Genomic DNA, 115,343 nt, shown 5'->3' with positions numbered 1-115,343 from the left:
GTTTAATAAATCTGGAATCGCGTCCTGCAGATACCGCGGATCACCCTCTAAATAAAAACATGGCATATTGAATAAATGATGGATCAGCTCAGATGCCTTTTGTTCCAGAAAGGTATCTGACACATGCCGAAGGCCGAGCCAGCCTTTTAAATAGTCAGGATCTTCTGGTTCTCTTATATTGGCGACCATGATATCTTTTGCTCTCTGATCATCTTTTTTTACTGGTACAAGCCTGATCTCACCTGATCCTATTTTGAGTGAAGGGAAAATCACCATATTTACTTTCGTAGAGCTCCGAATCGTTGTTCCTGTCATGTCAGCAGCTTCTTTTGGTGTAATTTCAAACTTACAGCCGCTCGCCCATTTTTCTTTTGCCTCTTCCTCTGTTGATATGGTTTCATCCCATATTCTTTTATCTTGAGACCGGCTGAATTTTTTGTTTTTCAGTTCCTGTATATTTGTTGTGGCTTGGACGGTTCCTACTCCAAGCGCCAAGCACATCGGCCATCCATACACAGTAAGCTCCTGATCTTCAAGCACTGAAATGGAACGATCGTTTGTGATAAAATCTGCTCCTCCATGATGCAAAAACTGCCACATAGTGGTTGACTTCCCGGCACCTTTATCGCCAATAATGAGCGCTCCTTTTTGGCCATCTTCAAAAGAGACAGCCGCTGCATGCGTAAAGCATCCACCTTGGTTTTCTAATGTTCTAAGGGCAATTTCTCGAACGATTCGCAGTGGACAGCGTATCGCAGATTCATTATTGTTTTTTCCAATCACAGCATAACGCCCTTTAAAGACCGCCACACTGTGCGGCTCGTCACCTTCATGCGAGGCAAACAATACTTGATCGTCTAATTTCAATCGTTTGTAAGTAAACTTCCTTTTTGCTGTAATCGTTTCACCCTTTTGAAAGCACGCATTACGAACGGACTGTTCAAGCTCAGGATCAATGATGAACCTTATATCAATCTGTGAAGGCATATCCCCCACATGGCTGTCTGGTTCTTTCGGGATATAATGTTCGATATCTTCAATTGCCAGCGATTCGGTTGATAAAATGTGAAAATGAATACCTGCAAACACAAATGATTTTTCATAAGGAAAATCGTTCTTTGGCTTTTCAAAAAGCGCTTTTATCTCCATATAGAATCCTCCTCTTCATTTTGCTACTGCCTTTCAGGGAACAGCTGTACGACAGGCTCCTCTTCAAGCTCATCACGATTATCCAAGCTGAAAAAACGCTCAACAAAAGATTTTTTCCACATTTTCGAAGAACCAAAATCATTTTCTCCATAGGTTTCTAAGAACGATTGGTCACTCATGTCTAACTGCTGCAATTGATCGATATAGTTCGTTTGATACAATAAATCTACAAACGTAAACGTGTAAAAAAGTGCTTTTTCGGCCCCTAATTCCTTCGCTCTTGCTTGCAAAGCATGCCAATCAAGTTGGTTTTGCTCTTCAGCAAACTTGACGTACTCCCTTACATCGCAAAACTTAATCAAATTGAGATCTGCATGTAAATAGACATACTGCACATTTGTTGCTTCCTTGTATAAATGGAAAGCAAGATGAATGAGAAAATCTAAAGGTTCAAGCATATAAGTATCCGTTTGCAAAAATGACTTTTCATTAGCAGCATCTAGCAAGGCATTTGTCGCGTCGTAGTTTTTTTTCAGCTCAACATCGTATGAAAAATCAACACGGTGAACCTTCAAAAAGTCTTCTCCGCTCCGTTTAATATGTGAATAAAGATTCCCGGCATTCATTCTCCACATCATTTCTTCTTCTCGAGAAATCGGTATTTCTTGATCGGTTGCCCAGTCATATTTACCGATGATAAACCCTTCCTCCTTAAGCAATGAAGAAGCTCTTTTTCGATCATCTGGATGAATTAAGAAATCAATGTCTGACATCATTCGGAGTCCATAATCTTTGTAAACAAGAGGCGTTAAAATGGCTCCTTTAAGAGGGACTGCTTTCAGCTTTGCTTTTCGAAATGTTTGTAAGAGACGCTTTAATTCCTTGAATCTCTCCATATTTTTTTGACGATTCCCGATATAATGATAATGAAGTAAAAATTTATAAGTTGTCGTGATTTTTTTTTCATCATCAAGGCGAATCAAATGAGGCGTCATCAGTTGAAGCACCTTATGTCTTGATGCAAGTCCAATCAATTGAGGTACATCGATGCCGTCTTTTAATACCTCTCTCATCAACTCTTCTTCTTTTTCATTTAATTGAATACGTGAGCCAAGTAATAGTAGCCTCTCTTCATTTGAGAGAGTGGATTGATCCAAAACAGCCCGCATGTGGATTACTCCTTCCCGTATAGTGACTTAAATCTAGTGATAAATCGAGAGCGTTTCCCTTTTCGATTGACTGGTATGTCCAAATCATCCGTTAGTCTATGAAACCATTGAGCTGCCTCATATGCTTTTTCACTGTCATATTCAATTTCTAATTCATGATCTGTGATGCCAAGATAACTGCTTTGATCCAGATCCACTTTGATGCCTGTCTCGATATAAAAGGTAGTTCGTTCAGTAACCAATAGTCCTAACAACTCTGGCTGTTCAGTCATTGTAAAAGGTAAAGACGTTACGATGTTCTGTACATCTAGTTTTTGCGGTAGATCCTCAATAGGAAATGACTTTTCTTCTCTTACTCTTTTATAACCAGACGTTTGACTGGGACATTTGATCTCAAGTGTTCGTTTGCCGCTGGTTTGACGGACCCGTACGGTATAGCCATATCGTTTTAATAAAAAATCTGAGGTGTCATAATAGTAATTGAAGTTCATTAAATAAGTGGGTTGATGATTTTGACTTAACATGTTGTAGATGTGTTGAAAATCTGTTTGTGACAACAAATATTTATACTCCTGCTCAACCATGACTCACCTCCAAAACGTCTTACACGACCATATCGGATTGTTCAAGAAGCTCTTGAATGAGAAAGGTTCCTTTCTCTAAAGAAGTAAATGCCTGTTTTAATGAATAACAAGGGATCTTTTCCGCTAGATGTTCAAGAAATGGTTCTAGCGCTTCGGGTGTCGGTAAAGTGAAATATGGTAAGAGGAACTCATTATGTCTTCCAGGATTGATGACTGCGTGCTCCTTTAGACGTTCCGCTGCTTCATGTGAACTGATTTTCGAAAGTGTGGCGCCCGTTTGCCCATGAGGTAAAAACTCAGGAAACACCATGACATCAATTTTCCCCATTGTTTTGACTTCACGTGAAAACCATTTTTCTAATTCCTCCGGATAGACAAAATGATAGTTCTTATCATCTTCATTAAATGGGTGACTCGATGTTTGAAGTCTATATGGTGTACCAAGCTTTTCAATGGCTTCAAAAGAATCTTTCCGAATACTCATAGATCTCGGCCAACCAGTTCCTTTGTACTCGTTGTTCGTATATGAAATCCCTATATCATCGTTTGTGATGTACGTTGCATCGGTTAAGGATAACAAGGATAAAATGGTGGATGTTTTGCCCGCTCTTGATCCGCCTACTAGTGCAATCCCTTTTTGATTCATCTCCATCATGCCGCCATGCAAATAGACAAGTCCATCCTGATAACACAAAAGGCGAAGCAATACTCTTATTAAACGCAGTGCGTGTTGTGCTGTCCATCTGACATCTTTTGGTTCATCTATTACAACGACTTTCTTCTCTCCGTGATACAGGTAGCGGCAGCGAGGTTCCATCTTGGTTTGATAAAAGACTTCTTCAAGTGGCACTTCTGTTTGAATGTCTTGTGCATATTTGCTGGTTAAAATCGTCCAAACGTCTCCTTCAAGTCTGTCTGTTATTTTGCTGCACTCAACATAGGGATGTACTTTACTGATGACTAAATTCTGAACTGATTCATCTGCCCCTAATACCACACGAACATTATTTTTTTGATAGCTTACATATGACAATGAATGCCACCCCTTATGATAGATTGATAAAAACAATTGCAATTTTCTCCTTAATCCACCAAAATATAACATATATTAATCTTTTAGAAAGGAGCCACGACATGAATGAACTGACACGAACAGAAGTTGAAGAAAAAATTGTCCAACTTGTGATGAATAAGTTGTCGCTCACTGAGCAGCCAGGCCTTGATGATAGTTTAAAAGCTTTAGGATTAAATTCTGTCCAAATTGTCTCTTTTGTTATTTCATTAGAGGACACCTTTCACATTGCGTTTGAAGACGAAGAATTACACCCTGACCACTTCCGCACCTTAGATCGACTCTTTACTTTGGTCAAAACCAAACTGACTAAGACGCTGTGATGACCTGCGCCATAAATAAAGAGCGGTAATGCGAGGAGGCTTCCATCAGCTCCTCATGAGTACCGCAGCTTTGAACGGCACCGTCTTCAAGTACATAGATCATATCTGCATTTTGTATGGTCGATAATCTGTGTGCAATCACAAGCAATGTGCTTCCTCCTTTTGCATCGTCTATCCCTTTTTGAACCTGCCTTTCTGTCTGCCGGTCAAGGGCCGATGTCGCCTCATCTAATATCAGAAAATCAGCCTGTTTTAAAAGCGCTCTAGCGATAGCTAAACGCTGGCGCTGTCCCCCTGACAAGGAGATTCCCCTCTCTCCAATGACTGTATCAAATCCTTTTTCAAGTCCTTTAATGAAGGGAAGAATTTGTGCAATCTCACAAACCTGTTCAAGTTGTTCTTCAGTAATATCAGTTAACCCCATGATGAGATTGAGGCGTATGGTGTCTGGGAAGAAATAGGGTTCTTGCGGGACAACGGCTACCCGTTTTAAGAAATGAGATGGCTCTATCTCTGATCGTTCAACGCCATTTACTAAAATGTTTCCGCTATCCGGTTGATAAAGTCCCAGTGCCAGCTTTGAGATAGTCGATTTCCCGCTGCCGCTCGCTCCAACAATGGCCACTTTTTTTCCTTTTTGAATATGAAGATTCAAGTCGTTTAAAGCCCCTTTAGATGTTTGTTCATAAGAAAAACAAACATCTTCAAACACCACATCTTCCACAGAATGTATTCGCTTCGTTCCTTTTTCTTCGTTTTCTATTTGCAGTACTTCTGCAATTCGATGAACAGATGCACGCTGCTGGAAAAATTCAAATACATACTGGAATAACTCCTGATAACTTTTCATTAATTGAGAAGCATATTGGTAAATGACGACAAACAAGCCGATTGACATGTTTCCTGCTGCTACTTGATATGTGCCAAACACAAGCACAGATAGTATTCCAAACCATTTCAATGGTTCTGTTAAAAATAGAAGCTTATTTTGAAACTTACCTTCTTTTATGACACGATCCATCATGTTGTTAAATAGCTTTTCATACAAACCGATTTCCCATTTACGTCGATCAAATGCAACCACTTCTCTTGTAGAAGAAATTCCTTCTTCGACATGCACGAATAGATCGACTTTCTCTCTTGCACTTCTTTTGCGATGTTTGTTGCCGTTTTCGCCATTTTTTTACCGACAATGAAATAACATGTACTTGCAAAAAGAAGCAAGAAAAATAATACAGGACTCACAGATAGTAAAATGATCGATAAAACAACGGCCATAAAAATGGTTTGTACAATCTTCGGTATATGTAAAGCAGCTGTGACAGCGACTGTCTTTACATCTTGGTTAAGCTTGTGTAGATAATAACTGACTGGATGAATTTTATATGATCTCATCGATACTTGCTGAAGCTGATCTAACATCTTTCTCTGTAATGAATGGTGGATGGTAAGGTAGTTTTTGTGCATCACATATGGGCTGGCGACAAACATGACAACATAGACAAGAAAAATGATGGCAAACAGCATCAAGATATGGGGGAAATGTTGATTTCCGCTATTCAAAAGGACATCGTCAATGAGCCACTTTTGCAGCCCAATCATGGCTAAATTAGCTGCTGCTTCAATCAAAACGAGTAAAAGAGCGAGGATGAGCATCCATTTTTGCTTTGTGATCAAAAGAAACAGCCAATTTTTCCTCATGTTACACCTGCCTCCTTTTCTGAGCGGTCAGACGCCAATTGATAAAAATGTCCCTTTTTTCTCATCAATTCATTAAAATGTCCAGTTTCTAACATACGACCGTCTTCTATCAAAATAATTCTGTCAAAATGTCTTACAGTAGATAAACGATGAGCGACTGCAATGACAGTAGATTCCTTAAATGTTTGATGTAATGCCTGCTGGACTTTTTGCTCGCTGACACTGTCAAGAGATGCTGTTGCTTCATCGAGTAATACAACACTTGGATTCTTAGCAAATAGCCGGGCAATGGCGATCTTTTGCTTTTGACCACCAGATAGTTTTAATCCTCTTTCCCCAAGTATGGTGTCGTATCCGTTTTCTAGTTCTCTTATAAATGAGTCGCAATCTGCTTTTTTAGCGGCTTCAATGATCTGTTGATCTGAAAGACTTGTATCTCCAAAACGAATATTGTCCTTTACACTCATATTAAATAAAAACGTTTCTTGAAAAACAAACCCCATCGCACCTCTTATTTGACTAGTAGATAAACAGCGCAAATCAACTCCATCAAGTGTAATCATCCCAGATGAGGGGTCATAAAAGCGTCCAATTAATTTAAGAAGCGATGTTTTCCCTCCACCGCTCGTACCGACAAGCGCCACTTTTTCACCACGCCGAATATGTAGATTCATCCCCTTTAATAAAGGAGGATGATTGGGATAATGAAAATCAACGTCATGAAACACGATATCGCCTTCGACTTGATCAAGCAGCATAGGCTGATGAGGCTCTCTAATATCGGGTGTTTTTTTCATAAAATGATATAAAGGTTCAATTTGAAAGGTTAAGATTCGTTGTTCTGTTAGAAGTGTGACAATAGAAGTAAGCATATGCATTGCTGAAAAATAATATAGTATATATGCCACAAAACCGCCTGTCGTCAGCTGGCCATTATTTACAAGGTAGATGCCGAGAGCAAATGTAGCTAGAGCACCAATATAATAAGTGAGCCTGCGGTTGCTTCCCCGTAAGTAAGCAAAAAAAACATTTTTTTCATGATCTTGGCGGACCTGTTCATGCAGCTTTTGAATCCGCTCCATGTCCCAATTCATATAACCTAAAATTCTAAGCTCTTCCATTGAAGCAAGACTTTCGTATAATTTTGTTTGCAACGTGCGAAAACCTTCTGCACTTTGTCTTCCGTAGATCGTTGCCTTTTTTTCAAGCCAAGGTCCAAAGATATAGTAGAGAATAAAACTTGGAATGATGATGAGAGTGAGTAAGATAGAAATTTGTATCATAAAGTATAGTGAGATGGCGATAAATAGTGTCTGATTGATAAATTGTGGGAAGTAGCGTCTGTAAATTTCTTGTACAGCTCGTGTTTGTGTGTTAACAAAGGAGAGTGTTTCACTAACAGAATGTTGTTCGTAGTATGAGAAACCGAGTTGACGGATTTGCTGGAAGGCAGCAAATTGTGAATCTCTTGAGGCTTGTTCGATTAATTTTCTTTGCCATAAATTTCGTGCAGCTGTCAGTATAATACCAAGTGCTATCAAGCCAGTCAGGCCTAACAATAATCCATTCATTTTAGAAAAGTCTTTTGCTGGCAAAATCGTTTCAATAAAGTATTGAATAAATTTAGGTATAATGAGTTCGCTCAAGGTAATAACGAATCCACTCATAATGACTAGAATCACTTTACCTGTATAAGGCTTTAAAAATGAGAGTGTCCATAAATATACACGCCATAGCTGCTTTGAATCTTTGTCGATTTGTTTCAATCCATCACCAGCCTTTTGCTCTTTTTCAACAAAAAACGGAATTTTTTTACAACTTTTTCGATCCTTGTTAGGATTATATAAAATGTTTCTACTCATGACAATGTGTAATTTGTATCATTATAACAGAAAAGGCAGCGACTTCCATCACCGCCTAATCGTCCTATATTTCACTTTTATCTAGTGATACGCGTATACCAATGAGGTTCTATTTGACGAAAATAATCGTGATCTTTTAATACATTTTCTAGTCTTTCAATCATCTCATCCATTTGACCTGGATCAAATTTAATGACCCACATAATCGATGAAAAGATGCTCATTGCGACATATACAGAGTAAAGCTGCCAAAAATCAGCTGGTATTTCACCATCAAAATACCCATTGATTTGACCAGCCGCAAAGACTTCACTTGTTTCTCTACTGAAAAGAGCTACTTTATAAAAATCATGAATGGGGTCTCCCCAATCAAAATTATTAAAATCAATAACGCCTGCATATTTATCATTCTTTATAATAATATTCCCTAAATGAAAGTCATCGTGCTGAAATTGGTTAGGCCTTCCCTTCACCTTATCGATGTGCTGTGCGATAAACTGCGCAACTTTTTCATCCCCTTCTATGGAGATACCGCTTTCCCGATAAGCAGTTAAATATCGATGATGCTTTTTCACAACACGCTCTTCCCAAGGTTCGATATGTGATGGCGCTGGATATGTATGCATGTTTCGTAAATCCCGTCCTGCACTTACCCCGATCGCATACTGCTGTTCTTCTGTTAACTGACTCATGATTTCTTTTGCTTCTTGACCTTCTACAAACGATAAAATATAGTACACTTGCTGTGTTTCATCTAGAACACCCATTTTCACTGGATCAGCACACTGAACACCGTGACGTCTTAATTGGGAAAGGAGCTCAAATTGCGTCTTTATTTTGTCATATTGGTCTTGATCTGTGAATCGAAGGACATACTTTTCACCTGATGACATCGTCACGACCCATTTTTCATCTCGAGAATAGCCTTTATCAATCTGGTTTATGGAGATCGCTTTTTTTAATAAGGGAATGTGCTGCACAAGGTCTGTTTTATTCATGGATTGATCCATCCTTCCCAGTCTCTTTTCTTCTCACTCTACCAAATTTTTCATTTGAAGAGAATGATCAACAATTCCTATTTATATCGAAACTGCTTTACAATGTTTTTCCATTCTAATATAGTTAATTTATGTAAAGAATAGAAAATTTGTAAAGAGGAGCGTTGCAGATGAATGAAACGACGGATGCCCTTTCACTATCAAGTCAAGTAAAGGATTTGGTCCTGCGTTCTTTGGACGATGATAGCAAGATTTCTATTGGTGCAGATGAAGAGTTAACAAATCACGGTCTCGATTCAATTAAAGCAGTTTCACTCATTTTGGAATTAGAAGAGGTTTTTGATATTCAATTTGCAGATGAGGAACTATTGACCGAGCACTTTTCGACAATCAATAAAATTGTTCATCAGCTGCAAAACAAGTTAGCTGATTAATCTTTAGACATGAAAAAAAGGCATCTCTTTTAAAAGACATGCCTTTTTTTGATTAAGCAGAAGGTACATCACCCGTTGGACTAATAAGCGAGAGAGCATAATCTTCTGTAAAGATTCTTTTCGATAAATTGTTCACGCCGTCTAATGAGACGCGATTGATTTCATCAATAATTTCATCAAGCGTACGATGTTTGCCAAGGAGTAATTCATTTTTACCATTTCGGCTCATCTTGCTGTTTGTGCTTTCAAGACTAAGCATGAGGTTGCCTTTCATTTGCTCCTTAGAGTTTTCAAGTTCTTTCTGCGTAATTCCCTCACGTTTTAAGACGTCTAATGTTTGTAAGATGGTTTCAGATAGCAGATTCAGCTGTTTCGCTCCAGTTCCACCATAGATCGTCAGCATTCCGTTATCTGCAAATGAACTATGATAGCTGAATACAGAATACGCAAGTCCTTTATCTTCTCTTACGTCTTGGAACAACCGGCTGCTCATGCTACCGCCTAGAACATTATTTAAGACGATTAAGTCATAGATGCCCTGATCTCCAGCAGGAAGTCCGTTAAAGCCCATGCAAAGATGCGCCTGTTCTGTTTCCTTTTTGCGTGTCAGTTTGTCATAGTGGAATTGCGGTGCTTCGACAGGCTGCTTTTTCCCCTTTCCTTCATACGAGCCAAATAATGTTTCGACCTCACGAATGAAGGTGTCATCGACGTTCCCTGCTACAGAGATGACGACGCGATCCGGCGTATAGAATTCGTCCATATATTTTCTAAGGGAATCACCGTTAAAAGTAGAGAGTGTTTCCTCTGTCCCTAAAATCGGATAACCTAATGAATGATCACCGTAAATGGCTTTGCTTAACAAATCATGAACGATGTCATCAGGAGTATCTTCATACATTTTAATTTCTTCATAGACCACATTTTTTTCTTTCTTCAGCTCTTCTTCGTCAAAAGCAGAGTTGAAAAACATGTCACTCAACACATCGAGGGCATACCCAGCATGTGAATCAAGTACCTTTGCATAATAGCAAGTATATTCTTTTGACGTAAAGGCATTCACTTGACCACCAATGCGGTCAAAGGATTCTGCGATATCACGTGCAGATCTCGTCTTTGTTCCTTTAAAGAACATATGCTCTAAAAAGTGTGAGATCCCATTTACTTCTGGTGTCTCATGTCTAGAACCTGTTCCAATCCAGACGCCAATTGCGACAGACCTTACAGTGGGATTGTTTTCAAGTACAATTCTTACTCCGTTTTGGCATGTATACGTTTTGACCAAGTTTTGCTCCTCCTATTCAACAAACAGATCGCATCACGGATGTCTTTTTTCACTTAGGAGGTCAGAAACCGTTCCTAATTCATATCCTCTTTCTTTGATTTGAGTGATAAGTGCGTCAAGACTTCTCGCTGTTGCGTCTGTTGGATGCATTAATATCATCGCCCCATTGTGAATTTTCCCAAGCACTCGTTTTTGTAATACAGCTGGTGATGGTTTTTGCCAGTCGATCGTGTCTACTGTCCACATAATGGTTTCCATTCCTTCTTGTTTCGCAAGCTTTACTGTTTCTTCTTTAAAGCTGCCACTTGGAGGCGCAAACCATATCGGTTTTTTCCCAAGGGATTCTTCAATTTGGCGATTTGTTTTAATCATCTGCTCTAATGCTCGTTCTCTTGTCAGTGTGCGCATATCCGGGTGATTGTATGAATGATTTCCAATTTCATGACCATCTGCCACGATTTTTTTAGCAAGGTCTGGACTGTTTTTCACCCATTTGCCTTCTAAGAAAAAGGTTGCCTTCACTTGATGCTTTTCTAGTGTATTCAACATTTTTGTTAAATGCTCGTCGCCCCAAGCTACATTGATCAGGAATGCATTCATCTTTTTGTCTGGATGTCCCTTATAGATAGGTTCAGCACCAAGTTCATGTAAATGGATAGATGGTTCTGTTTCTTTAAAAACAAGCAGCTTTTCATCGAAAGAGCCCTGTTTTTTCATTTTTTCGTAAGAAGCATCGATATCGACTGTCTGTCCATTTAAACCAGGCATCTTTTTCCACACTTTATCAATCTTAGCATTTTGCGGCTTCTCTTCATAGTCAGAAGACTTCGATTCGATCTCTTGATACAGAATATCTTTTGAAACAGATGCTACCTCGGCGTGCTCTTTCATTGAATTCATATATGTAACAGCAGCCGGCTGCTTCATCGTTTGATATGACACGAGCAGTAAAAATACAAACACAAAGAATGGTATCGTTTTTTTCAATGGTTGTCCCTCCCCTTTACCACAAATTATGATAGGGAGAAACAAGCTAGAACTATTGTTACGCGCAAGAAAAGAAAGAAGCCTGGCACGGATACCTGGCTTCTAACACATTTTATTTGTTCTCATTAAGACTGCTTTTCTTCTTTTTCCTTTTCTTCACGTAAAACAGCTTTACGAGAAAGGTTTACACGGCCTTGTTTATCGATCTCAGTGACTTTGACGAGTAGCTCGTCACCAATCTTCACGACATCTTCTACTTTGCCAACACGTTCAAGTGCAAGCTCAGAAATATGAACAAGTCCATCTTTGCCGCTGAAGATTTCAAGGAAGGCACCGAATTTTTCAATTCGTTTTACTTTACCTAGGTAAAGTTGGCCAACTTCAACTTCTCTGACAAGATCTTCAATGATTTTCTTCGCTTTTTGGTTCATGTCTTCTTCAGTAGAAGAGATAAAGATTGTACCGTCTTGTTCAATATCAATTTTCACACCGGTATCTTCAATGATTTTATTGATTTGTTTACCGCTTGGTCCAATGACATCGCGAATTTTATCTGGATTGATTGTCATCGTTAAGATTTTTGGTGCATAACGCGACAATTCTCCTCTAGAAGCTGGAATCGTTGACAGCATGCTATCTAAAATTTCCATTCTTCCTTTTTTCGCTTGTTGAAGTGCTTCTTCTAAAATGTCTTTTGATAGACCATCGATTTTGATGTCCATTTGAAGCGCTGTTACACCTTTAGATGTACCTGCTACTTTAAAGTCCATATCTCCAAGTGCATCTTCCATTCCTTGAATGTCTGTCAGCACTGTGTAGTATTCACCAGATTTAACAAGTCCCATTGCAATCCCTGCAACTGGTGCTTTAATTGGAACACCTGCATCCATCATCGCAAGTGTGCTCGCACAAATACTTGCTTGTGAAGTAGAACCGTTTGATTCTAACACCTCAGATACAAGGCGAACCGTATAAGGGAAATCTTTTTCAGATGGAATGACTGGCTCTAATGCACGTTCGCCTAGCGCACCATGTCCAATCTCACGACGGCCTGGACCACGCATTGGGCCGGTCTCACCAACACTGAATTGCGGGAAGTTATAATGGTGCATGAATCGCTTAGACTCTTCAACACCAAGACCATCAAGAATCTGTACATCACCAAGTGCACCTAATGTACAAATACTGAGTGCCTGTGTTTGGCCTCTTGTAAACAATCCTGAACCGTGCGTTCTTGGTAGAAGTCCTACTTCTGAAGAAAGTGGACGGATTTGATCGACGCCGCGTCCATCTGGACGTACTTTCTCTTCAGTAATAAGGCGGCGAACTTCGTTTTTCACAAGCTTATTTAAGACATCCTTCGCTTGTTTAATCGTTGCTTCGTCACGCTCTTCTTCTTCAAATTTTTGAACGACAGCTTTTTTCACAGCACTGATGGCATCTTCACGAGCATGCTTCTCATGTACTTGAATCGCTTTCAGTAGATCCGCTTCAGCAAGTTGTTTTACTTCCTCTGCTAATGCTTGATCGACTTCATATAAAGGAATATCGATTTTTTCTTTACCGACAGCTTTCACAATTTCTTCTTGGAATTCGATTAAGCGTTTGATCTCTTGATGGCCGTACATGATGGCTTCAAGCATTGTTTCTTCTGGTACCTCATCAGCACCAGCCTCTACCATGTTGATTGCATCTTTTGTTCCAGCTACAACAAGGTTGATATCGCTTTGTTCAAGCTGCTCAACATTTGGGTTGATGATGAGTTTTCCATCTACTCGTCCTACTGTCACGCCAGCGATTGGTCCCTCAAATGGAATGTCAGACACACATAAAGCTAAAGATGAGCCAAACATTGCAGCCATTTCAGATGAACAATCTTGATCCACACTCATGACAATACTAATGACTTGTACTTCATTTCTAAATCCGTCTGCAAATAGTGGACGGATCGGTCTGTCAATTAAGCGGCTCGCAAGGATTGCTTTTTCACTTGGGCGGCCTTCTCTTTTAATGAAACCACCAGGAATTTTACCAACTGCATATAATCTTTCTTCGTAGTTTACAGTGAGCGGGAAAAAATCAAGTGGTTTTGGTTCTTTAGAAGCTGTTGCTGAGCTAAGCACAGCCGTATCTCCGTAGCGTACGAGAACCGCTCCGTTTGCTTGCTTTGCAAGCTGGCCAGTTTCAACTGTCAATTGACGTCCAGCCCAGTCTATGGTGAAGACTTGTTTCTCTTGTCCCATTCTGAGATAAACTCCTCTCTTGTCGTAAAGTTTTTAGGTTATTTCTTATTATGAACAAAATGATTTTCACATATCAATGTGAAAGCTGTATGTAGAAGGGTTTTTGCCATTCTTTCAACATTTTAACCATAAAATATTAGTGATTATACGATAAAAAAGCGGGAATCCTCCCGCTTTTTACGATTATCGACGTAAGCCTAGTTTGTTAATTAACTCACGGTAACGAGTTACGTCTTTATTACGTAGATACGTAAGAAGATTACGACGTCTACCTACCATTTTCAAAAGACCGCGACGTGAGTGGTGATCTTTCTTATGAGTACGTAAATGCTCGTTCAAGTTGTTAATTGATTCTGTTAGGACAGCGATCTGAACTTCTGGAGATCCAGTATCAGATTCGTGTGTTTTGAACTCATTAATTAATTGAGTTTTACGCTCTTGAGTAATAGCCATCCTGTTTCACCTCCAAATCATGTTAGCCCCATCTACCTCGCAACCGTCGGTGAAGTCGGCCTGCCAAGTAAGTGGTTTTAAAGCTACAGGAATTATCATACTAAAAATATGCCGATTTTGCAAATGATAGAGCGGTTTTTCTGCGATTTTTTTGTTTAATGAAGATGATCTTGAAAAAACTGAATCGCTTCTTCTTTATCTTGACTAATTTGAGCCGTTAATTCTTGGATACCGTTAAATTTTTGTTCACTGCGAATCCGTTTGTACCACTGTAATTTAATCGGTTCACCATAAATTTCTTCGTTAAAATCAAAAAGGTTCACTTCAATCGCAGGCTGATCAGGACGTTTTTCATAAAATGTTGGTTTGTAGCCAACGTTACAAACACCGTCATACACCTTGCCTTTCACTTCCGCTCTCACTGCATATACGCCTGTTGGCGGGATGATGTATTCAGCAGATAAACCAACATTGGCGGTTGGGAAGCCAATCGTGCGTCCTCGTTTATCTCCATGAATGACAATGCCTCGCAGCTGATATGGTTTGCCTAAAAGCTCACTCACATATTCAACGTCTCCATTTTTCAATGCGGAACGTATAAGGGTCGAGCTGACTTTTCGGTCTTGGTTGGAAAGCTTAGGTACAATGGTCGCAGCAATCCGCCCTTTCCCGTATTCGTCAAACGTTTCCATTGTGCCTGCACCAAACCGGCCGAAGGTAAAATCGAAACCAGCGACTGCATGCTTCACATTCAGTTCGTCCAAATATTGATCGACAAACTCTTGAGGAGACAGTGCTGCAAAGTTTTCGCTGAATTGCACAATGTATAAGTAGTCAGCACCTAATTGTTCGATAAAATCAATCTTATCCTCAAGCGGTGTGATTAAGTCTTTTGGTTCACGTGCTTTTTGGAGAACATGTGATGGATGCGGATGAAAAGTCATAACAGCTAGAGCTAAACCCTCTTTTTCCGCAATGTTTTTCGCTGCATCAATCACTTTTTGGTGTCCGAGGTGAACACCGTCAAAATACCCTAAAGCCATCACAGACGGGACTTGATCCTTTTGATTCAATGTATGTGGGTGTGAAATATGTATAGTCTTCACGAGATGGTCACCTTTTCTTTAAGATTGCTTGTCCTGTGATAAAATCTTCGCCGGCTTCATCAGGTTCTGTTTGGTCGGGTGCTTCATATAAATCGCCATACAACGGCCTGAAGGAGCAAAGACAGCGACACGATCTTCCTCTGCAAAATGAGCAAATTCATCAGGCATAGGTAGGACTGCACCGTTTTCCACTTTACTTGCTAATGTATCATTTATCTCCCATTTCGGCAAATGATTGAGCGCACGCTCGATCGGCACAAGATGTTCCTCAACCGTTCCTTCCTCACTGATCTCCCGCAACTCATCAAGAGTGATACATTCATCTAACGTAAAGTCACCAGATCCTATGCGAATGAGGTGAGACATGTGGGCTGGAAACCCAAGTTTTTTTCCAATATCGACGGCTAACGTTCTCACATATGTGCCTTTTGAACACAGGACGGTGAATCTAAAGGATACCTTTCCATTTTCAAATGTGACAGGTGTTGTCCGCTCGATACGATGAATGGTAATTTCACGGCTTGGACGTTCAATTTCAATGCCTTGCCTTGCATATTCATAGAGCTTTTTTCCGCCAATTTTGACAGCAGAAAACATGGGGGGGATCTGTTCAATGGTTCCTTCAAATTGTTTCAACGCAGCATCAATGTCATCTTCTGACATCGGTAACGGCACCTTTTTTTCTTCTACTACTTCACCTGTTTGGTCTTCTGTCGTTGTAGAAAATCCAATGGTGATTTCCGCATCATACGTTTTCGATTTATCTGTTAAGTACTCCACAATTTTTGTCGCTCGTCCAATACAAATAGGCAGAACACCTGAAACCTCTGGATCGAGTGTCCCTGTATGTCCCACTTTTTTTGTGTGTAAAATCTTTCTCACTTTAAACACACAGTCGTGAGAGGTCATGCCTCTTTCTTTATGTAATAAAAGAACACCGTTTTGCACCTGCGTTCTCTCCTTTCATAAACGATGAAAAAGGACAGACGATCATCGCCTATCCTTATTTCAACGTCTTATTCGTGATCTTTTGTGTTTAGTTCAGCAATCAGGCTTTCAATTCGGTTACCGTAATCTACAGACTCATCGAATTCAAAGTGAAGCTCTGGTGTTTTGCGAAGTCTGATTCGATTGCCAATTTCAGAGCGGATATACCCTTTCGCCTTTGCAAGGCCTTTTAAGGTTTCCTCTCTTTTCTTCTCGTCGCCAAGAACAGAAATGTAGACTTTGGCAATTTGCAAATCACCGGATACTTCAACATCCGTTACAGTCAAAAAGCCGATTCTTGGATCTTTTAGCTTTCTGCCAAGGATGTCGCCTAATTCTTTTTTCATTTGCTCACCCACACGGGTTGCTCTCATACTCATGATCTTATCACCTCTAGTTAAAACCACTCAGTTTTCGTGATCGTTCGTTCAATTTCCGGAAAAGAATCAATAAAGCTTAACACACGCTGAAGTTCCTTTTCCACTTGAACCCGGGAGGAGGAAATAACGGCGATTCCGATCGAAGTACGCTGCCATGTATCCTGATAGTCCATTTCAGCAATGGTCACATTGAATTTATGGCGCGTTCTTGTCATGATACGCTGCAGAACCGCACGTTTTTCCTTCAGTGAGGATGCATCATAGATCATACACTCACACTCGGTATAACCGATCATTTTCTTTCGATTTCTTGCATAACGAATGATTCCATGACATCACCTTCACGGATATCATTGTATTTCTTAATGGTAATACCACATTCATAGCCTTGTGAAACTTCTTTCACATCGTCTTTGAATCGTTTTAATACGTCGACTTCGCCTTCAAAGATGACGACGCCATCACGAATTAAGCGGATACCACTGTCTCTAGTAATGGTACCTTCAGTGACATAGCCACCAGCAATTGTACCGATTTTTGATACTTTGAACGTTTGACGAACTTCAACTTGACCGATGACTTTTTCTTCATATTCAGGGTCAAGCATCCCTTTCATCGCAGCTTCAATTTCATCGATGACTTTGTAGATGATGCGGTGTAAGCGAATATCTACGTTTTCTGTTTCAGCTGTGCTCTTCGCATTGCCATCAGGACGTACGTTAAATCCGATCACAATCGCATTAGAAGCACTTGCTAAAATGATATCAGATTCTGTAATCGCTCCAACACCCGTATGGATGATTTTCACTTTGACGCCTTCTACTTCAATTTTTTGAAGAGCTGCCGTCAGTGCTTCAGCAGAACCTTGTACGTCTGCTTTTACGATTAAGTTGATATCTTTCACATCACCTTGTTTGATTTGCTCAAATAGGTCATCGAGAGATAATTTCGCTTTGTCTGAACGCTGTTCATCAAGTTGTTTAGACGCACGCGCCTCACCGACTTGACGAGCTGTTTTTTCATCTTTGAATACGAGGAACTGATCCCCTGCATGCGGCACATCATTTAAACCAGTGATTTCAACAGGTGTAGATGGTCCTGCAGTTTTCACGCGGCGTCCGATGTCATTGACCATTGCACGTACACGGCCAAATGTATTTCCGACAACGATTGGGTCACCTACTTGAAGTGTACCAGTTTGAACGAGAAGGGTTGCAACAGAACCTCTTCCTTTATCAAGCTCAGCCTCGATCACAGTTCCTTTTGCCGCACGATTTGGGTTGGCTTTTAATTCTGCTACTTCGCTGACAAGAAGGATCATTTCGATCAATTCGTCAATGCCTTCACCTGTTTTTGCAGATAAAGGAACGAAAATGGTTTCGCCGCCCCAAGCCTCAGGTACAAGACCATGCTCAGTTAATTCCTGCATCACGCGGTCTGGGTTCGCTGTTGGTTTGTCAATTTTATTGACAGCCACAATGATTGGCACCTCTGCCGCTTTTGCGTGGTTGATCGCTTCAATCGTTTGCGGCATGACACCGTCATCTGCTGCAACGACCAAGATCGTCGTATCTGTTACTTCAGCACCACGTGCTCGCATCGTAGTGAAAGCTGCGTGTCCTGGTGTATCAAGGAATGTGATTTTCTTGCCGTTTTCTTCAATTTGGTATGCACCAATATGCTGCGTAATTCCACCCGCTTCGCCTTCAACAACTTTCGTTTTACGAATGCTGTCAAGAAGCGTTGTTTTCCCGTGGTCAACGTGTCCCATGATCGTTACTACTGGAGGGCGTACTTGCATATCTTCTTCTTTATCTTCAACTTCATACTTTTCAAGTTCAGTTTCTTCTAAAATGATCACTTCTTCTACTGGAACACCATATTCAGAAGCAATTAATTCAACTGTATCTTTGTCGAGCTCTTGGTTGATCGTAGCCATGACACCAAGCATCATCAGTTTTTTGATGATTTCAGCAGTTTCTTTGCCAAGCTCGTCAGCAAGCTGGCCGACTGTCATTGAATTTGTAAATTCAATTTTTTCAGGAAGCTCTTTTTTCGGCTTCACAGGTCTTGCTTGCTGATGCTGCGCCTTGTTGTTGCCGCCACGTTTATTTTTGTTTTTGTTTTGGTTGTTGTTTTTTTTGTTTTTATTAAATTGATTATTCTGCACGTCATTCTTCTTTCTATCATTGTTTTTGTTAGATGATTGTTTTTTTTGTTCTGCGGGTTTCTCGTTAGCTGTCTCTTTTGCTTTGGCTTTTTTATAGATAGCGTCTAGCTTTTTCACAGTGTCGTCTTCAAGCGTCGCCATGTGGTTGTTCACTTCCACGTTCATATCCTTAAGCGCTGCTATAATATCTTTACTTGAAACATCTATGGCTTTTGCGTATTCATATACTCTCACTTTAGCCATTCGTTCACCCCCAAATAAATTAATCGAGCAAGCTTATGAGCTTCTTAGCGAAGCCTTGGTCAGTGACAGCGACAACTACGCGAGCTTCCTTCCCAATAGAACGTCCGAGAACGGAACGGTCTTCAACTTTTCTAACCGGAACATTGTAAAATTTGCATTTGTCAGATACCTTTTTCTCTGTGTTGGATGAGGCATCTGCTGCAAGAAGAACCAGCTTAGCACGCGCATGTCTAATTTCTTTGATCACCAGATCTTCTCCTGACACGACTTTACGAGCTCGATTTGCTAGACCAAGCAAAGGATACCATTCAGATTCAGTCATTAGGTTTTTTCACCTTTTCAGCTAGTTCTAGTAATTCTTCAAAAATGTGTTCGTCAATCTGTGTCTGAAATTGCTGCTGTAAACTACGTTTGTTCTTCGCCGCAAGAATGGTTTCTTTATCGAGAGAAAGGTAAGCGCCCCGCCCGTTCATTTTTCCGGTTGCGTCAACAGACACTTCACCTTCTTTTGAACGAACAACGCGAATCAGTTCTTTCTTTGGTTTCATTTCTCCCGTCACGACGCATTTTCTAAGCGGGATTTTTTTTCGGCTTTTCACCTTTTATATCACCTCTTATTCGTCAGATTCCTCAGCTACTGGTTCAGCCTCTAAGAAAAGAGATTCAGAGTCTTCAGTTCTTGGGAAAATACCGAGTTCTCTTGCATCTGTTTCGCTTTTAATGTCAATCTTCCAGCTCGTTAGTTTCGCTGCAAGACGCGCATTTTGACCTCTTTTGCCAATGGCTAATGACAGCTGATAATCAGGGACAATGACAGTTGTCGCCTTATCTTCTTCATTTACAATGACATCAAGAACTTTTGATGGACTTAACGCATTGGCAACAAATTCAACCGGGTCATTAGACCAATGAACAATGTCAATTTTTTCGCCTTTCAGCTCATTGACAATTGCTTGTACACGCTGACCTTTAGGTCCTACACAAGAACCAACTGGATCAACATCAGGATCATCTGTACGAACAGATATTTTAGAACGGTCCCCTGCTTCTCTAGCGACAGATTTAAGCTCTACAGTACCATCATAAATTTCTGGCACTTCGATTTCAAATAAACGCTTTAAAAGACCTGGGTGTGTTCTTGATACATAAATTTGTGGTCCTTTTGTTGTTTTTTCTACTTTCGTAATGAACACTTTAATGCGGTCATGTGGTTTGTAGTCCTCATTTGGCATTTGTTCGTTGACCGGAAGAAGGGCTTCGATTTTGCCAAGTGACACGTAAATGAATTTACTGTCAATTCGCTGAACGATTCCCGTCATGATGTCTTCCTCACGATCGATAAACTCAGTGTAAATCACACCTCGCTCTGCTTCTCTCACTCGCTGCGTCACGACTTGTTTCGCTGTCTGAGCTGCAATGCGTCCGAAATCTTTTGGTGTGACTTCAATTTCAACCACGTCACCAACCATGTAATTCGGGTTGATATTTGCTGCATCATCTACAGAGATTTCAAGACGAGAATCATACACTTCATCTACAACATCTTTTCTTGCGAATACGCGAATCGTTCCCGTTTCACGGTTTAAATCAACACGCACATTTTGTGCTTGGTTAAAATTACGCTTGTATGCAGAAATGAGTGCAGCTTCTATCGCTTCAATAATAATTTCTTTACTAATGCCCTTCTCTTTCTCAAGAACAGTCAGGGCATCTAACAACTCACTACTCATTTTTATGGTTCCCCCTTATATCAATGAAAAGGTTAATTGAACGAAACTGCTAATCTTGCGTTAGCAATTTTTTCGTATGGAATATTGATCTCTTTCTTTCTTGTCTTGATCTTCACTGTCACTGTTGCAATCTCACCATCAAAGCTTGTAAGCTCACCTTCAAATGCCTTTTCACCATCAATTGGTTCGTATGTTTTCATGAAAACATTTTTTCCAAGTGCTTTTTCAAAATCAGCTTTTTTCTTTAATGGGCGCTCCGCTCCAGGAGAGGACACTTCAAGAAAGTAGTTTTGGCTAATTGGATCTGCCTCATCAAGCTTTTCGCTCAAGGCTTCGCTCACTTTGGCACACTCCTCGATATCGACGCCTTTGTCAGAGTCAATAAATACGCGAAGGAACCAGTTTTGACCCTCTTTGACAAATTCAACATCAACGAGTTCAAGCTGTAAGCCATCTAAAATTGGCTGTACCATGTCGCTTACGATGTCCACTACTTTTTTGCTCATTCTCTTCCTCCTTGTGCTTTCGATAAACGCTCTTATCAATCATTCTGCATAAAAACCCTGCTTTATTGTGAGCAGGGGGAGCAGAAAACGGATGAATAATGTCGAGACAAAAATTGCCTGTTCAATACAAAAGAGCGGGTTTCCCCACTCTTGTCTCGGTAATCGTTAGCATTTCCATAAAAACTATACCATATCCAATTTTTTTATGCAAATGAAGTTCCTTATAAACAGGCATTCTTCATCAGTTCTTTTCATTCATTCTTTTGGCGTGTTCACGAATGATTCCTGCCTCCTGGCTCTCCTTTAAAACTCGAAAACCGTCATAATCCGGGTAGAGGGAATCATCGTCTTGAATGCTTGTTAAAATCCAAAATTGGCTACCTGCGCCTCCGAGCTGTTCAATTGTCTTCAGCCAGCTATCATATACATCAGGACGGGCTGCTTGATTTTGATAGCCAAACTCTTCTAATACAACAGGTTTGCCAATTGCGTTTCCTCCGGTGATATGATCTTTAATCCATTTCACTCCCCATGCAGCAGACTGATTCCAGTGATCCGGGTATAAATGATAGGTTCCATAATCAATATGAGGGAGAGCAGTCAAACGATCCCAATCAACACCTTCTCCCCCACTGTAAAACCAATCGTCATGACCTGTCATGCGAAAGAACCCTTCGTCTCCTACTGCAACAAGGTGATTCGAGTCAATTGATTTGATCCATGCACTCATTTCATCTGCCCAGTTTACTAGTATATCTCCCGAAGGGTCTGACTGAGCGCGCGGCTCATTGGCGAGCTCCCATGTCATAATAGCAGGATCATCTTTATATTGAACACCTGAGTACGTATTGGTTCTCTCTAATACATAGCGCACATAGTTTTTGTAAGCTGTTTTAATCCGAGAATCTGTATAAAAGTGATCATGTGATCCTGCCTGAAACCACTTCACATATTGATTCATCCCGCCAAAGTCATCCCAATTGTTCACGAGCGGTATGACCAGCTTGATTCCTTCCTGCCCTGCTTTATAAATCGCATAGTCTAGTTTTTGAAAACCGGATTCTTCATAAACACCTGGACGAGATTGTAAGACTGAGTTTTCTTGAGGGGTACCATCGTGAAATCCCCAAATACGAATAACCTTTAAATCCATTGCCTTCATATCGTCAAAAACAGCATCTACCATCTTTTTTGATTTGTAATGAAAATAATAATTATTTGTGCCAGCAAAGTAAAATGGGTGGTTGTTCAATACAAAATGTGTACCAGATGTTTGCACATAGGAGGAGGCCTTTACGGTCAGAGTGAACCAACCCGCCCATAAAGTGATCAGCAGCATAAAACAAGCCACCCGTTGAACCCATTTTTTCATTCCATTCTCCTCCTCACAATCTCTTATTCTACTGATACGATGATATCTAGTTGAAGCGGTGTTTGTTTAGTTGAATCAAGTTCAATCGTCTGCTGCTGCAACATTTTACTTTCTTCACCAATTCGAACCTCATACGTCCCGTGAAACGCTGGACATGTCACTTGGCCATTCACATCTGTTTTTTCCACTCTTTGTGTCGTCCACTCCTGTAGTAGCTTTTCATAACGCCTTCCCGCTTCATTTAACGACCAATCATGATTCACGATGGCTGCGTGCTCACCTCTCCAATGAGCACCCGCCCAAAATCCCCACATCAGCACACCTTTTACGGCTGGATGACTAAAGGCAACCCGATATAAAGCTTCTAAGTTATCCGCTCGTCTATTGGCATCCGGATGAACAGAGTCATACTCTGTCACCCATATCGGTAGACCAAGCTCAGCAAGCACATCTAGTCTTTGTTTTACAACGACTGGATCCACTCGATCTTCAAAGTGACCTTGAACTCCAATAGCCTCAACTGGTGCCCCCAGCTGACGAAGTTCATTGATATGTGCTTTATATGCGTGATGTTCGCCGTATGAGATTACATTATAATCATTGACAAACAACAAGGCTTGAGGATCAATTTTTTTCGTTTCTTCATACATCCATTTCCAAATCTGTTTCCCAAACCGGTCTTTAAAAAATGAACCATGCATCATTTCGTTGTTTACATCCCAATGACGGAATTTCCCTTTGAAATGATTGCCTGCATGCTCAAGCCGCCTTTTCATGGCTTCATATACTTCATGATTCGGTAATGATTTCAGCCAGTTTGGATTGGCATCCTCTACCTCCCAAAATAAGGCGTGCCCCCTCACTGGAATTTGGTGTCTATTGGCAAAATTCAGCATGGCATCTGCTTTTTCGTATGTTATTTTCCCTCGTTCAGGCTCATTTGCATACCATTTTGCCTCATTTTCAAACACAGCCCAATTAAAATGTTGAACAAAAAAATCAGCATACGTTTGATTGAATAGTACTTGGTCATTCATTGCTGAACCAAATGCAAATTCATGTCTGATTTGTTTTATTTCTACCTCTATTCCGGCAACTGGCTTTTGTTCCTTATTGATGACGTTTATGACAAGCTCTCTTTGTCTATGTTGTAAGATTCGATTATTTGCTTCTTTTCTCCAGCTTTGATTTTCTTGTTCCTGTGATCCGCCATTCGATGAATGATTCATAAATTCTTTCTTATTAACCATGATGACATCACCTTTGCTTTCACTTCATTTATCTCATGAGGAGACCGCCGACTAAAAAAGCCGGCAGCTGTACTACGTTCTATTCGTTTATGAGACGATGGTATTCTGCATAAGCCGTAGCCATATCAACTTGCGACCAGAAACGGTGGTAGGTGAAACTTGGCGCTCCGTTTTCCCATTTGCCTGTTGCTTCATTAAAAGATGATTGATATTTACTCTCCAGTGCTGACCAGGCTGGGTCTTGCTTGATTTTCGGACGAAGATCTGCAAAGCTCGTATACACTCCGTTACCTCCTCGCTGCGGGTCAGAAGGAATGGTGCTGGAACCAGGGATCTGATTTCCTTGACCAAATGTTCCGTTCCAGCCATTTGGGAAGTACACTTCTTTTTTAAAGAAACGGTGGTAGTCTTCTCTGTCTTCCTCTGTCACAATCCCTACACCATCATTGTAATTCCAAGCGACCTCAAGGAGCTGTGCCGCTGTCTCTTTTGCTCTTATGCCAAGTGCTGTGTAGTTTCCTGTCTCTTTCTGTGTTGCAGCAGCAAAGAATGTGAGTGCTTTGATTAGACTGCCCAGTACACCAGTATCTTGAGTAGGATCTTTTGTAACTGCCGTTAAATTTGGATTACCTGTTGCAGATTGGAACCCGCTCCAAGTGTCAGGCTGGCCGCTCCATTCTATATTCCCAGGAATCCAAAACTCTCCAGGTGCACTCGTCGTAGCAACAGCAACATTTGTCCCCCCTAGAATCCTTTGACCCTGACCATCTAAAAAATACCCATCTTGATCCGACACAGGACGAGTGCCAATAAAAATATAATCTAGTGAATAGTTGACCCATTTTGTGATGACAGATTTGGCCATTTGGAAATTTTCAGATGTTTTGTCGCCATCTTTTGCAAAGATATAATAAAGCTCTGCTACACGCTCAATCGGCCATGCTTGCATTCCAAACCAATTATTGGACGGAGGATCATGGTAAACAGGCGCATCTTCATAAGCCATATCATAAAATGTGCTTCTTCCTGCTGGATAAGCGCTATAGTCTCCATTCCAGCTGTTGGTAGCACCTCCTGCAATCGCTCCCTCTTTTGATTGAAGCCAGACGTAAAATTCAAGCTGTCTCTTTAACGTCTTTTCCCAATCACTTGCAGCAGTCGGTGACGATGGCTTTAAGCCTCCCTTATCTGAGGATAAAGCGTAGGCAGCGACTGGGTTTTGATACCCTTGATGACAATGGCTCGCTCCGATACGCCATGACCAATTCGCATATTCTCCAAGTCCCCCGCCCCAAGAGGTGTACCATGCCATTAAGTGATGACATGCACTTTTTCCATTTCCAGGATACGGATTACCTTGCTTGCCGCTTCCAATTGTTTGAAAATATTTATCGTACATTCCGTAACGAAGGAAATCACCCATCTTTTTCGCTTTATCAAGATAGACTGACCCATTATAGCCAAGTTCCTTTGCCCAATACATCGCCTGTATTGCACGCGCATCAGCATCCGTCGCATTTGTATAGCGCCACTGGGCGGCTGGCGCTTGATTTTCTTTTGTGAACAAGCTCATGAAACCTTCATTAGGCTTTCCGGCTGTTTTATCATCTTGTGATGGATGAGGGATGGCCTCCCATACGGATTCTTGCGGACCCCGCTGAAATGTGTTTACATACGCGGCTGTATGTGATGGGTTGAGCAAATTCCCATATTCATACCAGTTGTCTACATCAAGAAGCCAGTGCATTAAATACGTTTCATTCGTTCCGTAAGTTGACCTCAGTTCATGATCAATTGGATCTTGACCAGCAGGGCGAGCACCCGTCAACTGACTCGGATATTGATCTGGATATGGTTTTTCTGAAGCGTATGTGGCTGGGCTGGATGGATTGTAAGAACTCATATGCGGCTGTTCGTCATGTCCATCTTCGTTTACTGGAATGATAAACTTCTCCATATTATCCCAAGCCGCTTCTAGTTTGCTCCAATCGCCTGTGTAATGACCATACAATGCTTCAAGCCATAACCAATAGCTGTAAGCTTCTGAAGTTGTCATATGCCCGTAATCAGGTGCCTCACAAATGAGTGTCTCAACGGAATGATACGGAATGCCTTCTTTTGAAAAATATCCATTCGTCTCGTTTTTCATTTGATGATAAAGTGTTAAAAACCGTTCTTTATTTGTCATGTCCTCACCCTTTATATTTATTTATTCGGAAGCGTACCAAATACTAAATCACCTTGATCAAAAACAGGAATTCTTGCTGTTTTTTGCATATTGGATGTTAATCCTTGAAAGGAATAATCATTTGAGGCATCCCATATATTCGCACCATTTGGCGCAGATAACCGGAACTGTATTTCCTTCTTATGAAGCGATTCGCCTCCTGGAAAAATAGCTACGCCAGTAAAATCGATTTCTGTAAAATAGATATGGGATGATGCGTCATACACCGTTAACGGAGATAAGGAAGCGCCTTCATTGTAGACAGCTGTCACTTGAATATCTTTATCAGTGAATCCCTTCGCAAATATCTCGCTCAGATTGACATAATATCTAAAAGAAAGTGATTGACTACTTCTGGCCGGCCAGCCTGATCGATTGTATAGAATGGCTTTGATCTGAGTAGATGTTGTATCGTTACTCATGACAGCTGCCTCTACAAAAAACTCATCTTCCACTTTTTCTTTAGGCGGAAAATTTGGCAGTTTTGACTGCCCCTGACCAAACAGCTGCACCATTTTGGCTACATTTCCAGTAAAGGCGGCATTATAGTCTGTTGCTACCTCGTTTGATACATAGTCAGAGATGTCATCGGTATACTGATCCTGTGCATTAGGCCCCCCAACAAGCGCTCCATATAACGTGTGCCGATGAGAAGAAGGAGTTGTCAGCTGATTAGACCATGAGCCATGTGCAGTTCGATGGTGTGGATGCATCGGCGGATTTTTGCCAAACCCAACGACATAGCTTCTATTTTGCGGATTATCCCCTAACATATAGTGTGTTTGCCTGATCGCAAACGTTTGGTATCGATTCTTTTTTTCTTGATCAGAGACCCAATCTGCGTACACAAACGCTAAAAATGCAGCATTTGCTGTATAACGAAGTGAACCCCATTGATCTAACCACGCTAGTCCGCCAGGCGTATAAGTGATTCTTTCTACTTTTCCATTTTGAACAAAACCCGTCGACCAGTAATCGAGATTACGCTCCGTCGATTCGATAAACCTTTTCTCCTTTGTGATTCTCGCAAGTAAAATTTGCGAAGCAAAAAAGGTATTGTCCCACGACATCGTAAACGTATAGTCCCAATCCTTCGGCCATTCTTCTACTGCTTTTAGTGCTTTGTTTAAATAGGTCTGGTCATTTGTCGCCAAGTACAGCCATATTCCACCCCAAATGAGCTCATCAATATAGCCGCTCCAAGAGTTATAAAATGGCTGCGCATTGGTGACACAATCTGTATACTCACCGCGATATTGGTCAGCAAATGCATAAAGCTGTTTTGCATGGGTGAGAAGCTTTGCTGCATAAGGCGCATCAGTTTCTTTAAAAATAATTGAACCTGCTGCTAAAGCGGCTGCGGTTTGGGCGGCTACTTCTGTTCCTGGACAATGTTCATCAATTTTAAATGCCGGCCGGTTCATCGGCATCACTTCTGCTGGACCCCACCAGCCATGATCCGCATTCCCATCGCCTACTTGTGCCCAAAATTCATTTGGACCTGTATGGGCTTTCAAAAAATAATCGGTTGCCCACTTGATTTGATCTAACATATCATCAAGCAGCTCTGCCTCTTCGTAAGCTTCTCGGTACTCATAGACTGTCCATGCAAGCACGGCTGCAGAGTAAGCCATCGGAAGCCCGAACTTCACATGATCACCAGCATCGTACCAGCCGCCTGTTAAATCATGACCAACATCTTTCCCATCCTCTAGTCCAGAATCCCCTCGCCAGTTAAGACGATTGCTTTCAGGAAGCTTTCCGGAACGCTGGGCTTCGTAAAACAAAATGGATTTTTGAAGCACCTCTACATAGTTGTAATCTGACATGTACCTACTTCTCACCCCTTCTTTTTTCTTAAACGTGAAACATTGAACAAGAAATGACCACCTCCTTGTTATTCCGTTCGTGTTTTGTACAGTGTTGAAAAGAATCAAGCATGTTTCAAAAATGTGCATAGTAAACAGCCATCAGCTTGACGCTCACCGAGGGTTTTCTCCTTGATTCTTCATGTGACTGTACCCAAAATGATCATATGTCGTATGAGAACATTTCAGACGGCTAAATTCTCTTTTTTGCTCTATTTGGGTAGAAAGAATGACATACAATCTCTTCTCTCAAAACACGACGTTAAATCAAGATATATGAACCAACAAGAAAATAATTCCAGTTAAAATATTTAGTTAACATAATAATATTATTGTATATAGAAAAAGGAACGCCCTTTAAGGGCGCTCCTCATTTTTCACATTAGAACAAAGAAAGCTGGTTTTGATCAGGAAGTGCTTCTAAGCAGCCTTGACGATCCAAATACTCAAGGATGGTCTTAGACACTTTTCCTCGTTTTTGTAAATCTTCTTTTGAAAGGAATTCACCATCTTGGCGTGCACGTACAATATTTAACGCAACGTTTGTTCCGAGTCCAGGGATGGAGTTGAATGGCGGGATTAGCCCGTCTCCATCAATGATAAACTCAGTGGCACTTGATCGGTATAGGTCTACTTTTTTAAAGTGATAGCCTCTTTCACACATTTCAAGTGCAAGCTCTAGTACAGTTAATAGGTTCTTCTCTTTCGGTGATGCATCAAGACCTTTTGAGTTAATATCGTCCATGACCGCTCGAATCGCATTCGATCCTTTTGTCATCGTTTCGATATCAAAATCATCAGCACGAACGGTAAAATAAGCCGCATAGTACAGAAGTGCATGGTGCACCTTGAAATAAGCAATCCGAACAGCCATTAATACATAAGCAGCCGCGTGGGCTTTAGGGAACATGTATTTAATCTTTTTACAAGAATCAATGTACCAGTTCGGTACGTTATTATTCTTCATTTCTTCTTCCCATTCAGGAGGAAGTCCCTTCCCTTTACGAACAGATTCCATGATTTTAAAGGCAAGTGACGGCTCTAAACCTTGATAAATCAGATAGACCATAATATCATCACGACAGCCAATCACTTCGCTTAGTTCACACGTTTTATTATGAATCAGCTCTTGGGCGTTGCCGAGCCATACATCTGTACCGTGAGATAGACCAGAGATCTGAACAAGCTCCGAGAAGGTGGTCGGTTTTGTATCCTCAAGCATCTGACGAACAAACCTTGTGCCAAACTCTGGGATCCCAAGTGTTCCCGTTTTACATCCAATTTGTTCTTCTGTGACACCGAGAGGTTCCGTTCCTTGGAAGATTTTCATGACCTCAGGATCATCTGTCGGAATCGTTTTTGGGTCAATTCCGCTCAAGTCCTGAAGCATCCGAATGACCGTTGGATCATCGTGTCCAAGAATATCTAGTTTCAGTAAGTTATCATGGATTGAATGGAAATCAAAATGCGTCGTTTTCCAATCAGAACCTGTCGCATCTGCTGGATATTGAATTGGTGAGAAATCGTAAATGTCCATATAATCCGGCACGACGATAATACCGCCTGGATGTTGGCCCGTTGTCCGTTTGACGCCCGTACAGCCCTGTACGAGCCGGTCAATTTCAGCACCTCTCATATGAAGGTTATGATCTCCTGCGTAGCCTTTCACATAACCATATGCCGTTTTTTCTGCAACGGTACCGATTGTACCTGCGCGGTATACATACTCTTCACCAAACAGCTCTTTCGTATAGTTATGGGCAATCGGCTGATATTCTCCTGAGAAGTTCAAGTCGATATCGGGCACTTTATCTCCTTTAAAACCTAAGAACGTTTCAAACGGAATATCGTGTCCGTCTTTTTTATACGGCGTCCCGCATTCAGGACAGTCTTTATCAGGAAGGTCAAATCCTGAGCCAACCGATCCGTCATTAAAGAACTCAGAGTGCTTGCAACTTGGACATACATAGTGCGGTGCAAGCGGGTTTACTTCTGTAATCTCTGTTAATGTCGCAACGAGAGATGAACCAACTGATCCCCTTGAACCAACTAGATATCCATCATCAAGTGATTTCTTAACAAGCTTATGAGAAATTAAATAAATAACAGCGAAACCGTGACCAATAATACTCTTTAATTCTTTCTCAATCCGGTCTTCTACAATTTTCGGTAAATCGTCACCGTAGATGCTGCGAGCCATGTTATAGCTCATTTCCCGAATTTCTTCATCTGCACCTTCGATTTTTGGTGTATAAAGATCGTCTTTGATTGGTTTAATACTTTCGACCATCTCAGATACTTTTTGCGTATTCGTCACGACAATCTCTTTCGCCTTCTCGTCTCCAAGGAAAGAGAAGGCTTCTAGCATTTCATCAGTTGTTCTAAAATGAACTTTTGGCAGTTCATGACGATTAAGCGGATTCGCCCCGCCTTGTGATGAAATTAAGATTTTGCGATAAATTTTGTCTTCTGGATGCAGGTAGTGCACATTTCCAGTCGCCACTACTGGTTTATTCAGTTTTTCACCAAGTTTCACAATGTTTGTGATGATCTCTTTTAATGCACGGTCATCCCGAACAAGCTCCAGCTGGAGTAAATGCTGATACACTTCTGGCGGATGAACTTCTAAATAGTCGTAAAATGCGGCAATGTCTTCTACCTCATCAGGTGACTTCTGCATCATCCCTTCAAACACTTCACCCTTATCACAAGCAGACCCAACAATTAAACCTTCTCGATATTTCTCAAGCTGTGAGCGAGGGATACGCGGCACGCGGTAGAAATAATGAATATGAGAAAGTGAAACAAGCTTAAATAAATTCTTTAGACCCGTCTCATTTTGTGCAATCACGGTTGCATGGTAAGGACGTGAGCGCTGATACGCATTGGACTGTCCCATGTTTTCATTCAATTGATCGTGGTAAGCAATCTCTTTTTCAGCCGCATCTTTTAGCATCTTCAGCATGAGGTAACCAGTTGCTTCTGCATCATAAATCGCCCGGTGATGCTGCGTGAGTTCAATATCAAACTTTTTACACAGCGTGTTCAGCCGGTGATTTTTAAATTCAGGATAAAGGAATCGGCCGAGTTCTAGTGTATCAATGACAGGATTTGATGCTTTATCTGTTTTTAGCAGACGCTTATATGCTGCATTTAAAAAGCCCATATCAAAGCTCGCATTGTGAGCAACAAGGATATCTTGTCCAATCCACTCTTTGAAATCCCGAACAACATCGACCACATCTGGTGCATCTCTCACCATGTCGTCCGTGATACCGGTTAGTTCAATGGTTGTTGCTGATAACGGATGATGAGGGTTTGCAAATGCCTCAAAGCGGTCAATGATTTCCCCGCCTTTGATTTTCACAGCTGCAAGCTCAATGATCGTATCATACACAGCAGAGAGTCCCGTTGTCTCAACATCAAATACGACAAACGTCGCATCTTCTAACAAGCGGTGCTCTGGATTATACGCAATCGGCACCCCGTCATCGACTAAATTGATTTCCACCCCGTACATCATTTTGATGCCATGCTTTTTACTTGCTGCATACGCATCTGGAAAGGATTGTACAACGGCGTGATCTGTCAGGGCAATGGCCTCATGCCCCCATTTTTTTGCTTGTTCAACAAGTCTACCGATGCCAGTGACAGCATCCATCTGGCTCATTGGCGAATGCAAATGAAGCTCAACACGCTTTTCTCCCTCTGGTGCAGTATCTTCTTTCAGCTGAGGTTTCATTTCATTGACGTCATTTGCGATCATGACAAGATCTCTCACAAACGTATCGTTTTGAATACTTCCTCTTGCTTTGACCCACATCCCTTTTTTCAAGGATTTCATGAGCTGGGCATCTTCTTTTTCTCTCGCAAACATTTTGATCAAAATACTATTCGTATAATCGGTAATTTTAAAGATACAAAGGGTTCTACCGCTTTTTAGTTCGCGCGTTTCTGCATCAAACACGTATCCTTGGACGGTGATTCGTCTTTCTTCGTCCATAATACTATCAAGCGTACGTATTTCTTCATTGTCTTTGATTTGATAGCCAATCATCAGAGGGCCAGAAGGGGCTTCCTCTTGATCCTCACTTTCCTTCTTCTCCATCTCAACAAGGGCTTGCATGGCTCTTTCTTGATCTTCAGCAAGTTTTTGTTCTCTGAACTTCTGAATCTCTTGATCTGATACAAAAATTTCTGTATCAAATTGAAGTTCTGGAAAACCGACTTGTTTAAATGCAGCCTGAAGCATTGGGCTATATTTCTTTTTGATGGCCAAAGCCTCAGTTTCGCTTTTTGTTTTGATGATGATCTTATGTCCAGACAGCGCTGGTTTTTGCTGTTGAAGCAAGCTGATGATTGGGGGAGAAATTCCTTGAAGCTCTTCCACACAATGTGACCAATACGATTGAACGAGCTCTTCAGATATGTGCGGATCATTGACTTCAATCGTACAAGTGACTTGTGCGATATGAGAAAATGCATTTGTCAGCCTGCTTAAAAACATTGCATATACTTTGTAAGGCAAAAGCGCCTTAAATTTAAAATGGAAATGCCACGTTTTTGCCGCCTTATGCACCGTCAATTTGACGATCTCGCCTTCTTCAAAGTAACGGCTAAGGTCATCATCTGTCATTTGAATCTGATTGAGTAATATATGAAATTGCCGCCGGGTAATCGGTAATTGTTCATCCAAGACAGGACCCTCCTTTTGCAAATCAGAAAGGTACCTCTTTTTTGCAGGAGGTACCTTCATTTTTTTGTTCGTTTTTTATGCTTGGCGTATAAATGAAATCAGTTCATCAACAGATACTTCGTGTGATTCACCTGATTTTCTGAATTTCACTTCGACAATACCTTCTTCTGAACGTTTCCCGCAGCTAATGCGAATTGGCAGTCCAATTAAGTCACTGTCGGCAAATTTGACGCCTGCACGCTCTTGGCGGTCATCGAAAAGGACTTCATAGCCCTCTTCCTGTAAACGCTCATACAGCGTTTCAGCCAGTTCCTTTTGTGCATCGTTTTTCATATTTAAGGCAAGTAGATGAAGATCATATGGCGCAACTGTTTCTGGCCAAATAATCCCCTTGTCATCATGATGTTGTTCAACAATCGCAGAAAGGGTTCTAGAAATTCCGATGCCATAGCAGCCCATGATCATTGGCTGCGCACGTCCATTTTCATCGAGGTATGTTGCATCCATTGCCTCTGAATAACGTGTGCCTAGCTTAAAGACTTGTCCTACTTCAATTCCTTTTGCGAACTGGATTGTGCCTTCACCATCTGGAGAAACGTCTCCTTCTTGAATCAAGCGAAGATCTGTATATTCCTTCACTGATAGATCACGAGCAGGATTAACATTGACATAGTGATAATCCGATTCATTTGCACCTGCAACTGCATTTGTCATTCCTTTGACAGCGTGGTCTGCATAAATCGTTACTTCCGCTTCAAGCTTGACTGGTCCAACAAATCCTGGTTCTGTTCCGATCACGTCTAGTACTTCCTCACGTGAAGCAAGCTCTACAAGCTGTGCTCCAACTAAGTTTTTCACTTTCACATCATTTACTTCATGATCGCCTCTTGTCAGGACAAGTACATACGCATCGTCCGCTTTAAACAAGACAGATTTGATACATGTAGAAGGAGCCACTTCTAAGAATGACGCAACATCTTGTATCGTCTTCACCTGCGGCGTGTGTACTTTCTCGAGTTCTTTGAAGTCCGCAGGGTTTGCTTCTTCTCCGTGATACACAGCCTCAGCCATTTCAATGTTCGCGGCGTAGGAAGATGTGTCAGAGTATGCGATTGTATCTTCTCCTACTTCTGACAGTGCCATAAACTCATGTGTATCTTTTCCTCCCATTGCCCCAGAATCGGCAATGACGGGTCTAAAGTTAAGACCTACTTTTGAAAAGACATTCGAGTAAGCTGTAAACATTTTGTTGTATGTGTCATCAAGGCTCTCTGGTGAAGAGTGGAATGAATAGGCGTCCTTCATAATAAATTCACGTCCGCGCAATAACCCAAAGCGAGGTCTTTGTTCATCACGGAATTTAGATTGGATTTGATATAGTGTCAAAGGAAGCTTTTTATACGATTTTACTTCACTGCGTACGAGTGATGTGATCACTTCTTCGTGTGTTGGGCCAAGTGCAAACTCGCGGCCGTGGCGATCTTTCATACGCATGAGTTCTGGACCGTATGTATACCATCTTCCTGACTCTTGCCACATTTCTGCTTGCTGCAGCACTGGCATTAACAGCTCAGCTGCTCCCGCCTTTTCCATTTCCTTGCGAACAATGGATTGAATGTGCTGAATCACTTTATGTGCTAGCGGCAGATAATGATAGATACCGCTCGTGTTTTGTCTAATAAATCCAGCTCTTACTAATAGCTGATGACTTTTTGCCTCAGCATCTGCTGGCACCTCTCGAAGAGTTGGAATGAAAGTCAGGGATTGTCTCATGTCGTTACACCTCATTTAAGAAATAGGACTTCTCCCAAAAACTCTTGTTTCCCAGAATGAGAAACAAGAGAGAATGGTTTTTATAAAAATAATCGCTGGATGTCATTCCATGTCACTACTAGCATTAATAGCATGAGGAACGCAACACCAATGAAGACAACAAGTGCCTCTTTCTCACGATTAATTGGTTTGCCGCGAATGGCTTCAACGAATAGGAAAAGTAATCTTCCTCCGTCTAATGCAGGAATCGGTAATAAATTCACGATCCCTAAGTTGATACTAAGAAACGCAGCAAACTGCATTAATGTTAACACACCTTGTTTCGCTACTTCTCCTGTCATGTCATATATTCCAACAGGACCTGCAAGCATATCTAACGAAAATTGTCCTGTGACAATCTTTTGCAAGTTCGTTAAGATGAGACCTGCTGTAGATATCACTGTAGTGCCTGAGGATGAAATGACTTTGAGAAAGCCATTTTCCGTTGGCGGATAAGAGCCAAAACGGCCAATGGTTTTTCCTTCTGCCTTCACAGCTTCCGGTACAACCTGAATGGTGCTTTCTTTGCCATCTCGGTCAATGACGACATTCATTTTTTTATCTGGGTTCTTTTGAACCGTTTGAACAACGTCTGTCCAAGAATTCATTTTATCCCCATTAATTGAAACGATATGATCTCCCTGCATAAGCCCAGCTTGCGCTGCCCGGCCGTCTTTTGTCAGCTTACCAAGTACAGGATCATCCACGGTTACACCTTGAATAAATCCTAAAGCCACTAGAATCACATATGCCAGGATAAAGTTCATAATCGGTCCAGCTGCAATGGCTTTAATACGCTGCCATACTGTTTTTGAACCAAACTGACGGTTGTATGGCGCGATTTGAATTTCTTCTCCATCTGCAATATAGAAGCTTGTTTGGCTTACATTGTAGCCAGTCAGAATGTCTTCATTTCCAGCCTCATATCCTGAAATTCTCATCGCATGATCTAAATCAATTTGTTCAACTTCAATGACAAGTGCATCAGGATATTTTTCTTTATCATTTAAAATAATTTTTTCTACTTCATTTTGCTCATTGAATAAGAGCCCCACTGTATGACCCGGTTTAATTTCAATGACTTCAGGGTCTTCTCCAGCCATTTTAACAAATCCGCCGATTGGCAGAAGTCTGATGGTATAGACGGTTTCTTTTCGTTTAAAGGAGAAAATCTTCGGTCCAAAACCAATTGCGAACTCGCGGCATAAAATGCCTGCGCGCTGCGCCATAATTAAATGGCCAAGCTCGTGGAAAAAAACGAGCGTTCCAAAAATAATAATAAACGCAATCACTGTATTCACGAACATACCACCTTATGCGAGGATTGATTGAACAAAGTCTCGTGTATCTTTGTCCACTTCATGGATATCTTGCAAACTAGGCGTTGAAATCACATGATGTCTGTTCAGTGCCTTTTCAATCAATTCTTCAATTTGCAGGAACGTTACTTTGCCTTTTAAAAATGCATCAACAGCTATTTCATTGGCTGCATTAAGCACAGTAGGCATTGTCCCTCCTATTTTACCTGATTCATAAGCAAAATGTAAGCAGCGATACCTGTCAAAATCCGCTTTTTGGAAATTTAATTGTCCAATCTCCCAAAGGTTTAATGATTTCGCCTCTTTTAATGGCGCTCTATCAGGATAAGTGAGCGCGTATTGAATCGGAACCCTCATGTCAGGTGTACCTAACTGAGCCATGACACTTTTGTCATGGAATTCCACCATGGAATGGATGATGCTCTCTTTATGTAACAGCACATCAATTTGATCATATGGGATATCAAACAGCCAATGCGCCTCAATCACCTCAAGCCCCTTATTCATCATGGTCGCTGAATCGATCGTGATTTTTGCGCCCATGGACCAGTTCGGATGATTCAGCGCTTCTTCTACCGTTACACCTTCAAGCTCCGTGCGTTTTTTATCTCGGAAACTGCCGCCTGAAGCTGTGACGATTAAGCGTTCAATGTTTTTAGCTTGTTCACCTTGCAGGGATTGAAAAATAGCGGAGTGTTCACTATCGACAGGAAGTAAAGGCACGTCATACTTTTTGGCGTACTCTTTTACTATATGACCAGCTGTCACAAGTGTTTCCTTATTTGCAAGTGCGATCGTCTTTTTTTGTTCAATGGCTTTTAATGTCGGTACAAGTCCGACACTTCCTACCAGTGCATTGACCACAACATCCACTGCATCATAGGTCGCTGCTTCGATGTTTGCTTCATCACCCGCAGCCATTTTGATATCGTATTGAAATGAATGACCTTTTAACGTGCGATAGGTCGCTTCGTCTACACATCCAACAAATTCAGGCTGAAATTGTTCAATGATCGGGATGGCCTTGTCTATATTTCTGCCAAACGTCATCGCTTTCAACTTGAATTTGTCTGGATGCTGCCTGATCACATCTAATGTTTGTTCTCCAATTGATCCTGTTGCGCCTAATAGCGAAATATATTTCAAATTGCCACTCCTTCTCTCGTTCAATTAGTTTCTATGAGGTTAGCTAGCAAACGTGGCCAGCAATAAATATAAAAACGGCAGAACGAATAAAAAGCTGTCAAACCTGTCCAAAATTCCGCCATGACCTGGGAGGATTGTCCCTGAATCCTTCACATGGTAATGACGCTTTAAAGCAGATTCCACAAGGTCGCCAAGCTGTCCAAAAATACTGAGCAAAAGAGTAATAAACATAACAAGCAGATATGATGGCAAAAATCCTGTAACCGCCTGGAACACAAGTGACAGCACGACCGCTGTGACGATTCCGCCGATAAATCCTTCTACTGTTTTGTTTGGGCTGATCTCTGGCCAAAGCTTTCGTTTCCCCATAGATTTCCCAATAAAATAGGCACCTGAGTCAGTGGACCAAATAATCACCGCTGCGAAGAAGATCGCACTCATGCCATACAAGCCTCTAATTTGAATAAAATAATAGAAACTAACGCCAATATATAATGTGGCTAATATAACAAAAGCAACCTCATCGAATGTGAAAGAGTTTTTGCTCAGAACTGTATAAGTTAAAAGGATTAAGACTGCAAATAAAGCAATCTGCATTTTTGATGCGTCTACGTTCGGGAAGAAGCTATTTTCTCCGCCCATTAAAAGCCAAAGCAATATTAAGCTGACAATGCCAGGAAAGCTGAAAATCGAAATCTTTTTCATTCTAAGAAGCTCAAAGAGAGCGACACTTCCCATTAAATAAATCAGCAGGGTAAACGGCATTTGTCCATAAATCACTGCAAGTAAAAACACTGCAGCTGCCAGAACACCCGTCAAAATTCTTTGTTTCATCTGCACCACCCTCTAAATTCCACCGAACCTCCGGCCGCGGCGCTGGTACTCTCCGATAGCGCCTATGAGATGCTCATCAGAAAAGTCAGGCCAAAGCACATCCGTAAAGACAAACTCGCTGTATGCAATTTGCCAAAGCATAAAGTTGCTTAATCTAATTTCTCCACTCGTACGAATAAGCAAATCCGGATCTTGAAGAGATTCTGTCATTAAATAAGCTGAAAACATCTCTTCTGTGATGTCTTCTGCTCGAAGCTTGCCTTCTTTGACTTTTTCAGAAATTTGTCTGCATGCAGAAATAATTTCTGTCCGTCCTCCATAATTGAGCGCAAAATTTAAAATGAGTCCGTCATTATTCGCCGTACTCTTTACTGCGTTCTCTACCGCTTTTTTCGTATGCTGCGGGAGGCCGTCTGGATCACCTGTTAAACGTACACGGACATTTTCCTCGATGAGTTCAGGCAGATAGATGTTTAGAAACTCTTCAGGAAGCTTCATTAAAAAGTCTACTTCTAGTTTTGGACGTTTCCAATTTTCTGTAGAGAAAGCATACAAAGTCAGCACTTTGACATTCAGCTCATTTGCAAGCTTGGTCATGCGCTTGACAACTTTCATTCCTTCATGATGTCCTGCTACCCGTGGAAGTGCACGTTTCTTTGCCCATCTTCCATTCCCATCCATGATAATGGCGATATGTTCAGGAATTTCTCCATTTAATATGTCTTCTTTTGTCAGGCTTTCTAAGTTGGAAGCTGCTGTTTGCTGATTCTTCCAATTTTTGAGTATATTGAGCATGAGATTCCTCCATCACCCAAAAAGGTTGCGTTCCCGCTAATAATATAGTCCTCAACAGTATTAACAAAAAAACCCCCTGTAAACATGAAGAGGGTCTTTTCACTATTATCTATTGTACATAGTTTTTTCTTAAACTTCCATGATTTCTTTTTCTTTATCTTTTGTCACTTCATCAATTTTAGCGACATATTCATCTGTCAATTTTTGAACATCCTCTGTAGATGATCTTAATTCATCTTCAGTGATCTCCCCATTTTTCTCTAGCTTTTTCAATTCATCGTTTGCATCACGACGAACGTTACGAACAGCTACTTTTGCTTCTTCTGAGTATTTTCTCACAACTTTTACAAGTTCTTTACGTCTTTCTTCTGTTAGTGCTGGGATCGCAATACGGATCACGTTTCCGTCACTTGTTGGTGTGATACCAAGATCAGACTTTTGGATCGCCTTTTCGATATCACCGATCGCTGTTTTATCGTAAGGTGTGATAATCAGCATACGTGCTTCTGGCACTGTAATTGACGCAATTTGGTTTAGTGGTGTTTGCGCACCATAGTAATCCACTGTTACTTTGTCTAAAAGGGAAGCATTAGCTCTGCCCGCACGGACAGTTGCTAGTTCACGTCCGTATGCTTGAACGGCTTTTTCCATTTTTTCTTTTGTTTGGTTCAACACTTCTTTTGACACGTTATTTCCCCCTCACGATCGTTCCGATTGATTCGCCATTGACGGCACGTTTAATATTTCCTTCTTCCATAATAGAGAAGACGATTAATGGAATGTCATTGTCCATACATAATGAGGACGCAGTAGAATCCATTACAGCAAGCCCTTCTTTTAGTACATCAAGATATGAAAGCTTATCATATTTTACTGCATCCGCATCTGTACGAGGATCAGCACTGTAGACACCGTCTACATTGTTTTTCGCCATTAAAATGACATCTGCTTCAATTTCAGCTGCACGAAGTGCTGCTGTTGTATCAGTAGAGAAATAAGGGTTACCAGTACCTGCAGCAAAAATCACGACACGTTTCTTCTCAAGGTGACGGATCGCTTTTCTTCTTATGTATGGCTCTGCAACCTGTCTCATTTCGATAGAGGTTTGTACTCTAGACTGAATGCCAAGCGTTTCTAGGCTGTCTTGTAATGCCAATGAATTCATCACTGTTGCAAGCATCCCCATATAGTCTGCTGTTGCCCGGTCCATTCCTAAGTCACTGCCTGTCTTACCACGCCAAAGGTTTCCTCCACCTACAACGACTGCAACTTCAACATCAAGTTCTGCAATTTCTTTTACTTGCTTTGCAATTGATTGAATGACAGTTGGGTTAATTCCATTTCCAGCATCACCAGCTAGTGCTTCTCCACTTAGCTTCAGTACAATGCGATTATATTTCGGTTTGCTCATGATAACCTCCAAGTGTAAACTATACCGTCTCTTATTATGCGTAAGAAACCGTCTTTTGTAAATCAATATCCTCTAAAAAATAGGGAACACAGTGCTTGTGCTCCCTAAAAAAGCCCCAGAGAGCTTTTCAAACATTATTTTTTCACTTGGCTCATGACTTCTTCAGCAAAGTTGTCTTGACGCTTTTCGATACCTTCGCCCACTTCATAGCGAACATAAGTTTGAACAGTTGCGTTTTTCGCACCTACAACTTGTTTCACTTTTTCATCTGGGTTTTTAACGAATGCTTGGTCAAGTAAGCAAATTTCTTCGAAGAATTTGTTTAGACGGCCTTCTACCATTTTAGCAACGATATTTTCAGGCTTTCCTTCTTGAAGCGCTTGTTGTGTTAATACTTCACGCTCACGGTTTGCTTCTTCTTCAGACACTTGGTCACGAGAAATGTATTTAGGGTTTACAGCAGCAACGTGCATTGCGATGTCTCTCGCAAGCTCTTCATCAGTTGTTCCGTTAAGAACCGCTAATACACCGATGCGTCCGCCCATGTGTAAGTAAGAACCGAATGCAGCGTTATCTTCTTTTGTGATGACTGAGAAACGGCGCAGCGTAATTTTTTCTCCGATTTTCGCAATTGCAGAAGTAATATGTTCTTCAACTGTTGAACCATTTTCCATTTTAGAAGCATGTGCTTCTTCAATTGTTGCAGGTTTCGCAGCAAGTAAATGATCAGCAAGTTCGTTAAGAAGATTTTGGAATCCTTCGTTTTTCGCAACGAAATCAGTCTCAGAGTTTACTTCTAGGATAACACCAGTGTTGCCGTCAGTTTTAATAAGAGTTAATCCTTCTGCCGCAATACGGTCTGCTTTTTTCGCAGCTTTTGCGATCCCTTTTTCTCTTAGAAGATCGATTGCTTTGTCGATGTCACCATCAGTTTCTGTTAACGCTTTTTTACAGTCCATCATACCTGCACCAGTTTTCTGACGCAGTTCTTTTACTAATTGAGCAGTAATTGCCATTTTACATTTCCTCCTTCTATGTTAAAACACGGATTACTAGGTGAAAAAAAGGTGATAAAAGGCAGTTCCCTCTTATCACCTTTTGAATAGGTTACGCAGTTGTTGTTTCAGTTTCTGTCGTTTCTTCTACAACAGCTTCTTCTTCGCCTTGTTTAGACTCAAGAATCGCATCTGCCATTTTAGCAGTTAGAAGTTTTACAGCACGGATTGCATCATCGTTTGCAGGGATCACAACATCAATTTCGTCTGGATCACAGTTTGTGTCAACGATACCGATAATTGGGATATTCAATTTACGAGCTTCTGCAACTGCAATACGCTCTTTACGAGGGTCGATAATGAAAAGTGCATCTGGAAGACCCTTCATGTCTTTGATTCCGCCTAGGAATTTTTCAAGACGTTCTAATTCTTTTTTCAGTTGAACGACTTCTTTCTTAGGAAGAACTTCGAACGTACCGTTTTCTTGCATTTTTTCAATATCTTTTAAACGTTTGATACGTTTTTGGATTGTTTCAAAGTTTGTTAACGTTCCACCAAGCCAGCGTTGGTTTACATAGAACATACCAGAACGGATTGCTTCTTCTTTCACTGAATCTTGTGCTTGCTTTTTCGTACCAACGAAAAGGATTTTTCCTCCGTCAGCAGCAAGATTTTTCGTGAAGTTGTAAGCTTCCTCTACTTTTTTCACCGTTTTTTGAAGATCGATGATGTAGATACCGTTACGCTCTGTAAAGATGTAACGCTTCATTTTTGGGTTCCAACGGCGTGTTTGGTGACCGAAGTGAACACCAGCTTCTAGCAATTGTTTCATAGAAATAACTGACATGTTGTTGCCTCCTAATATAATGGTTTTTTTTCCTCCGCTTAAGTCATGTTCACATAAAACTGCGCCACGGCAGCACCTTCATACGAATCATTAAGCGTGTGTATTTAACACCAAGAAATAATATAACACATGATGGACTGACAATCAAGAATCCTTTACAGCTTTCCGCTAAATTTTAATAAAAGCTCGATTTCTGTCTTGCCCGTTTTTAATTCTTTCGCTATTTCTTCTAATGATAGCCCTTGATCATATAAGGCCTTTACTTGATCCTCAAATGTTTCTTCTCTTTCACTTTCAGAAGGCGCAGAAGCTTCTGTTTCGAGACTTGAAACGGGTTCGTTTACCTTCTCTTCCTGCACCTCAACTTCGCTAAGGAGAGCCGACAGGTGCTCTGGAACTGGATCTTCACTTTCTACCGATTGCTGGGATTCAATTGGTGGTTGTGGCTGCTTTGGTGTCTGAAGATCCGATTTCAGCTCTTCAGCAGAAAAATCAGGGGAAGTGGCTGCAGCTTTTGATAGTTTTTCATTCTCTTCTTTGACTTCCATCAAAAATGCAGCCAGGGTATTTTCCGTTTCTTCTAAAAGCTCTCGCTGCTTTTGTTCTGTTGCCTTCAGCGAATTCATTCTCGTGTATAAAATGATCACAAAATAAATAAGTGCAGCATGAAGCATAAAGCTAATCAGCCATAGCATATTTTTTCACTCACTAACTCTTTAAGATTGAATGGCTTTATCAAGCAGATGCTTAAGCTTGAACAATGCCTTTGAATGAATTTGCGAAATGCGGGAGGTCGATAAATTAAGCACTTGACCAATTTCCGTTAACGTCAATTCCTCTTTATAGAAAAGACTAATCACAAGCTTTTCTTTTTCCGAAAGCTCTGTCATTTTTTCGGCAAGCTGTTCAATTAATTCATCTTTCAGCATTTTTTCTTCAGGTGTCACAGTCTTTTCGTCACGAATCATGACTTGAACGTTTTCTCCGTCTTCTTGATCATGCAGCTTCTCATCAATCGAGAGCAAATTCGCAAAGAACCCTTCATTCATCGTTGTGACCACATCTTGTTCACTCATGCCGAGTTCTTCAGCAACCTCTGTTGGTGTCACATTTCGTAAATATCGCTGTTCAAGCTTTTCAATTGCCGCTTCTACTTTTTTTGTTTTTTCTCTTGATGTACGAGGCAGCCAGTCCTCTTTACGAAGACCGTCGATGATGGCCCCGCGAATTCTGAAGGATGCATATGTATCAAACTTCAGATCTCTTCCGGGGTCAAATTTTTCAAGGGCATCATATAAACCGAGCATCCCTAGACTGATCAAGTCTTCTTTGTGCACTGACTTCGGGAGACCGATGGAAATTCTTCCAACATGATATGTGACGAGCGGCATATAGCGGCGCATAAGATCATCTCCAGCAGCTGGGTCCTTCCACTCTTTCCATCTAGCCCATAGCGCCTGATCTTCGTAATTTAAGGATTGCATCTTTCTCCCCCTATACTTCCTTAGTTATATCTTCATAATGCCTTGTTTCACAGTGCGGATCTCAAGTTCTGTTGTAAGCGGATCGAATTCAATCGTGCGTCCATTGTTTCCGCCCGTGTCCTCACTAATGATCGGGATATGATGAAGAGACAGATGTTCTTTCACAGCTGATACATTTCTAGGTCCAATTCTCATCAGATCATTGGTTGACTTAAATTTAAACATTTCTGCGCCGCCAGCAAGCTTCGCTTTTAGCGCATGTTTGCGCGCTCCTTCTTTTAAGAGCAGATCAATTGTATGCTTGACACCTGTATCTGCATACTTAGCCAAGTTCTCTACCGCTCCTTTTGAAAGAGAGGAGTCTGGAAGCATGACATGGACAAGTCCTGCCAGTTTTTTTTCTTGGTCAAAAAGGACAAGTCCTACGCAAGAACCGAGACCGGATGTCCGTATACGGTCCGGTGTTTTCACAAGCTGAACATCCGCTATACCAACCTTTACAACTGCCGGAATCTGCACGTTCATTATAGGTTACCTAATGCTTTGAACAGTTTTTCAAACGATTCAAAGTCTGGTAATAGAAACATATTTCCTTTCAGCTCTTGCTGATTTTGATCATCAAAAATCGATGTATCAATCACAATCGCCTGATCGCCGAGAGGACTAAACTGCATTAATCCTTCACTAATGACAGCCCCGAACATGTCGAGCGTGACATCTGGAACACTTGGATGAAGCTGCAGTTTTGTTAAATCGGCAAGTGCTGATAAATAAGAGCCTGCTAAAATATTTCCTAGCTCATGAAGCGCTGATGTTCCTAGCATGTGTTCATGAATCGTATCAATATCAAATGCTGGGTCCTGAACAAGCTCTCTTACAAATTGTTCAGCTTGTTCAAACGGCATAATGAAAAAGATTGAACCGGTAAGGTCACCCTCCATTCGCAAAAAGATACTGGCAACTGGAAGGTCTGCTCCACCAAAGAAATCCATTAAATCTTCAAACGAGAGAACTTTGACAAAAGGAACAGCCATATCAATTTTGCGATTCAATAGGCTGGCAAGAGCAGACGCTGCATGGCCTGCTCCGATATTCCCAACCTCACTTAATATATCTAGCTGTTCATCTTTAATTTCATTGAAAATGCTCATCTCACATCCCCCTTAATGAACAGGTGCATCTTGCACGCTCTTGTCGAGGACCGCACCAGCATGAATGATATTGAATAGACGCTGATCATGCTTAATAATTCCTGTCACCCATGACAGTCCTTCTTTTTCAGCTGAATCAGTAGAAGTTTCTACCTCTTCCTGATGAACAGTAATGACATCATTTGCTTCATCAACAATCCAGCCGACTTCAATGTCACCAACTTGTACAATAATCATTCTTGTTTCGTCTGTAATCTCGTTGTCAGTTGATCCAAGTCTCACTCTAAGGTCAATGACAGGTGTCACGACACCACGTAGATTAATGACACCGCATATATAAGGGGCAACGCCAGGAACTCTTGTCGGCTGCTGCCATTTTTCAATGGACTTTACTTCTGATACTGAAATGGCGTATTCTTTTTTGTTTACGATAAACACAATCATCTTTTCGCCAGTTTTGATATCTGTACTCATTTCAGACCGCTCCTCTATTGTTTTTTACTTAATCAGTGCATTACAGTCAACGATGAGTGCAACCTGACCGTCACCTAAGATTGTTGCGCCTGATATCGCAAATACGTTTGGTAGGTAATCTCCAAGTGATTTCAATACAACCTCTTGCTGACCGATAAACGAATCGACCACAAATGCTGTTAGCTTGTCTCCTTTACGGACAACAATAATGTGCAGTTCTTCTTCTAAATCATTCGCATTTGGTACGTTGAACTGTTTCTTCAAGTACACAACCGGTACGATAAATCCACGGAAATCAATGACTTCACGATCATGCGTTTGAAGGATGTCACTCTTCTTAATGACAGCCGTTTCTATAATAGAAGAAATCGGAATAGCAAATGTTTCTTCCTCTAGTTTCACAAGAAGTACGGAAATGATCGATAATGTAAGTGGAAGCTGAATTGAGAACAGTGAGCCTTGACCTTCTGTTGAGTTAATACTCACAGAACCACCTAATGATTCCAGCTTGTTTTTCACAACGTCAAGACCTACACCCCGGCCCGAGATATCAGAAATCGTATCAGCTGTAGAGAACCCTGCTGCAAAGATCAATGAATCAATTTGGTGATCTTCAAGCGTTTCCGCTTCTCTTTCTGTAATAACTCCGCGCTCTAATGCTTTTTCAAGGACCTTTTTACGGTTAATCCCGCCGCCATCATCTTCGACTTCAATGAAGACATGGTTTCCGCTATGATATGCTTTTAAAAGAACAGTTCCTTTTTCTGGTTTGCCTTTTTTCACACGTTCTTCTGGTGATTCAATCCCGTGATCGAGACTGTTTCTAAGTAAGTGTAAGAGCGGATCGCCAATTTCATCGATCACTGTTCGATCAAGCTCTGTCTCAGCACCTTCAATGATCAGTTCAATTTTCTTATTGAGCTCTTTCGTCAATTGACGAATCATACGTGGGAATCTGTTAAACACCGTTTCTACAGGCACCATTCTCATGTTCAAGATGATCGATTGCAGGTCTCCAGAAATACGGGACATTCTTTCCACTGTATCCGTGAGTTCGTTGTTTTCAAGTTCTTTAGCAATCTGTTCTAAACGTCCTCTATCAATGACAAGCTCTTCAAACAGGTTCATAAGTGAATCTAGACGATCAATGTTGACACGGATCGTTTTCGTTCCGCCGGCAGCTGCACCGTTATTGCCATTTGCTTTTGGCGCATCGTTTGCTGGCGCTTTAGCAGCAGGAGCTGCGGCTTCTTCATTTTTCTGCTCAGGTTTCTCTGCTTTTGTTTCAGCCGGAGCCGCTTCTTCAAAGGCAGAGACTTCAGAAATCTCCACTTGTTCAACCTCTGAGATCGCTGTCACGATTTTTTTCACTTCTTCCATCGGCTGTTTCGATAAGTAAGAAATGCTGAATTCAGATTCAAAATCTTCTGATTCTAAAAGTTCTGCATTCGGAACCGTTTTGACAACTTCTCCTGCTTCGTTCAGTCTTTCAAAAATCATATAGACACGAACGGCTTTTAATAAGCATGCGTCACTTAATGTCACGTTCAGCTCATAACATTTAAAGCCTTGTTCTCTCGCTTCATCAAGAACTGTTCGTTCAAATTCGTTATAGTCTAGGTCGCTTGCAGCTGATGATGCTTCAGCAGTCTCAACGGCAGATGCTGTTTCTGCATGGCTTCCTGTCACATCTAGTTTTTTACTAATCTCCGTGACATCACGTTTTCCATCCCCGCCCTCTGCAATCGATTGAACCATTGCTTCAAGGTGATCGAGTGCTTCAAACATCGTATCCATTGATTCAGGAGTGACAATCATTTGTTCGTTTCTGATGGCATCAAACATGTTTTCTAAATGATGTGTTAATTGAGCCATATCATCAAAGCCCATCGTTGCACTCATGCCTTTCAGTGTATGAGCGGCTCTGAATATATCATTCACTAGCTGCAAGTCTGTTGGGTTCTTTTCTAATTCAAGAAGTTTTTCATTACAAGTTTGTAAGTGTTCTCTGCTTTCATCTAAAAAGATATCTAAGTATTGGTTTACATCCAACGTGTTCACGCCCTCTCTTTTTTCATGGAGCTTATAATTGCATGTGCGATGTCATCCACATGCCTTGTTTCATGTGCAAGGCCTGCTTTAATGACTGATTTAGGCATTCCGAAAACAACACATGATTCTTCTTTTTCTGCAATGACTTTTGTATGACCGCTTGCGACCATTTTTTTGACACCTTCTGTGCCGTCACTACCCATTCCTGTCATAATGACAGCGATTTTCTCGTAACCTTTTATGTTGCTGATGGATTCAAATAAATAGTTAACAGAAGGTTTGTGACGGCTGTCAGTGTCTTCTGGGGACAGCCTGATCACTAAAGCTGCCCCTTGTTCATGAAGTGACATATTCAATCCACCAGGAGCTATGTAAGCCACTCCATTTTTAGCGATGTCTCCATCTTGAGCTTCTTTGATCGTAATTTGTGATAAATGATCTAATCTAGTAGCCAGCGATGCCGTAAATCCTGCCGGCATATGCTGCACAATCAAAATCGGCGCCTCTATGTCTTTTGGCAGCTTCGTGACGACTCGTTGAAGCGCCCTAGGCCCTCCCGTAGAAGTTCCGATTGAAATAATCTTTCGGAGTGATGAACCGCTTCTTACTTCTTGCAGACGGGGAGCGGCCGCTGGAATTGGACTTGGCGGCTTCATGAACGGCTTAGGAGAAACTTGTTTCTCAGTACGTTTCCTCGACAGGCCTGCCGCAAGTACCCGCTCTACAATTTGACCTCTTACTTTGTGTAAATCGAGCGAAATACTTCCTGAAGGCTTTGTCACAAAGTCAAAAGCACCGAGTTCTAAGCAATGGATGGTTAATTCCTTCCCTTGCTTCGTCTGGCTTGACACCATAATCACAGCAAGGTCGTGTTCAGCCAGAATTTGTTTTAATGCTTCTGTTCCATTTAGAACAGGCATTTCCACATCAAGTGTGACAACATCTGGATTCAATTCCTTAATCCGCTTTAAGGCATCTTCTCCATTTCGCGCCGTTCCGACGACTTCAATTTCTTGCTCGGCACTTAGGAAATCACTGATGAGTTTTCTCATAAAAGCCGAGTCATCTACTACAAGCACTCTAATCATGAGTCCACCTTCCTCCTTTTAAAAAAAGAGGACAACTTATCTATAAACGTATGCTGCTCTCTCCGTGCCTCTCTTATCTGCTGATGATACAGTGTTTCAGCTAGCATTTTAATGGTTTTACTTAGCCTTGAATGAGGCTGCTTCATATAAAATGGCATTTGTTCAGTGACTGCTTTAGGAACAGCAGGATCATCAGGCACCGCCCCAGCAAACACAAGCTTTCGGTGTAGAAAGGATGTCACCACTCCTGCTAATTTCCGGTACGTTTCAGACCCTTCTGACGGGGTTTTACACCGGTTGACGATGATTTGAACAGACTGTTCAAACTGATGAATGGCTAAGTGCTTAATTGCGCTGTAGGCATCCATGATGGATGTTGGTTCTGGCGTTGTCACAACGACCACCTCTCCTGCCGATAAGACAAAGGGGAGTTGATCTTTTGACAAGCCTGCACCCATATCAAAGAATATACAATCAAAGTCATTCAATATTTTCTCCATCTCTTCTAAAAAGAACGACCATTGATCTTTGTCTAAAGAAAACAGCTGTTCAAGCCCGCTTCCTCCAGAAATGTAATACAGATTTTCCGTTCCTTTTGTCATAGCCGCTTGGAAGGATTTTTTTCTAACAAGCACGTCTAATATAGAGCTGGTCGATGTTTTCCCTAGTAAAATATCAATATTCCCCATGCCAAAGTCGAGGTCGATGATGAGCACTTGCTTGCCCGTACTTGCGATAGACAGTGCCATATTCAGCGTTAAATTCGATTTACCTACTCCGCCTTTACCGCTCATGACAGCAATGGTTTTCGCCTGTCCATTCGCACGAAGAGTGTTCGGTACAATCAGTTGATTCTGCTGAACAAGCTTTCTTAAACCTTCGGCTTGGTCAGGCTTCATCATTGTAAGACCATCCTTGTCAAATCAAGGGGGGAACTCTCAAGAATATCCTCAGGCACATTTTGACCATTTGTTAAAAACCCGAGCCCGATTTGAGATTCTGCAATGATTTGAAAGATCGTTCCCATCGTGTCTGTTTCATCAACTTTTGTAAAAATAAATTGATCGATTGGAACGTGTTCAAAACGTTTGACCATGGCTTTCATATCTTGATATTTCGATGTCGCACTCATGACGAGAAAACTTTGAATGCTTTCATCAAATGGAATGATATCTGTCAGCTCTTTGATGTACGCCTCTTCTTTAAAGTTACGGCCTGCTGTATCGATGAAAATATGATCATAGTCTTTAAAGGTCTGCTGTGCTTTCACAAAGTCCTCTCTTGAATAACAAACTTCAAGAGGTGCATTCAGCAGTTCAGCATATGTTTTTAGTTGTTCAATCGCTGCAATCCGGTACGTATCTGTTGTGATAAAAGCAATTTTCTTTTGCTGCTGAATAGCCGTTTTCGCAGCCAGCTTTGCAATCGTTGTCGTTTTACCAGCACCAGTTGAACCAAACAACACAATGTATTTCGAACGAATCATCGGCTCATCAGAAGTGTGAGCCGGAAGCATCCCTGTGAGTAGTTTTTCAAGTTCTTTTTCAATCTGCTCTTCTTTCACAGCACCTTTTGTTAAAAGACCCTTTAAGCACTCATCTCGAATCTCAGTATCAAGACCTTGATCCTTTAGCTTTTGATCCATTTTCATGAGAGAATCCGGCAGATCCCGGCATGGCGTTCGTTTCTTGCATATTCTATAGGCTGAGAATGAGAAGGCGCTGCTTTGACTGCTTGAGCAGCAGCCGGCAGCTCTTGTGTAAGGTGTTGAGTCTGCTCCTTTTTCGGTAACACTGGGATAGGCGCAGCTGCTGGTTGTAATCCTTTACCGGCTCTTTCTTCAAAATCTTGATCCAGCACTGCAATCACTTCGACCATTTGCTGTTTCTTTAAACCGAACAGCTTTCGTTTGACAACGGTTTTCGAATTTAATATGACGGCATCCTTCCCAAGCTGCTGCCTGATTTGGATCGTTGCCTCCTGCATAGAATTCGCTGTGATTTTTTTCATTTTCATTAGATATCCACCACTCCGATGCTCTGTACTTCCACATTTGCTTCTAGTTCGTTATAAGATAGTACCGGTAAATCTGGGAAATATCTTTCTAACAACTGTTTGACGTACATTCTTATAGGAGGTGAGCATAATAGAACCGGCGTTTCTTGACGAAGCGAAAGCTGTTCAATTTCTCTCGCCACTGATTGAATCACACTTTCAGAGGATTCTGGATCTAACGATAAGTAGTTCCCATGCTCTGTTTGCTGCACGCTGTCTGCAATCACCTTTTCGACTCGTCCTGAGCATGTCACGACTTTCAGTGATTCATTTTCTCTTGCATACTGTGCAGTAATCTGTCTTGCAAGTGCCTGTCTAACATACTCTGTTAGCAAGTCTGTATCAGTCGTTAATTTTCCGTAGTCTGCAAGGGTCTCAAAAATGGTCACAAGGTTTCGAATGGAGACCTTTTCTTTCAGAAGCTTTGCAAGTACTTTTTGGATATCCCCGACTGCTAGTGGATTCGGTGTTACCTCATCTACTAGAACTGGATAACTTTCTTTCAGATGATCGATTAATTGCTTCGTTTCTTGGCGTCCAAGCAGTTCATGGGTGTTCTGTCTAATCTTCTCTGTGATGTGGGTAGACACAACAGATGCTGGATCGACCACTGTATAGCCAAGCATTTCAGCCTGATCTTTTTCTGCTTCTGATATCCATTTTGCCGGCAGACCAAAGGATGGTTCGATTGTTTCAATTCCTTCAATCGGATCATCATCAGGCGTTGGAGACATCGCTAAGTAATGATCGAGCAGCAGCTCTCCTTTTGCCACTTCGTTCCCTTTTATTTTGAGCCTGTATTCATTCGGGTTCAGCGCAATGTTGTCTCGAATACGGACAACTGGAATGACAAGACCTAGTTCAAGAGCAAGCTGCCTTCTGATCATGACAATTCGGTCTAGCAGGTCTCCGCCTTGATTGGCATCTGCAAGCGGGATCAACCCGTAGCCAAATTCAAATTCAATGGCATCCATTTGCAGGAGATGAATGACGCTTTCTGGACTTTTCATCTCTTCTACCTCTGCCTGTTCTTCCAGTACTTCTTCAATCTCTTCTTGATCCTGTTTGTTTTTCGACATCATGTACGCACCGAGTGCAAGTAAACCTGCGATCGGCCCTGTCAAAAGTACGCCAATTGGCGTAAACAATCCAAGCAGGAAGATCGTACCTGCTGTGACATAAAGCATGGCAGGGAAGGCAAAGAGCTGACCCGTAATGTCTGAACCAAGGTTTCCGTTAGAAGCCGCTCTCGTGACAACAATCCCTGTCGCTGTTGAAATAAGAAGTGCAGGGATCTGCGAAACAATTCCATCACCCACTGTTAAAAGAGTAAAGTGGGAAGCTGATTCTTGAATCGACATTCCTTGCTGAATCATCCCAATAATGATGCCAAAAATAATATTGATAATAACGATGATAATACCTGCGATGGCATCCCCTTTAACGAACTTACTTGCACCATCCATCGCACCATAAAAGTCTGCTTCTCTTGCTACTTTTTCACGGCGGTTTCTAGCTTCACTTTCTGTCAGCATTCCTGCATTCAAATCTGCGTCAATACTCATCTGTTTACCTGGCATCGCATCGAGTGTAAATCTGGCTGCAACCTCTGATACACGCTCTGCCCCTTTGGTGATGACAATAAACTGAATGATGATCAGAATAAGGAAGACAACCAGACCAACGAGTATATTGCCCCCAACAACAAATGATCCAAACGTTTCTACAACCTTACCAGCATCTCCAGTTGATAAAATAGAACGGGTTGTAGAGATGTTAAGCCCTAAACGAAACAGTGTTAAGAGCAAAAGCAAAGATGGAAAAATGGAAAATTGCAGTGGTTCTTGCATGTTCATTGTGGTGAGAAGCACGATAAGCGCAAGAGAAATATTAATAATGATTAAAATACTTAATAGGATGGGCGGAAACGGTATGACCAGCATCGCCACGATTAAAATAACACTGAATAAAACAGATAAATCTCTTGCTGACATGCCTGTTCTCTCCTTTTAATACCAAAAATTCATAAAATCTTTTGTTTCGTTTTATATACGTAAGCCAAAATTTCTGCGATCGCCTTAAAATACTCTTCCGGCACCGCTTGGTCAATATCCACTTGATCATAGAGGGCGCGGGCGAGTGGCCGGTTCTCTACAGTCATGACATCATGTTCTTTCGCAATTGTTCTAATTTTCAAAGCCAAAATATCTGTTCCCTTTGCCACAACATAGGGCGCGTCCATCTTTTCTTCGTCATATTTCAAGGCAATTGCGTAGTGGGTCGGGTTTGTAATGATGACGTCCGCTTTTGGGACTTCCTGCATCATCCGTCTCATGGCCATTTCCCTTTGCCGCTGTTTAATTTTTGATTTTATGAGCGGGTCACCCTCTGATTTTTTATACTCATCTTTGATGTCTTGTTTAGACATCCGTAAGTTTTTTTCATAATCAAATTTCTGATACATATAATCAAGCCCTGCTAAGATCATGAGAGCACCTGCTGCATATAGACCCATAATCAAGGTCATATTTGCCACGAAATGAAGAGTTTCCTCTGCTGTTAATAAAGGAAGCCTCAGGATATCGTCAAAGTGCATCCAAAGTGCAATAAATGTCGCAAAACCAATTAAACCAATTTTCAAAATGGATTTTAATAGCTCTACGAGGGCTCGAATACTGTATATTCGTTTAAACCCTTTGATTGGATCGAGTTTTTCTAATTTCGGTTTGATTACTTCTGTCGAAAAGAGAAAGCCAACCTGCAAATAGTTACTAATGATCCCTGCCAGCATACCAACACCAAGGATTGGCATGAGGAGGAGTCCTGTTTCCTGAAGCAATTCCACAAATAGTTGATGAATATTAGATGTGCTAACCTTCATTAGCATCGTTGTTGAATAAAAACGTTCAATGAGCGCAATAATACGCTCTTTCATAAAAGGCCCAATAAAAAAGAATGATAAAAAGATTAGTAGAAATGAGATGGCTGTATTGACGTCGGTACTTTTGGCAACCTGCCCTTTTTTACGTGAATCCCGTCTCTTTTTCGGTGTTGCTTTTTCTGTTTTTTCACCTGCGAAAAATTGCAAGTCGAGTCTAAGTCTTGTCGTCATGACGAACCACCGACCAATGCTAAGAAATTCCTCATGGTGAGCACAATCGTTTCAAATGTATTTTGGACGACCCCGAAGATGACACCCATACAAATGATGATCATAATAAAACTCACGCCCATTTTAATGGGCAGTCCAACGACAAATACGTTCATTTGCGGAACTGTACGTGCCACAATTCCTAATGCCAAATCGACTAAAAACAAACTAGCCACAACAGGTGCTGAGATTTGAAAGGCTATGATGAACATTTGGTTGAAGCTCTTTGCAATAAAGTAAGCAAAGGATTCACTACCGAAGTTCAGCGCATACTGATCAACTTGAATATATTGAAAACTGTAATAGATTCCATCAAGCAGCAAATGATGTGCATTTGTTGCCAGCATCAGTAGCAAGGTCACCGTATAAAAAAACTGCCCCATCAGCGGAGTTTGCGCCCCTGTTTGTGGATCAATAATATTGGCGATCGCAAAACCCATTTGAAAATCAATGAATGAGCCGGCAATTTGAACTGCGGACACCATGATATATGCAATCAGTCCAAGCAGAAGTCCGACCATTGCTTCTTTCACGGCAAGCATCATGTAAAGACCGTCGATATCGAGTGCTGGCGGTTCTTTAATGGTGCTAAAACTAATGACAGCCAAAAACAGTGAAAAACCAACTCTGTGAACTGCTGGTATCGTTCGATGCGCTAATAGCGGCACTGTCACGAAAAAAGCGGTGATCCGAATGAAAACGAGAAGAAAGGCAGGAAATAATTCTATGATTGACATCTCTGATTAACCTGCAAATCGATCTAAATTCGAGAACAGCTCTGTTGTAAATGACACAATTGTTGAAAGCATCCACGGACCAAACACAACAAGTCCAATGAGCACTGCAACAATTTTTGGAATGAACGCAAGCGTCTGTTCTTGGATTTGGGTTGTCGCCTGAAACACACTGACAATTAGTCCCACGATTAGTGCGAGCGCTAGAAGCGGCCCGCTGACAAGTAATACAACATACACTGATCTTTCAGCCATCGTAATGACAAATTCTGAACTCATGTTTTAAGCACCTACTCTAAAAGCTTTGCAGCAAAGATTTAACAATCAAATACCATCCATCAACTAATACAAATAACAATATTTTGAAAGGGAGCGATATCATAACCGGCGGAAGCATCATCATCCCCATCGACATCAGGACACTTGCGACCACCATGTCAATAATTAAAAATGGAATAAAAATCATAAAACCAATTTGAAATGCCGTCTTTAATTCTGAAATTGCAAATGCTGGTACCATCGCCGTTAAGGGAATATCTTTAATCGATTCAGGGGTATCCATTTTTGCGTAACTAAGAAATAAAGCCAAATCTTTCTGTCTCGTATGTTTACTCATAAACTCTTTAATTGGCACTTCGGCTTTTTCATAGGCCTGATTTAACGTAATATCATCATTTAAAAGCGGCGTGAGTGCCTCTTTATTAATCTCTGAGAACGTGGGTGCCATAATAAAAAATGTGAGAAACAAAGCAAGTCCTACAAGCACTTGGTTTGGCGGCATTGAGTTGGTTGCAAGTGATGTTCTGACAAACGAAAGAACAATCACAATCCGTGTAAAACAGGTCATTAAAATAAGAATGCCTGGTGCAACTGAAAATACAGTTAACAATAAAAGAAGACGGACAGATGTGCTAATATTCCCTGCGCCACTGGAATTAAATAAATCGATAAACTCATTCATTTTGTTTCGGGCCTTTCTTTCTGACTTCTGATTGGGTCTTTTTCAATTCGGCTAGCTGCGCCTTTAAATTGGCTGAAAAAGAAGAAGTGGTCGGCTGATCGTGTTTCTTCACTTGCGATGTTAATTTTTGCATCATTTTCGGTAAGTCAGTCTTACTTTCCATCGCTTCTTCGTATTGTTTCACAATCGCTTCGCATTCTTGTTCATCATCGATTTCTTTTAGCAGCTGGATTGAGTCTGCTACGCCGACAACTAATACTCGTTTGCCCACTTTGATCAGCTGAACTGAACGATTTTGACCAACCGTCGTTCCGCCAATATTTTCAACATAGCGAAATGGCTTGAGTAAGCGGTTTTGCTTTCCAACAAATCTCACCAATCCGTAAATGAGCAGGATGACAAAAAGTAAGGCACCAATCATTTTGACAAAATCCATAATGGAGACAGAAGAAGAGGGAACTTCTTCTGCCGGATTCGTTTGATTGTCAGTGGTTTTCTTTTCTGTATCCTTTTTGCTTTCTTTCTCATCTTTGAGCCAGTCATTCACTGTGCCATTTTCAGGATCTTTTGTTTCAGCAAACAGTGAGGCTGGCTGCGCTGTCAAGAAAAGCATAAAACTGATCATTGCTATACATATCAAACGTTTTTTCAACAAGTCTTACACCCTTTTTTAGCCTAACGTTTTATTAATTGCTTCAAGTACACGGTCTGCCTGGAATGGCTTCACGATAAAGTCTTTTGCACCTGCTTGAATGGCATCAATAACCATTGATTGTTGTCCCATCGCTGAGCACATAATGATTTTTGCAGAAGCATCGATTTGTTTAATTTCTTTTAATGCTGTGATCCCGTCCATTTCTGGCATTGTGATATCCATTGTGACTAGATCAGGAGATGTTTCTTTAAATTTTTCAACAGCTTGTGCGCCGTTTTCTGCTTCTCCTACTACATCAAATCCGTTTTTTACAAGAATATCCTTAATCATCATTCTCATGAATGCTGCATCATCTACGATTAATACCTTAGTAGCCATTTACTTATTCTCTCCCTATATGTTTGTTTATTTTAAATTAGAAAGTCTTTCAGACTGACTTAAAATGTCAGTCACACGTACACCAAAGTTCTCATCAATGACAACAACTTCTCCTTTGGCGACGATTCGTTTGTTGACCAGAATGTCGACTGGCTCACCTGCAAGTTTGTCCAGTTCAATGATACTTCCAGCGGAAAGTTCAAGTACTTCTTTCACACTGCGCTGCGTTCTTCCAAGCTCCACTGTAATGGAAAGTGGAATATCCATCAGCATATCAAGATTACCGAGCTGACTTGTTGTATGCTGAGGCTCACTAAATGCCTCAAATTCAACTGGCGCCACATTGACTGGTTCTGCCGGCTTTGGCTTCGCCTGTCTTTTCGGCGGTGCCGATTGCTGCATAGGAGCAGATTGTGCTTGCGGAGCAGCCTGCTGTGGTTCAGGTGCACTCTGAGGTGCTTCTTGAACCGGCTCTTCTTCCGCTGGGTCTGTTAATTCTGCAATCAAATCTTTCGCAAACGTAATAGGGTAAAGCTGCATAATATTTGAATCTATGAGTTCACCTATTGTTAATCTAAAGGACACTTTGACAAGCATCTCTTCAGCTGGAATGCGGTCTGTGCCTTCTCCTTCTTTCACATCAAGCAACTCAACGCGAGGCGGAGAAATATCAATCTTTTTATTAAAGACTGTTGACATGGACGTCGCTGCTGAACCCATCATTTGGTTCATCGCTTCTTGTACTGCACTTAAGTGAATTTCACTTAACGACGGGTCAGCATTTGTTCCATCTCCGCCCATCATTAAATCCGCAATGACTGCCGCATCGGTTTGCTGGATGACAAGCAGGTTACTAGCGCTGAAGCCTTCCGTATAATTCACTTCAATCGCAACATACGGATGAGGAAATTCCTCATTCAGCTTGCTTTTTTGAATCACTGTGACAGTTGGAGTTGTAATCTCCACTTTTTGACTTAATAGGGTTGAAAGTGCTGTTGCAGAGCTTCCAAATGATATATTTCCGATTTCCCCAATGGCATCTTGTTCCATTGCAGAAAGGAGTGTATCAGGCTCTATATCGTCATTGCTGCCTCCTTTAAGGAGCGCATCGATTTCATCTTGTGATAATTTACTTCCGTTATTCTCCATCTTCTTCACCTCTTATGTCGTGATCTAGAATTTGAATCGCCTGTTTCCGATTCACGCGGCCGGCCTGTCCCAAGAATTTCGGTTTATTTCCGACCATAACAGTAAGAGGCGCATTTACTGGTTTGTCCAAGGCAATACAATCACCAATTTCCAAATTCAAAAACTCTTCCACCGTCATTTCCGATTGTCCAAGCTCTGCGACTACCGGTATTTTCGCCGTCATAATCCGTTTTTCAATGGCCTTTGTTTCTTCTTGTTTCGGTTCATTTCGTTCAGATTGCATCCAGTAGTGTACAGACAGCTTCGGAATAATAGGCTCTAATACTACGTGAGGAATACAGAGGTTAATAACCCCGCTTACCTCACCAATTTGTGTGTTAAGAGAAATGACGACAACTGTTTCGTTTGGTGACACCATTTGAACAAACTGGGGATTTACCTCGAAATCTGCCATTTCTGGCTCGATGTCGGTTATGGACTGCCACGCTTCTCTGTAGTTTTCCAAAGCTCCCTCAAACATGTTTGAGATAATCTTTGTTTCGATTTCTGTCAGTGATTCTGTCTTATTATGACTAATGCCAATCCCGCCCATCAGCCTATCCATCATGGCATAGCCAATCGTTGGGTTCACTTCAAGCATGATTCTTCCTTCAAGCGGGCTGACGTAAAATAAGTTTAATAATGTCATATTAGGAATCGAACGAATAAATTCTTCATATGGCACTTGGTCAACCGAGCTGACAGAAATTTGAATATATGATCTTAGCTGCGCTGAAAAGTGTGTGGTAAGCAGTCTAGCGAAGTTATCATGAATTCTTGTTAAACTTCGAATCTGGTCTTTTGAAAAGCGCAGTGCACGTTTAAAGTCGTACACTTTCACTTTTTTCGTCGTTTCTTCTTTTTTCAGCTCTTCTGCATCCATTTCGCCTGTTGATATGGCGGATAATAATGCGTCGATCTCATTCTGGGAAAGCACTTCTCCTGACATTTCTTCACCTCCATCGTGTCAATTAATCGCCTCTATTGCAGATTAAAGGAGGTTATATAAACTTCTTTCACCTTGCCATCTTGCAAATAGTTATTCACTTTGTTTTTGACCTGTGTTTTAAAATGTTCTCTGCCTTTTTTGCCATCAAGTTCATCTGCATTCGTGTCTGATAAAATGTCAATCACGGCATCTTTCACTTGGAAGCTTCTTTTTTCAAGCTCTTCTTTGGCTTTTTCTGAATCAGTTTCAATATTTAGTACAAGTTTAACCGCATTTCCTTCAGATTTTAAATTGGTCACAATCTCAGGAATTTCAACAGAAGCTTTTACGACTTCATCTGCTGTTGGCTCTTTTTCTGCTTTTGCTTCGTCTGACCCATTCACCAGAAAGACAATACCTGCTCCAATTCCGACGATAGCAATAATCATGATTAGCATTACTACGACTAATTTCTTCTTCATTCAAACTCCTCTATTCCTTGATTCAATGAAATGACTTGGATTTTTCTATAGAAAGAAATGATTTTCTCCTGAAGCTGCTCTTCATCTTCTTTCACAACGAATTTCTTTCCATTGGCGAGTGTAATGGTCGTGTCTGGAAAGCTTTCGATTTGCTCGATATGGAGAGCGTTGAGCATAAATCCTTTGCCATTTAATCTTGTCACTTCAATCATATTAAGCAGAGAAGCGATAAACCGCTCCCCCTACCTCCTATCGTTTCAGATTCACAAGTTCTTGCAGAATTTCATCAGATGTTGTGATCGTCTTTGCATTCGATTGGAATCCACGCTGTGCGATAATCATTTCTGTAAACTCGTCTGTTAAATCAACGTTTGACATTTCAAGTTTACCTGTTTGGATCACGCCAGTTCCTTGTTCACCAGGAACGATAGGATTACTTGGTGCACCTGAACTTAACGTTTGGCGGTAAAGGTTGTCACCAACTTTGTCTAATCCTGCTGCGTTACTAAAAGATACGAGTGAAATCTGTCCAACATTTCTAGATACGTTGTTTTCAACAACCGAAATTGTTCCATCTGGACCAACACTCACACTTGAAATGCCATCTGGAATCGTTATCTTTTGTCCATTCATTCCAAGAAGGTAATTTCCATCAGTAGTGGTTAAATTCCCCTCCGAGTCACGTCTAAAGTTCCCTGTTCTTGTATAAAGAACTTCTCCTTGACTTTCAATACGGAAAAATCCATCTCCATTGATATAGAAGTCGTAAGGTTCATCTGTATTTTGAGAAGATCCCGGTGACATGACTTTATCAATAGAAGATAAAGCTGATCCTAAACCAACCTGTTTTGAGTTGATTGAACCAGAGTTATTCGTCGGTCCACCAGAACTTGCAATGGTTTGACTGACCATATCTTTAAAAGTGATACGGCTTTTTTTGTATCCATGTGTATTGACGTTGGCCACGTTATTGGCTACAACATCTAATTTTGTTTGGAAGTTTTTCATTCCGCTAATTCCTGAGTAAAGTGAGCGTAACATTTATTTTCCTCCTCGATTTGCTTACGATTTTTCTCCAACAGTTGTAACATCCCATGGGCTGATTTTCGTTCCATCTTCTAAATATAGGAAGTATTCATTGTCTATGTTTTTCACAGACTTCACAGTACCAGATATGTCTTTATCATCTTGTTTGCCCGCTACTTCTTTACCAATCCATCCTACATATGTCGTAAATGGATCTTGGTGTGCAACAAATGTAGACATGATCTGATTCATTTGAGTGATAGATTCGTTCATATTCATTTGCTGTTCTAAAGAAGAAAATGTTGCAAGCTGTGTGACAAACTCACGGTCATCAATCGGGTTTGTCGGATCTTGGTTTTGAAGCTGCGTAAGTAAGATTTTCAAGAACTGATCTCGGCCAAGTGTATCTGTTTTCTTTGCTGCGTTTGAAGAAGTGTCCGCTTGTGCGGCTGTTCTATTCGTCGCATCAACAGTTGCCATTAGATCTCCTCCTCTTCTTCTTCTGATCCAACAAGCGCATCTAGTACATCTTGGAATTCAGCTTCCTGTTCTTCAGGCTGCTGGAAACTTTGTCCTTTTGATGGCTGCTGCTTGCCTTCCTCATTAAATTGTCCAAAAGACGGCTGCTCATTTGACTGAAGCGGTATATGGAAACGGTCAACTTGAACCGACATATTCGGTAGCGCCTGCTTGAGCTGCGGCAGATGATGCTCGAGCAGCTCTTTTGCTGCTTGAGTTGAAGCTGTAATTTTACTCGCATACATCCCGTTTTGTTTCGTTAGCTGGATGGTAATAAACCCTAGATTTTCTGGATTTAATCGTACGGTAAACCGTCCGCTTGAATTGCCAAATGGTGTGAACTTCATTTGTTTCCACGTATTTAAAATCTGCTGATCAACCGTGCCTGGCTTTTCGTCAGTTGTTTGCGTCTGCTGCACAGGAGCAGCTGATTGCAGTTGGAAGAACTGTTTATGCCCTGGAAGCAGCGTATGGGTGATTGTTTTTTCAGAAGCAGGTGCCGTAGTGCCTTGACCTTTGGTGACTTCTTTTTTCATAAGCCATTCAAGTGAGGCAGCACCTTTTGCTGGAGATGAGAAGGAAGATTCTTGCCTTGGAGCAACCATTTCTTTTAACTCTCCTAAGGAAATTTTCCACTCTTTATCTGACCCTTTCGCATTCGCCATCATATGATCGATTAACTGATTAAAGTGTTTCAGCTCGCTTTGCGACATATTATTCAGCTTAGGTGCCGATCCTTGCGAGAAGAACTGCTCTTTTACTTGTTGAATGAGCTTTTCATCTGCTCCGTTTTTCGTTAGAAACTTGATGAAATCTTCACCTTTTGCTTGGATATCCTGTACAAGTTTTGCATCAAAGCTCACCGGCTGCTGATTCAGTATTTGATATAAGAAAAAGTGGACTTGTATGAGCTGTTCACTATGTTCAGCAACTGGCTTCTCATCCTGATCGCCATAGATCACCGATTCCATCTTTTGAAATAGCTCTTCAAGTGACTTTAAGTCAGCCCCCTCAAGCTTTTGCCCTTGCAGCGCCTGAAGTGCCGCAAGAAGATCTCCATCTATTCCTTCTTCAGGTGATTGCATCCATTTTTCAATGATTTGCATCGCATCATTCATGGATAGATTGGTTTCCGCTGGCTGAGAAATAGCTGGACCACTTTGAATACCTGCGCCATTTAACAATTGTTTAAACAGGCCGCGAGCAGATACTGCCCCCTCTCCCTTTAGTCCCGAGAGACCTTGGGAAGATTGCTGTAAGGCTCCAATGTCCAATAGCTTCACTTATTGTCCACCTCCATTTTCACTTTCTTCTTTTTTGGCAAGCTCCTTCGTGAACGTTGCTGCCTTCTGAGGTGTCAGTTTTGCTAATATGTCCGTCAGCTTATTTTTACTCAGCTCTTCAAGGATCTTCAAAGCCTCTTTATCACTTAGCTCTGATAGAATTTTGGCAGATTTTCCTGCATCCATGCTTTCATAAATGCTGGCGACCTTTCCTTTTGATTGCTGATTAGAAGATGCTGACGAATCAGTTGAAGATCCTGATGCGTTATTACTTGATGTTGTACTGTTTGATGAACTGTCACTTGCTGACGTGTTCTCTTTATCAGATGTTTTTTCAAGTGAATTGATTTTTTGATTCAATCGTTTAATCTCTTCATCACTTGTCTTCAAGTCTTTTTGAGCAATTTCAAGTTCATTCTCTTGTTCTTTAATCGTCTTTTTCAACGCTTTCAACTCTGTATCACGTTGATCGTTATTTGAAGATGACGTTTTTGATGTGTCATCTGATCCAACCAAGCTGCTAATCCCTGGAATGTTTTGGAGCGGTTTCTTTAGATCATAACCTGCCATATAAAGGATTGTGCCCGTTACAATCACAAGCACAACCAATGGGATAATGACAATAAACAAGATCCATTGAAATTTACCGCCGCCGCTTGATTCCTTTGTTTTTTCCTTCTTAGGCATTCATCTCGACTCCTAATGTCCTTGAAACATGAATTGGCTGATAGAGATATCATCCATTTCTTTCATTTCAATTGCCTTATGTTCAAGGGAGAACTTTTCAAATTGCTTTTCTTTCATTTTTTCAAACTTTTTAAACTCAATATTTTTTTCAGTTAAATCAGATTGTTTTTCATTCATTTGATGGCGTTTCATGATCACAAGCTGCTGATAATGATGAATGGTGTTATCTAAGTTCGTCACAAATTGCTGATAATGACGCATTTCTTGAACACTCATCCCACTTCTCAGCTTTTCTTCTTTGCTCTTTTCCATTAGCTCTTTTTTACTCATATTTTCATAGAGTTTTTCAGCGGCTTGCTCAAATGCCGAAACGGATTGTTGATACGCTGCGAGTGATTTGTCTTTTTCACTTTCTTTCAATTCTAAGAGCTTTTGAAATTTGTATTGATATCTCACTGTTTTTGTCAATCCTCTCTATTCATCAAACTGAGCAATATCCTCACGCTGTCTTCAATCGATACAGCCTCTTCAACGTCCTGCTTCAAAAATGAAATCAGTTGTGGGTAAGCTTGCATGGCCTCATCAATATCTTTAGAGGAGCCTTTTTTATATGCTCCAATGTTAATGAGGTCTTCAGCGTTTTGATATGTGGATAAAAGCTGGCGGAACCGGTTAGCCGCTTCCTTGTGATCATGACTTGCGATATTACTCATGACACGACTGATACTTTTCAGAATATTGACAGCTGGAAACTGTCCTTTGTTGGCCAGTGCACGATCAAGTACTATGTGGCCATCTAAAATCCCCCGCACTGTATCAGCGATCGGCTCATTCATATCGTCACCATCAACAAGCACTGTGTAAAACGCTGTGATGGAACCAAGTTGATTTGTACCAGTTCGTTCTAGCAATTTTGGCAGTATAGCGAACACTGAAGGCGTATATCCTTTTGTTGTTGGCGGTTCACCGGTTGCAAGTCCTATTTCCCGCTGTGCCATGGCGACCCTTGTGACAGAATCCATCATAAACATGACATTTTTGCCTCTGTCTCTGAAATATTCGGCAATAGCTGTTGCAGTATAGGCTGCTTTTAATCTTGTCAGTGCTGGCTGATCTGAAGTTGCGACAACAACAATCGAACGCTTCAGTCCTTCAGCTCCTAAATCTTTTTCGATAAACTCGCGAACTTCACGTCCACGCTCTCCAACAAGTGCAATGACATTGAGATCCGCTTCTGTCTGCTTGGCAATCATCCCCATCAAGGTACTTTTACCAACACCGCTTCCCGCGAATATGCCAATTCTTTGACCAGTGCCGACTGTGAGCAAGCTGTCAATCACTCTGACACCAACGCCCATTTTTTCACGAATAGGCGGTCTGTCCATCGGGTTTGGAGGAGATTGTTCTGTTGAGACAGGTGCAAGTCCTTTAGGAAGCATGCTGCCGTCCAGTGGATCACCGAAGGCATCAACAACCTGCCCGATTAAACCAGTTCCTACTTTGACCTTTAACGACTCACCTGTTGCTTCAACAAGACTGCCTGGTGAGATGTTAGAGGCTTCTACGTAGGGCATGAGCAAAATGTTTTCATCTTTAAAGCCAACGACTTCTGCTTTGATCGGATGATTCTTACTCCCTTTTTTGTGAATAAGACATACATCACCGATTGAGCTTTCTGGCCCCTTGGACTCGATCATCAGTCCAACAACTCGATTGACTTTACCAAAACGTTTATAGGGATCGGCGGTTTCAATCGTTTCTTTTAGCACATCTATGTTCATTTGTGATCACCTGAATCAATGACTTCTAATAACTTTTCTTTTAACTGATTCATTTGGGTATCAACACTCGCTTCCACTTTTCCAAAGCTTGTTTCGACGTAACAAGTACCTTTTGGTGCTTTTTCATCCGAGTAAATGGCAAGATGTGTATTCTTTTGAAGGATTCTATTTAATTCGTCTTTATATTCCATCACATGTTCGTAATGTGCAGGGTCGACATAGATGGAAATATCGTCATATTCCTTCACTTCTGAAATGACCTGCTTCACTAGCGTTAAAAATTGTTCTTTTGTGTCCTCAGCTGCATTCCATACTCGTTTAGCGAGCTCAAACGCAAGTTCGACAATTTCTTCAGCAGAGCTTTCGATTTTTGCTTCATAGTCCTGCTTTGCAAGGCTGACAATGTCATTCGCTTGATCAAGAATCGATTGATACTGTAAATTCGCATCTGCTTCGCCCTTTTGAAAACCATCTTGATATCCTGTTTGTTTCGCTTCTTCAATGAGCTGTACTCTTTCTGCTTCAAAATCAGCTCGCCGCTTATTGATTTCAGCCATTGTTTGTTCCAGCTCACGATTTGCTTGTTCTAAAATACGGCTTGCTTCATCTTGTGCATCACTTAATACAAGCTGAGATGCTTCTGTCTCGTTGACAAGCTCTTCTTCGTGATGTTCTCTTTTGAATTCCACTTGCTGCAAGGGAATGGTTTGACGGCCTTGTTCAGGAATAACAGATGTTTCATGTTTGATAATCCTAGACAATGATATCGTCTCCTCCACCTCGAGCTATGACGATTTCTCCAGCCTCTTCAAGTCGTCTTACGATGCTGACAATACGAGTCTGTGCTTCCTCGACATCTCTAAGCCGGACAGGTCCCATAAACTCCATTTCTTCTTTGAACGTTTCGACCATACGTTGCGACATGTTGCGGAAGACAATTTCTTTGACTTCTTCGCTTGCCACTTTGAGTGCAAGTAGTAAATCGTCATTTTCAACATCTCGAATCACGCGCTGAATGGCTCTGCTATCAAGAGTAACAATGTCTTCAAAGACAAACATACGTTTCTTAATTTCATCAGCAAGCTCAGGATCTTGAATTTCCAGTGTATCTAAAATGGTTTTCTCCGTTGCACGATCTACACCATTCAGTACTTCGACTACCGCTTCGACTCCGCCCGTTTGGGTATAATCTTGCGTAAAGGTTGAAGAAAGCTTTTGTTCAAGAATACGTTCCACCTCATTGATGATCTCTGGAGATGTGCGGTCCATTAAAGCAATTCTTCTTGCAACCTCGGTTTGTACTTCCTCGCCTAACTCAGATAAAATCTGTCCAGCCTGTACTGGATCTAGGTAGGAAAGAATGAGCGCAATGGTTTGTGGATGCTCATGCTGGATAAAGTTTAAAATTTGCTCTGGGTCAGCCTTTCTAGCAAAATCAAATGGTTTCACTTGAAGTGAGGATGTTAAGCGATTTAAGATGCTGTCCGCTTTGTCCTCACCAAGCGCTTTTTCAAGCACTTGTCTTGCGTACATAAGGCCACCTTGTGATATGTAGTCCTGCGCGATGGCAATGCTGTGAAATTCTTCGATGATCTCATCTTTTTTAGCAGTATCTACACTTCTTACATTTGAAATTTCTAATGTTAATTTTTCTATTTCGTCTTCAGACAGATGTTTGTATACAGATGCTGACACGTCTAGCCCTAAGGAAATCATTAGGATTGCTGCTTTTTGTCTGCCTGTTAGTCGATTTGGATCTTTTCTCGACATGTGTATTCCTCCTAATCCTCGGACAGCCAGCTGCGTAGCAATTTAGCAAAGTCTTCTGGTTTATCTTTTGCCATTTTTTCAAGCTGATTTTTTCTCACCATTTCTTCTGTTTCTGGCTCAGTATCGATATCAGGAACATGAATTGGTGTACGTTCATCAAACTCAAACTCTTCTTCCTCATCTTTTCTTCTCTTACGTACGAGAAGGATAATGAGAGCGATAATGGCAAGTAGTAGCACACCGCCAACAATATAAACCCAAATTGGAATATTGTTTGAAGGGTTTTCTGCTGCCGTTTGCTGTTTACCGTCTAATTTTGATACAGATAAAACGATTTTGTTATCTAAGTCAGCTTGAGTGAGCGCTTGACCGTTTGTGTATTCTTTATCAATCGATGTACTGATGATGGTTGAAAGAATTTTTTTGATATCATCCTGCCTTTCAGCAGTTAATGAATTCGGATCGTTTGCAGTAGGCGGTTCAACCAGTGCCTGAATGCCAACGTCTCTGATTTTATAAGGACTTTCTTTGATATCTTTATGAATGCGGTTGACTTCATAATTGATACGATCTTCGCTCTTTTCGTAATCTCCGCTTCCGTTCGTTCCATCGGCGCCTTGATAATTTGTGACATCATCGTCACCTGTTCCAGCGGTGCCTCCAGCTGCTGCGCCATTGCCTGAATAAGTTTCAGCAATCTTTTCAGCGCTGACAGCAATTCCTTGCATGTTTTCTTGATCAACTGGTTCGACAAGATCTTCTTTTCTTTTTTCTTCAGTAAAATCAATGTCTGTAGTGACCGATACGGCAACTTTCTCTTGACCCATCATCGTTCCAAGCAGCTGTTGAATTTTTCGTTGAAGATTCTTTTCAATCTCCTCTTTTTTCTGCTGCTGTGCATCCATTCCACTTGCATAGGAATCTGAGCTGCTGTTTAAGTCATAGTAGTTGGAATCTTGGTCCATAATGACAATGTTTTCTGTTTTTAAATTCGGCACACTTTTTGAAATAAGATGATAAAGGCCTTTTACTTGTTGCTGAGTAAGCGTGTAGCCTGGTTGAACTTGCAGCACAATTGATGCTGATGCATTACTTTGCTCTTCTCCAACAAAAACGGAATCTTTTGGCAGGTTAATCATAACCTTTGAATCTTTAATCCCATCAATCGTGTTGATCAGATTGGATAGTTCTGTCTGAGTTGCGTCTACTTTCAGAACATCAAATTCATTATCTGTTAAACCGAAGCCGGAATTGTTCGCAAAGAAGGAGTAATCAATATTCCCCGTTTTAGGAAGTCCTTCTGATGCAAGTGTTACTTTTAAAGTGTCTGCTTGCTTTTCTGGAACTAAAATCGTCGTTCCGTTATTTGCAAGTTCCGATTTAACGTTTTTGCCATCCAGTTCCTGTTTGATTTGTCCTGCTTCTGCCTCAGACAAATCTCTAAACAACGGAACCATTTTTTCAGAAGAAGCAAAGATGCTAACAACCGTAATAATGATTGCTAGGGCAGCTACGCCGCCAATCATGAGTATTTTTTGTAATTTTGATCGATTTCGCCAAAACTCAACTGTTTTTGTTCTTAATTGCATTAAAGTACGATTCATCTTAACCCCCGGTCATTCCATTCAGTCTATTTTTTGTCCACCAGCACCTCCTACATCTGCATTCTCATAATCTCTTGGTACGCTTCGACTGCTTTATTCCGAAACTCGGTTGCAGCTGTGAGTGTCACACTCGCTTTTTGTGAAGCAATCATGACTTCATCGAGATTGACATCTTTCCCTTGTGCGAGAGCATTCGTATACTGGTCTGATTTCAGCTGTGATTGATTTAATGCCTCAATGGAATTCTTCAGCACATCAGAGAAATTCGTTTGACTTTTAGGTGCAGCTGCCTGCACAGACGATGCATTCGTCAATTCACTTGCTTGCTGAGCGGTTTGAAGCTGGAAAGGAGATATTGCGTTAACCAATTCTTTTCACCTTACTTTCCTATTTCTAAAGCTTTCATCAGCATGCTTTTATTCGCATTCAGCGCAGTCACGTTTGCTTCATATGATCTTGAGCTGCTGATGAGATCAACCATTTCCTTTAATGGATCAACGTTTGGTGTTTGAACATATCCATTTTCATTGGCATCGGGATTTGTAGGATCATATTGAAGGTTGAATGGAGTTTCGTCTTCAGTAATTTTTGTTACTTTGACGCCGTTTCCTAATTTGCCGCTCGAATTCATGCTTGAGTTCAATATAGATGAAAATGATTCACCTGACGGCTGTAATGTGACGAGCTTGCGTCTATAAGGCTCCCACTTGCCATCAACCTGTTTAGCTCTTGTTGTATCCATATTCGCAAGGTTAGAGGATACAACGTCCATTCTGAGCCTCTGTGCTGTTAATGCTGAGGCCGAAGCGTTCACGCCTGAAAAAATCGACATCACTTACCTCCTGTCAAAACTGTTTTAAGAGAATTGAACTTTCCGCTCATTCTTTCAACCAACGCATTATACTGAATTTGGTTTTTAGCGAGTTCACTCATCTCTTGATCAATATCGACATTATTTCCGTTTTCTTGATAAGAAGTACGGTTACTCGAAACAACTGAATAATTAGACCCTGTTTTAGAAAAATCAATGTGACCTTGGTATGTTTTTTTAGCATCTAATTTGATTGACGCATCATTTAGCATGTCGTGGAATGCAACTTTTTTAGACTTGTAGTTCGGTGTGTCTATATTCGCGATATTATTGCTTATGACTTTTTGCTTAACATTCGCTCTGCCCAAGGCATTCTCAAGGTTGCTTATCGTTCCAGAAAATATATCCAAAACCATATACCTCCAATCATATGTATTTCATTCCATTTAATCATGTCGAGATTTGTAAAACCATATGTTCATTGTAAGAAATAATAGGATTAAAGTCTATGATGTAATTGTAAAAAAAACTCGTAATATATATCTATTTTACGAATAGGTATAAAGGCCTAGATTCAAAGCACTACAGAATTGTAAGGGGTTTCTTGGGAAAAAGAGTGTCATTTTTCGGACAAATCCTCTTTTTTCATACAAAAAACCCCTTTTCAACATTTATTTCGGCCGAAAAGGGGTTTTCTGATTAGTGAGATTTTAAATTTTCAAGTTCAATTAAAAATTTATTGTTTAATACTTTGATGTATGTTCCCTTCATTCCAAGAGAACGTGATTCAATAACGCCTGCACTTTCTAACTTACGCAGTGCGTTTACGATCACTGAACGAGTGATTCCTACACGGTCTGCAATCTTACTTGCCACTAGAAGCCCTTCGTTGCCATCAAGTTCTTCAAAGATGTGTTCAATGGCTTCAAGCTCACTATATGAAAGAGAACTAATCGCCATTTGGACAACTGCTTTACTTCTTGCTTCTTCTTCGATTTCCTCTGACTTCTCACGAAGGATCTCCATTCCAACAACTGTTGCGCCGTATTCAGCAAGAATTAAATCATCATCTGTGAATGTATCTTGCAAACGAGAAAGGATTAACGTCCCTAAGCGATCTCCGCCTCCGATGATTGGTACAATCGTTGTCAAACCTGATTGGAATAAATCACGGTTCTCAATCGGGAAAGCTGTATACTCACTGTTAATGTCAAGATTTGAAGATGTTTCAGGGATGTTGAATAGACTCTTTGTATATTCTTCAGGGAACTGACGGTCTTCAAGCATTTTCTTCATACGCGGATTTTCAATCTGTTGGTTGATCGAATAGCCAAGAAGCTTCCCTCTTCTGCTTAATACGAAAATGTTTGAATCAATGACATCTCTCAATGTTTCTGCCATTTCTTTAAAATTAACCGGCTTCCCCGCTGCATCTTGCAGCATCGAGTTAATAATCCTTGTTTTTTGTAGTAACGCCATAATAATGATCCTCCTAGATTACTTTATTCATTTGTTAAAGTATAAATTGACTTAAGTCTTTATTATTTGCAATCTTTCCTAGCTTCTCTTCTACATACTGAGGGGTAATGGTCACTGTTTCCATCGTAATATCAGGCGCCTCAAATGAGAGCTCTTCTAGCAGCTTCTCAAGTATGGTGTGAAGCCTTCTTGCACCGATGTTATCCGTCTCCTGATTGACGTGATAAGCCACTTCGGCAATCTTATGAATAGCATCGTCAGAAAATTCAAGAGATATACCTTCTGTTTCAAGTAGAGCCTTATATTGCTTTAATAACGCGTTATCTGGTTCCGTTAAGATTTTCACAAAGTCTTCTATACTTAATTTATCTAATTCTACACGGATTGGGAAGCGTCCTTGAAGCTCTGGAATCAAATCCGAGGGTTTCGCCATATGAAAAGCGCCTGCTGCTACAAATAGAACATGATCTGTTTTCACAGCCCCATACTTCGTCATCACAGTGGAACCTTCTACAATCGGTAAAATATCACGTTGAACCCCTTCACGAGAAACATCTGCAGACGATGCACCACCGCTTTTGGCAATTTTATCGATTTCATCGATAAAGATTATTCCTTGCTGCTCTGCTTTTTGCACGGCTTCCTGACCGACTTCATCCATATCAATCAGTTTTGAAGCTTCCTCAGCAGTTAACGCTTTTCTCGCTTCTCTGACGGTCAGCTTTCTGCGTTTTTTCTTTTTAGGCATGAGATTGCTAAGCGCATCCTGCATGTTCATACCCATTTGCTCCATACCCGAGCCTTGAAGCATATCAAACATGGAAGGCTGCTGCTCTTCGACTTCAATCGTGACGTAATGGTCTTCAAGTTCACCCATCGCCAGCTGGTGCGCAATGCGTTTTCTCGTCGACTCAAGTTCTACTTCTTCACTTGAGTGATCTCGATCACTTTCATCAGCATCAGAACCACCAAACAGCATCTCAAAAGGATTTTTCACAGACTGACTTTTTTTCTTTCCAGGAACAAGTAGATGAACAAGCCGTTTGTTTGCTTGTTTTTCCGCTTCTTCTTGAACATCCTTCATTTTTTCTTCTTTGACTAGTCTGATTGCTGTTTCCACTAAATCTCTGACCATTGATTCTACGTCACGTCCGACATATCCAACTTCAGTAAACTTCGTCGCTTCCACTTTAATGAAAGGTGCACCAGAAATCCTTGCAATTCTGCGGGCAATTTCTGTTTTCCCCACACCTGTCGGACCAATCATTAAGATGTTTTTAGGAACGACTTCATCCTTTAGCTTATCATGTAAAAGACTTCTTCTGTAACGGTTTCTTAAAGCCACCGCCACTGCTTTTTTCGCATCAAGCTGACCAATAATGTACTGATCGAGCTTTTCAACTATCTCTCTTGGGGTGAACGGCTTTTTCTCCATACGTCTCATGTCCTTTCTATTCAAGCTCTTCTAAAGTGATTTGATCGTTCGTGTAGACACAGATTTCTCCGGCCGTTTCAAGAGCCGCCTTTGCAATCTCTCGAGCTGAGAGATGGTCACCTGCATGTTTTTTGAGTGCTCTCCCGGCGCTAAGCGCGTAGTTACCGCCTGACCCGATAGCCAAAATGCCATCGTCTGGCTCGATGACCTCTCCTGTTCCAGATACGAGCAGGATGCTTTCTTTATTCATGACGATCAGCATGGCCTCAAGCTGTCTGAGCATCTTGTCACTTCGCCATTCTTTCGCCAGTTCTACAGCTGCTCGTTTTAGGTTACCACCGTATTCTTCAAGCTTCGTTTCAAACTTCTCAAAGAGTGTAAATGCATCTGCAACTGAACCAGCAAAACCTGCGAGTACTTTGCCTCCGAAAAGACGGCGCACTTTTTTTGCTGTGTGTTTCATGACGACAGCCTGCCCAAAAGTGACTTGACCGTCTCCAGCCATCGCACTTTTTCCTTTATGTTGAACGGCAAAGATTGTGGTTGCATGAAATGATGACATGAAAAAACCTCCTTTTAGGATCGTTTAAAAGCCCTTGGGTGATGAGACATGTACGTTTTTCTTAAAGAATCTTTTGATACATGCGTGTACACCTGTGTTGATGATAAATTTGAGTGACCGAGAAGTTCTTGAACACTTCTTAAATCCGCTCCCTCGTTTAAAAGATGCGTAGCAAAGGTGTGCCTTAACATGTGAGGATGGATATGTAATGTGCCAGACGCCTTTTTCATTAATTCAGTTAGAATGAATCGAACGCCTCTGTCTGTAAGAGGAGCTCCGCGCTGATTCAAAAACACATGTGAATCAGCACGATCCTTTCCCTTCACTTTCAGCTTCTGCCTTCCATCCTCTAAATATGTGGAGAGCGCTTCATGTGCATAAGAGCCGAAAGGTACATACCGTTGTTTGCTGCCTTTCCCATGAACAAGCACTGTATCCATCGATAAATCAAGATCAGATTCTTTTAATGAACATAACTCACTGACCCTCATACCTGTTGCATAAAGAAGTTCTAAAATGGCTTGATTTCTTTGACCAAGCGGTGTATTTACATCAGAAACTGTAAATAGCTCTTTTAGCTCCTCTTCATACAAAAATGAAGGAATTCGCTTATCCTGCTTTGGTAAGCTAACGAGTAAAAAAGGATTTTCTTTCACAAGCTGTTCTCTTAATAAAAATTTATAAAAGCTGCGAAGTGCAGAGACTTTCTTACTAATCGTTCTTCTTGTAAGGCCTTTTTCATAAGCTTCTGTTAAATAAATTCTCGTATCTTGATAGGATACCTCTTCAAAACCGTCTATTCCTTGAATGTTCATAAATCTGACAAACTCTTCAATCGCCTCAGTATAACCCGAGATCGTTAAAGCTGAATAGTTCTTTTCAATCTGCAAATATTCAATGAATAAGTGGACAAGACGCTGTTTATCTGTCATTTTTACACCTCTTTAAGGCTTTTAAATGGTATCACATATCTTGCTTCCCGTGCAATGTTTTACTACAGAGATTTCGAAATAGTTTGAATAGTTTCGATTGCGCGTTTAGCGTACTCTGCATAGCGCTCTTGTTTGTTTTTAATTCGAACGCCAAGATCTTTCAGCAAGCCAAAGTTTGCATTCATCGGCTGGAAGCTTTTCTTGTTTGTTGATGTGATGTAGTAAGCCATACTGCCAATCGCTGTTTCTTCTGGAAGTGTCACAAGCTCTTCTCCTTTAACAAAACGAGCTGCGTTGATTCCAGCCACTAGTCCTGAAGCCGCGGACTCAACATATCCTTCAACACCAGTCATTTGTCCGGCAAAGAATAAGTCGTCTCTATTTTTAAATTGATATGTCGGTTTTAGAAGGCTTGGCGAGTTAATAAATGTATTACGGTGCATCACACCATAGCGAACAATCTCTGCCTCTTCAAGACCTGGGATCAAACGGAATACTTCCTTTTGATCGCCCCATTTTAGATGTGTTTGGAACCCAACAATATTATATAAAGTACCTGCTGCATCATCCTGTCTTAATTGAACAACAGCGTAAGGTCTTTTCCCTGTTTTTGGATCTTCAAGTCCAACTGGTTTCATCGGGCCAAACAACATGGTTTTTTTCCCTCTTTTGGCCATGACTTCAATGGGCATACAGCCTTCGAAGAAGATTTCTTTTTCGAACTCTTTTAACGGCACAGTTTCAGCAGAAATGAGCGCCTCATAAAAACGATCGAATTCTTCTTCTGTCATCGGACAGTTTAAATAAGCCGCTTCCCCTTTATCATAACGTGATTTCAAGTACACTTTATCCATATCGATGCTGTCTTTCTCGAGGATCGGCGCTGCTGCATCGTAGAAATATAAATACTCTTCACCTGTTAAGGATTTTAATTCTTTTGAAAGTGCTTCTGATGTTAGAGGACCCGTTGCGATAATCGTCGGACCTTCTGGAATGCTTTGCACTTCTTCTTGAAAGACCGTCACATTCGGGTGATTTTTCACGCGGTCTGTGACGTTAGCTGCAAATTCATGACGATCTACTGCAAGCGCTCCACCAGCAGGAACCGAGCTTTCATCTGCTGCTGCGATGATTGCTGAATCTAAATGACGCATTTCTTCCTTTAGTACACCTACTGCGTTTGTTAAAGCGTTCGCACGCAATGAGTTACTGCATACGAGCTCCGCAAATTTATCAGTGTGGTGAGCTGGTGTTTGTTTAACAGGTCTCATTTCATACAGATGAACTTGAATTCCGCGCTTGGCAATTTGCCATGCCGCTTCACTTCCTGCTAAACCTGCTCCGATCACATTTACAAATTGACTCATTGTACAACTCTCCTATTTCGTAAGTTCTATTTGATGACATAAAAAAGCAGGTGAACAAGGTTGCTCACCGCTATTTTTGTTGTTCCTCTTTATAATCACAGTTCACACATTGAACTTGAATGCCTTTTTTCAGCTTTTTCTCTACAAGCATATTTTCGCATTTTGGACACTTTCTTTCAATTGGTTTGTCCCAAGAGACGAATTCACACTCTGGAAAACGATCGCAACCGTAAAAAATGCGGCGCTTCTTAGATTTCCGTTCAACGATATTTCCTTCGTGACAAGTCGGGCATTTGACACCAATATCTTTGACAATTGGTTTTGTGTTACGGCAGTCAGGGAAATTAGAACATGCCATGAACTTACCGTATCTCCCCATTTTGTACACCATTGGATGACCACACTCTTCGCAATCAACTCCGGCGTATTCAGGCTCGATCTCAACTTCCTGCATCTCTGCTTCTGCTTTTTCTACCCGTTTTGCAAAATCTTGATAGAAACTGTCGATAATGCGTACCCATTCAATCGTACCTTCTTCAACGCTATCAAGTTCTTTTTCCATTTTCGCAGTAAATTCTACGTTAATGATTTCAGGGAAGAATTCAATAATTAAGTTGAGCACAATCTCTCCAAGCTCTGTTGGAATAAACCGTTTGTTATCAAGTGCCACGTAGCCGCGCTTTTGAATGGTATCTAATGTTGGTGCATACGTCGATGGGCGGCCGATACCTAGCTCTTCAAGGGTTTTGACAAGTCTAGCCTCAGTGTAGCGTGGAGGCGGCTGCGTAAAGTGCTGCTCTGGTTCAATATCTTTTGAAAGAACGGTATCTCCCTCTTTCAGATCAGGAAGCATTTTGTCCTTTTCTTCTAACTGGTCGTCCTTCCCTTCAACATATACTTTCATAAATCCAGGGAATTTCACCTTACTTCCATTTGCACGGAAAGTAAGCCCGTTATTTTCAAGATCCACACTCATTGTATCAAGAACAGCTGGTGCCATTTGGCTTGCCACAAAACGTTCCCAAATCAATTTATAAAGACGAAGCTGATCTCTGCTTAGCACGTGTTTGACATCTGCTGGTTTTCTTAGCGTAGAAGTCGGACGGATGGCTTCGTGAGCATCCTGTGCATTTTCGTTCTTTTTGGCAGTACGTTTTGTTGTATTCAAGAAATTCTTGCCATACGTTTGATCAATGAAAGCAGATACTTCTTCAATTGCCGTATTGGAAATACGTGTCGAGTCCGTTCTCATATATGTAATGAGACCTACTGTACCTTCTTTACCAAGATCAATTCCTTCATATAATTGCTGTGCAATCATCATCGTTTTCTTCGCACGGAAGTTTAGTTTTCTCGCTGCCTCTTGTTGTAAGGTAGATGTTGTAAACGGAACAGCTGGGTTGCGTTTACGTTCTTTTTTCGTCACTTTTTCAACAGAAAACTTGCTTCCTTTTAATTTCGAAAGGATTTCTTTTACATCTTCTTTTGTTTTTAGCGGATGTTTTTTGCCATTTACGCCAAAGAAACTCGCTTCAAAGCTTTCTTTCCCTTTTAGGAAGGTACCATCAATTGTCCAGTATTCTTCTGGTTTGAATTCATTAATTTCATTCTCGCGGTCAATAATCAGGCGGAGTGCAACTGATTGAACACGACCGGCGCTTAAGCCCTTTTTGACTTTCTTCCATAAAATTGGGCTGATTTTATATCCAACGAGACGATCTAAGATTCGTCTTGCCTGCTGCGCATCAACCAAGTCCATATCGATCATACGTGGATGTTTAAAGGAATCTTTAATTGCATCTTTTGTAATCTCGTTAAAGACAACGCGGCAATCTGAAGAGAGGTCAAGGTCAAGGCTGTGGGCTAAATGCCAAGCAATCGCTTCTCCCTCTCTGTCGGGGTCAGCTGCGAGATATACTTTTTTTGCTTTTTTCGCTGCTGTTTTTAATTCTTTTAAGACTGGACCTTTTCCTCGAATCGTAATATATCTCGGTTCGAAGTCATGCTCAGTGTCAACACCAAGCTGACTTTTCGGTAAATCCCTTACATGCCCCATTGAAGCCTTTACTTTATACTTTTTTCCTAAATAACGCTCAATCGTTTTCGCCTTTGCTGGCGACTCAACGATGACTAAATAATCAGCCATACTCAAAATCCCCCTTAAGAGGTGTTCTCTCTTTATCCATTTCACAAATTTATATTTATGTTAATTGCACCTATCTAACAGGCAATCGTTAAAAATTCTTTATGATGAACATCATTATAAACACGAAAAACAAAGTGTAAACTTAAATCCTCACTATTATTAAATATTCCGATGTCTTTTGTCAAACGATATTTTTATGGGAGTTCAGTATATTGAACACCACTCAAGGAGAATTCCTCTAAAATATCCTTCGTTGAATGAACAAGCTTGGCACCTTGCTGAATCAGTCTAGCTGGACCTATAGAATTAGAATCAAAGATCGATCCTGCAACAGCAAACACTTCTTTTCCTTGCTCTAATGCCTGGTAGGCTGTAATAAGCGAACCGCTCTTTTCTTTGCACTGGACCACGATGGTTCCTCTTGTCAGGGCACTAATTAATCGGTTTCTCATTGGAAAATGCCATTTTTCTGGTTTGATATAAGGCGGATGCTCTGACAACAGTAAATGATGTTCTCCCATATATTGAGCCATTTGCACATGTTCTTTTGGATATACATGTTGAAAGCCGCCAGCTACAACACCAATCGTTTTTCCTTTTTTTCTTATGCACTCTTTGTGTGCAAGTCCATCAATTCCTTTTGCTAAACCACTCACAATCATCCAATCTTCCTCTACAAGTTCTCCAACAAGTTTCTTCACGCACGCTTCTCCATAAGAGGATGGCACTCGTGTACCTACTACACCTAAACTTTTTTCTTCATTTAAATAGGTAACGTTTCCTTTTAGGAATAATACTGGGGGAGGATCATAAATGTGTTTTAGTGAGCTGGGATATAAAGGTGATGTGATGGGAATCATGTGAATATTTTGCTTTAAATAGGCTTGAACGATGTGTTGAAAAATGGGGAATTCATTTTCTTCAGCTTGTTGTAAGCGGGTAAAGTCGATCTTTTGTAATGATCGATCCTGTTTGAAATGATGTGTTTCTTCATTTATATATAGCTCAGGATCGACTTTCCACCATTTTGTTAACAAAGAGGGTGAGATGAGGCCTTTTAAGCGGTGAAAAATCATTCTTTCGGACACGTTGTACATACCATTCCTCCAGTTTAAGATAGAAAGAAGAAGACTTGTCAAAGAACAAGTCTTCTTGTGTCATTAATGCGTTTTACAAGCTTCGAAGAGATTCTTCTCTTTTAACACTTTAATTAAGGTTTCTCCCATGACAGATGGTGTCTCTGCCACTTCAATTCCACATTCACGCATTGTTTTTACTTTTTCATCAGCAGTTCCTTTACCACCAGAAATAATGGCACCAGCATGTCCCATACGTTTTCCTGGAGGCGCTGTTTTACCGCCAATAAAGCCAACAACCGGCTTGGTCATATTTGCTTTTACCCATTCAGCTGCTTCTTCTTCAGCAGTACCACCGATTTCACCAATCATGATCACAGCATGCGTTTCAGGATCTTCATTGAAGGCTTTTAATACATCAATAAAGTTCGTGCCATTGACAGGGTCTCCGCCAATTCCTACAGCTGTTGATTGACCAACACCAGCCTCCGAAAGTTGATGTACCGCTTCATATGTAAGCGTTCCAGAACGAGACACAACACCAACATGACCTTTTTTATGAATGTAGCCAGGCATGATGCCAATTTTACATTCTTCAGGTGTAATCACGCCAGGACAGTTCGGTCCAACAAGTCTTGTCTTCTTACCTTCCATATAGCGTTTCACTTTAACCATATCCAGAACTGGAATGTGTTCTGTGATACAAATCACTAGATCCACTTCTGCATCAACAGCCTCTAAAATGGCGTCTGCTGCAAATGGTGCTGGTACATAGATAACAGAAGCATTTGCTCCAGTTGTCTGTACTGCTTCAGATACAGTATTAAATACAGGAACTCCCTCTACTTCAGTTCCACCTTTTCCAGGTGTGACACCGCCAACGATATTTGTTCCATACTCAATCATTTGTTTTGTATGGAATAATGCGGTTGAACCGGTAATCCCCTGAACAATTACTCTCGTATTTTTATTAATAAATACACTCATTTAGGTTCCCTGCCTTTCTGCTCTACTTGACTAAAGATACGATCTTTTCTGCCCCGTCAGCCATAGACTCAGCAGAAGTGATATTTAAGCCTGAATCACTCAGGATTTTCTTCCCTAATTCAACGTTTGTTCCTTCAAGACGTACAACGAGTGGTAATGTTAAGCCGACTTGTTTCGTCGCTTCAACAACACCTTCTGCGATGACATCACATTTCATGATGCCGCCAAAAATGTTCACGAAAATCCCTTTGACATTTTGATCAGATAAGATGATTTTAAATGCTTCCGTTACTTTTTCAGCAGTTGCACCGCCGCCAACATCAAGGAAGTTTGCAGGGTCCCCGCCGTAATGCTTGATGATATCCATTGTAGACATCGCAAGGCCTGCTCCATTCACCATACAGCCAATATTCCCATCTAGAGAAATGTAGCTTAGGTCATATTTAGATGCTTCAATCTCTTTTGGATCTTCTTCATCAAGGTCACGGTATTCTAATATATCTTTTTGTCTATATAAGGCATTGCTATCAAAGTTTAATTTTGCGTCAAGTGCCATGACTTTTCCATCACCTGTTACAACAAGAGGATTTATCTCGGCAATCGAACAATCCTTTTCAATAAACGCATTGTAAAGGCTTGTCATAAACTTAACAGCTTGACCAACTAATTTTGTTGGAATATTAATTTTAAACGCAACTTCTCTCGCCTGATAGGCTTGGAGACCAATCGCTGGGTCGATGACCACTTTCACGATTTTTTCTGGCGTTTTTTCTGCTACTTCTTCAATTTCAGTACCGCCTTCTTCAGAAGCCATCAAAACAATTCTTGATGTCGCTCTATCCAAAACGAGTCCTACATAGTACTCTTTTTGAATATCGCAGCCTTCTTCAATAAGTAAGCGTTTTATTTCGCGCCCTTCAGGCCCTGTTTGATGTGTGACAAGTGTCTTGCCGAGCAATTCCTCTGCAAACCCTTTCACTTCATCTTTTGTTTTTGCAATTTTTACCCCACCTGCTTTACCACGGCCGCCTGCATGAATCTGTGCTTTTACGACATATACAGAGCTTCCTAGCTCTTCTGATGCTTTCACTGCTTCATCAGGTGTAAATGCTACTTTACCATTTGGAACTGAAACCCCATATTTTCTTAGGATTTCTTTTCCTTGGTACTCATGGATATTCATTTCCCATCCTCCCAACATATGTAGAAACAAAAATTATAAAATAGACTGCGCTTTCATTTTAAAGAATAAAAAAGAGAATGTCTAGGGTTCTATGTAAAATCGTAAAATCCTTCTAAACATTCAAACTTTTATTTTATTAAAAATATAAATTTTTCAGTCAAAACACTTATTTTACCTTATTTTTTCATTTTTTGATCCAACCGATAGATAAATGAAAATATTTCTGCTACAGTATCGTATAACGCTTCTGGGATTTCCTCATCGAGCGTTAAGTGGCGCATCAGTTCTACTAAATTACGGTCTTCTTGGATAGGGACGCCAGCTTTTTGGGCTTCTTCAATAATATGATCAGCCACATAGCCGCTGCCTGTTGCAACGACTTTTGGCGCTTTTTGTTTTTCTTCATCATAGTGTAGAGCGACCGCTCTTCTAAGCGGTTTTGAATCTTTCATACTCGTAAGTCCAGCCCTTTCTCGCTGATTTTATGAAAGTGTTCATCTAGAAAGTCAGACGGATCAATTGGCTCTTCTCTCTTTTTCGCTGTAATCCCCGTTAAACTATACCCTAGGGCATTTAAATTCTCTCGAACAGCTGGAATCATTGGATTAATGGTCCCTTGAAGTTCGTGAGCCGTCTCGACTGTAATTGACATCACTTTTTGCTGAATCGTACAGTCTATTAACGTTTCTTCTAAGTTCTCCATGTTTAAATAAAACATTAAACGGCACTGAGAAATATCAATAGAGCCATCTTTTTTCTTATGCCCTTTTAGAATAAAGGTTAAATCTTGAACACTATGTTTTGAGAAAAGAGGGTAAGAAACCATCATTTGACTAACTGTTTGGTTTTCCTGATGCACTAGTAACTGCCCATTTAATCTATGGAATAATTGATCCATTTCTTTTTTTACGGGTTCCGGAACATCAGCTTGCCTTGCATCATTTAAAACCATCTTTAATTGGTGAAGCTCTTGGCTTTTGACATCTTGGCTGCCCTTTTCCAGTAATTTCAGCATCCCAATTTCATCTCGTACACCTATCGCTTTTTTCATCGTCATCAGTAAATCGAGTACATCGGTTTTATTGCTTAATGCTGGTTCAGTCTGCTGAATGACCTTTGCCAATGCGTTCGCCTCTGTTTTTGAAAGAAACGGAAATTCCTTTTGAAGCACGGCTGCCTTTGCGTCAGCCTGTGGCCCTGCCTGCTGGACTGCTTGAACCAGTGATGTGAGTTGTTTTACATCAAGCTGCTGCTGTCCGTCTGTGCCTTGCTTTGTGATGCTTGTCAGAATGCGTTCTATTTGCTGAAGCGGGAGCTGTTTTGGACTTAATAATTGCTGCACGCTGTTCTGATTCACTGTATCCACCTGTCGCCCTTGTATAGCGGCGGGCTGGCTCTGCTTTGTTTGCTGAGCCGGATTGACATGAGGCTGCACCTGCTGCAAGCTTTCTCCTTGCTTCGTTTGACCTTCTTTTGCTCCTAGAAGCACCGATAAGAGCTTTTCTGCATGAACAGTTGTCTCAGCATTTACAACCGTACGAACGGCCTGTGTAAGAGCCTGTGTGGCTTCTGATTGCTTCGGAAGCTGTGTTAATCGATCTAGCAGTGCTGTCACATCCTGATGAAGTGTAGAGGGGGATTTCATCGCTAATATTGATTGGAGTACTCCTTGTTGAATCGGCAAATCTTTCTTTAAAGCAAAAAGAAGTGCTTGCAGGCCTTTTTTGATATCCGCACCTTGAAGTTGTTCAATCCATTTTACTGCCGTTTTTAACTCTGCTTCGTTGATGACCGGTTTTTCTTTTAAAAAGGCTGTAGCTGTTAACATTTGTTCAAGTCCATTTTTAAGCGACAGACCTTCTAGTAGTTTAGCTGCGGCATCCTTTAATGTTTTAGGATCTTGGTCAAATTGCTGAACAGGTCTTAATTTACTCAGACTGCCTCCACCTTCTTGTTCTAATTGGAACCAGTAGAAAGAATCGGCTTTTAGCTGAGCCGCTAGCTGCGCTTTGATTTTGGTCGAACCTATTTGAACAAGTGCTGTATCATCCCCAAGCATTTTCAGTACTTTGCCGAGAATGAGCCGGTGAATATTTTCCTTTCCTTCCGTGTTAAGCGGAACAGATTCTGCTGTATTCAGCCGACTATTCAGTGCAGTATGTATATCTTCAACTCTTGTCATCACAGGCAGCCTCCTTGTGTCAAAATATTTATGAAATAACAGATTTCACTGGTGCAAATGATAACCGGTGGATAGGTGTGGCGCCATGTGTTTGAATGGCAGCCAGGTGCTCTTTCGTTCCATACCCTTTATGTTTTTCAAATTGATACTCAGGGTACTGGCGTCCATACTCTTCCATCATTTTGTCCCTTGTCACTTTGGCAATACATGCACCAGCTGCGATGGATGCGCTTTTAGCATCTCCTTTGATGATATTCTCCTGTTGAGTAGGAAGCGGGAGCGTCATCGCATCTATGAGTAGATAATCAGGTGTGTGAGTGAGCTGCTTTACAGCCTTCACCATCGCCAGTCTTGATGCTTCGTATATATTTATTTCGTCAATCGTTGCCGCATCAACAATGCCGATGCCGATGTCGAGTGCTTCCTTTTGAATGAGCTCATAATAGGTCATTCTTTTTTTCTCAGATAGCTGTTTTGAATCATTTAAACCGAGTAGGACGGTATCTTCTTTTAATATCACAGCTGCCGCAACAACTGGGCCAGCAAGTGGTCCTCTTCCTGCTTCATCTATGCCTGCAATACAATTGTATCCTTGCGCTCTTGCTTTGGTTTCAAATTGCAGCATTTGCTTCCATGCTGCACGTAGTTCTTGCTGCTTTTCTCTCTCTTTGTTCCATTTGTCCATCAGCTTATGGACACTTTTTCTTGTATCGTCTTTCAATAGTTCACGAATGTATGACTCGTCGTCAGCATGTTGTTCTATTAATTCTTTTATTTGTTTGACCGTGTACATTGGCTTTTCCGCAGCCTCCTTCTTTATATCGGCAGTTTTTCGCAAAAAATAAAGACCCGCATGAGCTGCGTGTCTTTTAGCTTTCAGGCTTCTCAAAAGTGAGGGGACCAAATTTTTCCGTTCGAATATCCCGAATAATGATTTCGGTCGTTTTGTCGTAATTAATGAATCCTCCACTCATCAGACAGCCGCGTTTTGTGCCAATGGCATCAAACAGCTCAACTGTATCTTCAGGTATTTCTGCTAAATCATAGCGTTTTTTTAACCGCTCTGGATAGTGCTCTTCTAAAAAGCGGAGCGCATACACTGCGACATCCTGCAAGTTGATGATAGAGTCTTTAATCGCTCCAGTGACGGCCAGCCTAAGACCTACTTGTTCATCTTCAAATTTCGGCCAGAGAATTCCGGGGGTATCGAGCAGTTCAAGTTCTTTTCCTACCTTCACCCATTGCTGTGACGTCGTAATACCAGGTCGATCTCCTGTTTTCGCAATATTTTTCTTTGCCAACCGATTGATCAGCGTTGATTTGCCGACATTGGGAATTCCAATAATCAAAGCTCGAATGGCACGCGGCTTAACACCTTTTGCTTTCATTCGATCGAACTTTTCTTTTAAGATTTCTTTTGATGTCGTAATGATTTGATTTAACCCTTGTCCATCGACAGAATTAATGGCAAGTGACCGTACACCTTGCGCTTCAAAGTGTGCCTGCCACTCTTTTGTCATACGAGGATCTGCTTTATCTGCTTTGTTCAAAAGCATAATTTTCGGTTTGTTTTGGAGGATTTCTTCAATCATTGGGTTTCTAGAGGACATCGGAATTCTTGCATCGGTTAATTCAAATACGATGTCGATGAGCTTTAGTTTTTCTGTGACTTCCCGTCTTGCTTTTGCCATATGGCCTGGAAACCATTGAATTGTCATATGTGCACCTTCTCTCTTCTAACGGTTGTCTCTATACATTGTACAAAAAAAGAGCCTGTTACAGGTAACAAGCTCTTTCTTTTGATATCATTATCGTCTGATTTCTTTGATACGAGCCGCTTTACCGCGAAGTTCACGTAGGTAGTAAAGTTTCGCACGACGTACCTTACCGTGACGTACAACTTCGATCTTAGCGATTTTTGGTGTGTGTACAGGGAATGTACGCTCAACGCCTACACCGTAAGAGATCTTACGAACTGTGAAAGTTTCGCTGATTCCACCACCACGACGCTTAATTACAACACCTTCAAAGATCTGGATACGCTCACGAGTACCCTCGACAACTTTCACGTGTACACGTAAAGTGTCACCAGGACGGAACGCAGGAAGATCAGTGCGTAATTGTTCTTTTGTGATTTCTTCAATCAATTGTTGCATCGTTTTCAACTCCTTCCAACAGATGCTCATGTCCTCTTTCTTCATTGCAGCGGAACATCGTTTTCAAACTTGAATCGGCAAGCCGTCCAAGTCACAAGTAGTATCATACCACACCTGTATACCTTGTGCAATACAATCTAGTCATTATGAAGCTGCCAAAGCCATCTTTTTTCTTCATCCGTTAATGTTTTGCAAGAATCGATCAAATCTGGCCGTCTTGTATAGGTTCGCTTCAACGATTCTTTACGCCGCCACTCTTCAATTTTGGCATGATTTCCAGAGAGAAGCACATCTGGTACTTTCAATCCTTTATAATCAGCTGGTCTTGTATAGTGCGGATGCTCAAGCAGACCTGTACTAAATGAATCTTCGATATGAGACGCTTCTTTTCCAAGCACATGAGGCAAAAGCCTGACCACACTGTCTGCAATCATCATCGCCGGCAGCTCTCCGCCTGTGAGAACGAAATCTCCGATTGAGATTTCATCTGTGACAAGATGCTCCCTGATGCGCTCATCGTAGCCTTCATAGTGGCCGCAAATGAACATAAGATGCTCTTCTTTTGCAAGCTCTTCTGCTTTCTTTTGTGTATATCTTTCTCCTTGAGGACAGACAAGAATAATGCGGGGCTTCTTGTTTGCTTTTTTCGTTAAATCTTCTACCGCATCAAATACAGGCTGTGCTTTCAGAACCATGCCAGCACCGCCGCCATACGGATAGTCATCCACTGTTTTATGTTTATGATCGGAATACTCCCTAAAATTCACGACATCAAATGAGACCGCATCTTTTTCCTGAGCTTTTTTTAGATCGATGAGTGAAGCACTCCTTCAAACATTTCAGGAAACAGTGTTAAAAAGTCAATTTTCATTCGTCAATGAGTCCTTCCATCACTTCAATGTGTACTTTCTTGGATGAAATATCAACTGTTTTGACGACAGATGGAATATAAGGGATGAGGGCATCTTTTTTGCCTTTTCTTCCAACCACCCATACATCATTTGCCCCTGGCGTTAAAATCTCTTTGATTTGACCAATCAGTTTGTCCTCTTCATCATATACTTCACAGCCGATGATTTCGTGGAAATAGAATTCCCCTTCATCTAATGAACCAAGATGTTCTTTTTCTACTTTTAAAATCGACTCTTTTAATTGCTCAGCTTCATTTAACGAGCCGACTTCTTCAAATGTCAGTAAATCAAATTGTTTGTGCTGTCTATGTGATGCGACAGTCACTTTTAGCGGTTCTTTTTGATTTTGTTTGAAAATATAAAGGACGCTGCCTTTTTTGTAGCGTTCTTCTGGGAAATCAGTCTTTGACACAACACGTACTTCTCCGCGCACTCCATGTGTATTGACGATCTTTCCGACATTCAACCATTCTAGCTCCATGTTCTCAATCACCCCTGACGTATTTCCACAATGGTGCCGTCTTTCACGACGATGACATTGTCTTGCATTTTGTCATCCCATTTATCACCTATTTTTACTTCAATCAGCGCATCCACTTCTGTTTCTTTCATTTCACTGCCAAGAGGCAAGATATGCAGCTGCTCGACTTGAAAATCAATTTGCCTCATTTTCTCTTGTCTTTTTTCAATGGCTTTTTGAAATTGAGGGATGGCTTCTTGCTGATGTGGTTCTTTTTCATGCTTTTTGAGTTGAAAATATAGTTGATTGCACTCACGTTCTAGTCTTTCTTTTTTCTCCAAAAAAGTCGTTAACAGTTTGTCCTTACTGCTTTCAGTTAATACTTGCATGACGGTGACATGTTGAATGATCTGCATCTTCCTTTTTGTCCCCCTATCCGAAGGCATTTGTCCTCTACAGTATAACGAAAAATAGATTTAAACGTGTAAAAAAAGGGGAGGTCCTAAGCCCTCTCCCTTTTTAGTCAGCAATCTCAAGTTGAACTTTCTTAGAAGACTCTGCACTTGCTGCAAACATGACTGTTCGTATCGCTTTAGCTGTACGTCCCTGCTTTCCGATCACTTTTCCGGTATCTTCAGCATTGACAGACAGTGTGTAAATGACCTGCTCATCTTTTTCTAATGAAGATACGTGAATATCTTCAGGGAAATCAACAAGTGGCTCGACGATGGACACAATCAATTCTTCCAAGGACAGCTCATTCATTATTTGCTGTTTTTCGCATTATGAAATTTTTCAAGAATTCCTTGGCTTGAGAAAAGGTTACGAACTGTATCAGATGGTTTCGCACCATTTTGAAGCCATTTAAGCGCTAATTCTTCGTTGATTTTCACCTCAGCTGGTGATAACACTGGATTGTATGTTCCAACTGTTTCGATGAAACGACCGTCACGTGGTGAACGAGAATCTGCTACAACAATACGATAGAAAGGAGATCTTTTTGATCCCATACGTTTTAAACGAATTTTTACTGCCATTTTACTAGCACCTCCGAAAATATTTCAACAAGATAGTATATTAACAATGATAAAAGGGTTTGTAAAGTGTTTTTTCTTAACAACAGTTTTATCATGTATAACCAATTACATAAATGGTAATTTAAAGCCGCCTTTTTTCTTTCCTTTGGACATATTGGTCATTTGCTTCATCATCTTTTTCATTTCGTCAAATTGTTTTAAAAGGCGATTGACTTCCTGTACAGATGTTCCGCTTCCTTTTGCAATCCGTTTTCTTCGGCTTGCATTGATGACCTCTGGCTGTTCTTTTTCTTCGGTCGTCATTGATTTAATGATCGCTTCGATGTGATTGAGCTGCTTTTCGTCTACTTGGACGTTTTTGAGCCCTTTCATTTTACCGGCTCCCGGCATCATTTGGATCAGTTCATCAAGTGGACCCATGTTGCGAACCTGCCCAAGCTGCTCGAGGAAATCATCGAGCGTGAAGCTCATTGTCCGCATTTTTTGTTCAAGCTCTTTCGCTTTATCTTGGTCAACGTTTGCTTGTGCTTTTTCAATAAGTGTGAGCACATCTCCCATGCCAAGAATTCTCGATGCCATCCGCTCTGGATGGAATGGTTCAATTGCATCAAGCTTTTCACCTAGTGCGGCGAATTTAATCGGCGTATTTGTGACTGCACGAATTGACAATGCTGCCCCGCCTCGCGTATCACCGTCTAGTTTTGTCAGAACGACACCTGTTAAACCAAGCTGTTCATTAAAGCTTTTTGCGACATTGACAGCATCTTGACCAGTCATCGAGTCAACAACGAGGAAAATCTCTTCTGGATTTGCGACTTCTTTTACTTTCTGAAGTTCATCCATTAAGTCTTCATCAATATGAAGACGTCCTGCTGTATCTAAAATGACATAATCATGATGTTCTTCTTTCGCTTTTTCAATTGCCTGTTTGGCAATTTCGACTGGACTGACTTGATCACCTAATGAGAATACGGGCATATCAAGCTGTTTCCCAAGCGTTTGAAGCTGCTGGATCGCTGCTGGTCTGTAAATATCAGCGGCCACCATCATCGGCTTGCGATTATGTTTTTTGCGAAGTAAGTTGGCAAGCTTTCCAGTTGTAGTCGTTTTACCTGCCCCTTGAAGACCAACCATCATAATGACAGTTGGAGATTTTTTCGCTACAGCGATTTTACTCTCTTCCCCGCCCATTAATTCAGTGAGTTCTTCTTTTACAACTTTAATGACCTGTTGTCCTGGGGTAAGACTTTGCATGACCTCTTGTCCAACTGCCCGCTCGCTTACTTTTTTCACAAAGTCTTTGACTACTTTAAAATTGACGTCAGCTTCAAGAAGGGCAAGGCGTACCTCGCGCATCATTTCTTTTACATCTTGCTCTGACACTTTTCCTTTGCCGCGGATTTTTGAAATCGTCTGCTGCAGTCGGTCGGCTAATCCTTCAAATGCCATACTGTGCCGCCTCCTAATCTAATTTCTCAAGCGATTCAATTAAAGCTTCTGCTTCTTCCTTTTGCGCGGAATCTGCTACAAGCTCTCTCATTTTTGTGAGAAGTTCTTTACGCTCTTTAAATTTCTTAAACAAGAGCAGCTTTTCTTCATATTGTTCAAGCATCGCTTCAGTCCGTTTAATATTATCATAAACAGCCTGTCTTGATACTTCATATTCATCCGCAATTTCACCGAGGGAAAAATCGTCTAGGTAGTAAAGCGACATGTAGCTCTTTTGTTTTGCGGTCAACAACGATTGATAGAAATCAAACAAGTAGTTCATTCTCGTTGTCTTTTCAAGCGTCATGGGCTCTCTCCCCTTTGTTAAGTTCATTCCCTTTACAACAACTAAGTTTACACGGTTCTGATCTATGTGTCAAGTTTTTATCTTGTCACTTCCTGCGGCGATATTTAAATAAAAAAGCCGGCAGTTTTGCCGGCATTTTTATTAGTCTTCTTGATCAATCATGTCTGAGAATAATCCGTACACATACGATTCAGCATCGAACTCTTGCAATCGTCTACTTTTTCACCTAATCCGACAAGTTTTACAGGGATGTTGAGCTCATTGCGAATGGCAAGAACAATCCCGCCTTTTGCAGTACCGTCAAGCTTTGTTAAAGCGATACCTGTCACGTTTGTCGCTTTAGAAAATTCCTTCGCTTGCGCCATCGCATTTTGACCCGTTGTCGCATCAAGGGCAAGCAGTACTTCGTGCGGTGCATCGGGCACTTCGCGTTCAATGACTCTCTTGACCTTCTCTAGCTCTTTCATCAAGTTGACTTTGTTTTGCAGTCTGCCTGCTGTATCACAGATCAAGACATCTGCTTTTTTGGCTTTAGCTGATTGAACGGCATCATAGATGACCGCTGCCGGGTCAGAGCCTGCTGTTTGTTTAACGACAGGAACACCAGAGCGCTCGCCCCATACTTCAAGCTGCTCAATCGCCCCCGCACGGAACGTATCTCCTGCTGCTAAAATGACGGATTTCCCTTCATTTTTTAGCTTGTTTGCCAGCTTACCAATGGTTGTGGTTTTACCAACACCGTTCACGCCTACGAATAAAATAATATTTAAACGGCCGTCTTCAATGTTCAGTTCAGAGATTTGTTCCTCACCGCTATTGTAAATCTCCACGAGTTTTTCAGAGATGACTGCTTGTACTTCACTTGGGTCTTGAATGTTTCTTAATTTCACTTCTTTTTTCAGCTCATCAATCAGTTCCATCACAGTCGTGAAACCAACATCCGCACCGATTAACACTTCTTCTAGTTCTTCAAAAAAGTCTTCATCCACTTTACGATAGCGAGAAATGAGTTCATTTACTTTTCCCTGAAACGAATTTCTCGTTTTTTCAAGTCCATCTTTAAACTTTTCTGATACTGAATCGGTTTGCTGCGTAAATTTTTCTTTTAATTTCTTAAAAAAGCTCATGGGTTCAAAAACCTCCTTTAATTACTGGACAAGCTCTTTCGTTTCCTCTAGTTTGACAGATACCAGTTTTGAGACACCTGACTCCTGCATCGTGACACCGTACAGAACATCTGCTTCCTCCATGGTTCCTTTTCGGTGTGTAATCACAATGAACTGTGTTTCTTGGCTGTATTTCTTTAAATACTGGGCAAAGCGGAACACATTCGCTTCATCAAGTGCCGCTTCTACCTCATCTAGCACACAGAATGGAACTGGTCTCACTTTTAAGATCGAGAATAATAAAGCGATGGCTGTTAATGCTCTTTCTCCGCCTGAAAGCAGGCTTAGATTTTGCAGCTTTTTCCCCGGCGGCTGCGCCACAATATCGACACCTGAGTTTAGTAAATCGTTTGGATCTGTCAACTTAAGGTCTGCTCTTCCTCCGCCAAATAATGCTTGGAAAACAGATTCAAAATGCCCGCGGATTTGAGAGAATGTCTCAGAGAAACGTTTCGTCATCTCCTGATCCATTTCTTCAATGACTTGGAATAACGTATTTTTCGCTTCTGTCAGATCATTGCGCTGTTCAGTTAAGAAGAGAAAACGTTCATTCACACGTTCATACTCGTCAATGCTGCCTAAGTTCACTGTTCCAAGCTCTTCAATGGCTAGTTTGATCAATTTCACGCGTTTTCTTGCTTCATCCGGCGATAGCGTCAGATGATACATTTCTTTTGCTCCTTCAAACGAAAGGGCATACTCTTCGTTTAAATAGGCGATGAGGTTATCAAGTTCAACTTCCATGCGGCCAAGCTTGATTTCTTCATCTTTTAAGCTTGTCGTGAGCTGTTTATACAGGCGTTTTTGCTCTTTCAGTTCACGTTCAGCGAATTCTAATGTTTCAGAAAGAGCAAGGCGCTGTTTGCGTCGCTCTGAGATAAGCGCTGTCGTTTTGTTTTTATGTTCCAGTTTCTCTTTTGCCGCTTCTTCCAGTTGTTCGGCGCCGTTTGAGCTGGATGACATTTCACTTGTTAAGAGGGACAAATCTTCTTTTGTTTCCGTCAGCGTCTTTTCAGCCTCTTCTAATTCAGCCGTTAAGCTCGACAGTTTTTCTTGTTCATTTGCTAAAGACTGCTCTTTTTTGGCAAGCGAGATTTTCAGCTCTGTTAACTCGGAAGAAATGGTTTCTTTCGTTGAGCTTTGGGTCTGCTTCCGTTTTGTTAACGTGTTGATCTCTTCGTCAAGAGAGGTCAGTTTCTCACCTATAGATGTTTCAAGGGCTGCCTGCTCTTTATCCTTGCTCGCAAGTTCGCTAGAGCGCTGCTGCAACTCTTCTTTTTCTTGATCATAGAGCTCTAGATGAGCGTTAATATTTTTTTCAGCTACTTGCAGTTCATATAATGTCCCTTTTAACTCTTGCTGCTTTTCTCGAAGCATTTCGCCGCGCTGACGCAATTCATTTAATTGGACTTCGCTTTCGGCAATCGATTGCTTCGTTTCTTTTGTTTCTTTTTCAAGGATCGTTGTTTTTTCTTCCATTTCAACGAGCTGCTTTGTTAATGTTTCAATCTCTCGGTTTCTGGACAGGAGGGAATTGTTCTTTTTCTTTACGCCTCCCCCAGTCATTGAACCGCCTGGGTTCACCACGTCCCCATCAAGGGTCACGATACGATAACGATGTCCTAGCATTTTCGCTAGCTCATTGGCACCTTTTAAGTCTTTCACGATTAGGACTGTTCCAAGCAAATTCCGAATGACTTTTTCATACTTTTCGTCAAAGGAAACGAGCTGACTCGCTACGCCGATAAATGCGTCATGCTGCTCAGCTGTTTGAATATCTCTGAACTGAATGGTTCGTTCTTTGATGACGTTCATCGGCAGGAAGGTCGCACGCCCAAAGGAATGCTGCTTTAAGTATCCAATGGCCTGTCTGGCAGCCGCTTCATTTTCAGTAATGACATGCTGCGTGGCTGCGCCAAGTGCAATTTCAATCGCTGTTTCATGTTGCTGCTCTGTTTGAATCAGCTCTGCAATCGCCCCGTGAATACCGCCTAACCGGTCCTTTGCCTTTAAAACCTCTTTCACTCCTTGGAAAAATCCTGAGAAGTCTTCCTGCATGGATTCAAGCATTTCTTTTTTAGATTTTGCCTGCTGTACATATTGATAGGCTTGGTAAAGTGCCGTTTCTTTTTTCTCGTATTGACGTTTCATCTGCTCTAGCTTTTGTTCCGCTTCTCTAAAGCGTTTCACCTGAGCCAAAATGTCTTCTTCTCGTTCTGAAAGTTGCTTCTCGGCTTCTGTTTTCTTTTCCTTCACAGATACCCGTTCTTCGATATGTTTCTGATTATTTTGCGTTAACCGCTCTAGCTGCAAGGCTGCTTGGCGCTGCTGTTCTTCTAGTAATTTACGTTCGTTTCGGATAGAAGCTTGCTCGTTTAATAGGTCAAAATAATCGCTTTTCAGCTGTTCAATTTGCCCTTCCACATCTTCACTATGAAGAGACAGCTGATGCTGTTTTGTTTTCACTTCATCTTTTAGCTGCTGCACTTCTGTTTGCAGGCTGTCACGTGTGACTTTCTGCTGTTCAATCTTTTCCGTTAACAACGCCTGTTTTTCGGTTAAACGCACGAGCGTGTCTTCTAGCTGCCCTTGGTTAGCGGCCGCATTTTTTTTCCGTTCTTTTAGAACTTCTTTTTTCCCTTCAAGTTTTTCTAGTTCTTCACTTGTGAAAAGGAGGACTTCTTGAAGGTCATGAATCGAATCGTCAAGTGCCTGAATACGGTCTCTCGATTCTTCGATTTTGGCTTCCTTCGCTTGAATGTCTGTGGACTGCTTCATTTCATCTTGTTTGAACCGCTCGACAGCTTCACCAAGTGTTGTCCATTTTTTGTGCAGTGCTTCAATATCATGGACGGTGAGAGCAATTTCTACATTTTCAAGTTCTTCTTTCTTTTGCAGATAGTCTTTTGCAATAGATGCCTGCATTCTTAGTGGTTCTACTTGATCTTCTAGTTCATGCAGAATATCTTCTACCCGGTTTAAGTTGTCCTGCGTTTCAAACAGTTTATTCTCGGCTTTTTTCTTTCTTGTTTTATATTTCAGGACACCAGCTGCTTCTTCAAAGATGCTGCGTCTTTCTTCAGCTTTACTCGATAGAATCTCTTCTACCTTACCTTGGCTGATGATCGAAAAAGCTTCTTTTCCAAGACCTGAATCCATGAAAAGATCAATAATATCCTTTAAGCGGACAGATTGATTGTTAATGAGAAATTCACTTTCTCCAGAACGATAGACTCTTCTTGTCACACTGACTTCGTGAAAATCGATCGGCAAAAAGTGATCTTCGTTATCGAGCGTTAATGTCACTTCTGCTAAGTTGACTCGTTTTCTTGAGTCACTTCCTGCAAAAATGATGTCTTCCATTTTTCCTCCGCGGAGGCTTTTTGCTGATTGCTCTCCAAGTACCCAGCGGATCGCATCAGTAATATTACTTTTGCCGCTTCCGTTTGGTCCAACAACAGCTGTAACCCCTTTGACAAAGTCTACAGTCACCCGCTGTGCGAAAGATTTGAATCCTATCACGTCTAAACGTTTGAGGAACATGAGAGTGATCCTCCTTATGTATTTAAAGTACTATTATCTTACCATATGAACTGAAAAAAGATGATGGAAAACAGAGTGAAATCCCCCTGAATCACGAGGGGGATTTTATTGGTTCATATGATGTTTCTGTAATTTAGCAAGTGCTTCCTGTGCAGCATGCTGTTCCGCTTCTTTTTTTGAACGGCCATTTCCAATTCCGAGCACTTCTCCTCTAAGGGATACATTGGCTTCAAATTCCCGGTTATGTGCTGGGCCTTTTTCATGCAGGATTCGGTATTCAAGTACACCTTTTCCATCTCGCTGAACAAATTCTTGAAGCTGGCTTTTAAAGTCCATAACATGTGAGAATGCCCCGTCATTAATTTTCGGGTACACATAGGCTTCTAGGAATCGTTCAACAGGCTCAAGTCCTTGATCTAAATAAAGCGCTCCGATAAACGCCTCAAATACGTCTGCTAAGAGTGCCGGACGCTTTCTGCCGCCTGTCATTTCTTCCCCTTTTCCTAAAAGAACAAGGTCTCCGAAGGACAGCTCATGTGCTAATGACACAAGTGATGGCTCACATACGATCGCCGCTCTCAATTTTGTTAAATCTCCCTCGCTCATGGCTGGATACTTTGCAAATAAGAACTGTGAGATCGTCAATTCTAAAACAGCGTCCCCTAAAAATTCAAGTCTTTCATTATCCTCATAAGGTTTTTTCCGATGCTCATTCACATAAGAGGAATGTGTAAAGGCTTGATAGAGTAGTTTTTCATTTTTAAAGTGTACAGAAATGCGCTGCTGAAATTCTCTGAATTGCTCTAGTTTTTTGCTCTGTTTCTGTTTGTCTTTATAGTGTTTTGGCATAGCAACCTCCAGGTAGGCGTCATCGCCTTTAAGGATACTGATTATATGGAGTCTCTCTTTCTACATGCAAGGAAACCGTGCTCCTTAGCATCTGAAAAAGGCTGACAATTGATCAGCTGAATATGTTGAAACTAACATAAATTTTCAAAGTCCCGCCATGAAAATAGACGGGACTTTGTTACGCTTATTGCTGGCTATTTATGTAGTTCACAGCGTCACCGACTGTTGCAATTTTTTCAGCATCTTCGTCAGAAATTTCCATATCGAACTCATCTTCAAGTTCCATAACTAGCTCAACTACATCAAGGGAATCAGCGCCTAAATCTTCTTTAAATGAAGCTTCCATTTTCACGTCAGCCTCATCAACGCCAAGGCGGTCTACAATAATTTTTGATACACGCTCTAATACGTCTGCCATTGCCTTTCACCTCCCCTCAAAGTATTATAGTTGATTCGTTTTTAAAAAACTAGAGAAAACGTAACGAAATTTTGATATTTCTTAGGACATAACCATTCCGCCATCCACTTGGATGGTTTGGCCTGTAATATAACCTGCTCCTTCTGAAGCTAAAAAGACAACAACGTTGCTTATATCTTCAGGCGCACCAAAGCGTGCGAGCGGGATTTGCTTAAGCATTTCTGTTTGAACATTCTCATCAAGCTTGTCAGTCATATCAGTAGAAATAAAGCCTGGTGCTACGGCATTGACTGTAATATGACGGCTGGCCAGCTCTTTCGCTGTTGTTTTCGTTAAACCGATCACACCAGCTTTTGCTGCAACGTAGTTTGCTTGTCCAGGGTTTCCGCAAACGCCGACAACAGATGCTACATTGATGATTCTTCCGCTGCGCTGTTTCATCATTTGACGTGTCACAGCTTTTGTACAGTTGAAGACACCTTTTAAGTTTATGTTAATGACATCATCCCATTCATTTTCTTTCATTCTCATGAGCAGGTTGTCCTTTGTAATTCCAGCATTATTCACAAGAATGTCGATTGAACCAAATGTATCAACGGCTTGTTTCATTAATGCCTGTACTTCTTCTGCATTTGACACATCCGCTTTGACAGCAAAAGCCTGCTGGCCAAGTGCTTTGATCTCATCTACGACTTCATTTGCTTTTGCTTCGTTGCCTGAATAGTTCACCACAACATTGGCACCTTTTTTCGCCAAATCGATCGCAATCGAACGACCAATACCGCGAGATGCACCTGTGACAACGGCTGTTTTATTTGTAAGCATCAAGAATCCCCCTTGAGTGTTTGAATGGCTGCTTCAATTGTTGCTTGATCTGATACGGAAATGGTCGTCAGGCGGCGATTGACTTTTTTCACAAGACCTGAGAGCACTTTACCAGGACCAATTTCAATAAATGTTGTCACGCCTAAGTCAATCAGGCGTTCTACACTTTCTTCAAATCGAACAGGAGAATACAATTGTTCAATCAGCTTCGTTTCAATTTCATTACGTGATGTCACGATGTCTGCTGTTACGTTTGAAATCACTGGCGTCGCGGCATCAGAAATGTCTAATTTAGATAATACATCTGTGAATTTTTCAGCTGCTGGTTTCATTAATGCAGAATGGAAAGGTCCACTCACTTCAAGTGGAATTGCACGTTTTGCGCCCTTTTCTTTCGCTTTCTCTGATGCAAGTTCCACACCTTTTGCTGTACCAGAGATGACGATTTGGCCCGGACAGTTTAAGTTCGCAAGTTCTACAAGATGACCGCTTTCTGTCACTTCTTTTGTCACTTCTACAAGCGCTGCTTGGTCTAAGCCAAGAATCGCCGCCATTGCGCCTTCTCCTGCTGGAACGGCTTCATTCATTAATTCGCCGCGCTTTCTCACTGCGTAAACGGCATCTTTAAACGAAAGAGCTCCCGCTGCAACAAGGGCTGTATATTCACCCAGGCTGTGCCCTGCTGCATAATCTGCTTTGATTCCGCTCTCTTCAAACTTCTTTAAGATCGCGATGCTTGTCGTTAAAAGAGCTGGCTGTGCATTATATGTCAGCGTCAGTTCTTCTGCATCTCCTTCAAAAATCATTGAAGATAAATCAAAACCAAGGGTCTGATCTGCTTCTTCAAACACAGCTTTAGATGCTGCTTCTTGGTCAAATAAATCTTTTCCCATGCCAATTTTTTGAGAGCCTTGGCCTGGGAATAAAAAAGCAATTTTACTCATGCTGCTCTACCTCCATTACGACTCATTCGTGTCTTCTTTTTGAACTTCTTGATGAATGATAGCTGAAACGTCTTTTTTAACGATGTCGCGCGCCTGACGAATGGCATGAAAAATCGCATTTTCATCAGAGGAACCATGCGCTTTAATAACGGGCGCTTTTAAACCAAATAATGCGGCACCACCATATTCGGAGTAATCCATTTTAGATTTCATCTGCATTAATTTTGGCTTCATCATACCTGCTGCTATTTTAGCAGTGAAACTGGATGTTAAGGTTTCTTTCAGCATTTTAAAAACAGAAAGGGCTGTGCCTTCGATCGTTTTAAGGGCGATATTCCCAGTGAAACCATCTGTGACAACGACATCAGCTACACCCTCTAATAAGTCACGCGATTCTACATTTCCTACGAAATTCAAATCTGATGCTTTTAATAATTCAAAGGTTTTTTTCGTTAAATCGTTGCCTTTTTTATCTTCTGTCCCGACATTTAAAAGTCCAACGCGTGGATTGCTCTTCGGGAAGACATGCTCTGCGTAAATAGATCCCATCATGGCATATTGCACAAGATGCTCTGGCTTTGCATCAACGTTTGCGCCGACATCCAACAATAAGAACCCGCTGCCATCAAGTGTTGGCAACGTCGGAGCAAGTGCTGGTCTGTCAATGCCATCAATTCTGCCTACGATAAACAGGCCTGCTGTCATGAGAGCCCCAGTATTTCCAGCTGAAATACAGGCATCTGCTCTTCCTTCTGAAACTTCCTGCGCCATTTTCACCATAGAAGAATCCTTTTTACGTCTCACTGCACGCACTGGCTCATCCGTTGGTTCAATGACTTCTTTTGCATCTAAGATCGTGATGCGTTCATGATTTGTTATGTATGATTTGATCTTGCTTTCATCGCCGACTAGTGTAATCTCGATATCTGAAAATGCTTCTAAGCTTTTTTGCACACCGTCAATAATGGCTTTAGGGGCATGATCTCCCCCCATTGCATCGACTGCAATTCTCATGTTATGTGCCACCTTTTACTTTTGTTTTGAGCGATACATGACGAAATCGCCTGAGAAGACAACTTCCTCACCTACATAGCTGTTTACTTCAACTACCGTTCTGCCTTTTTCTTTATCATGTGAGGCAACTTTGGCTTTTGAGACGACTCTTTCGCCTTGTTTGACCTGCCTTGTAAACTTAATATTTGCTTTTGCTGTCAAAGCCAGTTCATCGTCGATGACGGCTACTGCCAGCGAATTTGCCTGGGCAAAAAGATGATGTCCCCTGGCAATTTGGTTACGGCTGAATACATGCTCTTTTCTTACTTCAAAAATGGAAATCGCTTGATCATCAAGCTCTACATCAATCATTTCTCCAATGACTTCATCCAGCGGAAGAGACTTCACTTCATCCTCTAATGTCTTTTCGGCCACGTGCTTAATTCGTTCGCGTAATTCAGGGATTGACAGCTCCAAACGGTCAAGACGAACTGTTTGAATGCTTACACCGAACTTACTTGCCAATTCTTCATCAGTAATGAACGGAGTCGAGCTGATCGTTTGCTGGAGAAGCCTTTGTCGTTCTTTTTTATTTAGTTTCATATGCAGACACCATCCGTACATTTATGACTAGGTACTAATAGTAGTATATAATCTCATAGATGATAAATCAATCCTTGTTTCAAAAAGACAAGAAAATTCCTCCAGCACTTGATCAGCTCAATTTATCTCCGCCAAGCACACCGCTGTCTACGAGTGTTTGCCTAAGTTCTTTGTATTCAGGGTCTGTCCAAAAGGCTTCAGACTGCACGAGCTCTGCCGCATCTTTTCTAGCGGTTTCAAGCGCTCTATAGTCATGAACCATATCTGCCACTTTAAATTCAGGCATTCCGCTTTGTTTCTTGCCAAAGAAGTCGCCAGGGCCTCTTAGTTCTAAGTCCTTTTCAGACAGTTCAAAGCCATCTGTTGTTTCAGACATGATCCGCATGCGCTCTTTACCGGTCTCTGATTTAGGGTCCGCCATTAAAATACAAAAAGATTGATGCTCTCCGCGTCCGACCCGGCCTCTTAACTGATGAAGCTGTGACAGTCCAAAACGGTCCGCATCATAAATGACCATGATGGTCGCATTTGGCACGTTGACTCCAACTTCAACAACTGTCGTTGACACAAGGATTTGCACTTCATTGGAAGTGAAATCTCTCATCACTTGATCTTTTTCATCACTTGCAAGTTTCCCGTGCATTAAGCCGATCGACCATTTTCCGCGATACGCCTCTGTCAGCATGCTGTGAACATCAATCGCATTTTGGACATCCAGTTTGTCTGATTCTTCTATAAGTGGACAAATAATATACGCTTGTCTGCCTTTTCTCAGCTCTTTATCAACAAAAGCAAGAATCCGCTCAAGCATGTCATGCTTCACCCAATACGTTTCAATCTGCTTTCGGCCAGCTGGCAGCTCATCAATGACAGAGACGTCCATTTCTCCAAATACTGTGATGGCAAGCGTTCTTGGAATCGGCGTTGCGGTCATAAACAAAACATCTGGGTCCTGCCCTTTGCTTCGCAGTTTTTTCCGCTGTTCCACGCCGAACCTGTGCTGTTCATCTGTAATAACAAGACCAAGCTGCTGAAATTCCACTTCGTCCTGGATAAGGGCATGCGTGCCGACTAAAATATCAATATCTCCCTCTTTCAGACGTTCAAGCAGTTCTCTGCGGCGCTTTCCTTTCACTGAACTCGTCAAAAGAGCAATATTTAGCCCCCATTTTTCAAATAGCTGATACAGTGAATCGGCATGCTGTTCAGCCAAAATTTCAGTTGGCACCATCAGCGCACCTTGAAAGCCGGATAAATGAGCGGCATAAAGGGCAATTGCCGCTACAGCTGTTTTCCCCGATCCAACATCCCCTTGAAGAAGCCGGTTCATTCGGTACGGGGATGCCATATCTGACATAATTTCATCCAGCACTCTTGATTGTGCTTTTGTCAGCGGGAACGGCAGGCTATGAACAAACTCAAAGACCGCCTCTTTTGAGAACGGATGCTGGATGCCTGATGTTTTTTCTCGTTCTTTTTTTCTGATCGCCTGCATCTTCAGCTGAAAGATGAGAAATTCCTCGTACACGAAGCGTCGTCTTGCTTGCTTGAGCGAGTCTCTCGTTTCAGGGAGATGAATGGTTTTTAGTGCTTCTTGATAAGACATGAGTTTATAAGCAGCTACAAGCTGCTTTGGCAGTGGATCTTCTGCATGATCTACATAGAGTGACAACGCTTGTTTCACAAAACGCCTCATCATTTTCACGGTTACATTTTCTTTGACCGAATAAACAGGTTCTATACTGCCATCTTGTTCGTGTGTTCCTTTTTTAAATTCCTGAACCATAATGGATTGCCGGTTTTTATCCCACTTCCCTGTGACGGATACCGTATCGCCTAAAACAAGACTTCGTTTTAAATAAGGGCGATTGAAGCATATGGCTGTAATCAAAAAACGACCGACAAGCAGCCTGAATGTCAGCCTGCTTCGTTTTTTTCCATAATAGGTGAGAACGGGCTCACTGTGCACTTTTCCTTCAACTGTGACACGTTCGTCATGCCTGACTTCTTCTAAGTTGCGAAGCTCATAGTCGTCATATCGATAAGGAAAGTAGCCGAGTAAATCGGCTACTGTGTAGATTCCAAGTTCATTTAGGGTTTTTTCTGTTTCTTCTCCAATCCCTTTCAAGGCAGAGATCTTATCTTGCAATTTCTGTATCACGAGATGAGGTCACACCTCCGAAAATCTTCTTTTCAAGCTCTTTTGCTGTCGGTGTTGCAGCAAGTCCGCCTTGTGCAGTCTCACGAAGAGCGGTTGGCATCGTTTGACCAATTTTGTACATCGCATCAATGACTTCATCACAAGGGATGCGGCTTGTAATGCCGGCAAGTGCCATATCTGCTGCAATCATCGCATTAGAAGCGCCCATTGCGTTTCGTTTCACACATGGCACTTCCACAAGTCCTGCGACTGGATCGCAAACAAGACCTAGCATATTTTTTAGGGTGATGGCCATGGCTTCAGCGGATTGCTGTGGCGTACCGCCTGCCATTTCTACAATGGCTGCTGCTGCCATACCTGATGCAGATCCTACTTCTGCCTGACAGCCGCCTGCTGCACCAGAGATACTTGCGTTATTGGCGACAACAAAACCAAATGCACCAGATGTAAATAGGAATCTGACCATTTGTTCCTTTGTTGGCTTTAATGTTTCTTTCACCGCAAAGAGCGTTCCTGGCACAACACCTGCTGAGCCAGCTGTAGGCGTTGCACAGATCGTTCCCATTGCTGCGTTCACTTCATTTGTTGCCACTGCCTTACTGACAGCATCTAAAATGGTATGACCAGACAATGTTTTGCCTGATGCGATATATGCTTGAAGTTTCACCGCATCCCCGCCTGTTAAACCAGATAATGATTTCACACCTTTCAGTCCGTTTTCAACGGCCTGTTCCATCACTTCTAGGTTGCGGTACATCTGCGAGAAAATGTCTTCACGTGACTTCCCTGTCACTTCCATTTCTTGAGTAATCATAATTTCTGAAATGGAGGTATTCCGTTCTTCTGTTAGCTGCACGAGTTCTTTGACGTTTTTAAACATCATACATAACCTCCTTGTTGTTACTCTGCAATTTGTGTGACTTGAATAATGTTTGGCAGCGTCTCAAGCTCTGTTAAAACCGCTGGATCAATATTCTGATCCACTTCAATCGTCATGAGTGCTTCTTGCCCGACCTCTTTACGTGCCACTTCCATATGACCAATGTTGATGGCGAATTTCGCTAACACATTGGCAACTGCTGCAATCGTCCCGTAACGGTCGTTATGAACCACAAGAATGGCTGGGTGATTCCCTGAGAGTCTCAGTTCAAAGCCATTTAATTCTGTGATTTCAATTTTACCTCCGCCAATGGAAATCCCGATTAATTCAAGGCTTCCATTCGCATCTGAAATTTCTACTTTTGCTGTATTCGGATGCGCTGGCACCGCATCTTCTTCTTTAAACTCAATGTCGATTTCTTTGCTTTTTGCAATATCGATCGCTGTTTTAATTCGTTCATCAAATGTATCAAAGTCAAGAACACCGCCGATAATGGCTACATCTGTCCCGTGTCCTTTATACGTATCTTTAAAAGAGCCATAAAACGATACAATAATTCGTTTCGGTTCTCTTCCGAACAAGCTGCGAGCCACTCTTCCAATACGAGCCGCACCCGCCGTGTGCGAACTTGATGGACCAATCATGACGGGTCCAATAATATCAAACACACTTCTAAATTTCATAGGTCTTCCCCTCTCATCACCAATCACAGATTGGTTTGTTACTCCCTTTAGACTAATGGATTCATTCGATTCCCGCAACTCATTTCACCGATGAACACATAGTAAAAAAATGCAAAAGAAGAAGAAGGGCTTCATGTGCCCTTCTTTCTTTATTCAACAGCCAAAATATATGAATAAAGCGGCTGTTTTCCATCGTGGACTTCAACTTCTACATCTTCAAATGTTTCTTCAATATATGCTTCTAAAGCTTCCATCTCATCAGATGATGCATCTTCCCCTTTGATGATTGTGACAATCTCATCATCTTCTGTCACCATTTGGGTCAAAAGCTCTTTTGCTGCATCTAATTGATTTTTAGCTGTTAAGGTGATTTTTCCATTGTATAGGCCCATATAATCGCCTTTGGCAATGTCGATCCCATCAATTTGGGTATCTCTCACTGCAAAGGTAATTTGGCCGCTTTTCACATGATCAATCGCTTCTAACATCGCTGCTTCATTGTCTTCATTTGAAGCTGTTTCATTTAGAGAAAGAAGTGCCGACATTCCTTGAGGAACGGTCTTTGTCGGAATAACAACGACCTCACGACTTGAGACAGTTGCCGCCTGTTTAGCTGCCATGACAATATTAGAATTATTAGGTAAGATAAAGACGGTTTCGGCATGAATGCTATCAATTGCTTTGACAATGTCTTCTGTGCTCGGATTCATTGTCTGTCCGCCTTCAATGACGACGGATGCTCCGATACTTTTAAACAAGTCAGCAATCCCTTCTCCCATTGCGACACTCACTACTCCAAAACGCTGTTTTTCAGCAGCTGTTGCTTTTGGTGCAGCAGGCGAGTGATCTTTTTCTTCATTGACGATCGAGCTATGCTGCTCTCTCATGTTTTCAATTTTCATATTAATTAAGCTGCCGTAGCGCTGTGCATATGATAAGACATCTCCTGGCTGCTCTGCATGAATATGAACTTTTGCAAGCGTATCATCAGATACCACAAGAAGTGAATCTCCGAATTCGCTTAATTCTTCTCTGAAGGCATTTTCGTCAAAGGACTGTTTGTCTTCTTCAAATTTCACCATAAATTCTGTACAGTAGCCAAATTCAATATCTTCTGTGTTCATATGGCTTTGTGCACTTTTATGATGCTCTGCACTCACTAATTCTTTTAATGTTGGCAAAGAGGCCGTTTTAGGAGGAAGCTCTTCTCCTCTTAATGAAGCAAGGAATCCTTCATATACACAAAGAAGTCCTTTACCGCCGCTATCTACAACGCCGACTTCTTTTAAAACAGGAAGGAGATCTGGTGTGCGGTCAAGTGATGCTCTTGCTTCCTCAATCGTTAATTCAAGCACACGATCGATTTGGTCTTCTGTTGCTGAAACAGCAACCGCTTTCTTTGCTGCGTCTTTTGCAACCGTTAAGATGGTTCCTTCAATCGGTTTCATGACGGCTTTATATGCTGTATCAACACCAGCCTGCAAGGCAAGCGCAAATTCTTTTGCGTCAATTGTTTCTTTTTGTTCTATATTTTTGCTGAAACCTCTGAAGAGCTGAGACAGGATCACACCTGAGTTTCCTCTTGCCCCCATTAACAGCCCTTTCGACAGAGCCACCCCGACCTTACCAATGTGATCGGTATTTGTTTCTTCAACTGCTTTTGCCCCTGAAGTCATTGACAAATTCATATTTGTCCCCGTGTCTCCGTCTGGCACTGGAAAAACATTTAACGCATCAACAATTTGTGCGTTTTGAGAAAGATGGTGAGCACCTGCAAGAATCATTTTTGCAAATGAGCGGCCACCCAGATTTCTAATAGACAATATATTTCCTCCTTACTACGGGTTCGTAACTTTTACTCCTTGTACATAAATGTTGACTGAGTCAACTGAAAGTCCAATCGTGTGATGAATCGTATATTTGACTTTCGTTTGAACATTATGTGCGACTTCTGATATTTTTGTACCGTAGCTGACGATGATGTACATATCAATATGAATGCGATCTTCTTTTTGACGCACAAGAACACCCCGGCTGAAGTTCTCTTTGCGGAGAATATCCGTCAAGCCGTCCTTTATTTGATTTTTGGACGCCATGCCAACAATACCATAGCAATCGATCGCAGCGCCTCCTGCCACCATTGCAATGACTTCATTTGATATATCAATTTGTCCGTATTTCGTTCTAAGTTCAATGGACACATTGGTTCCCCCTTTTTGAGAAATTGCCCTGAGTTATCACTATTTTACTATAAGACCCTTCTTTTTAAAAGAAATCATTCAATCCGACCCAATCCTACTTATACTATAGCCTTGATTTTTTATCAAGATGTCAAGGTATTTTTCTTGAAAGAGGAGTAAACAATCCTTGCAAACCCCTTGAAGCTGTGGTAAATTATTAAAGTATCTTGAGGCATCTCTAAGTACGTATATGAAGAATATGATGATGTTTTCGCAGTTAGGAGGGAAACAAATGGCACGTAAATGCGTTATTACAGGCAGAAAAACAAAAGCTGGGAACAACCGTTCTCACGCAATGAACTCTACAAAACGTACATGGGGCGCGAACCTTCAAAAAGTTCGTATTCTAGTGGACGGTAAGCCTAAAAGAGTATATGTATCAGCTCGAGCTTTGAAATCTGGTAAAGTTGAGCGTGTATAAGCAAGAGTAAACGCCTGCTACATTTAACTGTAGCAGGCGTTTTTATGTGGAAATAAAGGAGATTACTCATTAATCTTTCTTAAATGAACCAAGCATCGCACGGACAATGCCGCCAAGAAATCTAGGCAGTTTGATTGTATAAAATTTCATTTTGTCCCCCTCCTAAAAGTACCGCTTGCAGCACAATTGAGCTTAATCAGCCATCCACATTGATAGGTTGGTCAATCTTTGCTTCTTACCATTATTAATATGCCTTCATGAAAAGAAAAAGTACCATTTGAGTGGATGAGTTCGTTACTAATACATAGTGTGGAACCAGGCTCAATATGACAATTTTTCAGAGGATATTTGAAACCTTTTAATGTCAGCTTTTCAACCGATGTACCGAAGGGCAAAAACGACACATATTTTTTATCCGCGTCTTGTTTGATTTCGTATGTACCAGGTCCAAACATTTGAATGATATTTTGTTTATCTACAAGGGTCATGCTCTGTTTGTGCTGAATGCCTTTGTAAAGGAGATGGATATTCCCAAGAAAATGATCTGCTCTTCCGCCTGTGATGCCGTAAATTTGAATATGTGCTGGATTCTGACGCAAAGACCAGTTCAGCGCAAGTTCTAAATCCGTTTCATCTTTCTCTGCCTGAAATAAATTGAGTGCAGGCAATTTCTTTTTCAGTTCATGAAGCTCTTCTTCTGTCACACTATCAAAATCACCAAATGCTCTGTCAGGTACAATGCCATGCTCTAGTAAGAAAAGGGTCCCCCGATCTACGCCGACCCAGAGAATGTCCTCCTCAGATGCTTCATGATCAAGCGGCGGGATGTACGCAAAAGGACCGCCGGCTACGATATGTATGTGCATGATTACGCTCCTCTCCATTGAAAAAGAACCAAAGATCACAATGACTTTGGTTCTTTTTCTTATGCTTCTCGAATGGCCTGAATGGCCGCCGCGCGGTCATCTTTCCCATATACCGCTGAGCCGGCAACAAGTAGATTAGCGCCTGCCTCTTTGCAGCTCTTTGCTGTCTCTACATTGACACCGCCATCTATTTCAATGAGTAAATCAGTTAAGCCTTTTTGTTCACTAAGTGTCTTTACTTCTTTTACCTTTGAGAGAACAGAAGGAATAAACGCCTGTCCGCCAAAACCAGGGTTCACCGTCATGAATAAGACGAGGTCAACATCCTCTAATACATGCGCGATTTGAGAAACGGGTGTGTGCGGGTTTAAAACAACCCCTGCTTTGACACCTTGTTCTTTTATATGCTGAATCGTGCGATGTAAGTGTGGACATGCCTCAACATGGACAGAAATAATATCAGCGCCCGCTTTTGCAAATGCAGGGATATACTGGTCTGGCTGCTCAATCATTAAGTGAACATCGAGCGGCAGCTTTGTATGCGGCCTGATCGCCTCCACTACATTTGGTCCAAATGTCATATTCGGTACAAAATGACCGTCCATCACATCAATATGAATATAATCCGCTCCACCTTGTTCCACATCACGGATATCTTTCTCCAGATTGGCAAAATCGGCTGATAAAATGGATGGGGCAATATAAACCATGATTTAGTACCTCGGCTTTCTGTCTTTAATTTCAGTTAAAAACTCTAAATAATGCTGATAGCGATACTCTCTGATGCGATCGTGTTCTACTGCCTCTTTTACCGCACATCCAGGCTCTTTTACGTGCAAACAGCCCCTGAATTTACATTCTGCACTCTTCTCTCTGATTTCTAAGAAATAGAGCCCTAAATCTTCCGCTTCGATACCTGTAAATTCAAGCGAGCTAAATCCTGGTGTATCGGCAATGAGCCCTTCAGCCGTTCGAATGAGTTCCACATGTCTTGTTGTATGTTTCCCCCTGCCAAGATGGGAGGAAATATCATTTGTTTTCAGTGCTAAATCAGGACTCATCGCATTTAAGAGAGAAGACTTCCCTACACCTGATTGACCTGCAAATACAGTAATCTTGTGATGGAAATGCGGGGTCAGCTTTTCAATTCCATCCCCTTCGATCGTCGATGTTAAATGAACGTCGTATCCAATTTGGCGATAGTCTTCTGCATAGGCTTGAATCGTTTCTCGCTCTTGCTCTGTTTTCAGCAAGTCCATTTTTGTGATGCAGATAATCGGTTCAATCTGGCTCTCTTCAACAAGCACTAGGAATCTGTCTAACAGCGATGTACTAAAGGTCGGCTCTGCTGCTGAGAAAACGAGCACCGCTTGATCAACGTTGCTAATAGGCGGGCGAATCAGCTCATTGGTCCGCTCTTTTACTTCCAGCAAATAGCCTTCCTTATCGTTATCTGCTTGATAGACGACATAATCTCCAACAAGCGGGGTTATTTTGTTTTTACGAAAAATCCCTCTTGCTCTACACTGAATTACTTTGCCACTTTCTAGAGACTCATCCAGCACATAATAAAATCCGCTTAATGCTTTAATAATTTTGCCCTCAGGCATAAAGTCCCTCCTTTATTCATCATCAGGGTATTCAATCGTTTTGGAGCTTACTACTTTATCATCCACTGTCACCTGATAGTATCCTTTTTGACCAGGTTCTATCTTAAATTTAATCGTTCGCTCAGTGGGCGCAGTGATTTTAAAGGTTTCATATAAATCAGAAATGCTATGTTCTGCGTCATCAATAGATATTTGAACATTCATTTCTTGTCCTTCTGTTTCTGGTTCATACGGGATCGCAATCTTTTCAGTCACCGTTTTAGCCGGTTTCTCTTTTGGGCCAAGAGAGAACGTAATTTTAACCGTATCACCAGGTTTAACAGCTGTCCCCGCTCCCGGTTCCTGCTTCATGACCTCACCTTTTGGCACATCGTCAGAATATGCTTCTTTTTCATCTAGCTTTAGTCCATTATCCTCTAGATAATTTGATGCGGCCTGTTTACTATACGTCGTTAAATCCCGTAAGGTAATATCGGCAGGGCCTATACTGACGGTCAATGTGACTTCTTCATCTGCTGCGACAAGTTCTGTATTCGCAGAAGGTTTCTGTTCCATGACAATGCCTGATTCTGTGTCATTATCATTCACTTCCTCTACAACAACCTGTTTAAACCCTTTTTTCTCTAATAGTTCTTTTGCTTTCTCGACCTTTTCACCTGTTACATCAGGTAATTCGGTTTTTTCTTTACCTGTACTTTGATAAAGCTGAATTTCTGTCCCTTCTTTTACCTTTGTTCCGATTTTAGGGTCTGTTTTGACAACCAGCCCTTTTTCAATCTTCTCGTCGGCAATATCAATGGGTTCAGAAGCGACGGTAAATCCGGCTTTCTTCAAGGTATCTTCCGCTTTTTCAACCGTCATGCCAGAAACATCGGTCACCTCTACATCCTTTGGAAAGAGTAATCCTGGGAAGACCGTGATCGCTAAAATGGTCGCAGCCGTCAAAACAAATAAGATCGACGCTACAATCCACGGCCATTTTTTCCGTTTTTTCTTCGGTTTTTGTTTCTCTTTTTTCTTTGGTTTTTGAACCGGGTGGACGGCTGTTTTTTCATTGTCTTGATCGACTTGATGGTCTTTTATAATAGGAATGGCTTTTGTTGCTTCATGATCTTCTTCAATGACAAAGCGCTTTTCTTTTAGTCTTGCAGGGTCAAAAGCCGTTTTTAAGTCTTTTTGCATTTCAGATGCATCTTCGTATCGATAGAATGGATCTTTGGCCATCGCCTTTAAGATGATGTTCTCCACGCTTTGTGGTACAGAAGGATTCCACCTTCTCACAGATGGCGGCTCTGATTGCAAATGCTTAAGTGCGACACTGACAGCGGATTCTCCTTCAAATGGCATGCGTCCTGAAATCAGCTCATAAAGAACAATACCAAGTGAATAAATGTCTGACTTTTTCGTTGCAAGACCGCCGCGCGCTTGCTCTGGGGACAAATAATGCACGGAGCCAAGAACAGAATTCGTATGGGTAATGGTCGCTGAGCTAAGCGCCATGGCAATACCAAAATCAGTGACTTTGATATTCCCCAAGTTGTCTATTAATATATTGTGAGGCTTAATGTCTCGATGGACGAGCTGTTTCGCATGGGCTTCTTCCATCGCCGCAACGACTTGCTCCATGATGCGAACGGCTTCTTTTGGATGAAGCGGTCCATTGGCGTTTATGTATTCTTTCAGCGTCATCCCTTCGACATATTCCATGACAATATAATAAATGTCATCTTCTTCTCCTACATCGTAGATACTGACAATATTCGGATGATCTAAGCTGGCTGCTGATTGCGCTTCTCTCCGGAACCGTCTAATAAAATCATCATCGCTTGCAAAGTCAAACCGTAAAATTTTAATCGCCACTTCGCGATCTAAAATCATATCCTCCGCCAAATAAACGTTGGCCATTCCGCCTCCGCCTATGGCGCGAAGAATTTGATAACGGCCGCTGATCCTTTTTCCGATCAACACTTGCTGTCACCCTCCTCTGTTTGGGAGGAGATTTCTAACAGTACTGCTGTAATGTTATCTTCACCGCCGTTGTCATTCGCTGTTTGAACTAACTCTGTTACTTTTTCATCTGGTTCGGTTGTTTGCGATAAAATCTGAATCAAATGTTCTTCTTCTACTTTATTCGATAATCCGTCTGAGCAAAGCAAAATTTGATCTCCTGGATCCACTTCAAAAGTTCGTGCATCAATTTGAACGTGTTTATCTGTTCCTAACGCTTTGGTCAGCACATTTTTTCTTGGATGATATTCTGCATCCGCTTTTGAAATTTCTCCTGTTTTCACTAACTCATTCACTAGTGAGTGATCATCTGTTAATTGGGTCAGCGCGCCTTCTCTTAGCAAATAGCAGCGGCTGTCACCAATATGGGCAATTGTGACCGTTTGCAAATGAACGAGCGCACAAACGATGGTCGTCCCCATTCCTTGGCATTCCTCATTGTTTTTCGCATGTTCGTATACTTGGTCATTAATGTCGCTAATTTTTGAGATTAACCAATTTTCTTGATCGGCTGGTTTATTTGGAATTGAAGATGTTTCTTGCCAGTATTCTTTTAAAGAAGAAACTGCCATCTTACTGGCTACATCACCAGCAAGATGACCTCCCATTCCATCTGCTACAACAGCTAGAAGTGTGTCTTCTTTTGCTTCAAAAATACCTGCATCATCTTCATTATGCTGACGGACTTTTCCTGTATCGGTTTGAAAGGCTGCCCTTATCAACATTCGTCACCTCGTCTCTTCCTGACGCTCCTTCGCTCTTAGCTGACCGCAAGCAGCATCAATATCATGGCCTTGCTCTCGTCTAATCGTTACGTTTACGCCTCGTTCTTTCAGCGTTTTTTCAAATAGGAAGATTTGCTCTCTTGGTGTTCTCACGTAATCTCTTTCTGGTACATAGTTCACCGGGATGAGGTTTACATGGCATTTGATTCCTTTTAATAAATCAGCAAGTTCTTCTGCGTGATGAACTTGATCATTGACTCCGCCAAACAGACCGTATTCAAAGCTCACGCGTCTGCCTGTTTTTTGAATGTAGTATTCAATAGCTTCCATTAATTTTGGCAGCTTGTATGCCTTATTGATTGGCATGAGGCGGCTTCGAATTTCAGTATTTGGTGCGTGCAGGGAGACAGCAAAGTTGATTTGCATTTGCTCATCCGCAAATTGATAAATCTTTGGAATGATCCCGCTCGTCGAAACCGTAATATGACGTGCTCCAATATTTAAGCCGTTGTCATGGTTAATGATTTTAAGGAATGCAAGCATTTCATCAAAGTTATCAAACGGTTCGCCAATTCCCATGATGACAACTGAGCTGACGCGTTCATCTGTTTCATCAAGCGCCTGTTGTACTTTCAATACTTGGGCCACAATTTCTCCCGCCTCAAGGTTACGTTTCAATCCACCAAGTGTAGATGCACAGAATGTACAGCCAATCCGGCAGCCTACCTGTGTTGTGACGCAGACAGAGTTGCCGTATTCGTGGCGCATTAGCACGGTTTCAATGGTATAGCCATCGTGTAATTCAAATAAGAACTTGATCGTTCCATCTTGAGATGTTTGTTTGATCACTGTTTTTAAAGTCGTGATGGCGAATTGATCTTTTAATTTTTCTCTTAATTCCTTTGAAAGGTTAGACATTTCATCAAAGGATGTGACGCGTTTTTCATAAAGCCACTCGAAAATTTGTGTTGCACGGAAAGGCTTTTCGCCTTGTTCCTTTAACCAGTCTTTGATTTCATTTAGCTCAAATGAGTAGATCGACGGCATGTCTGTTTTCAGTTCTTTTCTTACTTTTTGTTTTTGTTCTGTCATTTTTTATCCCTTCTTTCTCATGCTGCAAATAAAGAAACCATCTGTTCCGAAATAATGAGGAAGTATTTGTACACTTCCGTTTTGAACAAACGGAGCAACCTGCTCAGGCAGCCGTTCATTAAGAGATAGATCGGGTTCGAAGTCTTGGTGTTCTTGTAAAAACGCATGAATCACTTGTTGATTTTCTGTTGGATCCATTGTACATGTACTGTATACAAGGGTTCCGCCTGGCTTTAGCAGCTGGGCTGTTTCATGCAAGATCGATTGCTGAATTGTCGCAAGTCTTGCTGAGTCTTCCGAGGACTTTGTATATTTCATATCTGGTTTTCGTCTGATGACGCCAAAACCTGAACATGGTGCATCAATGAGAATACGGTCAAACGAAGCATCATCATAATGGTCGGATGCTTTTCTTGCATCAAGCGCTTTTGCCTCAATATGCGTTAAGTTTAGACGCTTTGCCGCCTGTTTGATCAGTTTTACTTTGTGCTCATGTAAATCAAGAGACACAATGTTCCCCTCATCGTTCATTCGCTCTGCAATATGTGTTGATTTACCACCAGGGGCGGCACAGGCATCAAGCACCATTTCTCCCGGCTGAGGGTCCAGCGCTCTTGCGACAAGCATGGAGCTTTCATCTTGGATCGTGACAAAGCCCTCTTGAAAGAAAGGAGTGGATACGATAGATCCTTTCATGAGTTTGAGTGCATCCTCAGAGAGATCGCCGAGCTCTGTCTCAATTCCTGCATCCATGAGTTCTTGCTGCAGTGCAGTGCGGTTTTTTTTCATTTGATTGACACGCAATGTCTGCTTTGGCGGGACTAAATGAATACGGCACATGCTTTCTGCTGCTTCAAAACCGTACGCCTCCACCCATTCTTGTACGAGCCACAATGGATGGCTTGTCTCAACCGATAGCCGCTTGACCGGATCTTTGATCGCATCAAATGATGGCACGCCTTCTCTTTGCACAGAACGAAGAACGCCGTTGACTAGTGAAGAAATACCTTTATGTCCGCGCTTTTTCGTGAGTTCCACTGCTTCATGGATGGCTGCACGATCTGGAATTTTTTCAAGATAAACCATCTGATAAAGAGACATCCGTAAAAGCTGCATCACCCAAGGAGCCACTTTTTGCGGTTTTTTCACAAAGGGTGTGAGCATATAATCAAGTGCCAGCTTGTTTTGCAGTGTACCGTATACAAGTTCTGTTAATAGCGGTTTGTCTTGATCGGAGAGTTCTTTCTCTTTCATCACTGACTGCAAAAGCAAGTTACTGTAGGCTTGATTTTGTTCGAGTTTGATCAAAGCGTCTAGTGCTACTTCTCTCACATTACTTTTCTTCATTGATTAGCCCTAATTTCTGTCCAATTTCGATATTTGCGCCTCTTAAGAAGTCTTCACCGCTCATTTTTTTCTTTCCAGCGGGCTGTACACTCGTTAATAAAAGGCCTTGCTGATTTCCTGTTCCAACGACTGGTCCTTCTTTTTGAAGCTCAATCACTTTCCCAGGTTCTTCTGGTGCTTGAAGCGGAACTTTTTTCGCTTCCCATACTTTTAAGTTAGCACCGTTCCATTCAGTATAGGCAACTGGCCATGGATTTAAGCCGCGAACTTGGTTGTAAAGCTCTTCTCCTGGCTTGGTCCAGTCTAACCTTTCCTGCTCCCGCTTAATATTTGGTGCATACGTTGCTGCCTCTTCATTTTGCGGAATTGGCGAGATAGACCTGCTTAACACATTTGGAACTGTGTCTTTTAATAAGGCCGCACCAGCCACACTTAATTTATCGTGCAGTGTTCCGACGTTGTCTAATTCATCAATTTCTACTTCTACTTTGCTAATCATGTCACCTGCATCAAGCTTTTCTACCATATACATGATCGTCACGCCTGTTTTCTTTTTGCCTTGCAGGATCGCATAATGGATCGGTGCACCGCCTCTTAGTTCTGGCAGCAGTGAGGCATGAACGTTGATACAGCCAAATTCAGGTTCATCAAGTAATCTTTTTGGCAAAATTTGTCCGAATGCTGCTGTTACGATCAAATCTGGCTTTAACGCAAGCACTTTATCAATTTCTTCATCAAGACGTACCTTTTCAGGCTGTAAAACTGGAATGCCGTGTTTTAAGGCTTCCACTTTCACAGGAGGCGGCGTGAGTACTCGTTTTCTGCCTTTCGGGCGATCTGGCTGTGTGACGACCCCGACAACTTCGTATCCTTCTGTTATAAGTGTTTGCAGCACAGGTACTGAGAAATCAGGGGTTCCCATAAATACGATACGTGCCATTTTCTTCACCCTTCCATTTCCGCAAGTTCTTTTTCTGTATACGTTTGAATGATCTTCGACGTGAATAATACGCCGTCTAAGTGATCAATTTCATGCAATAAAGCTCTTGCTAAAAATCCTTCTGCTTCTATTGTAAATGGTTTGCCTTTCTTATCAAAGGCTTTCACCTTCACATAATTTGGTCTTTCAACCGTTCCGTACAAAGATGGAAAGCTCAGGCAGCCTTCAATGTCTGTCTGGCTCCCTTCCACATCAAGAATCTCAGGATTTACTAAGTCAATCCTCCCAGAATCTTCTCCGATATCGACCACGGCGATTCTTTTTGAGATGCCGATTTGTGGTGCGGCTAGGCCGACTCCATCTAGTTCAAGCATTGTATCATACATATCATCCAGCAGTTTTTTCAGTTTTTTATCGAATGTATCAACAAGCTCTGTTTGTTGTTCAAGCACGTCTGCAGGATGTAAGACTATCGGTTTGATTGCCACGAAAAGACCTCCGTTTTACATCATCATATATGGATTCATATCGATTGATATCATCAACTGTTTTTGTTCCATTTCTTTTTGATAATGATCTTGTATTTTTCGTAATAAACTTGCCAGTTCATTTTCCCTTTTGTATTTTATCACGCATTGATATCGATATCTATCTTTGATCTTAGCGATCGGAGAAGCAGCAGGACCGAGAATTCTTGTATTCGGTGCACAATTCATTTTCAGGAACTGAACAATTTTGTCTGTGACATGCGCTGCCTTTGTCACTTCTTCATGTGATACAGTCACCATCGCCAAAAAATAAAATGGCGGATAGGACTGATGACGACGGTGCAACATCTCCTGTTCATAAAAGGCTTCATAATCATGCTGTTTGGTTAATTCAATACTATAATGCGAAGGTGTATATGATTGAATAATGACTGACCCCGCTTTTTCATGACGTCCCGCACGTCCGCTTACTTGTGTAAGAAGCTGAAACGTTTTTTCACTTGAACGAAAATCAGGGATGTGAAGAGACGTATCCGCACTAAGGACACCGACAAGTGTAACATCTGGAAAGTCTAATCCTTTTGCAATCATTTGCGTCCCAAGCAGAATGTCTGCTTCTTTATTACCAAAGGACGTGAGAAGCTTTTCGTGTGCACCTTTCCGAGAGGTTGTATCTACATCCATTCGGATGACCCTTGCTTCTGGCAATACCTTCGTCAGCTCTTCTTCCACACGCTGCGTGCCTGTACCAAAATAGCGAATATGCTCACTATGGCATTCTGGACATTCTGCAGGTACAGGAGCTTCGTGACCGCAGTAATGGCACTTCAGCCGTTTTTGAAAGCGGTGATAAGTGAGAGAGATCTCACAATGAGGACATTGTTCCACATATCCGCAATCCCGGCACATCACAAAGGATGAATAACCTCTTTTATTGAGAAATAAAACTGCCTGCTCTTTCCTTTCAAGTACTTCTTTTAACCTGAGCATTAATTCTTCTGAGAACATGGAGCGGTTGCCGTTTCTTAATTCTTCTCTCATATCAATTAAAGAAACGTGCGGCAGCTGCTGCTGATTGACGCGCCGTTTGAGCGTCAGCAGTGTATACACACCCTTTTTCGCACGCGCATATGACTCAAGTGAAGGCGTTGCACTGCCTAATACAACCGGACATTGGTGCCGCCCTGCTCGTTCAATGGCCACATCTTTCGCATGATACCGAGGCATTTCTTCTTGTTTATATGACGATTCGTGTTCTTCATCTATAATGATCATTCCTAGATTCTCAAACGGGGCAAAAACAGCCGATCTTGCGCCAACGACAAGTTTGACTTCCTTGCGGTGGATTTTCCGCCATTCATCGTATTTTTCCCCAGTCGATAAGCCGCTATGAAGGACAGCCACATTGGAGCCGAAGCGCTCTTTAAAACGCTGGACCATTTGAGGCGTTAATGAAATTTCAGGAACTAGGACGATCGCTTCTTTTCCCTTTTGGAGGACATGATCAATCGTCTGTAAATAAATTTCGGTTTTACCGCTTCCTGTGACCCCGTGCAGTAAAAACGTTTCATGTTTTTCATCGCTCACTGCTTGATGAATGGGTTTTGCCGCTTCTGCTTGCTCTGTTGTGAGATCAAGAGGAGTAGACGGTGTAAACTCCCTATCCCGATAAGGATCTCGATAAATCTCTTCATAGCTTTCTGTTAACAGACCTTCTTGAATCAAGGCTTTTATCGTTTGAGAACTAGCACCTGTTTGCTGCTGCAAATCTTTTGCTAAAAACGTCGTTTCATTCGCTTGAAATAAAAAGGTAAGCAGCGCCTTCTGTTTCACCGCATTTTTCTTTAACTGTTCCTGCTTTTCTTCAAGTTTTTCTTTCGTAACTGCTATCTGAAGTGTCCGCACCTTTTTCTTTCCGGATTTTTGTGAGACGTGATATCTGACTTCTAGATGGCCTTTTTGGACATGCTTTTGAATAGGCTTCAGCTGTTCAGGCGGAATGTCAGCGTAAAGGATGCTCTCTTGCTGACCGAAAAGCTCTTTCAATGACTGCGGAAGTTCCTCAGCTGATAACACCTGAATTTCTTTTTCATATTTGGCTTTCATCGCTGCTGGAAGCATCGATTGAAGCGCCGTAATATGATAGGACAATGTTTTTTCCGTCAGCCAGTGGGAAAGCTCCAATAGCTCATCTGTCAGAACAGGAGATAAATCAAATAAATCGACAATGTCCTTGATGTTTCCTGACTGTACGTCTGTTTCTTCTTTGATTTTTGTCACAAACCCTTGAATCTTCCTTGGGCCAAAAGGAACCACTACCCTCATACCAGCCTTGACAAGGCCTTTAAAGCGGTCTGGCACACGATAGTCAAATGGCCTGTCAATGGCTTTCGTTGTGACATCGACGATCACTTCAGCAATCATGCTCGATCACGCTCTTTTGGCAGCAGCTGCTTTGCCTCCTGTAAGATTTCAAAGGCAAGGTCTTTTTTGCTCATCATTGGCAGCTCTTTTTTTGTTCCGTCTGCTTTGATCAATGCTGCGACATTCGTATCTGTGCCAAAGCCCGCGCCCTCTGCTGCAACATTGTTCGCGACAATCATATCTAAATGCTTGGA

Annotated in this window: 112 protein-coding genes and 4 pseudogenes (2 of these 116 only partly in view); 3 read left to right on the top strand and 113 right to left on the bottom strand. The window is 41.5% G+C overall.

Annotated elements, in window-relative coordinates; genetic code table 11:
- The 4 genes in view from AC0VYC_RS08170 to AC0VYC_RS08155 are tightly spaced (at most 23 nt apart) and all read right to left on the bottom strand, a layout consistent with a single transcriptional unit that may run on beyond the window.
- Positions 1–1,149, bottom strand: the 5' portion of a protein-coding gene (locus tag AC0VYC_RS08170; RefSeq protein WP_144678812.1) for a phosphoenolpyruvate carboxykinase (ATP). Its footprint begins 21 nt before the window's first position; the window shows 1,149 of its 1,170 coding nt (coding positions 1–1,149); the start codon lies at positions 1,147–1,149; its stop codon lies beyond the left edge, outside the window.
- A gap of 23 nt (positions 1,150–1,172) precedes the next feature.
- Complete coding sequence (locus AC0VYC_RS08165; protein ID WP_144678813.1) at positions 1,173–2,318, bottom strand: nucleotidyltransferase domain-containing protein; 1,146 nt, start codon at positions 2,316–2,318, stop codon at positions 1,173–1,175.
- Positions 2,319–2,323: 5 nt separating this feature from the next.
- On the bottom strand, positions 2,324–2,902 hold the full coding sequence (locus tag AC0VYC_RS08160) for a CYTH domain-containing protein (protein WP_096881410.1): 579 nt from the start codon (positions 2,900–2,902) through the stop codon (positions 2,324–2,326).
- A gap of 19 nt (positions 2,903–2,921) precedes the next feature.
- Positions 2,922–3,935 carry a hypothetical protein gene (locus AC0VYC_RS08155; RefSeq protein ID WP_475389870.1) on the bottom strand — a complete coding sequence of 338 codons (1,014 nt, stop codon included), beginning with the start codon at positions 3,933–3,935 and terminating at the stop codon, positions 2,922–2,924.
- Between the two features lie 101 nt (positions 3,936–4,036).
- Here AC0VYC_RS08155 and AC0VYC_RS08150 point away from each other — a divergent pair, with 101 nt between their 5' ends.
- Positions 4,037–4,297: an acyl carrier protein gene (locus AC0VYC_RS08150; protein WP_041507289.1), complete on the top strand. Its 261-nt coding sequence runs from the start codon at positions 4,037–4,039 to the stop codon at positions 4,295–4,297.
- Here the strand turns inward: AC0VYC_RS08150 and AC0VYC_RS08145 are convergent.
- From AC0VYC_RS08145 to AC0VYC_RS08130, 4 genes and pseudogenes are all read right to left on the bottom strand, one after another.
- Positions 4,284–5,147, bottom strand: coding sequence for an ABC transporter ATP-binding protein (locus AC0VYC_RS08145; protein WP_475390029.1), 864 nt, complete (start codon positions 5,145–5,147; stop codon positions 4,284–4,286). The genes AC0VYC_RS08150 and AC0VYC_RS08145 overlap by 14 nt on opposite strands.
- 51 nt (positions 5,148–5,198) lie before the next feature.
- Positions 5,199–5,899, bottom strand: a pseudogene (locus tag AC0VYC_RS08140) (ABC transporter transmembrane domain-containing protein); the annotation flags it as partial.
- Between the two features lie 95 nt (positions 5,900–5,994).
- The gene (locus AC0VYC_RS08135) at positions 5,995–7,764 is read right to left on the bottom strand and encodes an ABC transporter ATP-binding protein (protein WP_340959631.1); all 1,770 of its coding nucleotides are present in this window, start codon (positions 7,762–7,764) and stop codon (positions 5,995–5,997) included.
- 173 nt (positions 7,765–7,937) lie between these two features.
- Positions 7,938–8,858: an aminoglycoside phosphotransferase family protein gene (locus tag AC0VYC_RS08130; RefSeq protein WP_335350599.1), complete on the bottom strand. Its 921-nt coding sequence runs from the start codon at positions 8,856–8,858 to the stop codon at positions 7,938–7,940.
- Between the two features lie 170 nt (positions 8,859–9,028).
- On the opposite strand from AC0VYC_RS08130, the gene AC0VYC_RS08125 reads away from it, so the two are divergent.
- Entirely contained in the window at positions 9,029–9,292 is a 264-nt protein-coding gene (locus AC0VYC_RS08125) for an acyl carrier protein (protein ID WP_052463354.1), read from the top strand.
- Positions 9,293–9,344: 52 nt separating this feature from the next.
- Here AC0VYC_RS08125 and AC0VYC_RS08120 read toward each other — a convergent pair whose 3' ends face one another.
- The 93 genes and pseudogenes from AC0VYC_RS08120 to AC0VYC_RS07660 form a co-directional block, all read right to left on the bottom strand.
- Complete coding sequence (locus AC0VYC_RS08120) at positions 9,345–10,577, bottom strand: M16 family metallopeptidase (protein WP_041090488.1); 1,233 nt, start codon at positions 10,575–10,577, stop codon at positions 9,345–9,347.
- A 33-nt stretch (positions 10,578–10,610) separates the two neighbouring features.
- A complete protein-coding gene (locus tag AC0VYC_RS08115; RefSeq protein ID WP_417894595.1) occupies positions 10,611–11,564 on the bottom strand; it encodes a polysaccharide deacetylase family protein in 954 nt (317 codons plus the stop codon).
- 125 nt (positions 11,565–11,689) lie between these two features.
- Positions 11,690–13,807 carry a polyribonucleotide nucleotidyltransferase gene (gene pnp / locus AC0VYC_RS08110; RefSeq protein ID WP_007499522.1) on the bottom strand — a complete coding sequence of 706 codons (2,118 nt, stop codon included), beginning with the start codon at positions 13,805–13,807 and terminating at the stop codon, positions 11,690–11,692.
- A gap of 183 nt (positions 13,808–13,990) precedes the next feature.
- The gene (gene rpsO, locus AC0VYC_RS08105) at positions 13,991–14,260 is read right to left on the bottom strand and encodes a 30S ribosomal protein S15 (protein WP_008354438.1); all 270 of its coding nucleotides are present in this window, start codon (positions 14,258–14,260) and stop codon (positions 13,991–13,993) included.
- A 155-nt stretch (positions 14,261–14,415) separates the two neighbouring features.
- Entirely contained in the window at positions 14,416–15,366 is a 951-nt protein-coding gene (gene ribF / locus AC0VYC_RS08100) for a bifunctional riboflavin kinase/FAD synthetase (protein ID WP_178930143.1), read from the bottom strand.
- An 18-nt stretch (positions 15,367–15,384) separates the two neighbouring features.
- Positions 15,385–16,314, bottom strand: a complete 930-nt coding sequence (gene truB, locus AC0VYC_RS08095; RefSeq protein WP_268382638.1) for a tRNA pseudouridine(55) synthase TruB — start codon at positions 16,312–16,314, stop codon at positions 15,385–15,387.
- 68 nt (positions 16,315–16,382) lie between these two features.
- On the bottom strand, positions 16,383–16,733 hold the full coding sequence (rbfA, locus tag AC0VYC_RS08090; RefSeq protein WP_007499525.1) for a 30S ribosome-binding factor RbfA: 351 nt from the start codon (positions 16,731–16,733) through the stop codon (positions 16,383–16,385).
- A 17-nt stretch (positions 16,734–16,750) separates the two neighbouring features.
- Entirely contained in the window at positions 16,751–17,029 is a 279-nt protein-coding gene (locus AC0VYC_RS08085; RefSeq protein WP_017359071.1) for a DUF503 domain-containing protein, read from the bottom strand.
- Positions 17,026–19,146 carry a translation initiation factor IF-2 gene (infB, locus tag AC0VYC_RS08080; RefSeq protein WP_007499526.1) on the bottom strand — a complete coding sequence of 707 codons (2,121 nt, stop codon included), beginning with the start codon at positions 19,144–19,146 and terminating at the stop codon, positions 17,026–17,028. The genes AC0VYC_RS08085 and infB overlap by 4 nt, the downstream gene beginning before the upstream one ends.
- 19 nt (positions 19,147–19,165) lie before the next feature.
- A complete protein-coding gene (locus tag AC0VYC_RS08075) occupies positions 19,166–19,468 on the bottom strand; it encodes a YlxQ family RNA-binding protein (protein ID WP_007499528.1) in 303 nt (100 codons plus the stop codon).
- Entirely contained in the window at positions 19,461–19,745 is a 285-nt protein-coding gene (gene rnpM / locus AC0VYC_RS08070; RefSeq protein ID WP_008344742.1) for an RNase P modulator RnpM, read from the bottom strand. The genes AC0VYC_RS08075 and rnpM overlap by 8 nt, the downstream gene beginning before the upstream one ends.
- A 15-nt stretch (positions 19,746–19,760) precedes the next feature.
- The gene (nusA, locus tag AC0VYC_RS08065) at positions 19,761–20,876 is read right to left on the bottom strand and encodes a transcription termination factor NusA (RefSeq protein ID WP_007499530.1); all 1,116 of its coding nucleotides are present in this window, start codon (positions 20,874–20,876) and stop codon (positions 19,761–19,763) included.
- Positions 20,877–20,908: 32 nt separating this feature from the next.
- Positions 20,909–21,382: a ribosome maturation factor RimP gene (gene rimP / locus AC0VYC_RS08060; protein WP_008344744.1), complete on the bottom strand. Its 474-nt coding sequence runs from the start codon at positions 21,380–21,382 to the stop codon at positions 20,909–20,911.
- A gap of 241 nt (positions 21,383–21,623) precedes the next feature.
- Positions 21,624–22,754, bottom strand: a complete 1,131-nt coding sequence (locus tag AC0VYC_RS08055; protein WP_335350600.1) for a glycoside hydrolase 5 family protein — start codon at positions 22,752–22,754, stop codon at positions 21,624–21,626.
- Positions 22,755–22,777: 23 nt separating this feature from the next.
- Positions 22,778–24,004 (bottom strand): endo-1,4-beta-xylanase, encoded by a 1,227-nt coding sequence (locus AC0VYC_RS08050; protein ID WP_335350601.1) that lies wholly within the window; start codon positions 24,002–24,004, stop codon positions 22,778–22,780.
- A 79-nt stretch (positions 24,005–24,083) separates the two neighbouring features.
- Positions 24,084–26,192: a glycoside hydrolase family 48 protein gene (locus AC0VYC_RS08045; protein WP_268374173.1), complete on the bottom strand. Its 2,109-nt coding sequence runs from the start codon at positions 26,190–26,192 to the stop codon at positions 24,084–24,086.
- Between the two features lie 17 nt (positions 26,193–26,209).
- Positions 26,210–28,060, bottom strand: coding sequence for a glycoside hydrolase family 9 protein (locus tag AC0VYC_RS08040; protein ID WP_035392050.1), 1,851 nt, complete (start codon positions 28,058–28,060; stop codon positions 26,210–26,212).
- Between the two features lie 421 nt (positions 28,061–28,481).
- Positions 28,482–32,795, bottom strand: a complete 4,314-nt coding sequence (locus AC0VYC_RS08035) for a PolC-type DNA polymerase III (RefSeq protein ID WP_072367260.1) — start codon at positions 32,793–32,795, stop codon at positions 28,482–28,484.
- A 75-nt stretch (positions 32,796–32,870) separates the two neighbouring features.
- Complete coding sequence (locus tag AC0VYC_RS08030; protein ID WP_045034268.1) at positions 32,871–34,568, bottom strand: proline--tRNA ligase; 1,698 nt, start codon at positions 34,566–34,568, stop codon at positions 32,871–32,873.
- Positions 34,569–34,648: 80 nt separating this feature from the next.
- Positions 34,649–35,914: an RIP metalloprotease RseP gene (gene rseP / locus AC0VYC_RS08025; protein WP_007499546.1), complete on the bottom strand. Its 1,266-nt coding sequence runs from the start codon at positions 35,912–35,914 to the stop codon at positions 34,649–34,651.
- Between the two features lie 6 nt (positions 35,915–35,920).
- The gene (gene dxr, locus AC0VYC_RS08020; RefSeq protein ID WP_025207336.1) at positions 35,921–37,072 is read right to left on the bottom strand and encodes a 1-deoxy-D-xylulose-5-phosphate reductoisomerase; all 1,152 of its coding nucleotides are present in this window, start codon (positions 37,070–37,072) and stop codon (positions 35,921–35,923) included.
- A gap of 39 nt (positions 37,073–37,111) precedes the next feature.
- Positions 37,112–37,906 carry a phosphatidate cytidylyltransferase gene (locus AC0VYC_RS08015; RefSeq protein ID WP_007499550.1) on the bottom strand — a complete coding sequence of 265 codons (795 nt, stop codon included), beginning with the start codon at positions 37,904–37,906 and terminating at the stop codon, positions 37,112–37,114.
- 12 nt (positions 37,907–37,918) lie between these two features.
- Positions 37,919–38,701, bottom strand: coding sequence for an isoprenyl transferase (locus AC0VYC_RS08010; RefSeq protein ID WP_007499552.1), 783 nt, complete (start codon positions 38,699–38,701; stop codon positions 37,919–37,921).
- A 129-nt stretch (positions 38,702–38,830) separates the two neighbouring features.
- On the bottom strand, positions 38,831–39,388 hold the full coding sequence (frr, locus tag AC0VYC_RS08005) for a ribosome recycling factor (protein ID WP_008344764.1): 558 nt from the start codon (positions 39,386–39,388) through the stop codon (positions 38,831–38,833).
- A gap of 1 nt (position 39,389) precedes the next feature.
- On the bottom strand, positions 39,390–40,112 hold the full coding sequence (pyrH, locus tag AC0VYC_RS08000; RefSeq protein ID WP_008344767.1) for a UMP kinase: 723 nt from the start codon (positions 40,110–40,112) through the stop codon (positions 39,390–39,392).
- 134 nt (positions 40,113–40,246) lie between these two features.
- Positions 40,247–41,128, bottom strand: coding sequence for a translation elongation factor Ts (tsf, locus tag AC0VYC_RS07995; RefSeq protein WP_007499558.1), 882 nt, complete (start codon positions 41,126–41,128; stop codon positions 40,247–40,249).
- Positions 41,129–41,219: 91 nt separating this feature from the next.
- Positions 41,220–41,954 (bottom strand): 30S ribosomal protein S2, encoded by a 735-nt coding sequence (gene rpsB, locus AC0VYC_RS07990; RefSeq protein ID WP_007499561.1) that lies wholly within the window; start codon positions 41,952–41,954, stop codon positions 41,220–41,222.
- Positions 41,955–42,109: 155 nt separating this feature from the next.
- Positions 42,110–42,649 carry a hypothetical protein gene (locus AC0VYC_RS07985; protein ID WP_045034267.1) on the bottom strand — a complete coding sequence of 180 codons (540 nt, stop codon included), beginning with the start codon at positions 42,647–42,649 and terminating at the stop codon, positions 42,110–42,112.
- 21 nt (positions 42,650–42,670) lie between these two features.
- Complete coding sequence (locus AC0VYC_RS07980; RefSeq protein WP_007499565.1) at positions 42,671–43,438, bottom strand: FliA/WhiG family RNA polymerase sigma factor; 768 nt, start codon at positions 43,436–43,438, stop codon at positions 42,671–42,673.
- 24 nt (positions 43,439–43,462) lie between these two features.
- Positions 43,463–43,963, bottom strand: coding sequence for a chemotaxis protein CheD (locus AC0VYC_RS07975; RefSeq protein WP_007499566.1), 501 nt, complete (start codon positions 43,961–43,963; stop codon positions 43,463–43,465).
- The gene (locus tag AC0VYC_RS07970; protein WP_007499567.1) at positions 43,963–44,589 is read right to left on the bottom strand and encodes a chemotaxis protein CheC; all 627 of its coding nucleotides are present in this window, start codon (positions 44,587–44,589) and stop codon (positions 43,963–43,965) included. Before AC0VYC_RS07970 ends, AC0VYC_RS07975 begins: the two co-directional genes overlap by 1 nt.
- Before the next feature lie 12 nt (positions 44,590–44,601).
- Complete coding sequence (locus tag AC0VYC_RS07965) at positions 44,602–45,063, bottom strand: chemotaxis protein CheW (protein WP_045034266.1); 462 nt, start codon at positions 45,061–45,063, stop codon at positions 44,602–44,604.
- Positions 45,064–45,087: 24 nt separating this feature from the next.
- Positions 45,088–47,115 carry a chemotaxis protein CheA gene (locus tag AC0VYC_RS07960; RefSeq protein WP_007499569.1) on the bottom strand — a complete coding sequence of 676 codons (2,028 nt, stop codon included), beginning with the start codon at positions 47,113–47,115 and terminating at the stop codon, positions 45,088–45,090.
- A 5-nt stretch (positions 47,116–47,120) separates the two neighbouring features.
- Entirely contained in the window at positions 47,121–48,203 is a 1,083-nt protein-coding gene (locus AC0VYC_RS07955) for a protein-glutamate methylesterase/protein-glutamine glutaminase (protein WP_008344775.1), read from the bottom strand.
- Positions 48,200–49,105, bottom strand: coding sequence for a MinD/ParA family protein (locus AC0VYC_RS07950; protein ID WP_427243679.1), 906 nt, complete (start codon positions 49,103–49,105; stop codon positions 48,200–48,202). The genes AC0VYC_RS07955 and AC0VYC_RS07950 overlap by 4 nt, the downstream gene beginning before the upstream one ends.
- Positions 49,102–50,219, bottom strand: a pseudogene (gene flhF / locus AC0VYC_RS07945) (flagellar biosynthesis protein FlhF). Before flhF ends, AC0VYC_RS07950 begins: the two are co-directional and overlap by 4 nt.
- Positions 50,219–52,252, bottom strand: a complete 2,034-nt coding sequence (flhA, locus tag AC0VYC_RS07940) for a flagellar biosynthesis protein FlhA (protein WP_008344782.1) — start codon at positions 52,250–52,252, stop codon at positions 50,219–50,221. Before flhA ends, flhF begins: the two are co-directional and overlap by 1 nt.
- Before the next feature lie 29 nt (positions 52,253–52,281).
- Positions 52,282–53,370, bottom strand: a complete 1,089-nt coding sequence (gene flhB / locus AC0VYC_RS07935; protein WP_041507303.1) for a flagellar biosynthesis protein FlhB — start codon at positions 53,368–53,370, stop codon at positions 52,282–52,284.
- On the bottom strand, positions 53,367–54,146 hold the full coding sequence (gene fliR / locus AC0VYC_RS07930) for a flagellar biosynthetic protein FliR (RefSeq protein WP_007499578.1): 780 nt from the start codon (positions 54,144–54,146) through the stop codon (positions 53,367–53,369). The genes flhB and fliR overlap by 4 nt, the downstream gene beginning before the upstream one ends.
- A gap of 6 nt (positions 54,147–54,152) precedes the next feature.
- The gene (gene fliQ / locus AC0VYC_RS07925) at positions 54,153–54,422 is read right to left on the bottom strand and encodes a flagellar biosynthesis protein FliQ (RefSeq protein WP_003211206.1); all 270 of its coding nucleotides are present in this window, start codon (positions 54,420–54,422) and stop codon (positions 54,153–54,155) included.
- A gap of 16 nt (positions 54,423–54,438) precedes the next feature.
- On the bottom strand, positions 54,439–55,104 hold the full coding sequence (gene fliP / locus AC0VYC_RS07920; RefSeq protein WP_007499580.1) for a flagellar type III secretion system pore protein FliP: 666 nt from the start codon (positions 55,102–55,104) through the stop codon (positions 54,439–54,441).
- On the bottom strand, positions 55,097–55,756 hold the full coding sequence (gene fliZ / locus AC0VYC_RS07915; protein ID WP_024720357.1) for a flagella biosynthesis regulatory protein FliZ: 660 nt from the start codon (positions 55,754–55,756) through the stop codon (positions 55,097–55,099). The genes fliP and fliZ overlap by 8 nt, the downstream gene beginning before the upstream one ends.
- An 18-nt stretch (positions 55,757–55,774) precedes the next feature.
- Complete coding sequence (locus tag AC0VYC_RS07910; RefSeq protein WP_003212360.1) at positions 55,775–56,137, bottom strand: response regulator; 363 nt, start codon at positions 56,135–56,137, stop codon at positions 55,775–55,777.
- 27 nt (positions 56,138–56,164) lie between these two features.
- Positions 56,165–57,286 carry a flagellar motor switch phosphatase FliY gene (fliY, locus tag AC0VYC_RS07905; protein ID WP_007499588.1) on the bottom strand — a complete coding sequence of 374 codons (1,122 nt, stop codon included), beginning with the start codon at positions 57,284–57,286 and terminating at the stop codon, positions 56,165–56,167.
- Complete coding sequence (gene fliM / locus AC0VYC_RS07900) at positions 57,276–58,274, bottom strand: flagellar motor switch protein FliM (protein ID WP_008354483.1); 999 nt, start codon at positions 58,272–58,274, stop codon at positions 57,276–57,278. Before fliM ends, fliY begins: the two co-directional genes overlap by 11 nt.
- Positions 58,275–58,306: 32 nt before the next feature.
- The gene (gene fliL / locus AC0VYC_RS07895; RefSeq protein WP_007499592.1) at positions 58,307–58,735 is read right to left on the bottom strand and encodes a flagellar basal body-associated protein FliL; all 429 of its coding nucleotides are present in this window, start codon (positions 58,733–58,735) and stop codon (positions 58,307–58,309) included.
- Positions 58,732–58,947 (bottom strand): swarming motility protein SwrD, encoded by a 216-nt coding sequence (gene swrD, locus AC0VYC_RS07890; protein ID WP_008344794.1) that lies wholly within the window; start codon positions 58,945–58,947, stop codon positions 58,732–58,734. The genes fliL and swrD overlap by 4 nt, the downstream gene beginning before the upstream one ends.
- A 37-nt stretch (positions 58,948–58,984) precedes the next feature.
- The gene (flgG, locus tag AC0VYC_RS07885) at positions 58,985–59,776 is read right to left on the bottom strand and encodes a flagellar basal body rod protein FlgG (RefSeq protein ID WP_427243681.1); all 792 of its coding nucleotides are present in this window, start codon (positions 59,774–59,776) and stop codon (positions 58,985–58,987) included.
- 21 nt (positions 59,777–59,797) lie between these two features.
- Positions 59,798–60,241, bottom strand: coding sequence for a flagellar hook assembly protein FlgD (gene flgD / locus AC0VYC_RS07880; protein WP_144678821.1), 444 nt, complete (start codon positions 60,239–60,241; stop codon positions 59,798–59,800).
- Complete coding sequence (locus AC0VYC_RS07875; protein ID WP_144678822.1) at positions 60,241–61,563, bottom strand: flagellar hook-length control protein FliK; 1,323 nt, start codon at positions 61,561–61,563, stop codon at positions 60,241–60,243. Before AC0VYC_RS07875 ends, flgD begins: the two co-directional genes overlap by 1 nt.
- Positions 61,564–62,250 (bottom strand): MotE family protein, encoded by a 687-nt coding sequence (locus AC0VYC_RS07870; protein WP_061419077.1) that lies wholly within the window; start codon positions 62,248–62,250, stop codon positions 61,564–61,566.
- Positions 62,251–62,262: 12 nt separating this feature from the next.
- Complete coding sequence (fliJ, locus tag AC0VYC_RS07865) at positions 62,263–62,706, bottom strand: flagellar export protein FliJ (protein WP_024720352.1); 444 nt, start codon at positions 62,704–62,706, stop codon at positions 62,263–62,265.
- Positions 62,707–62,714: 8 nt separating this feature from the next.
- Entirely contained in the window at positions 62,715–64,031 is a 1,317-nt protein-coding gene (gene fliI / locus AC0VYC_RS07860; RefSeq protein ID WP_008344803.1) for a flagellar protein export ATPase FliI, read from the bottom strand.
- Entirely contained in the window at positions 64,028–64,792 is a 765-nt protein-coding gene (fliH, locus tag AC0VYC_RS07855) for a flagellar assembly protein FliH (protein ID WP_475389849.1), read from the bottom strand. Before fliH ends, fliI begins: the two co-directional genes overlap by 4 nt.
- Positions 64,785–65,801 carry a flagellar motor switch protein FliG gene (gene fliG, locus AC0VYC_RS07850; protein ID WP_008344808.1) on the bottom strand — a complete coding sequence of 339 codons (1,017 nt, stop codon included), beginning with the start codon at positions 65,799–65,801 and terminating at the stop codon, positions 64,785–64,787. The genes fliH and fliG overlap by 8 nt, the downstream gene beginning before the upstream one ends.
- 11 nt (positions 65,802–65,812) lie before the next feature.
- Positions 65,813–67,405: a flagellar basal-body MS-ring/collar protein FliF gene (gene fliF / locus AC0VYC_RS07845; RefSeq protein WP_024720350.1), complete on the bottom strand. Its 1,593-nt coding sequence runs from the start codon at positions 67,403–67,405 to the stop codon at positions 65,813–65,815.
- Between the two features lie 50 nt (positions 67,406–67,455).
- On the bottom strand, positions 67,456–67,773 hold the full coding sequence (gene fliE, locus AC0VYC_RS07840) for a flagellar hook-basal body complex protein FliE (RefSeq protein ID WP_007499609.1): 318 nt from the start codon (positions 67,771–67,773) through the stop codon (positions 67,456–67,458).
- A gap of 11 nt (positions 67,774–67,784) precedes the next feature.
- Positions 67,785–68,237, bottom strand: coding sequence for a flagellar basal body rod protein FlgC (gene flgC, locus AC0VYC_RS07835; protein ID WP_007499610.1), 453 nt, complete (start codon positions 68,235–68,237; stop codon positions 67,785–67,787).
- The gene (flgB, locus tag AC0VYC_RS07830) at positions 68,237–68,626 is read right to left on the bottom strand and encodes a flagellar basal body rod protein FlgB (RefSeq protein WP_017359092.1); all 390 of its coding nucleotides are present in this window, start codon (positions 68,624–68,626) and stop codon (positions 68,237–68,239) included. Before flgB ends, flgC begins: the two co-directional genes overlap by 1 nt.
- A gap of 289 nt (positions 68,627–68,915) precedes the next feature.
- Positions 68,916–69,695, bottom strand: a complete 780-nt coding sequence (codY, locus tag AC0VYC_RS07825; RefSeq protein ID WP_255817008.1) for a GTP-sensing pleiotropic transcriptional regulator CodY — start codon at positions 69,693–69,695, stop codon at positions 68,916–68,918.
- A 34-nt stretch (positions 69,696–69,729) separates the two neighbouring features.
- Positions 69,730–71,130 carry an HslU--HslV peptidase ATPase subunit gene (hslU, locus tag AC0VYC_RS07820; protein WP_008344818.1) on the bottom strand — a complete coding sequence of 467 codons (1,401 nt, stop codon included), beginning with the start codon at positions 71,128–71,130 and terminating at the stop codon, positions 69,730–69,732.
- A gap of 16 nt (positions 71,131–71,146) precedes the next feature.
- Entirely contained in the window at positions 71,147–71,692 is a 546-nt protein-coding gene (hslV, locus tag AC0VYC_RS07815) for an ATP-dependent protease subunit HslV (RefSeq protein WP_007499614.1), read from the bottom strand.
- Positions 71,693–71,706: 14 nt separating this feature from the next.
- Positions 71,707–72,624 carry a tyrosine recombinase XerC gene (gene xerC / locus AC0VYC_RS07810; RefSeq protein WP_007499616.1) on the bottom strand — a complete coding sequence of 306 codons (918 nt, stop codon included), beginning with the start codon at positions 72,622–72,624 and terminating at the stop codon, positions 71,707–71,709.
- Between the two features lie 62 nt (positions 72,625–72,686).
- A complete protein-coding gene (gene trmFO, locus AC0VYC_RS07805) occupies positions 72,687–73,991 on the bottom strand; it encodes an FADH(2)-oxidizing methylenetetrahydrofolate--tRNA-(uracil(54)-C(5))-methyltransferase TrmFO (RefSeq protein WP_427237613.1) in 1,305 nt (434 codons plus the stop codon).
- 70 nt (positions 73,992–74,061) lie between these two features.
- Positions 74,062–76,137 (bottom strand): type I DNA topoisomerase, encoded by a 2,076-nt coding sequence (gene topA / locus AC0VYC_RS07800; RefSeq protein ID WP_008344821.1) that lies wholly within the window; start codon positions 76,135–76,137, stop codon positions 74,062–74,064.
- Between the two features lie 194 nt (positions 76,138–76,331).
- Positions 76,332–77,234: a DNA-processing protein DprA gene (dprA, locus tag AC0VYC_RS07795; protein WP_024720349.1), complete on the bottom strand. Its 903-nt coding sequence runs from the start codon at positions 77,232–77,234 to the stop codon at positions 76,332–76,334.
- Positions 77,235–77,297: 63 nt separating this feature from the next.
- Positions 77,298–78,200 (bottom strand): succinate--CoA ligase subunit alpha, encoded by a 903-nt coding sequence (sucD, locus tag AC0VYC_RS07790; protein WP_007499624.1) that lies wholly within the window; start codon positions 78,198–78,200, stop codon positions 77,298–77,300.
- A gap of 22 nt (positions 78,201–78,222) precedes the next feature.
- Positions 78,223–79,383 carry an ADP-forming succinate--CoA ligase subunit beta gene (gene sucC, locus AC0VYC_RS07785; protein ID WP_008344824.1) on the bottom strand — a complete coding sequence of 387 codons (1,161 nt, stop codon included), beginning with the start codon at positions 79,381–79,383 and terminating at the stop codon, positions 78,223–78,225.
- A gap of 176 nt (positions 79,384–79,559) precedes the next feature.
- On the bottom strand, positions 79,560–79,835 hold the full coding sequence (locus AC0VYC_RS07780; RefSeq protein ID WP_008344827.1) for a FlhB-like flagellar biosynthesis protein: 276 nt from the start codon (positions 79,833–79,835) through the stop codon (positions 79,560–79,562).
- Positions 79,832–81,565: a glycosyltransferase gene (locus AC0VYC_RS07775; RefSeq protein ID WP_160757709.1), complete on the bottom strand. Its 1,734-nt coding sequence runs from the start codon at positions 81,563–81,565 to the stop codon at positions 79,832–79,834. Before AC0VYC_RS07775 ends, AC0VYC_RS07780 begins: the two co-directional genes overlap by 4 nt.
- A gap of 28 nt (positions 81,566–81,593) precedes the next feature.
- Positions 81,594–82,358, bottom strand: a complete 765-nt coding sequence (locus AC0VYC_RS07770) for a ribonuclease HII (RefSeq protein ID WP_058337357.1) — start codon at positions 82,356–82,358, stop codon at positions 81,594–81,596.
- A gap of 76 nt (positions 82,359–82,434) precedes the next feature.
- A complete protein-coding gene (gene ylqF / locus AC0VYC_RS07765; protein ID WP_007499632.1) occupies positions 82,435–83,283 on the bottom strand; it encodes a ribosome biogenesis GTPase YlqF in 849 nt (282 codons plus the stop codon).
- A 90-nt stretch (positions 83,284–83,373) separates the two neighbouring features.
- Positions 83,374–83,721, bottom strand: coding sequence for a 50S ribosomal protein L19 (rplS, locus tag AC0VYC_RS07760; protein ID WP_008344834.1), 348 nt, complete (start codon positions 83,719–83,721; stop codon positions 83,374–83,376).
- Between the two features lie 137 nt (positions 83,722–83,858).
- Positions 83,859–84,592 (bottom strand): annotated as a pseudogene (trmD, locus tag AC0VYC_RS07755) (tRNA (guanosine(37)-N1)-methyltransferase TrmD).
- Positions 84,589–85,113 carry a ribosome maturation factor RimM gene (gene rimM, locus AC0VYC_RS07750; RefSeq protein WP_007499637.1) on the bottom strand — a complete coding sequence of 175 codons (525 nt, stop codon included), beginning with the start codon at positions 85,111–85,113 and terminating at the stop codon, positions 84,589–84,591. The pseudogene trmD and the gene rimM overlap by 4 nt, the downstream one beginning before the upstream one ends.
- An 8-nt stretch (positions 85,114–85,121) precedes the next feature.
- Positions 85,122–85,508: a YlqD family protein gene (locus tag AC0VYC_RS07745; RefSeq protein ID WP_008344839.1), complete on the bottom strand. Its 387-nt coding sequence runs from the start codon at positions 85,506–85,508 to the stop codon at positions 85,122–85,124.
- 103 nt (positions 85,509–85,611) lie between these two features.
- Positions 85,612–85,857 carry a KH domain-containing protein gene (locus AC0VYC_RS07740; protein ID WP_012009937.1) on the bottom strand — a complete coding sequence of 82 codons (246 nt, stop codon included), beginning with the start codon at positions 85,855–85,857 and terminating at the stop codon, positions 85,612–85,614.
- A complete protein-coding gene (rpsP, locus tag AC0VYC_RS07735) occupies positions 85,857–86,129 on the bottom strand; it encodes a 30S ribosomal protein S16 (RefSeq protein WP_003212139.1) in 273 nt (90 codons plus the stop codon). Before rpsP ends, AC0VYC_RS07740 begins: the two co-directional genes overlap by 1 nt.
- Positions 86,130–86,234: 105 nt before the next feature.
- Positions 86,235–87,578 carry a signal recognition particle protein gene (gene ffh / locus AC0VYC_RS07730; RefSeq protein WP_008344842.1) on the bottom strand — a complete coding sequence of 448 codons (1,344 nt, stop codon included), beginning with the start codon at positions 87,576–87,578 and terminating at the stop codon, positions 86,235–86,237.
- 13 nt (positions 87,579–87,591) lie between these two features.
- On the bottom strand, positions 87,592–87,924 hold the full coding sequence (locus AC0VYC_RS07725; protein ID WP_008344844.1) for a putative DNA-binding protein: 333 nt from the start codon (positions 87,922–87,924) through the stop codon (positions 87,592–87,594).
- 141 nt (positions 87,925–88,065) lie between these two features.
- Positions 88,066–89,051: pseudogene (ftsY, locus tag AC0VYC_RS07720) on the bottom strand (signal recognition particle-docking protein FtsY).
- A gap of 21 nt (positions 89,052–89,072) precedes the next feature.
- Positions 89,073–92,633: a chromosome segregation protein SMC gene (gene smc / locus AC0VYC_RS07715; RefSeq protein ID WP_268373280.1), complete on the bottom strand. Its 3,561-nt coding sequence runs from the start codon at positions 92,631–92,633 to the stop codon at positions 89,073–89,075.
- Between the two features lie 105 nt (positions 92,634–92,738).
- Positions 92,739–93,482, bottom strand: coding sequence for a ribonuclease III (gene rnc / locus AC0VYC_RS07710; RefSeq protein ID WP_017367233.1), 744 nt, complete (start codon positions 93,480–93,482; stop codon positions 92,739–92,741).
- A gap of 184 nt (positions 93,483–93,666) precedes the next feature.
- The gene (gene acpP / locus AC0VYC_RS07705; RefSeq protein WP_003212028.1) at positions 93,667–93,900 is read right to left on the bottom strand and encodes an acyl carrier protein; all 234 of its coding nucleotides are present in this window, start codon (positions 93,898–93,900) and stop codon (positions 93,667–93,669) included.
- 81 nt (positions 93,901–93,981) lie between these two features.
- Entirely contained in the window at positions 93,982–94,725 is a 744-nt protein-coding gene (gene fabG, locus AC0VYC_RS07700) for a 3-oxoacyl-[acyl-carrier-protein] reductase (RefSeq protein WP_008344855.1), read from the bottom strand.
- Positions 94,725–95,669, bottom strand: a complete 945-nt coding sequence (gene fabD, locus AC0VYC_RS07695; RefSeq protein WP_045034254.1) for an ACP S-malonyltransferase — start codon at positions 95,667–95,669, stop codon at positions 94,725–94,727. The genes fabG and fabD overlap by 1 nt, the downstream gene beginning before the upstream one ends.
- 15 nt (positions 95,670–95,684) lie before the next feature.
- The gene (plsX, locus tag AC0VYC_RS07690) at positions 95,685–96,683 is read right to left on the bottom strand and encodes a phosphate acyltransferase PlsX (protein ID WP_017359101.1); all 999 of its coding nucleotides are present in this window, start codon (positions 96,681–96,683) and stop codon (positions 95,685–95,687) included.
- A 15-nt stretch (positions 96,684–96,698) separates the two neighbouring features.
- Positions 96,699–97,265, bottom strand: a complete 567-nt coding sequence (gene fapR, locus AC0VYC_RS07685) for a transcription factor FapR (protein ID WP_008344859.1) — start codon at positions 97,263–97,265, stop codon at positions 96,699–96,701.
- Between the two features lie 112 nt (positions 97,266–97,377).
- Positions 97,378–99,426, bottom strand: a complete 2,049-nt coding sequence (gene recG / locus AC0VYC_RS07680) for an ATP-dependent DNA helicase RecG (RefSeq protein WP_041507316.1) — start codon at positions 99,424–99,426, stop codon at positions 97,378–97,380.
- Complete coding sequence (gene sdaAA, locus AC0VYC_RS07675; protein WP_475390027.1) at positions 99,404–100,306, bottom strand: L-serine ammonia-lyase, iron-sulfur-dependent, subunit alpha; 903 nt, start codon at positions 100,304–100,306, stop codon at positions 99,404–99,406. The genes recG and sdaAA overlap by 23 nt, the downstream gene beginning before the upstream one ends.
- A gap of 20 nt (positions 100,307–100,326) precedes the next feature.
- Positions 100,327–100,989, bottom strand: a complete 663-nt coding sequence (gene sdaAB, locus AC0VYC_RS07670) for an L-serine ammonia-lyase, iron-sulfur-dependent subunit beta (RefSeq protein WP_100324970.1) — start codon at positions 100,987–100,989, stop codon at positions 100,327–100,329.
- Between the two features lie 149 nt (positions 100,990–101,138).
- Positions 101,139–102,812, bottom strand: coding sequence for a DAK2 domain-containing protein (locus AC0VYC_RS07665; protein WP_024720341.1), 1,674 nt, complete (start codon positions 102,810–102,812; stop codon positions 101,139–101,141).
- A 15-nt stretch (positions 102,813–102,827) separates the two neighbouring features.
- Positions 102,828–103,190 (bottom strand): Asp23/Gls24 family envelope stress response protein, encoded by a 363-nt coding sequence (locus AC0VYC_RS07660; protein WP_008344871.1) that lies wholly within the window; start codon positions 103,188–103,190, stop codon positions 102,828–102,830.
- Between the two features lie 271 nt (positions 103,191–103,461).
- Between AC0VYC_RS07660 and rpmB the strand changes: the two genes are divergently transcribed.
- Complete coding sequence (rpmB, locus tag AC0VYC_RS07655) at positions 103,462–103,650, top strand: 50S ribosomal protein L28 (RefSeq protein WP_003212514.1); 189 nt, start codon at positions 103,462–103,464, stop codon at positions 103,648–103,650.
- A 69-nt stretch (positions 103,651–103,719) separates the two neighbouring features.
- Here the strand turns inward: rpmB and spoVM are convergent, their stop codons facing one another.
- The 12 genes from spoVM to coaBC all read right to left on the bottom strand — a co-directional run.
- Positions 103,720–103,800, bottom strand: coding sequence for a stage V sporulation protein SpoVM (gene spoVM / locus AC0VYC_RS07650; protein WP_008354550.1), 81 nt, complete (start codon positions 103,798–103,800; stop codon positions 103,720–103,722).
- A 71-nt stretch (positions 103,801–103,871) separates the two neighbouring features.
- Positions 103,872–104,516, bottom strand: a complete 645-nt coding sequence (locus tag AC0VYC_RS07645; protein WP_268431955.1) for a thiamine diphosphokinase — start codon at positions 104,514–104,516, stop codon at positions 103,872–103,874.
- A gap of 59 nt (positions 104,517–104,575) precedes the next feature.
- Positions 104,576–105,226 (bottom strand): ribulose-phosphate 3-epimerase, encoded by a 651-nt coding sequence (rpe, locus tag AC0VYC_RS07640; RefSeq protein WP_017367226.1) that lies wholly within the window; start codon positions 105,224–105,226, stop codon positions 104,576–104,578.
- Between the two features lie 3 nt (positions 105,227–105,229).
- Complete coding sequence (gene rsgA, locus AC0VYC_RS07635) at positions 105,230–106,126, bottom strand: ribosome small subunit-dependent GTPase A (RefSeq protein WP_017367225.1); 897 nt, start codon at positions 106,124–106,126, stop codon at positions 105,230–105,232.
- A 12-nt stretch (positions 106,127–106,138) separates the two neighbouring features.
- Positions 106,139–108,094 (bottom strand): Stk1 family PASTA domain-containing Ser/Thr kinase, encoded by a 1,956-nt coding sequence (gene pknB, locus AC0VYC_RS07630; RefSeq protein WP_427243684.1) that lies wholly within the window; start codon positions 108,092–108,094, stop codon positions 106,139–106,141.
- Complete coding sequence (locus tag AC0VYC_RS07625) at positions 108,088–108,858, bottom strand: Stp1/IreP family PP2C-type Ser/Thr phosphatase (RefSeq protein ID WP_427243685.1); 771 nt, start codon at positions 108,856–108,858, stop codon at positions 108,088–108,090. The genes pknB and AC0VYC_RS07625 overlap by 7 nt, the downstream gene beginning before the upstream one ends.
- A 3-nt stretch (positions 108,859–108,861) precedes the next feature.
- On the bottom strand, positions 108,862–109,950 hold the full coding sequence (rlmN, locus tag AC0VYC_RS07620; RefSeq protein ID WP_024720337.1) for a dual-specificity RNA methyltransferase RlmN: 1,089 nt from the start codon (positions 109,948–109,950) through the stop codon (positions 108,862–108,864).
- 3 nt (positions 109,951–109,953) lie between these two features.
- Positions 109,954–111,297: a 16S rRNA (cytosine(967)-C(5))-methyltransferase RsmB gene (rsmB, locus tag AC0VYC_RS07615; RefSeq protein WP_058337363.1), complete on the bottom strand. Its 1,344-nt coding sequence runs from the start codon at positions 111,295–111,297 to the stop codon at positions 109,954–109,956.
- Complete coding sequence (fmt, locus tag AC0VYC_RS07610) at positions 111,284–112,237, bottom strand: methionyl-tRNA formyltransferase (protein WP_017359336.1); 954 nt, start codon at positions 112,235–112,237, stop codon at positions 111,284–111,286. The genes rsmB and fmt overlap by 14 nt, the downstream gene beginning before the upstream one ends.
- Before the next feature lie 5 nt (positions 112,238–112,242).
- Positions 112,243–112,725, bottom strand: a complete 483-nt coding sequence (gene def / locus AC0VYC_RS07605) for a peptide deformylase (RefSeq protein ID WP_008344891.1) — start codon at positions 112,723–112,725, stop codon at positions 112,243–112,245.
- Between the two features lie 15 nt (positions 112,726–112,740).
- Positions 112,741–115,149 (bottom strand): primosomal protein N', encoded by a 2,409-nt coding sequence (gene priA, locus AC0VYC_RS07600; protein ID WP_178896652.1) that lies wholly within the window; start codon positions 115,147–115,149, stop codon positions 112,741–112,743.
- Positions 115,146–115,343, bottom strand: the final stretch of a protein-coding gene (gene coaBC / locus AC0VYC_RS07595; protein ID WP_144678832.1) for a bifunctional phosphopantothenoylcysteine decarboxylase/phosphopantothenate--cysteine ligase CoaBC. Its footprint extends 1,020 nt past the window's final position; the window shows 198 of its 1,218 coding nt (coding positions 1,021–1,218); its start codon lies off the right edge, out of view — the gene reads right to left on this strand; it ends in the stop codon at positions 115,146–115,148. Before coaBC ends, priA begins: the two co-directional genes overlap by 4 nt.

It is taken from the genome of Bacillus sp. iso_77, from assembly GCF_056173625.1.
Note: the sequence above shows the minus strand (reverse complement) of the source record. Positions and strands in the feature narration are given on the sequence as shown.

Coding starts and splice junctions, on each gene's coding strand:
- AC0VYC_RS08165 (WP_144678813.1), bottom strand. CDS start 2,318: ATGCGGGCTGTTTTGGATCAATCCACTCTCTCAAATGAAGAGAGGCTA.
- AC0VYC_RS08160 (WP_096881410.1), bottom strand. CDS start 2,902: ATGGTTGAGCAGGAGTATAAATATTTGTTGTCACAAACAGATTTTCAA.
- AC0VYC_RS08150 (WP_041507289.1), top strand. CDS start 4,037: ATGAATGAACTGACACGAACAGAAGTTGAAGAAAAAATTGTCCAACTT.
- AC0VYC_RS08145 (WP_475390029.1), bottom strand. CDS start 5,147: ATGAAAAGTTATCAGGAGTTATTCCAGTATGTATTTGAATTTTTCCAG.
- AC0VYC_RS08130 (WP_335350599.1), bottom strand. CDS start 8,858: ATGAATAAAACAGACCTTGTGCAGCACATTCCCTTATTAAAAAAAGCG.
- AC0VYC_RS08125 (WP_052463354.1), top strand. CDS start 9,029: ATGAATGAAACGACGGATGCCCTTTCACTATCAAGTCAAGTAAAGGAT.
- pnp (WP_007499522.1), bottom strand. CDS start 13,807: ATGGGACAAGAGAAACAAGTCTTCACCATAGACTGGGCTGGACGTCAA.
- rpsO (WP_008354438.1), bottom strand. CDS start 14,260: ATGGCTATTACTCAAGAGCGTAAAACTCAATTAATTAATGAGTTCAAA.
- rbfA (WP_007499525.1), bottom strand. CDS start 16,733: ATGAGTATGAGAGCAACCCGTGTGGGTGAGCAAATGAAAAAAGAATTA.
- AC0VYC_RS08085 (WP_017359071.1), bottom strand. CDS start 17,029: ATGATCGGTTATACCGAGTGTGAGTGTATGATCTATGATGCATCCTCA.
- infB (WP_007499526.1), bottom strand. CDS start 19,146: ATGGCTAAAGTGAGAGTATATGAATACGCAAAAGCCATAGATGTTTCA.
- AC0VYC_RS08075 (WP_007499528.1), bottom strand. CDS start 19,468: ATGACTGAATCTGAATGGTATCCTTTGCTTGGTCTAGCAAATCGAGCT.
- nusA (WP_007499530.1), bottom strand. CDS start 20,876: ATGAGTAGTGAGTTGTTAGATGCCCTGACTGTTCTTGAGAAAGAGAAG.
- rimP (WP_008344744.1), bottom strand. CDS start 21,382: ATGAGCAAAAAAGTAGTGGACATCGTAAGCGACATGGTACAGCCAATT.
- AC0VYC_RS08055 (WP_335350600.1), bottom strand. CDS start 22,754: ATGAAAAAATGGGTTCAACGGGTGGCTTGTTTTATGCTGCTGATCACT.
- AC0VYC_RS08050 (WP_335350601.1), bottom strand. CDS start 24,004: ATGGTTAATAAGAAAGAATTTATGAATCATTCATCGAATGGCGGATCA.
- AC0VYC_RS08045 (WP_268374173.1), bottom strand. CDS start 26,192: ATGACAAATAAAGAACGGTTTTTAACACTTTATCATCAAATGAAAAAC.
- AC0VYC_RS08040 (WP_035392050.1), bottom strand. CDS start 28,060: ATGTCAGATTACAACTATGTAGAGGTGCTTCAAAAATCCATTTTGTTT.
- AC0VYC_RS08030 (WP_045034268.1), bottom strand. CDS start 34,568: ATGAGACAATCCCTGACTTTCATTCCAACTCTTCGAGAGGTGCCAGCA.
- rseP (WP_007499546.1), bottom strand. CDS start 35,914: ATGTTCGTGAATACAGTGATTGCGTTTATTATTATTTTTGGAACGCTC.
- AC0VYC_RS08015 (WP_007499550.1), bottom strand. CDS start 37,906: ATGAAACAAAGAATTTTGACGGGTGTTCTGGCAGCTGCAGTGTTTTTA.
- AC0VYC_RS08010 (WP_007499552.1), bottom strand. CDS start 38,701: ATGCTCAATATACTCAAAAATTGGAAGAATCAGCAAACAGCAGCTTCC.
- pyrH (WP_008344767.1), bottom strand. CDS start 40,112: ATGAGCAAACCGAAATATAATCGCATTGTACTGAAGCTAAGTGGAGAA.
- tsf (WP_007499558.1), bottom strand. CDS start 41,128: ATGGCAATTACTGCTCAATTAGTAAAAGAACTGCGTCAGAAAACTGGT.
- rpsB (WP_007499561.1), bottom strand. CDS start 41,954: ATGTCAGTTATTTCTATGAAACAATTGCTAGAAGCTGGTGTTCACTTC.
- AC0VYC_RS07985 (WP_045034267.1), bottom strand. CDS start 42,649: ATGCTATGGCTGATTAGCTTTATGCTTCATGCTGCACTTATTTATTTT.
- AC0VYC_RS07980 (WP_007499565.1), bottom strand. CDS start 43,438: ATGCAATCCTTAAATTACGAAGATCAGGCGCTATGGGCTAGATGGAAA.
- AC0VYC_RS07975 (WP_007499566.1), bottom strand. CDS start 43,963: ATGAACGTGCAGATTCCGGCAGTTGTAAAGGTTGGTATAGCGGATGTT.
- AC0VYC_RS07970 (WP_007499567.1), bottom strand. CDS start 44,589: ATGAGCATTTTCAATGAAATTAAAGATGAACAGCTAGATATATTAAGT.
- AC0VYC_RS07965 (WP_045034266.1), bottom strand. CDS start 45,063: ATGAGTACAGATATCAAAACTGGCGAAAAGATGATTGTGTTTATCGTA.
- AC0VYC_RS07955 (WP_008344775.1), bottom strand. CDS start 48,203: ATGATTAGAGTGCTTGTAGTAGATGACTCGGCTTTTATGAGAAAACTC.
- AC0VYC_RS07950 (WP_427243679.1), bottom strand. CDS start 49,105: ATGATGAAGCCTGACCAAGCCGAAGGTTTAAGAAAGCTTGTTCAGCAG.
- flhA (WP_008344782.1), bottom strand. CDS start 52,252: ATGTCAGCAAGAGATTTATCTGTTTTATTCAGTGTTATTTTAATCGTG.
- flhB (WP_041507303.1), bottom strand. CDS start 53,370: ATGACGACAAGACTTAGACTCGACTTGCAATTTTTCGCAGGTGAAAAA.
- fliR (WP_007499578.1), bottom strand. CDS start 54,146: ATGTCAATCATAGAATTATTTCCTGCCTTTCTTCTCGTTTTCATTCGG.
- fliQ (WP_003211206.1), bottom strand. CDS start 54,422: ATGAGTTCAGAATTTGTCATTACGATGGCTGAAAGATCAGTGTATGTT.
- fliP (WP_007499580.1), bottom strand. CDS start 55,104: ATGAATGAGTTTATCGATTTATTTAATTCCAGTGGCGCAGGGAATATT.
- AC0VYC_RS07910 (WP_003212360.1), bottom strand. CDS start 56,137: ATGGCTACTAAGGTATTAATCGTAGATGATGCAGCATTCATGAGAATG.
- fliY (WP_007499588.1), bottom strand. CDS start 57,286: ATGGAGAATAACGGAAGTAAATTATCACAAGATGAAATCGATGCGCTC.
- fliM (WP_008354483.1), bottom strand. CDS start 58,274: ATGTCAGGAGAAGTGCTTTCCCAGAATGAGATCGACGCATTATTATCC.
- fliL (WP_007499592.1), bottom strand. CDS start 58,735: ATGAAGAAGAAATTAGTCGTAGTAATGCTAATCATGATTATTGCTATC.
- swrD (WP_008344794.1), bottom strand. CDS start 58,947: ATGATTGAAGTGACAAGATTAAATGGCAAAGGATTTATGCTCAACGCT.
- flgG (WP_427243681.1), bottom strand. CDS start 59,776: ATGTTACGCTCACTTTACTCAGGAATTAGCGGAATGAAAAACTTCCAA.
- flgD (WP_144678821.1), bottom strand. CDS start 60,241: ATGGCAACTGTTGATGCGACGAATAGAACAGCCGCACAAGCGGACACT.
- AC0VYC_RS07870 (WP_061419077.1), bottom strand. CDS start 62,250: ATGCCTAAGAAGGAAAAAACAAAGGAATCAAGCGGCGGCGGTAAATTT.
- fliI (WP_008344803.1), bottom strand. CDS start 64,031: ATGAACATAGATGTGCTAAAAGAAACGATTGAAACCGCCGATCCCTAT.
- fliG (WP_008344808.1), bottom strand. CDS start 65,801: ATGTCGAGAAAAGATCCAAATCGACTAACAGGCAGACAAAAAGCAGCA.
- fliF (WP_024720350.1), bottom strand. CDS start 67,405: ATGAATCGTACTTTAATGCAATTAAGAACAAAAACAGTTGAGTTTTGG.
- flgC (WP_007499610.1), bottom strand. CDS start 68,237: ATGTCGATTTTTTCAGGCGTGAACGCTTCGGCCTCAGCATTAACAGCA.
- codY (WP_255817008.1), bottom strand. CDS start 69,695: ATGGCGTTACTACAAAAAACAAGGATTATTAACTCGATGCTGCAAGAT.
- hslU (WP_008344818.1), bottom strand. CDS start 71,130: ATGGAGAAAAAGCCGTTCACCCCAAGAGAGATAGTTGAAAAGCTCGAT.
- hslV (WP_007499614.1), bottom strand. CDS start 71,692: ATGTCATCATTTCATGCAACCACAATCTTTGCCGTTCAACATAAAGGA.
- xerC (WP_007499616.1), bottom strand. CDS start 72,624: ATGACAGATAAACAGCGTCTTGTCCACTTATTCATTGAATATTTGCAG.
- trmFO (WP_427237613.1), bottom strand. CDS start 73,991: ATGAGTCAATTTGTAAATGTGATCGGAGCAGGTTTAGCAGGAAGTGAA.
- topA (WP_008344821.1), bottom strand. CDS start 76,137: ATGGCTGATTATTTAGTCATCGTTGAGTCGCCAGCAAAGGCGAAAACG.
- dprA (WP_024720349.1), bottom strand. CDS start 77,234: ATGTACAACGTGTCCGAAAGAATGATTTTTCACCGCTTAAAAGGCCTC.
- sucD (WP_007499624.1), bottom strand. CDS start 78,200: ATGAGTGTATTTATTAATAAAAATACGAGAGTAATTGTTCAGGGGATT.
- sucC (WP_008344824.1), bottom strand. CDS start 79,383: ATGAATATCCATGAGTACCAAGGAAAAGAAATCCTAAGAAAATATGGG.
- AC0VYC_RS07780 (WP_008344827.1), bottom strand. CDS start 79,835: ATGAAAGATTCAAAACCGCTTAGAAGAGCGGTCGCTCTACACTATGAT.
- AC0VYC_RS07775 (WP_160757709.1), bottom strand. CDS start 81,565: ATGACAAGAGTTGAAGATATACATACTGCACTGAATAGTCGGCTGAAT.
- AC0VYC_RS07770 (WP_058337357.1), bottom strand. CDS start 82,358: ATGTACACGGTCAAACAAATAAAAGAATTAATAGAACAACATGCTGAC.
- ylqF (WP_007499632.1), bottom strand. CDS start 83,283: ATGACAATTCAATGGTTTCCAGGCCATATGGCAAAAGCAAGACGGGAA.
- rplS (WP_008344834.1), bottom strand. CDS start 83,721: ATGCAACAATTGATTGAAGAAATCACAAAAGAACAATTACGCACTGAT.
- rimM (WP_007499637.1), bottom strand. CDS start 85,113: ATGGAGCTAGAATGGTTGAATGTCGGAAAGATCGTCAATACACATGGA.
- AC0VYC_RS07745 (WP_008344839.1), bottom strand. CDS start 85,508: ATGCAGATCATTCAACATGTCACCGTCATGCAAGTATTAACTGAAAGC.
- AC0VYC_RS07740 (WP_012009937.1), bottom strand. CDS start 85,857: ATGAATGAGCTGTCCTTGGAAGAATTGATTGTGTCCATCGTCGAGCCA.
- rpsP (WP_003212139.1), bottom strand. CDS start 86,129: ATGGCAGTAAAAATTCGTTTAAAACGTATGGGATCAAAAAGATCTCCT.
- ffh (WP_008344842.1), bottom strand. CDS start 87,578: ATGGCATTTGAAGGATTAGCCGACCGACTGCAGCAGACGATTTCAAAA.
- AC0VYC_RS07725 (WP_008344844.1), bottom strand. CDS start 87,924: ATGACGCTTGAAAAGACAACGAGAATGAACTACTTGTTTGATTTCTAT.
- smc (WP_268373280.1), bottom strand. CDS start 92,633: ATGTTCCTCAAACGTTTAGACGTGATAGGATTCAAATCTTTCGCACAG.
- rnc (WP_017367233.1), bottom strand. CDS start 93,482: ATGCCAAAACACTATAAAGACAAACAGAAACAGAGCAAAAAACTAGAG.
- acpP (WP_003212028.1), bottom strand. CDS start 93,900: ATGGCAGACGTATTAGAGCGTGTATCAAAAATTATTGTAGACCGCCTT.
- fabG (WP_008344855.1), bottom strand. CDS start 94,725: ATGCTTACAAATAAAACAGCCGTTGTCACAGGTGCATCTCGCGGTATT.
- fabD (WP_045034254.1), bottom strand. CDS start 95,669: ATGAGTAAAATTGCTTTTTTATTCCCAGGCCAAGGCTCTCAAAAAATT.
- plsX (WP_017359101.1), bottom strand. CDS start 96,683: ATGAGAATTGCAGTCGATGCAATGGGGGGAGATCATGCCCCTAAAGCC.
- fapR (WP_008344859.1), bottom strand. CDS start 97,265: ATGAAACTAAATAAAAAAGAACGACAAAGGCTTCTCCAGCAAACGATC.
- sdaAA (WP_475390027.1), bottom strand. CDS start 100,306: ATGTTTAAAAACGTCAAAGAACTCGTGCAGCTAACAGAAGAACGGAAT.
- sdaAB (WP_100324970.1), bottom strand. CDS start 100,989: ATGAAATTTAGAAGTGTGTTTGATATTATTGGACCCGTCATGATTGGT.
- rpmB (WP_003212514.1), top strand. CDS start 103,462: ATGGCACGTAAATGCGTTATTACAGGCAGAAAAACAAAAGCTGGGAAC.
- spoVM (WP_008354550.1), bottom strand. CDS start 103,800: ATGAAATTTTATACAATCAAACTGCCTAGATTTCTTGGCGGCATTGTC.
- AC0VYC_RS07645 (WP_268431955.1), bottom strand. CDS start 104,516: ATGCACATACATATCGTAGCCGGCGGTCCTTTTGCGTACATCCCGCCG.
- rpe (WP_017367226.1), bottom strand. CDS start 105,226: ATGGTTTATATTGCCCCATCCATTTTATCAGCCGATTTTGCCAATCTG.
- rsgA (WP_017367225.1), bottom strand. CDS start 106,126: ATGCCTGAGGGCAAAATTATTAAAGCATTAAGCGGATTTTATTATGTG.
- AC0VYC_RS07625 (WP_427243685.1), bottom strand. CDS start 108,858: ATGTTGATAAGGGCAGCCTTTCAAACCGATACAGGAAAAGTCCGTCAG.
- rlmN (WP_024720337.1), bottom strand. CDS start 109,950: ATGACAGAACAAAAACAAAAAGTAAGAAAAGAACTGAAAACAGACATG.
- rsmB (WP_058337363.1), bottom strand. CDS start 111,297: ATGAAGAAAAGTAATGTGAGAGAAGTAGCACTAGACGCTTTGATCAAA.
- fmt (WP_017359336.1), bottom strand. CDS start 112,237: ATGGCACGTATCGTATTTATGGGAACCCCTGATTTCTCAGTACCTGTG.
- priA (WP_178896652.1), bottom strand. CDS start 115,149: ATGATTGCTGAAGTGATCGTCGATGTCACAACGAAAGCCATTGACAGG.